Genomic DNA, 113264 nt, shown 5'->3' with positions numbered 1-113264 from the left:
GACTTAAATTGCGGGCTGAGTAAAGTTGAGTGCAGATCGCTCAAGGAAGTGGGCGAGCCCAAGTTTCCACGGAAAGAAGGAAGCAACACATGTCACGTGCAGTAGGTATCGACCTCGGAACCACCAACTCCGTCGTCTCCGTTCTCGAAGGTGGCGAGCCCACCGTTATTGCCAACGCCGAGGGTGGCCGCACCACGCCGTCGGTCGTTGCGTTCTCCAAGTCGGGCGAAGTCCTGGTCGGCGAAATCGCCAAGCGCCAGGCCGTCAACAACATCGACCGCACCATCGCCTCCGTCAAGCGCCACATGGGCACCGACTGGTCCGTGGCCATCGACGACAAGAAGTACACGGCCCAGGAAATCTCCGCCCGTGTCCTCATGAAGCTGAAGAACGACGCCGAGTCCTACCTTGGCGAAAAGGTCACCGACGCTGTGATCACCGTTCCCGCCTACTTCAACGACGCCGAGCGCCAGGCAACGAAGGAAGCCGGCGAGATCGCCGGCCTGAACGTCCTGCGCATCGTCAACGAGCCCACCGCGGCCGCCCTGGCCTACGGCCTGGACAAGGGCAAAGAAGACGAACTCATCCTGGTCTTCGACCTCGGTGGCGGCACGTTCGACGTCTCCCTGCTGGAAGTCGGCAAGGACGAGGACGACTTCTCCACCATCCAGGTGCGCGCCACCGCCGGTGACAACCGCCTCGGCGGCGACGACTGGGACAACCGCGTCGTCGACTACCTGCTGAACCAGCTCAAGGTCAAGGGCATCGACCTGTCCAAGGACAAGATCGCCCTCCAGCGCCTCCGCGAAGCTGCCGAGCAGGCCAAGAAGGAACTCTCCTCCTCCACCAGCACCAACGTTTCGCTCCAGTACCTCTCCGTCACCCCGGACGGCCCGGTCCACCTGGACGAGCAGCTGACCCGCGCCAAGTTCCAGGACCTGACCAAGGACCTGCTCGAGCGCACCAAGAAGCCGTTCCACGACGTCATCAAGGAAGCCGGCATCAAGCTTTCCGACATCGACCACATCGTGCTCGTCGGCGGTTCCACCCGCATGCCCGCCGTCTCCGACCTGGTGAAGGAACTGGCCGGCGGCAAGGAGCCGAACAAGGGCGTCAACCCGGACGAGGTTGTGGCTGTTGGCGCAGCCCTGCAGGCCGGCGTGCTGAAGGGTGAGCGCAAGGACGTTCTCCTGATCGACGTCACCCCGCTGTCCCTGGGCATCGAAACCAAGGGCGGTGTCATGACGCACCTGATCGAGCGCAACACCGCCATCCCCACCAAGCGGTCGGAGACCTTCACCACGGCTGACGACAACCAGCCGTCCGTGGCCATCCAGGTCTTCCAGGGCGAGCGTGAGTTCACCCGCGACAACAAGCCGCTGGGCACCTTTGAGCTGACCGGCATCGCGCCGGCCCCGCGCGGCGTCCCGCAGGTCGAGGTCACCTTCGACATTGACGCCAACGGCATCGTGCACGTTTCGGCGAAGGACAAGGGCACCGGCAAGGAACAGTCCATGACCATCACCGGCGGCACCGCGCTCTCCAAGGAAGACATCGACCGCATGGTCAAGGACGCCGAGGAGCACGCAGCCGAGGATAAGGCGCGCCGCGAGGCCACCGACACCCGCAACACCGCCGAGCAGCTCGCCTACTCCGTGGACAAGCTGATCGCCGACAACAGCGACAAGCTGCCTGAAGAGGTCAAGACCGAGGTCCAGGCCGACGTCGACGCCCTCAAGAAGGCCCTCGAAGGCACCGACGACGCCGCCGTCAAGACCGCGTTTGAGAAGCTGCAGGCTTCCCAGACCAAGCTCGGCGAGGCCATCTACGCCCAGGCAGGTTCTCCGGACGGCGCCACCGGCGCCGCGGGTGCTGAAGGTGCTCCGGCCGGCGAAAGCAAGGCTGACGAGGACATCGTCGACGCCGAGATCGTTGATGAAGAAGAGAAGAAGTAGCCATGCCGCATCACGGTAACGAAGAAGAGCACAACTCTTCCCGAGACCAGAGCAGCAAGCGCGACGAGCCGGTCATCCGGGACCACCGCAAGGTGGATCCGGTGACCGGGGAGGCCCGGCATCCGGAGGGCGCACAGTCCTCCGCGCCGGATGCGGATTCCGACGGCGACGCCCTCGCCCAGGCTGAGGAAATCCTCAACCAGGTTGAGGTGCCCGCCGAGGAGTCCGTGGCGCAGGGGGTTGCGGCAGGCTCAACCACCGGCGAGGCGGCGGAGCTGAAGAACGACCTGCTCCGCCTGCAGGCCGAGTACGTCAACTACCGCAAGCGCGTTGAACGCGACCGCGCCGTGGCAGGGGAGATGGCCGTCATCGGCGTCCTGAACTCCCTGCTCCCGGTGCTGGACGACGTCGACGCCGCCCGCCAGCACGGTGACCTCGCGGACGGCCCGTTCGCCGCGATCGCCGCCAAGCTGGAGAATGCGCTGAAGACGTACGGCCTGACCCGCATCGATGAGACCGGCGTGGAGTTCGATCCGACCATCCACGAAGCCCTCATCCAGCAGCCCGGCGATGACATCGAAGTGGACACCGTCAGCCAGGTGCTCCGCTCCGGCTACAAGTCAGGCGAGCGGGTCCTCCGCGCAGCACAGGTGATTGTCGCGGTACCTGCGTAGTCTTATCTCCACGCCTCCGCGGATGAGGGGGCCCCGCCCCTACGCGTGGCGGCTTTGGTCCTACGGACCTAAGCCGCCACGCTCCGGTAGGCCCGAAGCCACTCCCGGGCCCCCTCATCCGCTGCGGCGTTCGGCGGTAATCTCGCCTTATCGTTTTGCACATTTGAAAGGAAACGCCATTGGCTAGCCAGGACTGGGTGGACAAGGACTTTTACAAGATCCTTGGTGTTGCCAAGGACGCTTCCGACGCTGACATTAAGAAGGCTTACCGGAAGCTCGCGCGGCAGTTCCACCCTGATACGAACTCCGGGGATACTTCTGCAGAGAAGAAGTTCAAGGACATTTCCGAGGCGTACTCCGTGCTGTCCGATCCTGATGAGCGGCAGCAGTATGACGCCATCCGGGCCATGGGAGGCGGCGCCCGCTTTGCCCCGCACGGCGCCGGCAGCACCGCGAACGGCGGCTTCGAGGACCTCTTCGGCGGCCTGTTCACCGGCGGCGGCGGCCGGCACTCCGGCGGCTTCAGCACCGCCGGCGGCGTCCCGCCCGAGTTCGCCGACCTGTTCGGCGGCGGCTTCGGTGGCGGCCCTGCCGGTTACCAGCGCGCACCGCAGAAGGGTGCCGACCGGACGGCCAGCACCAGCATCTCCTTCGCCGGGTCCATCCGGGGCACCACCATCGGGCTGCGTGAACCGGACGGCGAGGTCATCGACGTGCGGGTGCCCGCGGGCATCAAGGACGGCCAGAAGGTGCGCGTGCGCGGCAAGGGCCAGTACGGCCCGGCTGGCAACGGCGACCTGCTGGTCACCGTCAACGTCAAGAACCATGACTTTTACACGCGCGACGGCGACAACCTCCGGATCCACGTGCCCGTCAGCTTCCCGGAGGCTGCCTTGGGTGCCGACATCGAGGTTCCCACGATCGACGGCGAACACGTCCGGGTCCGCGTTCCTGCCGGCACCCCGTCGGGGCGCACGCTCCGGGTCAAGGGCCGCGGCGTGAAAACGTCGAAGGGCACCGGGGACCTGCTGGTGACCATCGACGTCGCCGTACCGCAGAACCTGAGCAAGGAAGCCGAGGAGGCCGTGAAAGCATTCGCAGCCGCCACCACCGGCGCGGATGTCCGCCAGGGCCTGGCAGCCAAGGCCCGGCTTTAGGGGCGGGTGCCGGCCGTGGACATTAATTTCGATCAGCCGATCTTCGTCATCTCGGTGGCCGCCGAGCTCGCCGACATGCACCCGCAAACACTCCGCCAGTACGACCGGCTGGGCATCGTTTCGCCCAGCCGGGCACCGGGCAAGTCCCGCCGGTACTCCCAGCGGGACGTGAACCGGCTCCGTGAAGTGCAGCGGCTGTCCCATGAGGGTGTTTCGCTCGAAGGCATCAAGCGCATCCTGGAACTCGAAAACCAGGTTGCTGCCCTGCAACACCGGGTGAGCGAACTGACCCAGGAACTGGCCCGCCGTCGTGAGCCGTTGGAGTCCCGGATCTTTGCCGCCGGCGCCGCCGGTGACGTGGTGAGCCTGGCGCGCGGCCAGCGCCCCCGGCCCCGTTCGCAGGCCGTGGTGGTGTGGCGGCCGCGTGGCGACCTCTAGCCATCCCGGTCTAGCCGTCTCCGCCTGGCATCCCCCATTGCCAGAACCGGGTGCAGTGCCACAATAGGGTGCAGCGCCGGAACGGGGCCACCAGCCGCAATGCCGCGGTCCCGGCTCCCGGCAGAAGGGACGCAGGGTCATGACCTACATCAAGGACTTTGACCAGCTGGGACGCAGCGATTTGGACGAGGCAGGCGGCAAAGGCGCCAACCTCGGTGAGCTGTCCCGGGCCGGGTTCCCGGTGCCGCCGGGCTTCGTGCTCACCACGGCGGCCTACCAGGACTTCGTCAACGCCAACGGGATCGCCGGCCGCATCCTTGAGCTCGCCGCCCTCCCCGCCGGTGCCTCCAACGACGACTATGACGCCGCCGCCGGGCAGATCCGCGCCCTCTTCGCCGAGAGCACGATGCCCGAGGAGATCGCCGGCGAACTCCGCGCGGCCTACGGGCGGCTGAGCCACCAGACGCTGGACCACCAGGCGGCGGCCGGATCAGGTGACGGGGCCGGCGCGGAGCCCGGCGACGGCCACGCCGCGCGGGTGGCGGTGCGCTCCTCGGCCACCGCGGAGGACCTCGCCTCGGCCAGCTTCGCCGGCCAGCAGGACACCTACCTGAACGTCTCCGGGCACAACGCCGTCGTCGCTGCCGTCATTGACTGCTGGGCGTCGCTGTGGAACGCCCGCGCCATGGCATACCGCTCACGGAACGGCTTCGATCCCGCCACCGTGCGCCTCGCCGTCGTGATCCAGGAGATGGTCGATGCCGGTGCCGCCGGCGTGCTGTTCACGGCCAACCCCGCTACCGGCCGCCGCGACCAGGTGGTGATCAGCGCTGCCTGGGGGCTTGGCGAATCAGTGGTCAGCGGGGCCGTCACCACGGACGACGTAGTGGTGGATGCCGCGACGGGCCGCGTGGAGCAACGCAGGACGGCGGACAAGGACGTCATGACCGTCTACGACGGAACAGGCACCAGGGAGCAGCCGGTGCCCGAAGCGAAGCGCCGGGAGCCCGTGCTCGATGACGACCTGGCGGTCGCGCTGGCCCGCCAGGGAACGGCCATAGCGAAACACTTCGGGGTGCCCCAGGACATCGAGTGGGCGCAGGCGGCAGGGGACTTCTTCATCCTGCAGGCCCGTCCCATCACCGCCCTGCCCGAGCCCTCGGCCGACGCCCCGACGCAGTGGCCGCTGCCCTACCCGAACGGGATGTACTTCCGGGCCAGCATCGTAGAGCAGTTGCCGGACCCGTTATCGCCCCTGTTCGCCGACCTCATTGACGGCGCTGTGGTGCGGTCGCTGAATGCCCTGTTCAGCGAGGCATTCGGCAAGAGCGTCGTGCGGCCCGGGGACGTCTCGCTGCCCACCGTCAACGGCTACGCGTACTACTACTACAACAACGCCGGAATGCGGCGGGTCATGGGCAAGTCGCTGACGGCGATGCGCGCTCTGGCCCAAGGCAAGGCCCACATGGGAATCAAGGGCTGGCGCGATCACTCGCACCCGAAGTACCGCGGACTCGTGAAGTTCTGGGCGGCCAAGTCGCCCGCCGACCGTCCGGCCACCGAACTGCTGGAGGGCATTTCGGCGCTGCTGGACGCCGGCGCCGCGTACTACACCGCCGTGCAGTCCATCATCCCTATCGCCGCAACCAGCGAGATCATGTTCCGGGGCTACTACGACAAGCTCGTCCGGCGGCCCGGCGATCCGTCCGCGGAGGTCTTTCTCCTTGGCTACGACAGCGAACCCATCCGCGCGGAGAAATCCCTGTACGACCTTGCGGCGTGGACCCGCGAACGGCCGCAGCTTGCCTCGGCCGTCACGGAAGGATCAGCGGCCGGCATCGCCGACGCTCTCCGCGCCGGCACGCTTCCCGCGGGCGTGGACGGAGCCCCGGCTGTGGATCCGGAACAGTGGGACGAGTGGCGTTCCCGCCTCCAGCGGCACCTGGACCGGTACGGGCATGCCGTCTACAACCTGGACTTCATCAACCCTGTGCCGGCCGATGACCCCTCCGCCCTGCTGGAGACCCTGAGGTACTTCGTGCGGGGGCAGGGGAAGGACCCGCACGAGCGCCAGCAGCGGTCCGCCGACCGGCGGGAGGAACAGAGCCGGCTGGTCAGCGCCAGGCTGGGGCCGCGCCGCCGCGCTGTCTTCCGCAGGCTGCTCCGCTGGGCGCAGAAGGCGGCGCCCGTCCGTGAGGACGCCCTGGCCGACGTCGGACTGGCCTGGCCGTTGATGCGCCGGATGCTGCTGGAACTGGGGGAGCGGCTGACGGCCTCGGGCGTCATCGGGACGCCGTCGGACATCTTCTGGCTACGGCTCGACGAACTCCGCAACGCCATCGACTTCGGGCTGGCCACGCCCGGCGCGGCCATCACCGGCACGGACCGGCCGGTGCGGGCTGAGGCCGTTGAACAGCGGAAGATGCTGTGGCGTGGCCAGCGGAAAGCGGCTGCCCCGCAGTTGCTCCCCGAGAGCCGCTGGATGGAGCGGGCCTTTGGCAGCATGATGCCAGCCCGATCGGTGCAGCAGGCCGGGAACGTCATCACCGGCGTGGGCGCGAGCTCCGGGCAGGTGAGCGCGCAGGCCCGGCTGCTGCACGGCCCCGACGACTTCGCCAGCATGCGGCCCGGCGAGGTGCTGGTGGCACGCATGACCACCCCCGCCTGGACACCGCTGTTTGCGATGGCGTCCGGCGTCGTCACGGACGTCGGCGGGCCGCTGAGCCACAGCTCAATCGTCGCCCGGGAGTACGGCATTCCTGCCGTCCTTGGAACGGGGGTGGCCACCCGGCGCGTGTCCAGCGGACAGCAAGTTAAGGTCGACGGCGACGCCGGCACCGTCACGCTCGACGGTTCCGGGACCGTCGAAGGTACGGGCAGCTGACTGCGGGGCATGCTTCCCGCGGGGGCACCTTCTCGGCGCCGTCGGGGAGCCGAACCGCTGGTTGAACTTGTCGAAACCAACCCGCGCAACCAGCGGAGCCGCCCCTGGGATGGTCTGCCCTGCGCTCCGCAAAATTGTCGGTGCCCCCTGCCATGCTGTGGGTATGGAAAGCACGGCAGTGGTGGAAACGTGGGAGGGCATTGAGTCCTCCGTTGCTGTGCTGGCCGGTTTTGTCCGCGCGGCCGCCGGGGGTGATGGCCAGGCACCCGGTGATGGCCACGCGCCCGGTGATCTGGCCGCTGTGGATCCCGCTGCGGGTGATCCGCTCCGGGATCAGGCGGACGCGTGTTTGGACGGCATGGCGGAGCTGGGCAGGTTGGAGGCCCGGCTGGCGGCTCTGAAAGTCCGTTTGGTCGCGGGGTATTCCACCCTTGACGAGGCCTTGGTGGTACCGTCGAGTTCGAGGCAGGAGGGCAGCGCCCGGGAAATGTCCGTGACCGCTGAGGTCGCGGGTGCCCTGAGCGTGAGCGAACGCAGTGCCGGTGCCCTGCTGTGCGAGGCGCATACCCTGACCGCCGAGCGGCCGATGACGCTGACTGCGCTGGGGGTAGGGAGGATTTCGCTGCAGCATGCGCGGGTGATGTGTGATGAAACAGCCAACCTGGAGCCCGCCGCGGCCGCCGCCCTGGAGGCCCATTTCCTCGACCCGCACGCGCCTAACCCGGCGCGCGGCTGCCCCGCCGGGGAGCAGGCACCGGGGAGGTTCCGGGCCAGGGCACGTGCCTGGCGGGAGCGGCATCATCCGGTGAGTATCGAGGCCCGCCACCGCAAGTGTGCGAAGGACCGGCGGCTGGAGTATGCCCCGGACCGGGACGGCATGGCCTGGCTCTCGGCGTACCTGCCCGCGGACCAGGCCGCCGGGATCTGGGACCGCACCACCGCCGCCGCCCGCGCCCTGCAGGGACCTGCCGAAACACGGACCCTGACCCAGCTGCGGGCTGATGTGGCCGCCGGATGGCTGCTCGCGCCGGCCCAGGGGATTGACGGCCCGGCCACAGGTTCTCTGCCGGCAGACGCCCTATTCGCTGGTTCAGCGCGTCCCGGTCATGTGCCGTCTCCGCGGGCGCAGGTCCTGGTCACGGTTCCGGTGTTCTCGCTGCTCGGACAGACGGAGGAGCCGGCGGTGCTTGACGGGTACGGGCCGATCCCGCCGTCCATGGCCCGCCGGCTCGTCGCTGACGGCTGCACGTCCTTCCTGCGGGTCCTGACCGACCCTCGGGACGGGGCACCGCTGGAGATCGGACGCACCAGCTACCGATTGACGAAGCCGATGCGCCACTGGCTCCGGCTCCGAGACGCGCATTGCACGTTCCCCAACTGCAACAACCACTCCCTGGACAACGACGCCGACCACATCCTGGCCTGGGCCGACGGCGGGACCACCGGGATCACCAACCTGGGCCAGCCCTGCCCCAAGCACCACCGCCTGAAACACACGTCGGGGTGGAGACCGGTCGATGCCACCCGCGAGAGCCCGCCCGGCTGGATCTCACCCGCGGGACGGTCCTACCCAGCGGAACAACAGGACTGGGAACCACCCCACTGGCCCGATAGCCTCAAGCCAGACAGACCCGGCCCGGTCAGCCCGGCGCCCCGCAGCTTCGAGTCCGACAGGCCCGGCCCGGTCAGCCCGGCGCCCCGCAGCTTCGAGTCCGACAGGCCCGGCCCGGTCAGCCCGGCGCCCCGCAGCTTCGAGTCCGACAGGCCCGGCCCGGTCAGCCCGGCGCCCCGCAGCTTCGAGTCCGACAGGCCCGGCACGGTCAGCCCGGCGCCCCGCAGCTTCGAGTCCGACAGGCCCGAGCGTGGCGGCCCCGAGCCTGACTGTGTCGAGCCGGACAGCCTCGAGAACCTTGGCCCACCGCTGCCTGTGGAGCCGTTGCCCGGCTGGGCACCAACTACGGCCGCCTAAAAGCGCGTGCCTCATGTCAGCGGTTGCCCGCTATTTCGGTGGCTGCCGGTTTGGGCGCCACCGTCTTCTCTACGGCGTCAGTTCCCGCACCGGGGCGCCGTCCAGCCACGCAGTGACGTCCTCGAATGCGCCGCCGAAAAAGGCCCGGTAACTTTCCTGTGTGACGTAGCCCAGATGGGGCGTCAGGAGTGTCCGGGGCGCGGTCAGCAGCTGATGCCCCGCCGGAAGGGGTTCCTGGTCGAACACGTCGATCGCGGCGCCACGGATCCAACCCTCTTCGAGGGCGGTAACCAGAGCCTGCTGGTCCACCAGCGGGCCGCGGGCGGTGTTGACCAGGACACCGTCGGGCCCGAGGAGCTGCAGTTCCCGTTCTCCAACTGTTCCCTCCGAACGCGGCGACAAGCGCAGGTGCACGGACACGACGTCGGACTCTGTGAAGAGTTCTTCCTTGCTGACTCTGCGGGCACCGGCCGCCAGGGCGGTTTCCTCGGTGAGGTTCTGGCTCCAGGCCAGCACGTCCATCCCGAAGGCGCGGCCGTAGGCGGCGATTCGCTTCCCGATCTTCCCCAGCCCGACGATTCCCAGGGTCTTCCCGGACAGCTCGAACCCGAGGCCTGTCTGCCAGTGGCCGGAGCGCAAGGAGGCCTCTTCCGCGGTCAGGTTCCGGGCAAAAGCCAGCAGCAGTGCCCACGTCAGTTCCGGCGCGGCTGTGGGGGAGCCGCCGGTTCCGCACACCACGACGCCGTGGTCGGCTGCCGCCTGCAGATCGATGGCCGCATTGGCGGCGCCGGTGGTCACGAGCAGTTTCAGCTGCGGCAGCTGCCCGATGACGCTGCGGGGAAACGGCGTCCGCTCCCGCATGGCGATGACGATGTCAAAGTCCGCGAGGGCCGCCGCGGTTTCGGCCTCCGAGCCAAAATGCGCGCCGAACACCGTGACGGCGACGCCACGCTGCGCCAGGGAACTCCATGGGGCGAAGTCCTCGGCGACTCCCTGATAGTCGTCCAGAATGGCTAGCCGGTACTGGTTCATGGCTTTACGGTATCGGACGGTTGCGCAGGTCAGCGGTGGTCAGCGCCCGTGGGCCTGGCCGGCCTTGCGGGGAATCCGGGTGTGGCCCGTGCCGGCGATGTTCCTCCGGGCGCGCCGGAAGACCGTCACGCCGTCGCCTTGCAGAAACAGCGCGCGCCCGCGGCCGCCGTCCTGGATGAGCCAGATGATGCTGCCGTCCAAGGCCCGCATGTCGACGCAGCCAGCGGCGACCGTGCGCCCGTTGCGGCGGATCTCCACCTCCTCAGCCGGGGAGAGCGTGGCCCAGTTGGCTACGGGTTCACGGGCCGGAAATGGTGAACGGGCGTGGGTTTTGGAGGCGTAAACGGTCATGGGTGGTCCTTTCGAAATGCCATGGGCCGGTGTCCGGATCCCGACGGATCCGGACACCGGCCCATGGCATTAATTAGTGGCAGGAGCCGTTTAGTGGCGGTACTCGCTCAGGCTCAGGCTCAGGCTCCGGCCTTGACGGCCAGCACCGGGCAGGATGCCTCCAGCAGGATCTGCTGCGCAGCACTGCCCATGATCAGCTTGCCCACCGGAGTGCGGCGCCGGAGGCCGATCACAATGAGTTCGGCCCGGTACTTCTCCGCCGCCTCCAGCACCTCGTTGGCCGCGTCGTTGCCGCGCACCGGCTGCAGGACCAAATGCTCAATCCCTTCCCGGTCCAGCCTTTCCGTCAATGCGGAGATGTCCTCAGCCTGGGCGTAGCGCTTGTCAACGATGGCGTCTCCCCGGGAGGAGTTGATGATGACCAGCCGGCTCTGGCTTTTCTGCGCCTCGGTGATGGCCCGGTCCAGGGCCGCGCTGCCCTCGGCCGTGGGGATATAGCCGACAATGATGCTCACGATTTCTCCTGTCCGTGGTTGGCATGGGTGGCGTCCGAGCGGCGGCGGCCTGCATCAGGCCCCCGATCGGCGGGTGCCGCAGCAGCGGATCCCTCAGCAGCGGATCCCTCAGCAGGCGCCTCGACTGGGGGTGCGGCAGCGGGTCCGGCGGCGGGTCCGTCAACAGCAGGTCCGCCGGCCATGACGAGCCCGCCCGTCCGGGGACGCCGGGCGCGCCAGAGACGTGCAGCCAGAGGCCAGAGGAGTACCAGTGCCACGATGATATAGACCACGACGGCGATCGGCTCGCTCCAGAGGCCCGACACGTCGCCGGCGCTTAGCTGCAGCGCCTGGCGGAGCTGCTTTTCGAGGCGGGGTCCCAGGATCACGCCGAGAATGAGCGGCAGGACAGGCAGCCCGTAGCGGCGCATCATGAAGCCGAGGGCGCCCAGGACCAGCAGAAGCATCAGGTCGAACGCCTGCAGGTTCACCGAGTAGGCGCCCAGCGTGGCGAAGAAGAGGATGCCGGCGTACAGGTAGGGGCGCGGCAGCCGGAGCAGCTTCGCCCAGACCGGGGCCAGGGGAAGGTTGACCAGCAGGAGCAGGAAGTTGCCGATGAACAGGCTGGCGATCAGTGCCCACACCAGCGGACCCTCGTTCTGGAACAGCAGCGGCCCCGGCTGGATGCCGAACTGGGTGAACGCGGCCAGCATGACGGCGGCGGTGGCGTTGGTCGGCAGACCGAGTGCCAGCATCGGGGTCAAGGTGCCGGCTGCGGCCGCGTTGTTGGCGGCCTCCGGCCCGGCGACGCCTTCGATGGCGCCCTTGCCGAACTCCTCGGGGTGCTTGGAGAGCCGCTTCTCGGTCACGTAGGAGAGGAAGGTGGGGATCTCCGCGCCGCCGGCGGGCAATGCGCCGAAAGGGAAACCGAAGGCCGTGCCGCGCAGCCACGGCTTCCAGGACCGCTTCCAGTCCTCCTTGCCCATCCACGGCCTGCCGACCGGGATGATCTGCAGCGGGGTGCGGCGCAGGTGCGCCGCCACCCACAAGGCTTCACCGACGGCGAAAATCGCCACGGCGATCACGACGACGTCCAGGCCGTCGGAGAGCAGCGGCAGGCCGAAGGTGAGCCGGGCCTGGCCCGAGACGAAGTCGAGGCCGACAAGACCGATTGCCAGACCGAGTCCAAGGGACGCGAAGCCGCGCAGCTTGGACGAGCCCAGGACGGCGGTGACGGCGAGCAGGGCCAGCACCATGATGGCGAAGTAGCTTGGGGCGCCGAGGCTCACGGCGAACTGCACGACGATCGGCGCGAAGACCACAAGGAGCGAGGTGCCGATGGCGCCGGCGACGAACGAGCCGATGGCCGCCGTCGCCAATGCCTGGGCCGCCTTGCCGGCCTTTGCCATCAGGTTGCCCTCGATGGCGGTGATCACCGAGGACGATTCGCCGGGGGTGTTAAGCAGGATCGAGGTGGTGGAACCGCCGAACATGCCGCCGTAGTAGATGCCGGCAAACATGATGAACGCACTGGTCGGTTCAAGGACAGTGGCCACCGGCAGCAGCAGCGCCACGGTCATGGCCGGGCCGATGCCGGGCAGGACGCCGACGGCGGTGCCCAGGATGACGCCGATCAGGGCGTACAGGAGGTTCATGGGGGTAAGCGCGGTCGCGAACCCGTCCATGAGTGAGGACAGGACGTCCATCTAGAGAATCCCTTCAAGGAGCCCGGCGGGAAGGGCAATGCCCAGGCCGAGGTAGAAGCCGTAGAAGGTCAGGAGCGCCAGAGCCAGGGAGATCAGTCCGTCGCGGACATAGTGGCGGCTTCCGAGCGCCCAAACGCTGCCCCAGAAGAGCACCGTTCCGGAGATGACCCAGCCGGCCCAGTCGATCAGCAGGATGTTGGCGATGAAGGCGCCGGCCAAAGGCAGCACGGTCTTCCAGTCGCTCGGGTGGGTCAGGTCGACGTCCTCGCCGGCCTCGGCCTCACCGCGTCCGCCCCGGAGAACGTTCACTGCCAGCAGCACGGCGCAGATGAGCAGGAGTCCTCCCACGATCATCGGCAGGGCCTTGGGGCCCACCGGATCCGACTGGGAGTACGGCACAACCAGGTGCGCTGCGTCAATGAGGACCAGGGCGCCGACCGCCCCGAGCAGGGCTGCGACGCCCAGCTCGGAGCGGCCTTTGAGGCGGGAGGCCGAGGAGGTCACGCCAGGCCGAGCTTCGTCAGGACGTCGGCAACGCGCTTGTCCTGGTCGGTGAGGAAGGACTTGAATTCGTCACCCGTGACAAAGGCGTCGGTCCAGCCGCGCGTCTTCAGCGTTTCCTTCCAGGATGCTGACTCATGCATCTTCTCCAGCGTTGCGATCAGGGCGTCGCGGTCGGCGTCGCTGATGCCGGGAGGGGCCACGATGCCGCGCCAGTTGGTGAAGACCAGGTCGATCTTGGATTCCTTGAGCGTGGGGGCGTCCACTCCCTCAAGCCGGTTCTCGCCGCTGGTTGCCAGGACCCGGATGTCGCCGGCCTTGATCTGCTGGATGTATTCACCGGCGCCGGAAGCCGCGAAGCCCAGCTTGTTGCCGATGATTGCCGGAAGCAGGTCGCCGCCGCCGTCGTAGGAAACGAAGTTGACCTTCTTTGCGTCGATGCCCACGGCACCGGCGAGCTGCATCGGCAGGAGGTGGTCCGGGCCGCCGGCAGAGGAACCGCCGCCGACGCTGACCTTGGACGGGTCCTTCTTCCACGCCGTCACAAGATCGTCGATGGTCTTGTACGGCGAGTCCTTGGACACCATGATGGCGCCGGGCTCTTCGATGAGCCGGGCCAGCGGGGTGGTGTCGGTCAGCTTCGACTGGGACTTGTTGGTGTAGCTGGCGCCGACGACGCCAAGGCCCATGAGCATGGCGAGGTCGCCGTTGCCCTTTTCGTTGACGATGCGGGCCAGGCCAACGGTGCCGCCGGCGCCGGCCAGGTTGAAGACCTCGGGGTTGGTGGCAAGCTTCTCGTCCTCGAGAACCTTCGCCGCGGCGCGGGCCGTGGTGTCGTAGCCGCCGCCGGGCGTGTTGGGCACCATGATGCGAAGCCCGGCAAGGGGTGCGGTGCTTGCTCCGCTCGTGGAGGGGCCGGCGGCAGTCTTGCCGGTAGCTCCGCAGCCGGACGCCATCAGGGCGATGCCTGCGGCTACTGCGGCCACGCGCAGTGCGCTCATTCCGCGCATGTTGTTCCTCTTCTCGTTTTGATCCGTTTGATCGGGTGCTTCCGATGCTAGGCCCGAACGTGACGGGGCTCACGCTTGTGTAAGCAGAGAAAGTTAAGTTCATTTCGTTCACGTTTCCGGTTCCCAACGAAGCTGCCCGCCGGGGCGTCCCGTGCAGGGTTCAGGCGCTGCGGACTCCGCGGAACAAGCGCGCAAAGTCCGGTAGCGTGTCCCGTATAGTTCACCCCCACCCGCGGACCCACAGGAAGAACAGCAGCACATGACTCGACGGCGAGGAATGTCCCTTGCGGGGCAGTATCTTCGGCTGCAGCTCCTGATTGTGCTGGCCGTGCTGGTGGCCGTGGTGGCGATTTCGCTGGCCCAGTCGGCGGCAGCTTTTGAACGGGTCGAAGGCCGGCGCGCGCTCTCTGCTGCGGAGACGCTGGCTGCTACCCCCGCGGTGCGAAGCCTCCTGCCGGATGCCCAGCCGCAAAGCGGATCGGTGCTTCCCTCGGTGTCCGAGGCGGTGCGCACGATTTCGGGGTCCTCCCAGGTTGCGCTGGCCCGGTCCGACCGGACGATGGTGACGTCGTCGGATCCGTCCCTGGTGGGCGACCAGCTGGAGCTCGGTGACAGTGCGGTGATGTCCGGGCGGGCATGGACCGGGGTGGTCGGAACCGGGGCAGAGGAGGCCGTCGTGGCTCATGTGCCGGTGCTGGACGACGCCGGGAAGATGGTAGGCATTGCCGTGGTTGGCAGGAGTTACCCTTCCGTGCTGGAGCGGCTGGGCGATGCGGTCCCGAACCTGCTGACGTATCTGGGTGTGGCGAGTGTCCTCGGCGTGGCCGGTTCGCTGCTGCTGGCCCGCCGCGTCAAACGCCAGACGCTGGGCATGGAACCGGACGAGATCACCGGCCTCGTGGAGAACCGGGAAGCGATGCTGCACGGGCTCAAGGAAGGCGTGGTGGCACTGGACCCCCAGCAGCGGATCACGGTGGTCAACGACAGTGCGCGGAGCCTGCTCGGCCTGCCGCACGACTGCGTCGGGAAGAACCTGGCCGCTCTCGAGGTGCCGGCTGCGCTGCGCGAGGTGCTTACCGAGGACCAGCCGGGACCGGACCGGCTGGTTTTGGTGGGGGAGAAGCTGGTGGTGCTGAACCGGATGCCGATGCGCTCGCACGGACGGGTGATCGGCTCGGTCACCACCCTGCGCGACCGGACGGAGCTGGCGTCCCTGGAGCGTGAGCTGGGCACGACGCGGACGGCCACCGACACCCTCCGGGCGCAGGCACACGAGTTTGCCAACCAGCTGCACACGATTTCGGGCCTGATCCAGATCGGCGAGTATGACGCCGTCGTCCAGTTCGTCAACGGCACGACCTCGAACCGGACCCGCCTGAACGACGACGTGACCAGCAGGATCGAAGACCCCGCCCTCGCCGCGCTGCTCATTGCCAAGTCCAGCCTCGCCGCCGAGCGCGGGGTGTCCCTTCAGCTCGCGGAGGAATCCCGGCTGGGCAAGGTGGATGAGGAACTGTCCCGTGACCTGACCACCGTGGTGGGCAACCTGGTGGACAATGCGCTCGATGCCGTCACCAACACCTCCGAAGCGAAGGTCGAGGTGCTCATCGGAGAGGCCGACGGCGGCGTGCGGGTTGACGTGCGGGACTCGGGACCGGGGGTCCCGGTGGAGGTCATGGACGACATTTTCCGGCAGGGTTTTAGTACCAAAAATTCGCCCGACGGCGGCCGCGGCTATGGCCTGGCGCTCGCCAGGGTGGTCTGCCAGCGGCGCGGCGGACGGCTCACCGTTCGGAACGACGGCGGCGCCGTCTTTACCGCCCTGCTGACGCGTAAGGGAGAGCAGCTTTGATCAAGGTACTTATCGTCGACGACGACTTCATGGTGGCCAAAGTGCACGCCGGCTTCATCCAGCGCACGCCGGGGTTCGCCGTCGTCGGGGTGGCGCACACGGGCGCGCAGGCGGTGCTGGAGACTCAGCGGCTGCAGCCGGACCTGGTGCTGCTGGACATCCACCTGCCCGATGTCAACGGCCTGGACCTGATGCACCAGCTGCGGGATGTGGCGCCCGAGCTGGACGTGCTGGTGATCAGTGCTGCGCGCGAGGTGGAGACCGTGCGGAAGGCGCTTCGTGGCGGGATCGTGCACTACCTGATCAAGCCGTTTTCCCAGACCGACCTGCAGGAGCGGCTGGAGCACTACCGCAACACCTACCAGAGCCTCGACTCGTCCAAGGATGTGGCGGAACAGTCGGACGTCAACCGCGTGTTTGGGCTGGAACGCGCGGACCGTCCCCTGCCGAAAGGCTGCAGCGCCGAGACGCTCCAGGTGGTGGAGAAGGCGCTGCGCTCCGGTGGCGGCGACGTGTCGGCCGCGGAACTGGCCGTGCAGGTGGGGACGTCGCGCGTCAGCGCGCGGCGCTATCTGGAGTACCTCAACGACGAGGGGCTGGTGGACGTCACACTCAAGTACGGCGTCGGGCGCCCCGAACGGCGATATGCGTGGAAGGCGGGGTGAGCGGTGCGCTGCTTAGGGCCGCGCTTCTTAGGGCCGCGACCTGACGGCTTCGATGCCCTGTAGCGCGCTGACGGTGACGGCGTCAATGTCCGCCGTGCCGTCAACGCTGACCAGCAGGGCGCGCCGGCCGTAGCGTTCGATGACCGGCTCCGTTTCCTGCCGGTACAGCTCCAGCCGGTGGCGGATAACCTCCTCGGTGTCATCGCTTCGCCCCTCGGCGTCGGAGCGGAGCAGCAACCGCCGGACGATCTCGTCGTCGTGGGCGGTAATTTCCACCACGGCATCGAGGCTGGTCCCGGCGGCGTCCAGGATGCCGTCGAGGTCATCCATCTGGCTCACGGTGCGCGGATAGCCATCCAGCAGGAAGCCGTTCCTCGCGTCCCGTTCCTGCAGCCGCTCCCGCAGCATGGCAGTGGTGAGGTTGTCCGGAACAAGGTTGCCGGCGTCGAGGAATTCCTTGATTTCCCGGCCCAAGGGCGATCCGTTGGCCAGATGGCTGCGGAACATGTCCCCGGTGGAGATCTCCGGGATGTGCAGCTGCCCGCTGAGCCGGTGGGCCTGGGTGCCTTTGCCGGAGCCGGGCGGGCCGATGAGCAGGATGCGGGTCATGCTTTTGGTCCGATCTGCCGAGAAAGCACGCTAGGGCCCATTCTTCCCCCGGCCCCGTCCGCCTGCAATGGGTGGCGGGTTCACAACGGCGGCGGCCGCTCCTAGGCTGGGACCCACCACCCACAGCCACCACCCACCGGCCAAGGAGCTTCCATGACAACGCCGAGACCATCATGACCACGCTGCCGGACCGGCCCAACACTGCCCTGGTGGTGCTTGACATGCAGCAGGGGGTCGTGGCCGAAGCGCACCAGCGGGACGCGGTGGTGTCCAACATCGCCGCGCTCGTGGACAGGGCCCGCGAAGCCGGGGCGCCGGTCGTCTGGGTCCAGCACTCCGACGACCGGCTGGAGAAGGGGAGCGGGCCCTGGGAGTACGTGCCCGAGCTGAGGCGCCGCGAACAGGAACCGGTGGTGCACAAGTCCTTCAGCGACGCCTTCGACGACACCGATCTGGAGCAGGTGCTGGCCGCCGCGGCGGTGGGCCGCCTGTTGGTCGCTGGAGCGCAGACAGACGAATGCATCAGGTCCACCATCCACGGAGCGTTCGTCCGCGGTTACGACGTGACGCTGGTCAGCGACGCCCACACCACGGAGGACCTGACCGAATGGGGTGCCCCTCCGCCGGAGCAGGTCATAGCCCACACGAATCTCTACTGGAATACCATGGCGGGCCCGGCCGGACGGCTGCGGTGGCAGAGACAAAGGACGTCACGTTCAGCGGCTGAACCCGGCTGGCTGAACCGGACTGATCCGGTCACATGCGGGCCGCCCGCTGCTCCAGGAGTTCCCGCGTGCGCTGGTTCCTGGCCAGTCCGGCCGCTGCCATGAACTCGGACCGTGCTTCCCCTGTCCGTCCGAGCCGGACCAGAAGTTCCCCGCGCACGCTGGGCAGCAGGTGCGTTCCGCGCAGGGCCCCTCCGGAGGCGAGGCCGTCCACGATGGCCAGCGCGGCCGCCGGCCCGGTGGCCATGGACACCGCCACGGCCCGGTTCAGTTCCACCACGGGGCTGGGAGCGATCCGGCCCAGCGCCTCGTACAGCAGCACGATGCGCTGCCAGTCAGTGTCGTCGACGCTGGGCGCCGTCGAGTGGCATTCGGCGATCGCGGCCTGCAGCGCGTAGTTGCCGCGGCCCCGGCCCAGCCCGTCGCAGCGGCGCAGGGCGGCGCGGCCCCGGCCGATCTGCGCCCGGTCCCAGCGGGTCCGGTCCTGGTCCGCCAGCAGGACCGGAGACCCGTCGGGAGTGGTGCGGGCGGGGAAGCGGGACGCCTGGAACTCCATCAGGGCCACCAGCCCGTGGGACTCGGGTTCGCCGGGGACCAGCCCGGCCAGGATGCGCCCGATCCGCAGGGCCTCGTGGGCCAGGTCGGGCCTGATCCATGCATCTCCCGTGGTGGCGGCGTACCCTTCCGTGAACATCAGATAGACGACGCCGAGGACTGCTCCCAGCCGGGCGCCCCACTCGTTGGGCTCGGGAACCTCGAACGGCACCCGGGCCGCCGCCAGCGTTCTCTTGGCCCGCACGATGCGCTGCTGCACAGTGGCGACGGGAACGAGGAACAGCCTTGCGATCTCCTCGGAGGTGAGGCCGCCCACCACCCGCAGCGTCAGCGCCATCTGGGCCTCCCGGGAGAGGACCGGGTGGCAGGCGGTGAACACGAGCCTGAGCACGTCGTCCTCCAGCGGAACCCAGGCCACGCCGTCGTCGTCTTCCAGGTCCCGGGCTATGGCCCGGTACCGCTCCTCGAGCCGTTCCGAGCGGCGCCAGGCGTCGATGGCCTTGCGCTTGGCGACGGCGGTGAGCCAGGCGGCAGGGTTGTCCGGTGTCCCGGATTCCGGCCACTGGACCAGGGCTTCGGCCAGGGCGTCCTGGGCCAGATCCTCGGCGAAGCCAACGTCCCGGGTGGCGCGGGCGAGGGCCGCGACGATACCGGCACCTTCGATGCGCCACAGGGCATCAATCCGGCGCCGTACGGCGGCTGCCGCATCGTTTACGGCCTCTCCGCCCACCGCCTGCTCCTGGCTCACGGCTGGTTGAGCTCCTGGCGCCACGCCGCTTCCTTCTTGATGTACTCGTTGTCCGCAAAGTCGGCGAAGTCGTCGGCCTCAGCGATCCGGCGGACCTCAAGCTTCGATCCGGGAGCAAGCGGGCAGCGGCTGGCCCACTCCTTGGCCTCCTCTTTGGAGGCCACCTGGACAATCCAAAAGCCGTTGAACAGCTCATGCGTTTCGCCGTAGGGGCCGTCCGTCACCACGGGCGGTGCTTCGGAGAAATCGACCACGAAGGCCGATCCCTCGGACAGGTCGGTCAGGCCCTCACCGGCGAGCATGACGCCGGCCTTGATGAGCTGTTCGTTGTAGGCGCCCATCTGGTTGAGGATCTCCTCGAACGGAACCTGCTTCGATGCTTCGACTGCGTCGTCCGTGGCACGCATGATGAACATGTACTTCATGGTTCTCTCCTTGCTTTGACGTGGACGCCGTGTGCGCCCGTCTACTATCCCGTCGAACGGGCATTGCGGAAATCGACAGGTATTGTGGTTTTTTTCGGCGCGGCTTTATTCGGCGCGGGCGGAGTCAGGCAGAGCACATGCAGCCCGTTCACGCTGTCTTAGCCGGTTGTGGGCATGCCCGGCTGGGGAACAAACACCGCATCCGGCTCGAAGAATTCCAGCATTCCGTCAACGTCCCGGGCATTGAAGCGTGCGGCCCAGGCCATGTGTACTGCATGCGGATCCGTTATTCCCACGGTGCCCTCCGGCGGACCTCAATCTGGCCGTCGTTCACCCGGGCTTCGTAGCTTGGCTGGGGAGTGGTTGCCGGCCCACGGACTATGTGGCCGTCCCCGAGCCGGAACGTGCTGCCGTGCCAGGGGCAGGTGACGCAGCCATCAGCGATCGTTCCCTCCTCGAGCGGACCACCCATGTGGCTGCACACGCTGTCCAGAGCCAGGACCCCGGACCCGGAGCGGTACAGCAGGACCGAGACTTTGCCTGCGTCCACCTTCCGGTGCTCCCCGTCGGCGAGCTCTGACTCGGCCATGACGGGCGTCCATTCCCTGGGGCCCGTCCTGCCTGCCGTCTTGTTGACGTTGACCGCGTTGCCGTAGCTGAGGTGGCCGCCGAGGAAGCCGCCAAACATCAGTACCCCGAACCCGGCCAGCCCAAGGGCCTTTCCGATGGTCCGGCTGCCGGAGGCCCGGGCTACGGCCGAGGACGAGAACAGGCAGAGCGCCGATCCGTTGGCGACCGCGTGGACCAGCCCCACCCGTCGTGACTTTCCCTGCGTGTCGGACCAGTCGTTGAGGCCGGCGGCTGCGGTTGGAACGGCTGTTGCTATTCCGACGGCGACCAGGATGTCCGCGGCCGGCTCGGAGGCGGTCCCTCCCACGGTGTCCAGGACAGTTGCCATGGTCCAGGCCCCGATGGGGAAGTCAGTCAACACCGGATGCAGCGGATGGCCCAGCGGCGTGCCGCTGAGGGTGTTGCGGATGAATCGCGGCTGTACCGCCTTTCCGGCGGCCTTGGAGATGGCGGAAGCCACCCCGTCCAGCCGGTCGTAGTGTTCAATGGCATCAACTAGCGCACGCAACGGGTTCACGGCGGACTCCTTGGGCCTGGCAGTCAGGACAGGTGGTGCACCAAAGTGTGCATCCCCGCGGACCCGATGACAAGGTGCCGGCAGGCCAGTCTCCGGTAACGTACTTACACGTGCCGCTGCCATTACTCCGAACATCCCGCGACCCCGCTGCCCCGGTTTCCGAGGGGCTGGTTAGGCCGGTCATGGCGGGCATCGTGACGGCGCTCGTCGGCTTCACCTCGACCTTCGCCGTGGTCCTCTCCGGTCTCCGTGCCGTAGGGGCAAACCCGGAGCAGGCGTCGAGCGGCCTCCTGGCCCTCTGCCTGGCGGTAGGTGCGGGCGTCGTGCTCCTCGCCTGGCGGAGCCGGCTTCCGGTAACCCTCGCCTGGTCAACGCCGGGGGCCGCCCTGCTGGCCGTCGCCGGAATTCCCGACGGCGGGTGGGCCGCCGCCGTCGGCGCCTTTCTGGTGACCGGTGTTCTGATCGCCGTGACGGGGATGGTCCGCCCTTTGGGCAGGCTCATCAGCAGCATCCCCACGCCCCTGGCGCAAGCCATGCTGGCGGGGGTTCTGCTGCCCCTGTGCCTTGCCCCCGTGGAGGCGCTGCAGACCGCTCCGCTGCTGGTTGTTCCGGTGCTGCTCTGCTGGCTGGTGCTGTCACGGTTCGCACCCCGTTGGTCGGTACCCGGCGCGCTGGCCGTGGCGCTCGCCGGCATCGTGGTCCAGCTGGTTGTTGAAGGACGGGCTGTGCCGGCGGACGGCCTGCTGCCGGCGATGGAATGGACCACGCCATCCTGGTCGCTGGGCGCCGTGGCGGGCATCGCCCTACCGCTGTACATCGTCACCATGGCATCCCAGAACGTCCCAGGAGTGGCCGTGCTGGGGTCCTTCGGTTACCGGGCGCCATGGCGTGCCTCCATGCTGGTCACCGGTGCCGGCACGCTGCTGGCTGCGCCGTTCGGCGGCCACGCCATCAACCTCGCCGCGCTCAGCGCCGCTTTGGCCGCCGGGGAGGAAGCAGGCGCTGACCGGGGCCGGCGCTGGGTGGCAGGCGTCGTCTCAGGACTGGCCTACCTCCTCCTGGGAGCCTTCTCCGCCGGGCTCGCCGCGCTGGTGGCTGCGGCTCCGCAGGGGGTGCTGGAAGCCGTCGCCGGGCTCGCCCTGCTGGGCACACTCGCAGGCTCAGCCGCCTCGGCGCTGGCAGAGCCGGGCGAGCGGACGGGCGCCGTCGTAACCTTCCTCGTGGCCGCATCGGGGATGAGCTTCATGGGCATCGGGGCAGCCTTCTGGGCCCTGCTGGCAGGGCTCCTGGTCCGGGAGTTCCTCAAGGACCGGAACGCGCCGCCGGGCAAAGCCGCGCGTTAGTTGCCAGCGGCCCGCGCTGTTCTGTGGTCGGCGGCCGGGTAGACGCCAAGGATCCACACCTCGGTGGTGAAGAAGTCCAGCTCCTCCAGGGCAAGCTTCAGTGGCAAGTCCTCGGGGTGGCCCTCGACATCCGCCATGAACATGGTTGCGGCGAACTCGTTGCCCACCATGTAGCTTTCAAGCCGCGTCATGTTCACGCCGTTCGTGGCGAAGCCACCCAGTGCCTTGTAGAGGGCGGAGGGGACGTTCCGTACACGGAACACGAAGCTGGTGACTGCCGGGCCGGGCAGTGCCTCCCGGGTGGGCAGTTCGGTTTCCCTGGCCAAAACCACAAAGCGGGTGGTGTTGGAGGGATCATCCTCGACCGCCGAGGCCAGGACCTCAAGGCCGTACAGTTCGGCAGCGAGCGGCGGCGCGAGGGACAGCTTGGTGGGGTCGTTCCACTCGCGAACCTCGCGTGCCGACCCGGCAGTATCGCCGGCGATCACGGGTTTCAGCCCGGCCTCGCGGATGAGCTTCCGGCACTGGCCCAGGGCATGGATGTGGCTGTGGACCTCGGTGGCACCCGCGATGGTGCTGCCCGGAATTCCGAGGAGATCGAAGTGGATGGGCAGGAAGAACTCTCCCACGATCTGCAGGCCCGAGTGAGGCAGCAGCAGGTGGATGTCCGCTACCCGGCCGGCGATGGAGTTCTCGATCGGGATCATGGCCAGATCCGTCTCGCCGCTGGACACCAGCTCGAAGGCGTCCTCGAAGCTGGCGCAGGGAATGCTCTCCAAGCCGGGGTACATCTGCTTGCAGGCTATGTCTGAGTTGGCGCCGGGCTCACCCTGGAACGCAATTTTCTGGGCCATGTTCCGTATGATGTCACGCCCGGCGCCGACTCATCCAAACGGCGCCGCTTCACCTCTTCGCGTAGTCAGAGAATCCCTGCCAGTCGATCACCACGCAGGCTTCATCGCCAACGGTCCAGGCATCATGTCCGGGAGGGATGACGGCGAAATCACCCGGCCCGTACTCCATCTCCTCGCCGTCATCCATGACGACTTTCATCCGGCCGGAGACGAAGTAACCTTTGTGGGCAGCCTGGCAGCTGTCCGTTTGCGCTATCGGCTTCACGTGCTCCGACCACTTCCAGCCTGGCTCGAAGGTGGCCCGGCCCACGCCGCCGCCCTCCATGTGGACCAGCTGGAGCTGGCCCTTGCCGTCCTCAAACGGCCGGGTCTCCTCGGGGGAGTCGAAACTCTTGCGGATCAGACCTGGCATCTTTACCTCCTGTTGTGGATATTCCTTCTCCTGGGATGAAAGCCTGGGAACGCAGTTGCTGCTGCTTGTTATGCCACGTTGTAGGCCCGCCCGGTCGGCATGTCAAGGACTCGACGCATCGGACCAGGTGCGGGCCAGGCGCTCGATGTCAGCTCCACCGGCTGGTTAAGGTGCGCCTTGGTCAAGCAGCCGGCGGAGGGTCCGCAGTGCTGCGAGTGCGTGGCGGCTGACGAGGGCGGGGGACATGCCGAACTGCGTTGCCACCTCGGCGACCGTGAGCCGCCCGTAATGCAGGGCGAGCAGGACGTTCCGCTGCTCCATGTCGAGCATCATCAGGGCCTCGCTGACGCGGGAGCCGGCGGCCTCGCTTGGGGCATTGATCATGGAGACAGGCTGGCGCCATGGCCTTCGAGATTCCTGATGGGGCACACCCCAAAATGGGCACCCCGCCGTCCGCTGCAACCCCCACCGGGCGGCGCCTACTGTGCGCTACTGGGCGGCGCCTACTGTGCGCTACTGGGCGGCGCCTACTGTGCGGTTGCGCCTACTGGGCGGCGTCGAACCCCGCGAGCAGCCGCCGCGAGGCGGTCTGCATGTGGGAGCGCATGGTCGCCGTGACGGCGGCGGGATCATGGGCTTCGAGCGCGGTGAAGATTTCGCGGTGTTCTTTGAGGGCTGCGGCGGCGTGGCCTTCGTCGGTCAGGGCGCGGTCAACCCAGATGCGAAGCAGCGACCGGATGCTTTGCAGCAGTTCACGGAGCACCTGGTTGCCCGAGCTGAGTGCGATCTCGCGGTGGAAGGCGGCGTCTGCCTCGACGAAGGCGGCCAGGTCTTCGAGGTTGTCTTCCATGGTCTGCAGGTTGGCGCGCATGCGGTCCAGCGCTGCATCGTCGATGCGTTCGGCGGCCAGCTGCGCTGCCTGCACCTCGAGCCCGCTTCTGAGCTCCACTAGCTCGCGGGTGCGGGGAGCGCCGAGCATGAGGCCCCAGCTCAGGGTGCGGGGCAGCAGTTCCGAGATGCCGTCCCGCAGGTACGTTCCCGATCCGGGCCTGACGATCACGATGCCCAGGATCTCCAGGGCCGCCAATGCTTCGCGGACTGCTGACCGGCCGACGCCGAGGGAGGCGGCAAGCGTCCGCTCGGCCGGGAGCCTGGTTCCGACTGCTATGTCTCCGCTGGTGAAGTAGGCCAGCAGGCGTTCCGCAACCTCGGATACCACCGACCCCTGTTCCATGGGGCCGAGGGCGGCGCTGATTTTGGCCGTAGCGGCTGCGGAGTTTTCGGACATCTTCAAAGGGTAGCAACCGGCTGACCAATTTCCGGGGAAAACAGCAGGAAGGCGAGAATACGTCAACCGGTTGACCAATTTGGCCTTCCGGTCGTATGGTTGATCTCACAACGCGTAGCCAATGCCGGTCCCCTTCCGGCGGACGGCATTGAGACAGCCCCCAAGCATCCAGAGCAGGACGCGGCCGGGGATACCAATATCTAGGAGTCAATGTGGACACCACACAATCGGTGGTCGAAAGATCTGCAATCAGGAAAGTGGCAGTCCGGCTGGTGCCGTTCGTCGCTTTGATGTTCTTCATCAACTACCTGGACCGCACGGCCATCTCCTTTGCCGGCCCCAACGGCATGAACACGGACCTGGCCCTCGGCGCGGCGCAGTTCGGTTTCGCGTCCGGCGTCTTCTTCATCGGCTATATCCTGCTCGAGGTCCCCAGCAACCTGGCCCTGCACAAGTTCGGCGCCCGGCGCTGGCTGGCCCGCATCATGGTCAGCTGGGGCATCGTCTCGCTCCTGTTCACCTGGGTGGGCAACGTTGAGCAGCTCTACATCCTGCGCTTCATCCTGGGTGTGGCCGAGGCCGGCTTCTTCCCGGGCGCCATCCTCTTCCTGAGCCTCTGGGTTCCGGCCCGGCACCGCAGCAAGATCCTCGCCCTCTTCTACCTGGCCCAGCCGCTGACCACCGTCATCGGTGCCCCGCTGGCTGGCCTCCTCATCCAGCAGCACGGCCTGTTTGGCCTCGCCGGCTGGCGCGTCATGTTCTTCGGTGTTGCGCTCCCCGCGATCATCATCGGCGTCATTGCATGGTTCTACCTGGCAGACTCCCCGGCGAAGGCCAAGTGGCTCACCTCTGAAGAAAAGACCTGGCTTACCGGTGCCCTGGAGAAGGAAAAGAACGAAACGGCCGCCAGCAACAAGCACGTCAGCGTCCGCACCGTCTTCGGCAACGGCCGCGTCTGGATGCTGGCCGCCATCTACTTCGGCTTCATCTACGGCCTCTACGCCCTCGGGTTCTTCCTGCCCACCATCATCGCCGGCTTCGAAGGGCTCTACGGCACCAAGTTCGATGTGCTCCAGAAGGGGCTCATCACCGCGATCCCGTACCTGCCGGCAGCGGTGGCGCTCTACTTCTGGTCCAAGGACGCCACGAAGCGCGGCGTGAAGACCTGGCACATCGCCCTTCCCGCCCTCATCGGCGGCCTGAGCATCCCGCTGGCCCTGTTCGCCGGCTCCCCGGCAGCCACCATCGCCGTCATCACCATCACGGCCATGTCCATCTTCGCGGCACTGCCCAACTTCTGGACGGTTCCCACCCAGTTCCTCACGGGTGCGGCCGCCGCGGCCGGCATCGCCCTGATCAACACCGTGGGCAACCTGGCAGGCTTCAGCGCCGGCTACATCACCGGCTGGCTCAAGGACTGGACCGGCAACTACACCGTTCCGATGTTCGTCGTCGGCGGCTTCATGCTCCTGTCCTGCGTCCTGATGGTGGCCCTGAGCCGCTCCGGCAAGGTCAGCGAGGGCGTTCCCGCCGAGGCGCTGGACCCCGCGGGCGCCGGACACCACTCCGAGCCCTAGGATCCAGCGGCACCAAAAGCCGGTTGCGCCCTCTGCCAAGGAGGGCGCAACCACACCAAACCGATTTTCGCTCCCCAACCGCCCCCTAACCTCGCAAGCTCGGTCAGGGAACCCGGCAGTCGGGGCCCCAAGCTCAATCACCGGCCCACAGCCACTTCAGGAGAAACCGCAATGACCCGCCTGTTCAATGAACCCGCAGCGTTTGCTGATGAGATGATCGAGGGCTTTGTTGCCTCGCACGGCCGGTGGGTGCGGCGTGTTTCCGGTGGCGTGGCCCGCAGCACGAAGAGCACCCCGGACACCGTGGCACTGGTGATCGGCGGCGGCTCCGGGCACTATCCGGCGTTCGCCGGCCTGGTGGGCCAGGGCCTGGCCCACGGCGCTGCGATGGGCAACCTTTTTGCGTCCCCTTCGGCGCAGCAGGTCTACAGTGTGGCCAAGGTCGCCAACAACGGCGCCGGGGTGCTGCTGGGCTACGGCAACTACGCCGGCGACGTCCTGCACTTCACCCAGGCCCAGGAACGCCTGCGCCGTGAGGGCATCGATTGCCGCAGCATCGCCGTCACCGACGACGTTTCCTCCGCGCCGCTGGACGAACGCCAGAAGCGGCGCGGCATCGCGGGGGACCTGACCGTCTTCAAGGTCGCGGCCGCCGCAGCCGAGGCCGGCTACTCCATGGACCGCACCGTCGAAATCGCCGAACGCGCCAACGACCGCACCCGCTCCTTCGGCGTCGCATTCACTGGCTGCACCCTTCCCGGGGCCGAGAACCCGCTGTTCACCGTCCCCGAGGGGCGGATGGCCGTGGGCATGGGCATCCATGGCGAGCCGGGCATCGATGAAACAGGCGTCCCGACGGCGGATGAGCTCGCCGAACTGCTCGTGGGCAAGCTGCTTACCGAGGTTCCGGAGGGCCTGCAGGCCCGGGGGGCACGCGTGGTCCCGATCCTCAACGGCCTGGGCAGCGTCAAGTACGAGGAACTGTTCGTGGTCTACCGCCGCGTCGCCCAGCTCCTGGCCGAGGCGGGACTGGAAGCCGTTGACCCGCAGGTCGGCGAGCTGGTCACCAGCTTCGACATGGCCGGCACCTCGCTGACCCTGTTCTGGCTGGACGAGGAACTCGAAACCCTCTGGAACGCACCCGCGGACGCCCCGGCCTTCCGCCGTGGTGCAGTCACCGCGGCAGCCCTGGACGCCGACGACGCCGATCTCGCCGACCCGGTGGCGGCCATTCCGGACGCCACGGACGAGTCGCGTGCAGCTGCCGTCCGCGTGCTGGCCGCCCTCGGTGCCGCCAAGGACGTCATCGACGCGAACGTCGAGGAACTGGGCCGCATCGACGCGATCGCCGGTGACGGCGACCACGGCATCGGCATGGAGCGCGGTGTCCGGGCAGCGGTCGAGGCCGCAACGGGCGCCGTCGAACGCGGTGCCGGTGCGGCCACGACCCTGCACCTGGCCGCCGACGCCTGGGCCGACCGGGCCGGCGGCACCTCCGGTGCGCTCTGGGGCATGGCCCTGCGGGCCGTCGGGGACGCGGTCGGGGACAGCACCACGCCCGACGCCGGCGCTGTCGCCACCGGGGTCGCCGGCGCCGCGGCCGCGATCATGGGCTTTGGCAAGGCCAAAGTGGGCGACAAGACCCTCGTGGACGTGCTGGTTCCGTTCCGCGACGCCCTGTCCGCCGCCGTCGGCTCCGGGCAGTCCCTCACCGACGCATGGGGCGCGGCAGCCACCGTGGCCCAGCAGGCCGCCGAGGAAACCGCCAACCTGCTGCCCCTCATGGGCAGGGCGCGCCCGCACGCGGAGAAAAGCCTGGGCACCCCGGACGCCGGCGCCGTGTCCATGGCGCTGATCGTCCGCGCCATCCACAACACCTTCGCCGAGGCGAAAGCTGCAGCAACCACCACTAAGGAGAACGCATGAGCGCCAAACTGCGCCTGGTCGTCGGTTCCGACGACGCCGGATTCGAGTACAAGGAAGCCCTGAAGGCGGACCTGGAAGCCAGTGACCTGGTCGAGTCCGTGACCGACGTCGGAGTGGACGCCACCAGCCACACCCCGTACCCGTCCGTGGCCATCGCCGCCGCCGAACTCATCGCCGCCGGGAAGGCAGACCGTGCCCTGCTGGTCTGCGGCACGGGCCTGGGCGTCGCGATCGCCGCGAACAAGGTCCCCGGTATCCGCGCCGTCACCGCGCACGACTCCTTCTCCGTTGAGCGCTCCATCCTGTCCAACAACGCCCAGGTCCTCACCTTCGGCCAGCGCGTCGTCGGCCTGGAACTCGCCCGCCGCCTCGCCAAGGAATGGCTGACCTACACCTTTGACGAGTCCTCGGCCTCCGCCGAGAAAGTCACCCTGATTAAGGACTACGAAGGTGTCACTTCCTGCTAACCCCTCGGCCTCGTCCGAGGCTGCCGCCGGCACAACACAGCCGAAGGCGATCATTGGCGTCAGCCTGAAGATGTATTTCGGCTACGAGCGCACCCTGGACTGGTGCCGGGATGTTGCCGGGATTGCCTCGGCCCACCCGGCCGTCCGCAGCGGCGACATTGAACTGTTCGCCCTGCCTGCCCATCCGGTGCTGCCCGAGTGCGCGCGGATTCTCTCCGCCGCCGGGGCCGCAGCCGGCGCCCAGGATATCTTCTGGGAGGACGAGGGCGCGTTTACCGGCGAGGTCAGCGGCAAGATGGTGGCCGAAACCGGCGGCAAGTACGCGGAGGTGGGCCACGCCGAGCGGCGCCGGATCTTCGGCGAGGACGACGACGTAATCGGGCTGAAAACCGCGGCCGCCTACCGCAACGGCCTCACGCCGGTGCTGTGCGTAGGCGAACCCGCCAGCGGAACCGCGGCGGATGCCATCAAGCACTGCATCCGTGAAATCGACGGCGTCCTGAACCGTGCCGGAAGTCTCGGCAGCACCGGGCGCACCATCGTGGCGTACGAGCCGCAGTGGGCCATCGGTGCGGCCGAACCGGCGTCGCCGGAGTTCATCAGCGAAGTAATCACAGGACTGGACGCCCACCTGCGCAGCCGCCCGGGCCAGGAAGACAGCCGGGTCATTTACGGCGGCAGTGCCGGCCCCGGCCTCATCAGCCAGCTCGGCCCCGCCGTCACCGGACTGTTCCTGGGCCGCTTCGCCCACAACCCGTCCGCGGTGCGGGACATCCTGGATGAGGCCGCAGCGCGGCTCGGGCTCCTGGAGGTGGCAGCATGAACCGGATTGGATCGGGTTCAAAAATTGGCCTCAGCAGCTACGCCTTCTTCTGGCAGCTTTCGGACCGGGTTTCCCGTCCGCTGAGCATCCACGAGGCGCTGGAGCGGACCGCGGCGCTGGGCGTGGACCTGTTCCAGATCTGCGACTACGCGCCGCTGGAAACCATGAGCGAGGAGGAACTGCGGGCCGTGCGGGCCACCGCCGATTCGTTCGGGATCAGCCTCGAGCTGGGCACCAAGGGGATCCGGCCGGAGCACCTGCGGAAGTTCCTGCACATCGCCAAGATCCTCGGGGCGCCGCTGCTGCGGACCATGTTCAACACCCCGGGCCACACCCCGACGGCGGGCGAGGCGGTGGAGATCTTCACCGAGGTCCTGCCCGAGTTCAAGGCGGCCGGGGTGCGGATCGCGGTGGAGACCTATGAGCAGGTCCCCACCTCCCGGATCCTGGAGGTCGTGGAGCGCGTCGGAAGCCTGTACCTGGGCGTGTGCAGCGACCCGGCCAACACCGTGGCGGCCCTGGAGCTGCCGCGTGAAGTGATTGACGCCGTCGCACCCCATGTTTTGAACATGCACATCAAAGACTTTGCGTTCAGCCGCAAGGAGGGGTGGGTCGGGTTCACATACTCCGGCGCACCGCTCGGCGAAGGCCTCCTGGACTACGACTACATGGTCCGGAAGCTCCAGCCCAAAGAAAGAAACATCAACCAGATCGTCGAACACTGGCTGCCGTGGCAGGACTCCGAGGACGAAACCATCCGCCTCGAAAACCAGTGGACCAAGCAAAGCCTCGATTTCCTAAGGAGCAAATGAAATGTCTGCAGAACAGTTGACCGTCGCCGTTGTCGGAGCCGGAGGCAAGATGGGGATGCGCGTTTCCCGGAACCTCCAGAAGTCCAGCCACACCGTTTTCTACTCCGAGAACTCACCCGCCGGCCAGGACCGCGTCCGTGCCGAAGGCCGTGAAATCACCGCCACCGACGAAGCCGTCAAGGGCGCCGACGTCGTCATCCTCGCCGTTCCGGACACCGTCCTGGGCGTCGTGTCCGAAGGCGTCGTCCCGCAGATGAAGTCCGGCGCCATCCTGCTCACGCTTGACCCGGCGGCCGCCTACGCCGGCCTGCTCGCCCAGCGCGAGGACGTCGTGCAGGCCGTGGCCCACCCCTGCCACCCCTCCGTGTTCCTGGAGCGCACCACCAAGGAAGAGTGGGCCGACACCTTCGGTGGCGAGGGCGCACCGCAGAACGTCGTTGCCGCGATCGACGAGGACGCCACGGAGGCCGCAAAGGCTGCCGCCGAGGCAACCATCCGCGTCATCTACGCCCCCGTGATCGACGTCCACTGGGTCACCGTGAAGCAGCTGGCCATCCTCGAGCCCACCCTGGTGGAGACGGTGGCCTGCATGATCGGCACCCTGCTCAACGAAGCGCTGCACGAGACCGTCCACACCGCCGGCGTGCCCGAGGAAGCTGCGAAGGCCATGCTGTTCGGCCACGTGCAGATCGCCCTCACCAACGCCCTGCGCGGCTCCAACCCGTTCTCCGAGGCCTGCGAAATCGCCATCCAGTACGGCAAGGACACCATCATCAAGGACGACTGGAAGAAGATCTTCGACGACTCCGAACTCGACAGCGTCATCGCCAAGATGCTGAAGCTGGACGCCGTCAAGCGCTAACGCCGCCTGGCAGCATCGGCTTAAACAGCAGTGGATCCATCCCGCCGGGATGGATCCACTGCTGTTTAACCGGCCTTCCAACCGACCTGATGGCCGTCCGTGCAGCAGCGGGACCCGCCGTCGGAAATTTCTTTTCTCGGGTGAACGCATGGTCACCCGTGCGTGGGGGCCGTGTGACTTGAACGGCCGCCGGTTTTCGCTACACGGACGGAGATCCCTTGCGGCTGGGGAACTCCTCATATCCGTGCGTCGAGAGCTTTATGCAAACGAATGGATTAGTGCACTAGTTTTCGCTTTATGTCCGGCCTGACCTCGTGTTTCTTCTCACGGGCGGTACCCTTGCGGCCTCTGTCAGGGCGTCAATAGCGTGGATAAGGACCCTTCGAACGAGCTAAGGACTTATATGCCCTCCCCAGCCGCCATGGATCCAGACCCCATTCACCCCGGCAGGAGCCGGATACCAGTCCTGGCACGCCTGACCGCGGGCCTTCGCTGGGACCTGCCGGCCTCCCTCGTGGTGTTCCTCGTTGCTGTTCCGCTGTCGCTCGGCATCGCCGCGGCGTCGGGCGCCCCGGTCATGGCCGGACTGATCGCGGCCGCAGTCGGCGGCATCGTGGCCGGCAGCCTGGGCGGCGCGCCGCTCCAGGTCAGCGGCCCCGCTGCGGGCCTGACGGTCATCGTCGCCGGTCTCATCGAACAGTTCGGCTGGCCCGTCACCTGTGCCATCACCGTGGCGGCCGGGGTCCTGCAGGTCCTGCTGGGGATGGCGCGGGTGGGACGTGTGGCACTGGCGATCGCACCCGTGGTGGTGCATGCCATGCTGGCCGGCATCGGCATCATCATTGTCCTGCAGCAGCTGCATGTGATGCTCGGCGCCGAAGCGGGCGAAGCCGCACTGCACAACATCCTGGCCCTGCCGGACAGCCTGGCCGCCGTCGACCCGCAGGCCGCTTTCCTGGGGGCAGTGGTGATCGCACTGCTCGCCGGATGGAAGTACATGCCGGCCGCAATCCGCCGGGTGCCCGGCCCGCTCGTTGCCGTTGTGGCAGCGACGCTGCTGTCGCTGCCATTCAATTCCGACGTCGACCGGATCACCTTCGACGGATCGCTGCTGGACGCCCTCTCGCTGCCGCACCTGCCGCAGGGGGAGTGGACCGCCATCGCCGTGGGCGTTGTCACCATCGCCCTGGTGGCCAGCGTGGAGTCGCTACTGTCCGCCGTCGCCGTCGACAAGATGCACCACGGCGAGCGTACAGATTTCAACCGCGAGCTTCTCGGCCAGGGCGCCGCCAACGTGACGTCGGGCATGCTGGGCGGGCTTCCCGTCACCGGCGTGATCGTGCGCAGTGCCACCAACCTTGAAGCCGGCGCGCGGACCCGCAAGTCCGCCATCCTGCACGGCATCTGGGTGCTCGTCTTTTCGCTGCTGCTGGCGGGAGTCATCCAGCTGGTGCCCGAGGCCGTGCTCGCCGGGCTGCTGATCATGATCGGCATCCGGCTCGTGAAGGTGGCCGATTTCCAGACGGCGCGTGTCACCGGTGACCTGGCCGTCTACGCCGCCACGCTGCTCACGGTGGTGTTCGTCAACCTTCTCGCCGGTGTGCTGATCGGGCTCGCCCTGGCCGTGCTGCTGGTCGTATGGCGCGTGGTCCGGGCCAGCATCCACGCGGAGCCCCTCGGCGGTGCGGCGGAAGGCCGCTGGCGGGTGGTCATCGACGGATCCTGCACGTTCCTGTCGCTTCCCCGCCTGAGCAAGGTGCTGGCCGCGGTTCCGCCGGCGGCCCACGTCACGGTGGAGCTCGACGTCGACTACCTCGACCACCCGGTTCACGACACCCTGGAGGCCTGGCGCGTGAGGCACGTCAACAACGGCGGCAGCGTCGAGATCGAGGAAACCGGCACCGCCACCCTGCATGCTGCCCTGGCGGGAACTCCCGCCCGCGGATCATCGCGCTCCGCGCTGCGCGGCGGTTTCGCGCCGTGGCGGAGCTGGCAGCGGAACAGCGCACCGCTGGCCGCAGAGGCGGCCGTGCACGTCCCGGCGCCGGTGCGCTCGGTGCTCAGCGGCGTGGACAGTTACCACCGCCGCCACGCCCACCTGCTCCGTCCGCACGTCCAGGAACTGTCCACCTTCCAGGATCCCGACACGCTGTTCATTACCTGCGCCGACTCCCGGCTGGTGCCCAACCTGATCACCAGCAGCGGCCCGGGGGACCTGTTCACGGTCCGGAACGTGGGCAACGTAGTGGGGAGCGACCGCCTCGAACCGTCGGTCGAGGCATCCCTGAAGTTCGCCCTCGACGAACTGTCTGTCACGTCGGTGGTGGTCTGCGGCCACTCCAGCTGCGGGGCCATGACGGCCCTGCTCGCCGGACCTGGCGCAAACCAGAAAGCCGCGAACCAGAAGACCGCAGGCCAGAATCCGGAAGGGCAGGAGGAGCGTTGCCCGGTCGAGTCCTGGCTGGAGCACGGCCGGCCGAGCCTGGAGTCGTTCCAGGCGGGCCACCCCGTCCGGATTGCGGCCGAGCAGGCCGGGTACGGTGCGGTGGACCAGCTGGCCATGGTCAACGTTGCCGTCCAGCTCGAGCGGCTGCAACGGCACGCCAGCCTGCAGGACGCCGTCCGGAGCGGTGACGTCCATGTGACAGGCCTGTTCTATGACATCGCCACAGCCCGGGTCCTGCAGATCACGCCCACCGGCATCAGCCACTTGGATCCGCTGCCGCGGGCCGAGGAGCTGTCCCCGGCCTGACGGACACGCCAAACCACCTTTGAACGGAGTACGCAGTCCGGCGGCATCGGCAGTGCACACTGCCGATGCCGCCGGATTTTCTAACTCTGGCGTGCTGGAGGCTTCTAGCGGACGCCGGCCTTGCCAGCTGCGTCCTCGGAGTCCAGGGAGTCCCGCGCCTGGGCCGCCTCGAGGCGGCCGCGAACGCGCTTGACGGTTTCCGGAGCCATGATCGCCGAGGCGACCGTGATGACGCCGATGACGCTGAAGTACAGGATCACCCAGCCGGGTTCGCCGTTGCCTGCGTTGAGCAGGGCGACGGCGACCAGCGGCGCGATGCCTCCGGCCAGGACCGAACCGAACTGGTAGCCCATGGAGGCGCCGCTGTAGCGGAGCTTGGTGGAGAAGAGCTCGGCGAAGAAGGCAGCCTGCGGGCCGTACATGGAGTTGTGGAAGACCGCGAGGCCGATGATGATGGCCAGGGTTGCCAGCAGGGCGCTGCCCGTGTCCGTCATGACGAAGTAGAGCGGGAAGAACAGCAGCCCGCCGATGGAGCCGAACAGGTAAAGCGGCTTCCGGCCGATCCGGTCCGACAGCGCTGCCCAGAGCGGCACCGCGATGACGCCGATGGCGGAGGCGATCAGAACGGACATGGAGCCCTGGTTGGCGCGTTCGGGCCCGAACGTCCGCATGATGTAGACAACCGAGAACGTGGTGTACAGGTAGAAGGCCGAGTTTTCGGCGAGGCGCATGCCGACGACCAGCCAGACGCCCTTGGTCTCCTTCTTCAGGGCTTCCCCGAGCGGGTTGTGAGCAGTCTGCTTCTTGGCCACGAGCTCCTTGAAGTCATCGGAGTCCTCAAGCTTTGCGCGGACCACCAGGCCCACGACGATCAGCAGCACGCTGAGGAGGAACGGGACGCGCCAGGCCCAGGCGTCGAAGGCATCGGCCGGGACCATGGCCTTCACGGCCAGGACCGAGGAGTTGGCCAGCAGCATGCCTGCCGGTACACCCATCTGCGTGAAGCTGCCGAAGAATCCGCGGCGGCCTTCCGGGGCGTGTTCCGTCGAGATGATGGCGGCACCTGCCCATTCAGCCCCTGCGCCGAACCCCTGCATGAGCCGCAGAACCGTCAAGAGGATCGGAGCCCAGACGCCGATCTGCGCGTAGGTGGGCAAAAGGCCCATCGCCAAGGTGGCGAATCCCATCAGGAGCAGTGAGAGCACCAGCATTGGCTTGCGGCCGATCTTGTCCCCGTAGTGGCCTGCGAACATGCCGCCGAAGGGCCGGGCAACGAAGCCAACCGCGTAGGTGAGGAAGGCCAGCAGGAGACCCGTGGCGGGGTCCTGCTCGGGGAAGTAGAGCCGGCTGAAAACGCCGGTGGCCGCAAGGAGGCCAAAAATGTAGTAGTCGTACCACTCGATGGTGGTTCCGGCGAAGCTGGCGAGGGATACCCGCCAGGGCACGCGGCGTGCATTGCCGGTTGTTGCTGCGGAGAGCGTCATTGGTCTTCTCTTTCGAAGGTCAAATAAGGATGCGGGGGATGATCGGGTGGAAGCGAACCGGGTTCACCAGTCAAGGGCGATGTACTTGGTTTCCGTGAAGTCCAGCAGGCCCTGGTGGGCGCCTTCGCGTCCCAGGCCGCTTTGCTTGACGCCGCCGAACGGCGCTGCCGGGTCCGAGACGAGCCCACGATTGAGGGCCACCATTCCGCTTTCAATGCGTTCGGACACCCGTAGCCCGCGGCGCAGGTCCTCGGTGAACACATACGCCGCGAGGCCGTACTCGGAGTCGTTGGCGGCTGCGACGACTTCGTCCTCGGTATCGAAGCCGATGACCGACGCCACCGGTCCGAAGATTTCCTCGCTGACCATGCGGGCGTGCACTGGCACGTTGGTCACCACAGTGGGCGGGTAGTAGTAGCCGTTGCCTTCCGGCAGTTGCCCGCCGGTGAGCAGACGCGCTCCCTGGTCGAGGGCATCGCGTACCAGGGCGTCGACTTTCAGGACACTTGCCTCGTCCACCAGCGGGCCCACTTCGGTGGACGGATCTGTGCCGGGCCCGACCGTCAGGGCGGCCATGCGGCCTGCGAGGCGGCTGGCGAACTCCGCCTGGATTCCGCGCTGGACGTAGATCCTGTTGGCTGCCGTGCAGGCCTGGCCACCATTGCGCATCTTGGCAATCATGATGCCGTCGATGGCCTTGTCGAGGTCAGCGTCATCGAACACCAGGAAGGGCGCATTGCCGCCCAGTTCCATGGAGCACTTAAGGACGTTGTCCGCGGCCTGGCGCAGCAGGTGGCGTCCGACGCCGGTGGAACCGGTGAACGAGAGCTTGCGGACGCGTGGGTCGGCGAGGATGGGCGACATGACGTCGCCCGTCTTGCTTGTGGTGACCACGTTGACGACGCCGGCGGGGACGCCGGCGTCGACCATGAGCTGGGCGATGGCCAGGGACGTCAGGGGAGTGAGGGTGGCCGGCTTGAGTACTGCGGTGCACCCGGCGGCAAGCGCGGGCGCCAGCTTGCGGGTAGCCATGGCGGCGGGGAAGTTCCACGGCGTGATCAGGACGCAGACACCGATCGGCTGGTGCTGGACCAGGATCCGGTTCGCGCCGGACGGTGAGATGGAAACGTCGCCGATGATCCGTACGGCCTCTTCCGCGTACCAGCGGAAAAATTCTGCCGCGTACGCGACCTCGCCGCGCGCGTCCGGCAGTGCCTTGCCGTTCTCAAGGGAGATGAGGTGGGCAAGCTGTTCCCTGCGTTCGGTCATCAGCTCGAAGCAGCGGGTCAGGATTTCGGCGCGGCGCCGGGGCGGCGTCGCTGCCCACGCCGGGAACGCCGCGGCAGCGGCGTCGACGGCGGCAAGGCCGTCCTCGACGTCGGCGTCCGCGATGGCGGTGATTACCGTCCCGTCGGAGGGGTTGAGGACGTCGACGGTGCGGCCGCCGGCGGCGTCCTGCCAGCCTCCGGCGATGAGTAGCTGGCGGGGGACCGCCAGCTCATCGATGTCGAGCGGTTCCTGGGCGGAGAGAAGTGTCATGGGTGATCCTCAGGGTTTGATCAAGTGTTGATGCGTCAGCGAAGTGTTTTAGCGGATGGTGCGGTCGCCGGCGTAGGCGGCGTTCACGATGGACGTGACGGACTCAAGGTCGAGCGGCACCGGGTTGTTATCGATGAGCCGCTTGGAGTTCAGCGACAGCCTGGCAATCTGGCCGAGGTCGCCCTCCTGCACTCCGAGGTCCTGTAGCGTCGCGGGCAGTTCGATGGTGGCGATGACTTCGTCGATGGCCTCCACGCCGGCGATCGCAGCGCAGCGGACGCTCAGACCCTTGATGTCGCGTCCCAGTGCGTCGGCAACCTGTGCCAGCTGAGGTTCAATGGCGCTGAAGTTGTGGCGGACGACGTAGGGGAGCAGCAGGCCGACGCCCACGCCGTGCGGAGTGTGGGTCAGTGCGCCGACTGGGTACTGGATGGCATGCGCCGCCGCCGTTCCGGCGTTGCTGAGCACAATGCCGCCGTAGAGCGCCGCCAGCATCATGTCGGCGCGGGCCTCGGTGTTGCCCGGGTCCTTGTAGGCCGTGGCCAGGCTCCGGCCCAGCAGCCGGATCCCGTCCAGTGCCAGGGAGTCCGTCAGGACATTCTTGCCCACGAACACGCGCTCGTTGGCGAGGGTGCGGGTTGGTTCCCGGGTGATGGCGGTGAACGATTCGACCAGGTGGACGAAGGTGTCCGCGCCGGTGGCCGCCGTCAGCGGCGCCGGGCAGGTGTAGGTCAGTTCGGGGTCGCACACCGAGGCGAAGGGGATGATGTGGGGGCTTGAGATGCCCATCTTCATGCCGAGTGCGGGGTCGGAAACCACGGCAATGGCTGTCGCTTCGGACCCCGTGCCCGCCGTGGTGGGCAGGGCGATGACGGGCTTGACAGGACCGGGAACGGCGAATTCGCCGTAGTAGTCGCTGGGCTGGCCGCCGTGGGTCAAGAGCACCGAGACCACTTTGGCCATGTCCATGCAACTGCCGCCACCGAAGCCGATGACGACGTCGATGTCCTGTCCCTTGAGCTCTTCGACACAGGCAACAATGCCCGGGGTGGGCAGCTCGGCCTGGGTTTCTCCGTAAACCCGGACGGACAGCTTCCGGCTCTGCAGGCTCGTGACCAGGGTCTGCAGCTCGTCCGAGGCTGCAAGCCGGGGGTCCGTGCAGATGAGGACGCTGTCACCGAGCTCTGCTGCGATATCGGCGATGGCAAAACGCTGCTGGGCACCGACGACGATGTTCCGCGGCAAGCGCAGGACGCCGAAGGTCGCGGGACGGATGCCCGCTGCATGCGCACACGACATTGTGACTGACTCCTAAAAGATGGGGATCTCGGGCTACCTGAAAGGTGCCGCAGATCTCATCGTTCCAGAGCCGTGTGAGGTCGCCTATGGATGGTTTTGCCATATTGGCAGTGGGAACATGTGCGTCTGAACCACATCCGTTCCCCGGCTGACTCAGCGTAAAGGGCCGCCGATCCCGGCGGACTGCAGGCGCCAGAGTCGCAGCGCCACGTGGATGTCCAGGGACCGGCCGCCCTTGCGCCAGCTGGCACCGAGGACAGTATCGATGCGCTCCAGCCGCTGGCGGAGGGTGTTGGGATGAACGTGCAGGACCTCCGCCGCCGCTGTGCCGGACGCGTCGTTCTCCAGAAAGGTCCAGGCTGTCAGGACCAGCTGCGTTCCCCGGCGGCTGTCGTAGTCCAGCAGGGGTCCGAGCTGGGCCGCCAGCAGTTGGGCGGCAAAGGGGCTGTCCATGGCGCCCAGCAGCATCCCTGCTGTGCCGAGGGCAGCCCGGTCGGCGGCCTCGCCGTTCCGCGACAGCGCCTGCAGCGCGCGCAGCACGGCATCGGCCTCGGCGTGCGCCCCTGCCAGGCGGGAGAATCCTGTCACCGCCTGTGACGACCCAACGCTGGCCTCGATGCGCTGGTGCTTCAGCGCATCGACGATCGACTGTCCGTTGTCCGCGACCCGGTCCGCACCCGGAGTGCCGCCGCGTGGCGCGGGCGGCTCGATGACGCACAGATGTGATTCGTGGAGGGCGGTGATCCCGTGACGGTCCTGGGCATGCCGTTTCAATACTGCGAGGGCCCTTTGCCGCTGGTCCTCCCGGACGCCCACCACCCGGACCACCAGCGGGACGCTGTCTGCCAGGCCGAATCTCCCTGCCCGCCGTTTCAGTGCTTCCGTATCCTCAGACCGCGGATTCAGGAGTTCATCTATGAGTTCGAGCTGCAGCCGGTACTGCGCGTCCTGGAAAGTCCTTTCAAAGAGCAGCGCCGCACTGAGGACCAGCGCGCTGCGCTCCAGCACTGCGAGCCGGTCCTGGCTGATGTCGCCGGCAACGACCAGCGAGGCCAGGTGCTGGTCGCCGGCGACCGCGGACATCACGGTGTACTGCCTGCCCTTGACCGTGAAAGGCACAGGCAGCGTCCGCGCGGCGGAGAGCTCCGCGGCGCTTAATGCGGCGGGATGGCCGAAGTCCGGATTCGCGCCGAGCCCTGCCACGGTCTCGCCCATGGGCGAAACCACGTACACCTCGCTGTCCATCGACTCGGCCAAAAGCAGCATGAGGTTGGGCAGGCTGTTGGCGGACGCCAGGGTCTCCATCAGCCGCTGATCGAGGGAGGAAAGCTCCTCCAACGCCTTCACATGGGCAAGATTTTGACGCTGAGCCTGATCCAGCCGGGCCAGGGCATCGGCCATTTCGGTGAAGTGACGGGCGTTCTCGAGCGCGACGGCGGCGTGGGTGCCGATTGATTCCATGAGGGCGACGTCGTCGCTGCTGAAGCTGTGCGCATGCCGGTCCGCAACGAGGAGTGCGCCGATCACCTTGCCCTCGGCCCGCAAGGGGACGCCCATGATGGCCCTGACGCCTTCCGCCGCGACCGCCGCGTCACTCGACTCAAGGTGCGACTTGGTCTGGTCGCTCAGGTAGTCTGCGGATTGCGAAGGGGCTTCACCGGTGGCCACCGCACCAAGGACACCCTCGCCCAGGGGCATGCGGATGTTCCGGAACAGCGCCGTGGCGGCACCGTCAGTCACCCGGATGTACGACTCTCCGGAGTCGTAGTCGTTCAGGCTCAGATAGGCGATGTCGCTGCCGATGAGCGAGCGGGTCCTGCGGACAATGGCCTTCAGGACGGCTTCAACATCCCGAATGCCGGTGAGGTCCGTGGCAGTGTCGTACAGGACGCGGAGCAGGCCCTCCCGCCGGCTGGCCTCACGGAGCCTGGCATTGAGGCTGCGGGCCGCTGTCGCCGTCGGCGGATCGAGCAGGCTCTCCGCCTGCATGACTGCCAGGTGAGTTTCCAGGGCCTCGGCAGAGACGCCTTCCCCCAGAAGTGCCAAAAGCCGCCCCAGCGTCATCCCTTCGGGAGGGGGAGCACCGCCGGCACGGACGGGCGTACTGTCTTGGGCACCCATAGGGCCAATGGTAATGTCTGCCGGCCGCAATCAGAGTTCCCGCATGGGTGCTGGCGGCCGGGGTACGTACAGCAGCGGGAGCCCGGGTAGTGCCGGCGCTAAAGACGAGTAGCCGGCCCTCGTGACATGCCCGGCTGGGCGGCCTTGAATGGTCTGACACCCAGGCGGTGCAGGAGCGGCACAGGAAGTTAAGAGCGCAAACGACGGAGGAGACGCCATGGAACGGTGCAGGCCATGAGTTCCGGACTGGCCTCAGCGGTACAGTTCGCCGGGTCCCTGACGGGGTCCATCCTGCTCACCCTGGGACAGGCCGTGGTGGTGGTCTGTGCCTGTTCGGACATGGTCCGCCTGCTCTCCGTGCAGCGCTCCCACCGGCGGTACCTGGCCAACACGGTCTTCCGCACCCTGGCCCCGCCGGCGATCCTTGCCGTCGCGGTGAGGGCGCTGCTCGATGCTGCCTCGGGTGTCTGGCCGAGCGTCACAGCCGGGATGTTTGTGCTGGTGGTGCTGATCTACCGGTGGCGCACCGACACGGATGAGGACAGCTGGTGGAAGGGCAAGGGCAAGGCCCTGGGAAGGTGGTTCAGCAAGCGGACCACCTTCGGGCTCCGGCCCGCCCCGGCCGCAGCGATGTCTTCCTGGGGACTGTCAGTCCTTGAAGAGCCCCGCCAGGTCCTCCGCCGTGAGCGCACCGCCTGACAGGGCATCACCCTCCATCACGTCGGCGAACAGCTGCGACTTCTTGGCCTTGAGCGCCATGACCTTCTCCTCGATGGTGTCCTTGGCCACCAGCCGGTACACCATGACATTCCTTGCCTGGCCGATGCGGTGGGTGCGGTCCACCGCCTGCGCCTCTGACGCCGGGTTCCACCACGGGTCGAGCAGGAACACGTAGTCTGCCTCGGTCAGGTTGAGGCCGAACCCGCCGGCCTTGAGGCTGATCAGGAACACCGGTGCCGTGCCGTTCTTGAACTCGTTGACGACGTCGGAACGGTTCCGGGTGCCGCCGTCGAGGTAGCAGAACTCGATGTTCTCCTCGATGAGACGCTCGCGGACCTTGCCGAGGAAGCCGGTGAACTGGCTGAAAATGAGGGCACGGTGGCCCTCGGCCACGAGGTCCTCCAGCTGCTCGAACAGCACGTCCAGCTTGCTCGACCGCACGCCGGAGAGGGACTCATCCACCAGCGAGGCGTCCAGGCTGAGCTGGCGCAGCAGCGTCAGCGACTGGAAAATGGTGAAGCGGTTCTTGTTCACGTCCTCGATGAGGCCCAGGATCTTTTGCCGTTCGCGCTGCAGGTGGGTCTGGTAGACCTTCTGGTGCCGCGGGTTGAGCACCACTTCGAGGATCTGTTCCTGCTTGGGCGGCAGGTCCTTGATGACCTGCTCCTTGGTGCGGCGCATCATGAGCGGACGGACCCGACGGCGGAGCTTGTCCAGCTGCCCCCTGTCGCCGTTCTTCTCCACCGGCTTCTGGTAGTACTCCGCGAACCGTGAAGGGCTGGCGAACAGCCCGGGCGCCACGATGGATGTCAGGGCCCAGAACTCCATGAGGTTGTTCTCCAGCGGGGTGCCGGTGATGGCCAGCTTGAACGCCGCCGGAAGCTTGCGCGCGCACTGGTAGGCCTTGGACTGGTGGTTCTTGACGAACTGGGCCTCGTCCAGCACCAGCCCGGCCCAGCGCCGTCCCGCATAGGACTCGTAGTCGATCCGGAACAGTGCGTAGGACGTGATGACGATGTCCGCACCGGCCATGGCCTCGGCGGGATCGGCGCCGCTCTTGGCGAACGTTTCGCCGACGGCACGGACCGTAAGGCCGGGCGCGAAGCGGGCGGCCTCGGCCTCCCAGTTGCCCACGACGCTGGTGGGGGCCACCACCAAAAAAGGCGTCCCGCCGTCGTCCGCCGTTGTGGCGTCCGTGTCCTTAACGTCCCCGGAAGCAGCGGAAGCCGCGGCGTGTTCCTTGGCCGCGCACATCAGTGCCAGCGCCTGCACGGTCTTTCCCAGGCCCATGTCATCGGCGAGCACACCGCCGAGGCTGTGGCGGTACAGGAAGCTCAGCCAGTTGTAGCCCTCCAGCTGGTACGGGCGCAGCTCGGCGTTGAGGGTGGCCGGCAGCGGCAGGCCCTGGACTCCGTCCTTCAGCAGGCCGCCCACCGCCTCGCGCCAGGCGGCGGCCTGCTCGTCAACGATCCCCAGCTGGGCAAGTTCATCCCACAGGCCCGCCTGGAAGCGGCTGATCTGCAGCGGGGCGTCCTTGTTGTCCTGAAGACTGCGGGCCTCGTCGATCAGGGCCCGCAGCTGGTGCAGCTCCGGCAGGTCGAGGGAGAAGTAGGCGCCGCTGGGCAGGAGCATTCGCGTCTGCCCTGCGGCGAGGGCGGAGAAGAGCGCCGCGAAGGACACCGGCTGGCCCTCGAGGGTGATCACGATGCCAAGGTCGAACCAGTCGCGCTGGTCAGTGGCCTTCGTGGAAATCGCCACCACCGGCGCCTCTTCGGCCTCCCGGTAGTCAGCGATGTCGCCCGAGGTGTCCACGTCCACGCCGGGCGTGTTCCGCAGCCGGGGGAGCACCTCCTCCGTGAAAGCGAGCGTGTCCAGTCCGCTCAGCTCGGCGGTGGCCGCGAGCCGCGGCGTGCCCCAGCCGCCGGTGGCTGATTCGCCGAGCTTGGGCACCGCGTCCCAGGGCTGGCCCACAGCCTCCAGGATCCTGGCCTCGGCCGGATCGTCACGGTAGCCGTGGTCGCCGGGGTGGCGCCAGAGCGGCTGGGCGGTGACGATGGTGCCGGACTTGTAGTGCCATTCCCAGTGCAGGCGCGCGCGGTGGTCGGTGCCGTAGTTGGCCAGCAGCGAGAGCGTCGGGACGGCGAGCTCGGGCAGCTGGACGGACTCGTCCGCCGCCGTCACGCGCGCGGTCTGCTTGAGCTTGGGGTAGAACCCGGTCAGGAAGCGGCCCTCATCCCGTGCCGGGATGTGCAGCGTGCTGCCTGCTGTGACGAAGGCCAGCAGTTCCTCGCTCAGTCCGCTCTCCAGCGGGGCGAGAGTGATGGTTTCATCCGCGGCGACCCCCGGCAGTGTGTCCCCGCCGGAGGTGAGGAAAATGCCGTGCGCCGGGCGGCCGATGGTGCCCACCGACGCCGGATCAACCTCGGTGCCGTCGACAGTGATGGTGGAGGCGAGCTCCAGGCCCCCGTCCCGGCTGTCACTTCCGTAGCGGCCCAGGTTGAGGCCCACCGCCGCAGGCTCCGCCGCCACCTTCACGGGCTCCTGGCCGCGGCTGTGCACCAGCGCGACGCCGATTTGCCGGGCTTCCTCCAGCAGGCCCCACAGGTTCTTGCCGGCGAAGGTGTTCAGCCCCAGCCACAGGGACGATGACGAGTACGCGCGGTTCGCGCCGGAGGTGTGCGCGGCCAGGAAGGTTTGCATCCACTCCACATGGGCCTGGTTGCACTCGCGCTTGAAGCTCAGGTAGCTCAGCGTGTTCCATGAGACGTCGCCGCGGATCCATTTGCCCTTGGCCCCCATGATCACCGGGCGGGCCTTGAGCTGGCGGACGCTACGGAGCGGATCACGGCGGCCTGTGTAGGAGAAGTGCGGGGCCGGTTCCTCCACCTCGAACTGCAGGGCCAGGGGAGTTCCGCCGCTTTGCTGGACAGGGCCGGCCTGCGAAATGAGGGGGCTGAGCGCCTGCTCCCAGTCCGAGAGCGCCGGCATGGACTTTTCCCGTGACACCCGCGAAACGTCGGCGGGGGACAGCAGCTGCACCCGCACGGCCGCGTTGTCCTCGGCCGCGAACAGGAGCGCGGCCACATGCTTGCAGTCCTTGCGGACCGGGCAGCTGCAGACGCCCACCGTGCAGCTCCAGCCGCCGCCCTTGCGGACCAGCTTGGCCGTGGTGGAGTACGGCACCTCGGAGCCGCCGCGGACCTTGCCGAGCATCAGGCCGGTGGCGGAATCGAACGAGATTCCGGAGACGCGGCCGCCCATGGCATAGGCGAGCCCGGCCGCGAGGGAGCGGTCGTTGATCGCGGGGGTCTGGATTGCCAGTGCCGCACTGTCGTCCGGGTGGGAAGGCATGGGTGCGCGCGCTACTTTCGGCAGGTCGAAAATCTGCAGGTTATCTGATCCATCCTAGTCGGGCGGGAGGGGCCCTCAAATTCGCGGCCGCCCGCCGTCGGGCTCTGCTGTTTCGTCCTGTTTGTCCCTGCGGGGAGGTGCGGCGCAAACTTCGCCTGACGTTCACTTCGCCCTAAACCTGCGGGCAGCCGGCGGCGCATACGTTGGGAGAGTCCTGAGCATCACCGGCTTTCTGCAGTAAGGATTTCCCATGACCTCCAGCGAATACCCCGTTGTCCTGACCGTCGAAGGCACAGCAGGCGGCGACAGCGGCAGCGATGCAGAGACAGTTGATTCCAACGTTGCCGTGGTGAACACCATGTACCAGGAGCTCCTCGGTCCGGGAGAGATCGCGCCCAACGCCCTGCGCAGCTACTTCGTGGACTTCTACCTGACGCAGTGCCTGGGCGGCGGCTTTGCGCAGTACGTCTTCACCGCCCCGGACCGTGAGGAGCTTGACGCCTACATCCGCGAGGGCCTGGACGGCATGGGCGCCGCAGGGCACGTTAACCTCTTCGACCGCACCGTGGAGGCATTCGGTTCCCTGCCCGAGGAGGAAGCGGACATCTACCTGGACGGCGAGGCCGGCGCCGGTGAAGACGGTGAAGCCGGCGAGCTCCCGGAACGCGTGCAGGCCATGGAGGACCTCGACGCCGAATTCGAATCGCTCCTCGAAACCGAGGACATAGTGGCCCTCAACGCGGCGTGGCTGCGCGGACAGGAAGGCCTGCTGGTCCTGGACGACGACGGGCTCACCGCGCACATCGCCCAGCGCGTGGCGGCGCTGCCGGACCTCGAAGAGCGACGCGCCGAAGCCGAGGAAGAGGCCCTGGAGAACGCCCCGGAATTCGAGGTCATCATCCGCGAGTTGTGCGACATCGCCGGGTACGAGCTGCAGAAAATCACCATGGGCGATCCGAACTACGACCACAACGGCGAGACGGTGCTCGCGTGGCGCTTCAGCACCGACCACGGAGACTTCCTCATGATCGAGGACGACGACGAGGCGTTCATGCTCAACCCGGACACCAAGGAAATCGTGGCCGCCGTCGAGTTCGAAGAACTGGGGGAAGACCTCGTGGAGGCGTAGCCCCGCACGGGGCGGTCGGTATTTCCTGTGCCGGCTGCCCCCCTCGCAGTGGCCCCCTTGAGGGGGCGGGCTGCCGGACGATCAAGGTTTCCGCAGGGTGGCGTCCGGATACTGGCATCCTCTTCAGATCATGGACCTGAAGAGGATCACCTCGCTGGGTCTCAGCCGGGTGAAGTCTGGGGCCTTTGAGGGGAGCTTTCCATGAAACCTGCAAGAATTCGTCCACGCCTGGCTGCCGCAGTGACGGCTGGCGCGCTGATTGCGCTGGCCGTTCCGACAGCGGCTGTTCCGGCCTTCGCCGTCATCAGTGACCCGGGTACGCACCCCATCACTGTATTTCCGGAACGGGACATGGTCTCGGCCGAAGGCTACGCGGCCGGCGACCGTCCCACCATCCAGGTGCTTCGCGGCGGCGCAGTCATCGGCACAGCGTCGAACTTGGTGCCCGTGGCCGGCGTCGTGGAAGTCAACCACCCCGGCGGAGGGTGCTGGGAAGGAACCACGCCGGACATCCGCTCCGGTGACGTGATCCGTGTCCTGACAGCGCCCGACGTCGGCGACCAGACGTTCGTAGGCAACGTCACAGTCACGCAGCCGGCCACCAAGGTCGACGCCGGCACTGTGGTCATGAAGGGCACCGCTGTTGCACCCGGCGGCGGGCAGCTCCCGGCGGACCAGCTGGAAGCCAGGGTGGTGGCGGCGAACCAGGAGTTCGCGCTCAACGGCCGGCGCACACTTCGTGCCAGCGCCCCTGGGGCCGGGGACGACGGCGTCATTGTTTATGACGGACCGGGCCTCACCACCTGGACCGCCACCTGGACTGGCCTCACCGGTGTGGGTGCCGACGGCCTGTCCGACGCAGACCGCGCCGTCTCGGCCACCAACGCGGAAAGCCGGGGCCTGTGGCTGGGACGCGACGCCGCCATTGGCAACGAAGTCACGATTTTCGAGTATGGGGCCATCGGCGGACCCGCCGGCCCGGAGTGCACGGCGCCCCTGGCCAGCGGTCCGACCGTGCCCGACCTGACGGCTGCCAGCGACACCGGACGCTTCAACACGGACAACATCACGCGCAGCACCACCCCCAGCTTCACTGGCGCGGCCGCCTTGCCGGACGCCACAACCGTCAACCTCTACATCGACGGCGTGGCCAGCGGCTCTGCATCGGTGGCCGCGAACGGCAGTTACTCGATCACGTCCAACCGGACGCTGACCAACGGACGGCACACAGTCACCGCCGGCGAAGTCAGCGGCGGAATCGAAACGATGTCCGTCGGCTCCCTGGCTTTCACCGTCGACACTGCGGGTCCCGTGGTCACCGCCAAGGCACCGGCCGTCAACTCGCTGATGGTCAGCCAGACGGCCAACGTCACGGCAACCTTCAACGAGGCGATCACGGGCCTGGGCACGGCATCCTTCACCCTGAAGAATTCCGCAGGGGCGCTCCTTGCGGCTCCGGTTTCGTGGAACGCCACCACCCGGGTGGCCACCCTGAACCCGAGTGCGACGCTGGTGGCTGACCGGAAGCACACCGCAACGTTGACTGCGGGCATCACGGACATCGCCGGCAACCCGATCGCTGCCAACTCCTGGGCGTTCACCACGGGACCGCGGCCGGTCGTGACCGCCAAGTCCCCGGCCGCGAACGCCACGGCCGTCAGCCGCACCGCCAACGTCACCGCTACCATCAGCGAGAACGTCATCGGCGTAGCCAATGGAACGTTTGCCCTCCGGAACGCCGCCACAGGCGCCCTGGTGAGCTACGCCGTCAGCTACAACGCCACCACCCGGGTAGCAACGCTGAACCCGAACGTGACCCTGGCGGCCAACACGAAGTACACGGCCACCATTTCCACCAGCATCAAGGATGCCGCCGGGAACCCGCTCAGCGGCCTCTCCTGGAGCTTCACCACCGGAGGGTAGCCGCACAGCATCACCGGATCTCCGGCCCGTTGCCGCCCGAAAGGGCGGCAACGGGCCGGACCCATGTCCGCTGGTTTGAGCCTGTAGAACCAGGACCCTTCCCGAGTGACGCTTGACACATGCAAAACGTTTTGTGTACTCTCGTTCACACCGAACCAAAACGTTTTGCAAAGGAAGTCGATGACGACGCGAGTAGGGATACGCGAAGTGGCCAAGGCCGCCGGAGTCTCAGTGACCACTGTGTCCCATGCACTCAACGATGCCACCAGCTCCCGGGTCAAAGCGGAAACCCAGCAGCACGTCCGGGACGTGGCCAGGAACCTTGGCTACGCTCCCAACCGGCTCGCCAGCGGGCTGCGCAACCAGCGCTCCCAGATCCTCGGCCTGGTCAGCGACGAGATCACCACCACGCCATTCGCCGGGGCCATGATCCGCGGAGCGCAGGACGCGGCCTACGAGCGGGGCTACGTGGTCATGGTGGTGAACTCTGGCCTGGACAGCGAGCTCGAACACCGCGAAATCACCATGCTTCAGCAACACCAGGTGGATGGCGTGGTGTACGCCCGGCTGTACCACCAGGGCGTCGAGCTGCCGCCGGCGCTCTCCGGAATCCCCACGGTGCTGCTCGACGCCGTCACCGGGGACCCCTCGGTTTCCTCCATCGTCCCGGACGAGGTCAATGCCGCCGAAACCGCCGTCGAAGCCCTCATCAGGGCCGGCCACACGCGGATCGGCATGATCAACAACGTGGACGACATCCCCGCGACGCACGGCCGGCTGGAAGGATTCCACAATGCCCTGCGCCGCCACGGCATCGAGCACGATCCGAGGCACCTCGTCATCGCAGAGCCGGAGACCTCCGGCGGCAGAGAAGCCGCGCTGGCGCTGCTCAGCCAGCAGGACAGCCCAACGGCCCTGTTCTGCTTTAGTGACAGGGTGGCCATGGGCGCCTACCAGGCGGCAACAGCACTGGGGCTGACCATCCCGGATGACGTTTCGATCGTCGGCATCGACAATCTGGAGCTCATCGCGGACTCGCTGTGGCCGGGCCTGACCACGGTGGCCCTGCCGCACTACGACATGGGGCGATGGGCGGTCAACCGCGTTCTGGACGACATTGACAACCCGGATACGCCGCCGGAACAGGTGCGGCTCGCATGTCCCCTGGTCGAACGGGGCTCCGTAGGTCCGCCCAGGACCTGAGCGCAGTCCACAACAGCAACCACCAGCAGTCCACCCGGCGTCCGCCTGAAAAAGGGACGCAGCCGTTGCAGCGGCCGCGTCCCTTCGGACCCGGGCCAATCATCCACGCGCAAAATCAGCAGAAAGACTGGACCTTCATGAACAAGCGATTCACACGGATCCTGGCCACCAGCATAGCCGCGGCGGCCCTCATGGGCAGCCTCGCTGCCTGCGGCAAGGGCAGCGCATCCGCCACGTCCGAGGGCGGCAACGAGATCACCATGTGGACCCACAACGCGGGCAACCCTGACGAGCTCGCCGCCATCAAGGCCATCGTCGACAAGTACAACAAGAGCGGCGACGCGAAGGCCCAGGTCAAGGTGCAGGCATTCCCGCAGGACTCCTACAACGACTCCGTGGTTTCGGCCGCCGCTGCCGGCAAGCTGCCGTGCATCGTGGACATCGACGGGCCCAACGTGCCCAACTGGGCGTGGGCCAAGTACCTGACCCCGCTGAAACTTTCGGCCGACCTGTCCAAGAACCTCCCCAGCACCGTCGCCAAGTGGGAGGGCGAGACGTACGCGGTGGGCTACTACGACGTCGCCCTAGCCATGCTTGCCCGCACCTCGGACCTGAAGGCAGCCGGCGTCCGCGTGGCCACGGTTGAAAAGCCGTGGACCAAGGAGGAATTCCAGGACGCGCTGACCAAGCTCAAGGCCCTGGGCAAGTGGCAGTACCCCCTCGACATGGGGACTGCCGGCACCGGCGAGTGGCTGCCCTACGCCTACTCGCCGCTGCTCCAGTCCTTCGGCGGAGACCTCGTCAACCGCGACGGCTTCCAGTCGGCGGACGGGGCCCTCAACGGTGATAAGGCCGTCGAGTGGGCCGGGTGGTTCCGCGGACTGGCCGACCAGGGCTTCATGGCCAAGAAGAGCGGCAAGGATTCCACCCAGGACTTCCTGAACAACAAGAGCGGCATCGTCTACACCGGCTCCTGGGCTGCGGACAAGGCCCGCAAGGCGCTCGGGAAGGACCTGGCTGTCATGCCTTCCGTGGACCTCGGCAACGGCCCGAAGATCGGCGGTGCCTCGTGGCAGTGGGGCGTGACCAGCGGCTGCAAGAACTCCGAGGCCGCCATGGACTACCTCTCCTACTCGCTGAAGCCGGAAAACATCGCCGCCGTGGCCAAGGCCACCGGAACCATTCCGGCCACCGATGAGGCCGCGGCCCTGCTCCCCGCCTTCGCCGAGGGCGGCGAGAACCGGGTGTTCATGGAACTGTCCCGCCAGCAGGCCGTCATGCGTCCGGAAACGCCTGCCTACCCGTTCATCGCCACCGAGTACGGAAAGGCCGTCCAGGACATCCTGGCCGGGGCCGACGCGAAGACCGTCCTGGACAAGGCGGTCAAGGCGATTGACGCCAACATCAAGTCCAATGGCGGCTATAAGAACTAGCCAGCCGCCGGGCGGGAGGACGACGGCGGGCGGCACCTGCCGCCGTCGTCCTCCACCCGGCACTGACTGTCAACGGAGACTCCCATGACAACCACCCAGCTTCCCTCCCGCCGCCCCGCCGTTCCGGCGCCCGGCGGAACCACCCCGGCGGCAGCCCGCCGCAAACGCCCGCGCCACCTGCGCGAACAGCTCAGCGGCTGGGGGATGATAGCGCCGGCAGCGGTCCTCCTGCTCGCCTTCGTGTTCCTGCCGGCGATCCTTGGCTTCGGCCTGGCCTTCACGAACGCCCGCCTCATCTCCCCGCGCCCGGTGGAGTTCGTCGGGATGGACAACTTCGCCCGGCTCTTCACCGACCCCACATTCTGGCGGGCGCTCCTGAACGTCAGCTACTTCGCCGTGGTGGTGGTGCCGGTGCAGTCCGGTCTCGCACTGGCCATGGCACTGCTGATCAACAAGAAGTTCCGGGGCGTGAACTTCTTCCGCACCGTGTACTTCCTCCCCGTGGTCACGTCCATGGTGGTGGTGTCGCTGCTCTGGCTCTTCATGTACCGCAAGGACGGGCTGATCAACGAGCTGCTGTCCACGTTCAGCTTCGGCCTCATCCCGGGCGCGGACTGGCTGAACGACCCCGCCACCGCCATGCCGGCCATCATCGCGCTGTCCATCTGGCAGGCCGCCGGCTTCCACATGATCATCTGGCTGGCCGGGCTGCAGAGCATCTCCGGCGAGCTGTACGAGGCGGCCCAGCTGGATGGCGCCAGCCGGTGGCACCAGTTCCGGTACGTGACCTGGCCGGGCCTGAAGCACACGCGCACCCTGGTCCTGGTGACCATCACCATCCAGGCCCTTGGCCTCTTCGACCAGGTGAGCGTCATGACGCAGGGCGGCCCGCTCGATTCCACCACCACCATCATCTACGAGGCGGTCCGCTCCGGCTTCAAGCAGCAGGAGACCTCCTACGCCTCCGCCATCTCGCTCGTATTCTTCGTCCTGGTACTGCTGATCTCCGCGGTCCAGCGCTACCTGACCCGAGAGAAGGACTGACGTGAAAAACGCGCTCCGCCTCAATTCGATCGGCGCCACGGCCGTGCGCATCCTGTTTGCCGCCGTCGCCGCCTTCCCCATCGTGTTCATGCTCGTGTCCTCGCTCAAGCCGGACCAGCAGATCTTCGGTGACATGTCCTCCGTTGCGGCCTTCCTGCCCATTGGCAACATCTCGCTGGACAACTACACCGCCGTCTTCGACCGGGTTCCGGCCGCGCGCTTCCTCATCAACTCCGTCGGTGTCTCCGCGGTGACAGTGGTGCTGGGAATCTTCGTCAACAGCCTGTGCGCCTTTGCGCTGTCCCGCATGCAGGTGCGCGGCAAGAAGGTGGTCTTCACCGCCATTCTCGCCACGCTCATCGTGCCGTTCCAGACCCTGGCCCTGCCGCTGGTGTGGTGGGTGAACCAGCTGCCGTACTTCGAACTCAACGGCTTCAGCCTGGAGATCTCGAAGGGCTGGCTGGACACCTACCAGGTCCAGATCATCCCGTTCATCGCCAACGCGTTCTCCATCTACCTGTACCACCAGTACTTCGAGTCCATTCCCAAGGAACTGGACGAGGCGGCCCGGATCGACGGGGCCGGGTGGTTCAAGATCTACCGCCAGGTGGTCATGCCGCTCGCCGGTCCCGCCACGGCCACGGTGGCCATCCTGACATTCCTGCCCGCCTGGAACTCCTACCTGTGGCCGCTCATGGTGGTCCAGTCAGAGGAGCTGCGCCCGGTGATGATCGGCATCCAGTACTTCTTCCAGCTGAATGTCTCCTGGGGTGAAGTCATGGCCTACGCCTCGCTGATCACCGTTCCCGTGGTGGTCCTCTTCATCGCGTTCCAGCGCTCCTTCATCAACAGCATCGCCTCCAGCGGTGTCAAAGGCTGACCCAGCCCCAGTTCCTAGTTCGAAAGCGAACCATGACTTCCCTGAATGCAACTTCCGCGCTCGACTGCCGCTACCGGCCCAAATGGCACTACGCCGCCGAGCGCAACTGGCTCAATGACCCGAACGGGCTGGTGTACTCCAACGGGGTGTACCACCTCTTTTACCAGCACAACCCGTTCGCTGACGTGTGGGGCAACATGTCCTGGGGCCACGCCACCTCGCCGGACCTGCTGACCTGGGACGAGCAGCCCGTGGCCATCCCGTGCGACGAGCAGGAGGCCATCTTCTCCGGCTCGGCTGTGGTGGATTTCCGCAACACCAGCGGGTTCGGCGTCGGGGGAGTGCCGCCGCTGGTGGCCGTCTACACCAGTGCCTACGCCCCGGCGTCGCCGCTCGCCGGGCGGCAGGCGCAGTCCCTCGCGTACAGCACCGACGACGGCGCCACCTGGACCAAGTACGCGGGGAACCCGGTGCTGGACCGGGCGTCCGCGGACTTCCGCGACCCCAAGGTCTTCTGGTATGACGGCGACGCCGGGAGCTACTGGGTGATGGTGGCGGTCGAGGCCGAGAACCGGGAAGTGGTCCTCTACAAGTCCGCCGACCTCAAGTCCTGGGAGTATCTGAGCACCTTCGGTCCCGCCAACGCCACGGGCGGGGTCTGGGAATGCCCGGACCTGTTCGAACTGCCCGTGGACGGCGACGCCGGCAACACCCGGTGGGTCCTTGTGGTGAACCTGAACCCCGGCGGTATCGCCGGTGGCTCGGCGGGCCAGTACTTCCTGGGAACGTTCGACGGCGTGACGTTCCGTTCCGAGACCACCGTCACCGAGGGCATGCAGACGGACGACAGCCGGATGCCGGACTACGGCTGGCTCGACTGGGGCCGGGACTACTACGCCGCCGTCTCCTTCAGCAATGCCCCCGGAGGGCGCCGCCTCATGATCGGCTGGATGAACAACTGGCAGTACGCGGCCAGCACCCCGTCGCAGGGCTGGCGCAGCGCCATGTCCCTTGTCCGCGAGGTCCGGCTGGAGACCCGCGCCGGTCACCCCGCGCTCGTTCAGGCGGCCGTTGACCCGTTCGAGGCTGCCGGTACGGAGCTGTTCGCCGCGGGGCCGGAACAGCTGGCGGACGGCGTCCGGTGGCTGCCCGCGGAGGCCTCCGGGGATGTGCTGCGCATCGACGCCGTGTTCCGGCCCGGTTCCGCGGGCAAAGTTGGGCTGGTGCTGCGCGCCGGCGAGGCAGACGGCGTGCAGGAGCGGACCGTGCTGGCCTACTCCGCCTTGTCCGGCGAGCTCAGCCTGGACCGCAGCGGGTCCGGAAACGCCGGGTTCCATGCCGACTTCCCGTCCGTGGAGCGCGTGCCTGTTTCCCTGGACGCCAGCGGCCTGCTGCGGCTCAGGATCTTCCTGGACCGCTGCTCCGTGGAGGTCTTCGCCCAGGACGGGCTAGTGACCCTCACGGACCTGATCTTCCCCACGGAGTCCAGCACCGCCGTCGGGCTGCTGGCCGAAGGCGACGGCGCCGCCCTGGTAAGCCTCAGCGTCACCGCTGGTTGAGCCTGTCGACACCGGGTCCCGCTGGTTGAGCTTGTCGAAACCGAGCGCCGGTCAGGTGGCGTGCGTTGATCTCGGGCTCGATCAGCGGTGATGTCAGCTGTTTTGCTCGAGCGCCGTCTCGAGGAAGTCAAGGAATTCCTGGTCTACCTGGGCCTCCGATGTGAGCCGGACCTTGCGGTCGAAAAAGTCGCCCTCGCGGACCCTGACTGCCTTGAGGCGCTCCCCAATAGGCGCCTCAAGGCGGAGGCTAACATCCACTGCGGTGTTGTTCGCCCGGGTCACCTGGGCGAATTTCCTGCGGCTGCTGTGCAGCGATATGTAGCCTTTGCGCATCTGGATTGCCACGCCCGGATGGGCTGCGGCCCATGCCAGGAGGGTGTTGGCGATGGGCCGCAGGTTCGGGTGGTCCCTGTACTGGACGTCAAGGAGTTCGTCGGCGTCCCGCAGCATGAACTCGGGATAGCCGAACATTTCCCAGGACACGGCGTATTGGGCGTAGCCCGTGATTCCGTGCCCGGCGCGCATCCATTCGCGCAGCTCGGCGTCGCTCTTCACACCTGCGGAGCGTCCCTGCTCTGCCCACCACTGGACGTCATGTCCTGACTTCCGCAGCAGCAGTGCCTGGCTGCTGTCCACCATGGACTTCCAGGTGCCGGCCGCTGCTTTCAGATCGAGTGGATTCACCATGCTCCGATGGTAGTGCCGGCACCTCCGTCAGAGGCGCCGGCCCCAAACCTGCAGGCTCTACTTGATCATGGTCCCGTCGGGTGCCACGAGGTACCAAACGTTGCCGACGCCCTGCCCGGTGATGTCGCCGGGGGCCTTGTCCTTCTCCCACAGGTAGACGGGCATGCCGTTGACTGTCACCTGCTTCTTGCCGTCGGGCGTATCAATGGTGCCGACCGTCCCCGTTACACCCTCGACCTTGGGGGTGTCCGTGGCGGCAAACACCGGGGGCCACTTCACGAGGCAGTCACCCAAGCAGTTGCTCTTGCCGGAGTCCTTGACGTCCTTCGTGAAGTAATAGACGCTCATGCCCTTGCCGTCCACCACGATCTCACCCTTGCTGGACGACGCGGTCTTGAGGTCCACCGTGGCGCTATCGCTGGTGGCCGATGCGCTGGCGGTGGTGGCCGGTGACTCGCTGGCCGGGGCCGCAGCCGTAGTGGTGGTGGTTGTGCCGGATCCGCCGCCACAGGCCGTCAGTGAGGCGGCAAGGGCCATAACTGCGAGGCCAACGCTCAGTTGCTTCTTCATGTGCTGCTCCTTGGCTCGGGCCGGCAGACTGAGAGACCGGCGCTATTTGGAATGACGCACAAAGGTGAAGAATGGTTCAAAGAATCTGGCGCGGACCGGAAGTGAACCTATCTCCGGATGCAGACGTCATATTTGTCAGGAAGGCCGGCCCTCGGATCCGGCTTCATAGGTCGTTGCAGGGAGGCCGAAGGTGCCGCTGGATGAGGATTTAGTTGCAGCGATCTACCGCGAGCACGGAACGGCGCTCCGCAGATTTGTGCTCAGTGCCTCCCGCGACCCGCACCTGGCCGACGACATCGTCCAGGAAACGGTGCTTCGTGTCTGGCAGCAGGCACCCACGGTGACGGGCAGCATGCGCAGCTACCTGTTCCGGACCGCCCGGAACATCATGATCGACAACTACCGGAAAGCCCAGCGCCGGCCGCAGGAAACCGAGGACCGTGACATTGCGGACCCGGAGGAGGCCACCGGACGCGTTGACGACTTGCTGAACAAGGTACTGATGGAGGAGGCGCTGCTGCGGCTGAGTTCGGAGCACCGTGATGTGCTGGTGGCACTGCACTATCGGCGGTTCACGGTGGGCGAGGCGGCGGTGCAGTTGAACATTCCGAGCGGAACGGTGAAATCCAGGGCCTTCTACGCGGTGAAGGCCCTGCGGACAATACTCGACGAAATGGGCGTGGAACGGTGAACGGCAAGGAAGTCCATGAGTTGCTGGGGGCATACCTGCTGGGTGGGCTTGATGAAGCGGACAAGCTCCGCTTCGAGGACCACCTCAAGCACTGCGAGACGTGCCGCAGTGAACTGTCGGATCTGGAATCCCTGCCGGGACTGCTGGATGCCGTGCCGGTCCCGGACGCCGTGGCGCTCGCTGTCCCGGCGGCCCGCCGGCCCGGATCGGACCCCGCGTCACCCGACCTGGCCCCCGTCCCTCAGCCCGTTCTGGACGAACTGGCTGCCCGCCGTCGTAATTCCCGACGGCGGCTGACGGCCCTTGTGGGGGTGGTGGCGGCGGCATGCCTGGCCCTGGGATTTGCGGCGGCGCCGCTTTTTGATCCCGCCGACAAGCCCGACGCCAGCTACTCGGTCAAAGCCGACACCGGCATGCAGGTCACGGTGGGAATGGTCAAGAAAACCTGGGGCACCGAACTGGCCGTCGACGGCCGGAGCCTGCCCCAGAACGGACGGCTTTCCTTGTGGGTGAAGGACCGCGCCGGAGTTGAGGACCGGGCCTGTGCGTGGATGGCGACGCCGAGCGGAAGGGTCCGGGTCACCAGCGCTACCCCGCTGCAGTACACGAACATCGCCAGCGTTGAGGTGCGGAACGACAGGCAGCAGACTATTGCCGTTATTTCCGTGCCAGGCTGAGCCGTACTGCTGACTTACATCCGCGCGAGCTTCGCCCGCACCACCATGTACACGCCGTAGCAGATGAGTCCCACGCCGACGGCAGCCAGAACGTAGATCCCGAAGGGCTGTTCACGCAGTGCCTTGAGCCCGCCATCGAGCCCCGTCGACTGCTCCGGATGCGCCGTGACGGTGGCGATGATCACCAGCAGGCCGGTCACGAAGAGGGCAACGCCCTTGGCCACATACCCGGCCACGCCCAGCGCGGTCACGGCCTTCCGCGCGTTGGGCGAGGGCGGCAAGTTGATGTGCTTCTCGAACGACTTCCTGATTCCGCGCACGCCGTAGACGATCCCAGTGATGGCCACAGCCGCTCCGATCAGCACCAGGAGCAGGACGCCGCCCGGGGCTTTCAGAAGGTTGACGGTCATGTCGCTGGCGGATTCCCTGTTGTCCTGGCCTGCCCCGCGTGCGAACGCCGCGAGCGAAAAAGCGAGTGCGGCATAAACAGCGGCCTGCAACGCGGCCTTGAGCTTCTTGGCCGTCTTGTCCTTCGGCGGCAGATGCTCGAAGTCGAAAATGGCATCACTGGCCTGCCAGAGTGCCAAGGCCACGCACGCCGCGAAGCTGGCCCACAGAAGCACGGGCCCGGCAGGCTGGCTGGCCAGCTCCGCGACGGCGCCGCTGACATCCGCCCGGCCGCCCTTTCCGGTGGCCAACCCGATAGCGATGGTCCCGACCAGGAAATGCAGCACGCCGCTCACGGCAAATCCCGCTCTGGCCAATATCTCGAGCGCGTGCGAATTCGTGGCGACTTCGGCCTTGTCCGCTGCGCTTCTCAATTCTCGTTTGATGATCGTTCCTTCGCGCCGGCACGCTCGTGCATCTCCCGCGGCTACCCGCCACACGCTTATCGTGCCACGGCGGGGCGCCGGGGAACAGAGGCCGCGGCGGCCCTAGATCCGCCGGTAGCAGAGGTCGAAAATCAAGCGGCCGGCTTCGTGCGCCTTGGTCTCAAAGCTGGTGCGGATGCGGCCCTCGAACCGGGGGGCCCAGCCGCCTCTTTCGTCGATGCCCTCGTTGGGTCCTGTGTGTTCTGTGCTCACGGGTGCCCGTCCCTCTTTCACCGGTGCGCCGCCCACCAGCGACTCGACGCCGGTCTGCCACACATGGGTGAGGGGACTCTCGGGGCCGCTGCGCTCACCGTTGTGAAGGTTTTCGAACGCCTCCGATCCGGCGAGGACGTCGCGGACGTGCACGGCATAGTTGGACCAGTCCGTGGCGATGCGCCAGAGGCCGCCCGGTTTCAGCGCCTTCGCGGCGAGCTCGGCGAATTCGGGCTGGATCAGGCGGCGCTTGTGGTGCCGGGACTTGTGCCAGGGGTCCGGGAAGAAGATCCACAGTTCGCTGACCGAGCCGGGCGGCAGCATGGTGGCCAGGACCTCGGGGGCGTTCGCCTCCACCACGCGCACGTTGGTCAGGCCGCGGCTGTTGATCTTGATCATGGTGTTGGCCAGGCCGGGAGTGTAGACCTCCACGGCAAGGAAGTCCTTGTCCGGGTTTTCCTCTGCGGCGTGGCAGACCGCCTCCCCCAGGCCCGAGCCGATCTCCACAATCAGCGGTGCCCGGCGCCCGAATTCGGCTTCGGCGTCGAATGAGTAGTCGGGGTGGACGGATGTATTGGCCACGTGGCGGGGCACGTCGATGGCCCAGCGGCCGGAGTGCTCCTCCCAGGCCGCCTGGCGGCGTCCCTGCAGCCGGGTTCCGCGCCGAACGAAGCTGACCGGCCGGCCGCCGTAGGTTCCGTAGGAGGCCTGGCTTCCCGGCGTGACCGGCCGGGGCTGGTTCGGATTTGCCGGCGGCTGCGGGGATTCGGGAGATTCGCTCATCCCTTCCAGAATACCGGCGGTCAGCAGGGCCAATTGCCCGTTTCCGCCCGCTGCCGGCGGGCGTACAGTATTGCTATTCCAACGGCCGCCCAAGCGAAACGCTGTTGAGCCGCCCTTGTCCTCGGGACGCTTTCCCGCCGCGGCGGCGGATGAACGCATGACAACGCAGCTTCAGGAAAGGCTATGGAAACATCTACATTCCCCTCCGAACCCGTGAAGCCCATCGGCACCATAGCCATCCTCGGGGCCGGACCGGCGGGGCTGCTACTCGCTATCGCCCTTGCCCGACGGGGATTATCCGCCACAGTCATCGAGCGCGACGTCCCTCCGGACATTGCACCGCGGTTCAACCCGGACCGTTCCTACACCATCGACATCTCGGGGCATGGGCTCAAGGCGCTCCGCCACATCGACGCCGTGGCAGAGTTCGACCGACGGATGTACCGGTTTAAGGGGCTCAAGATCCCGGGGCGCGGAACGGAGGAGTGGACGCTGCCCGGGTGGACCGGCTCGCGGGGCGACATCCTCCGGGCACTTATGTCGGTACTGGGCAGGTATAAGGACATGGTGGCAATGGAGTTCGAAACCAACGTGGAAGGCGTGAACCCCGTCGCAGGATCGCTGACATCCCGGCAGCGATCCGGGGAATCGATTGTCCGGAGCTTCGACCTGATCGTCGGCGCAGACGGTGCCGGGTCCACCGTCCGTTCGGCACTGCAATCCCAGGTGCCCGGGTTCACGGTCACCTCCAAGTCCTTTCCCAATTACTGCACGATGATTGAGCTCGATAATGTGGGTGAACGGCTGGACAAGCATTATCTCCATGGCCTCTCCACCCGGCCGTTCTGCGTGGCCGGGGCGATCAGGGGGGACGACGGGCCTGACTCGGCCAGATGGTTCTGCGCCATCGGAACCAAAGACCGGATCGGCTTTGCTGGGACTAACGAAGCCCGGAAGTTCCTGCAGGACCGGTGCCCCCGCGTTCTGGAATTCGCCGGCGACGAGCAAGTCCAGGGCTTCGCGGGCCGGACGTGCTATCACATAGGACGCAGCCTGAACTGTTCCCAGTTCCATGCCGAGAAAGCGGTGCTGATCGGGGACGCCGCCGCGCCCTATCCTCCGATCGGGCAGGGAGTCAACGGCGCCATGGAGTCAGCAATGGTCCTCGACGAGTGCATTCAGGATGCCGGCAGTTCACCTGGCTCCTTGCCGAGGGCTGCTGCCCAATTCACGGAGCGGTGGAAGCCGGAAGCCGATGCAGTGTCCTGGATCAGCGAACGGAGCCTCTTCGAAAACCGGTTCCACACGGTCCGCGCGCTGGCCACATCAATGCTGGGGCTAAGCATCTTCGAGCAGGCAAAAAGCGCGGAAGTGCCGTACTCCCAGGTGCGCCGCCAGGCCGAGCGGCTCTGGCCGCTCTGGGCCCGCTGATCCTGCGCCCGCAGGATGGCGCTTCATGAGAAGACATCAAATTCCCACTGCTTCCCATTGCTGCCTGTATCCGGCCGGGTGAACAGCATGGCCAGCATCGCGGGATACACGGTGACGAAGGCGCTGGGCAGGATCAGCACGCCGCACACCAGGTTGGCCACCGCTAGGCCGTACCAGGCAGGGTTCTGGTAGCCACGGTCCGGCGTGCCCGGACCAAACCCCAAAGGACCCTGTGCCCAGGGACCCGGACCCGCTCGTTGCCCTCCAGGACCTGCGCGGCCGTGCGGTGGTGGCGGATCACCGGACTCCGGGGCCTGCGGAAAGCTCATGGTTTTCCTCATGGATTCGGCCGGCGGGCTCCTTGGCCGGCCACGTGCCAGCCAGACTATTAGCCCGGGGGCGGCAAGGGATACCGTGCTGCGCCTGTATGTGGATAACTCCAATAGGTAAGGTGCCGCCGGTGGCCATGGCCCGGGCACGCACTGCGCTCCTGCAAGAATGGGCAGGTGGTCGACGCCCAGAACTCACGCCAACACGACGGCAATCAGCCGCAACCCAACGCCGGCAATCCGAACATCCTGGTGGACGCAGAGGCCGACGACGTTCCCGCTGCCGAACCCACCCGTGTGACCGGCCGCCGGGCTTTGGCTTACCTGGGCCTGTGCCTGGTGCTGATCGGGTTGAACCTGCGGACCGTGTTCTCCAGCTTTTCGGCGGTACTGCCCGAGGTGACGTCCGACGCCGGCCTGCCTGGCTGGGCCGTGGTGGTGCTGACCACGGTGCCGGTCACCCTGCTCGGTGTGTTTGCGCCGCTGGCCCCGGTCCTGGCCCGCCGGTTCGGCGCGGAACGGGTCCTGCTCGGAGCGATGGCGGTCCTGACGGCGGGCCTGCTCCTGCGGCCCGCAGAGATCGCGGGCGCCGGGCACTTGCCGGCGCTTTTCGCCGGGACGGCTGCCTGCGGGGCCGCCATTGCGCTGTGTAACGTGTTGCTGCCCGGGCTGGTGAAGCGGGACTTCCCGCACCGGCTCGGCCTGATGGGCGGCCTGTACACCACTGCGATCTGTGCGTCGGCCGCCCTGGGTGCAGGCTTCACCTACCCCGTTTTCAGCGCCACAGGCCAGTGGACTTCGGCGCTGTGGTTCTGGGCGGCACCGGCCGCCGTCGTGCTTTTGCTCTTCCTGCCGGTGGCAGTACGGCAGCGGCACGGGCAGCACACGGCGGTGCGGGAGGGCGTGAACGTGTGGCGCTCGGCGGTGGCCTGGCAGGTCACGATCTTCATGGTGCTGCAGGCGATGATGTCCTTCAGTGTCTTTGCCTGGCTCGCGCCGATCCTGCGCGAGCGCGGCGTGGACGGCGGAACGGCCGGGCTGATCGTGTCGGTGTCCATTGTGCTGCAGATGCTGGGTTCGCTGTTCGCCCCGGCACTCGCGGCCCGGTTCCGCGACCAGCGGGTGATTAACAGCGTCGTGGCGCTCATGACCGGCGGCGGCTTTGCCCTGAGCATCTTCGGCCCGCTCGAGCTGGTCTGGGTGTGGACGGGCCTGCTGGGGCTGGGCCAGGGAAGCCTCACCGCCGTCGCCCTGACGATGATCATGCTCCGCACCCGCGACGGGCACACCGCAGCCCACCTCTCCGGCATGATGCAGGGGGTGGGCTACGGGCTCGGCTCCACCGGCACGCTCCTGGTGGGGCAGCTGCACCATGGCACCGGATCGTTTACAGCGGCGGGGCTCCTGTTCCTGGCGGTGGGAACGCTGGCCGCGGTGTTTGGCTACCGGGCGGGCCGGAACCGCTACATCGGCGGCTGAGAAAGGTCAGTGCGCCAGGTCCTTGCCCTTGGTCTCGGGGATGGTGAAGATGAAGGCCACGCTGACGGCCAGCAGCACCACCGCGTAGACGTTGAACAGGTTCGGCATGTGGACGGTGGTGCCCAGCCACTGCTGCAGGTAGGGTGCCGTGCCGCCGAACACTGCCACGCAGATGGAGTACGGCACACCCACGCCCACGGTGCGGATGCTGGTGGGGAACAGCTCGGCGTACACGGCCGGAACGATGGCGGCGCTCGCGGCGATGAAGATGAGCATCACGGACATGCTCACGGCCAGCTGCCAGGCGGAATCCTTGAGCAGCCACGTCATCGGGAAATGCATCACGGCTGAGCCGATCGCGCCGGCCCACAGGACCTTCTTGCGTCCGATCCGGTCGGACAGCTTGCCCCAGACCGGAAGCGCGGCAATGAAGACGATGTTGCCGATGACGCCGGCCCAGAGGGCCTCGCCGCGGTCGATTTTCAGGGCGGTGGTCGCGTAGCTGGGCGCCACGACGCCCCAGATGTAGTAGATGACAGTGAGGCCCACGGTCAGGCCGATCACCTGCAGGGCCTGCTTGCGGTACCGGACAATCTGCGGCCAGAGCGGGGCGCGCTTCTCCGTGGCGGTCTCGCCCTCGAAGACGTCCGTCTCGTGCAGCCGGGACCGCATGATCAGTGCGTACAGGCCCATCGCGGCTCCGATCAGGAACGGGATGCGCCAGCCCCAGGCGTTCATGACCTCAGTGGTCAGTGCCATGTTCAGCACCGCGCCCAGCAGGGTCCCGAACAGGATCCCGACCGTCCCGGAGGTGTAGATCAGCGTGGCCCAGAATCCGCGGTGTTCCCGGGGCGCCATTTCGGAGAGGTAGGTCTGCGACGACGGCAGTTCGCCGCCGTGGGCCAGGCCCTGGACCAGCCGTGCCACCAGCAGCATCAGCGACGCGAAGGCCCCGACGCTGGCGAACGTGGGGGCGATGCCGATCATGAGGCTACCCAGCGACGCCAGGCCGACGGCGAGCGTCATGGACGCCTTGCGGCCCACCCGGTCACCGATCCAGCCGAACAGGAAACCGCCGAAAGGACGGGCAACGAAGCCGACGGCGAAGATCGCCAGTGTGGACAGCACGGCTGAGGCGGGATCGGACTTGCTGAACAGCTGGCTGGCGATGAACGGCGTGAAGGTGGCGTAGATGGCCCAGTCGTACCATTCAACGGCGTTTCCGATGCCGGTGCCGATGATGGTCTTGCGGGTCGAGGTCCTGCCGTCGCGCTGGGCGTTGATGATGGCGGTCATGGTTGTCTCCCTGGGATGGGCGGGCTAGAGGGCCGGAACGGAAGCGGGGACCCGGGCGCCGGCGGCGGCCAAGGCATCCAGGCGGCTGATGGCGAGCTCCGCGTAGAGCGCGGCACCGTCAGCCAGCACGCCGTCGTCGAACGTTGCGTACGGCGAGTGGTTGAACGGGGAGGTGGCGTGGTCCGCGTCCTGGGGGACGGCGCTCAGCCCGACGAACGTGCCGGGCACCTCGGCCAGCACCCGGGAGAAGTCCTCGGAGCCGCTCAGCGGCGTGGCCCACCGTGAGAGCCGCGAGTCGCCGAACAGTTCGGTGATGACCTTTTCCGCCGTGTGCGTCTCGTCCTGGTCGGTGATGGTGAGGGGGTATTCCTGCTGGTAGTCCACGTCGACGTCGAGCCCGTGTGCCGCGGCGATGCCCTTGAGCAGCCGGGGCACGGCGTCCATCATCCGTTGCCGGTTCTCCTCGGAGAACGTGCGGATGGTGGCCTCGATGCGGGCCGTTTCCGGGATGACATTGCGCTTGGTGCCTGCGTGGAGCACCCCGACGGAGAGGACTACGGGATCGAACATGTTGAACTGGCGGGTGACCATCACCTGCAGGGCCGTGACCATCTCGGCCGCGGCCGTTACGGGATCCTTGGCCGAATGCGGGGCGGAGCCGTGGCCGCCGGCGCCGAGCACGGTGACCACCAGTCCGTCGGAGGCGCTGAGCATCACGCCGGGCTTGGTGCAGAACGTCCCGTGCGGCTCGAGGGAGGAGAAGACGTGCATGCCGTAGGCCGCGTCCACGCGCCGGCCGGGGGCATCCAGGACGCCTTCTCGGATCATGTAGCTGGCGCCGTCGCAGCCTTCCTCGCCGGGCTGGAACATCAGGACGACGTCGCCCGCCAGCCGGTGCCGCCGCTCGGCGAGGAGGGTGGCCGCGCCGGTGAGCATGGACGTGTGCAGGTCATGGCCGCACGCGTGCATCGCGCCGTCGATGGTTGAGGTGTAGTCGACGCCGGTCTTCTCCTGGACGGGAAGCCCGTCCATATCCGCCCGGAGCAGGACGGCGGGCGTGCTGGCGGCGGTGGAAGCCCCGCCGCGCAGGACCGCGGTGACAGACGTCGTCTCCTTGCCCAGGGTGATTTCATACGGCAGGCCCTCAAGTGCCTTCAATACCTTTTCCTGGGTCCGCGGCAGCTGCAGTCCGATTTCGGGTTCCCGGTGCAGGTCGTGGCGGAACCGGGCAAGGTCTTCCTGCATCTGGCGGGCGTCTGCGGCAATCGGCACGTGTTCTCCTCGTTGGTGGTCCGGTGCTGTGGGTCTATTCTGGAGTGGCCTGGTTCACATCCGGCTGAAGTGCTGGAAAAATGCAAAAGCCCGGGCCCATATGCAGGATTCGTGCAGGACCTTACGGGAGGGGAGACCGCTGGACGTCACCGAGGAGGACCTCGCGCTGATCAACGCCCTGCAGATCGCGCCGCGGCTGAGCTGGGCCGACGCCGCCGAGGTCCTGGGCGTGCACGCCACCACCCTGGCCGCACGGTGGGAACGACTCACTGCCGCCGGCGCCGCCTGGGTCACGGCGCACCCGATGGGGGATCCGCAGAAAATGTGCCTCGCCTTCGTTGACGTCGAGTGCGAGCTGCACCGCCGGGCGGAGGTCACCCAGGCGCTGGCCGCGGTGCCCGAGATCGTCACCGTGGAAGAGGCGGCGAGCAACCGGGACCTGATGCTGACGGTCATCACCGGGTCACTGCAGCACTTCACCGCTGTGGCCTCGAGGCTGCATGCCATTGAAGGGCTGGCCAAATACCAGACCGCACTGGCCACACGGCTGCACACCGGCGCCTATGCCTGGCGCATCAACGTCCTCAACCGCAGCCAGCTCCAGGCGCTCCGGGCCCTTGCCGGTCCCGAGGCCGCGGGGTCTGCGCCCTCGGCGGCGGTGGGGGAGCCGCTGCCCGCCAGCCACCTGGCCATCCTGCCGTTCCTGTCGAAGGACGGCCGCGCGACGGCGGCAGAAATCGCCAGGGCATTGGACCGGCATCCGGCCACCGTGCAGCGCCAGCTGAACAGGGTGCTCGCCAGCGGAGTGCTGTCCTTCCGCTGCGAGATTGCGCAGAAGTATTCGGGCTTCCCGGTGACCTGCCACTGGTTCGCCAATGTCCCGCCGGGCCAACACGAAGCCGCGGCCGAGGAGCTCCGCAGCTTCCGGAACGTCCGGCTGAGCGCGTCCACCACCGGGCGCACCAACTTCGTCATCATCATGTGGCTGCAGTCGCTCGCCGACGTCATGAACGCCGAGCTGGCCCTCCAGCAGCGCATCCCGGGCATCGAGCTCGTGGAGAGCGTGGTCATGCTCAGGACGGTCAAGCGCGTGGGCTGGATGCTCAACCCGGATTCGACGGCCAGCGGCGACGTCGTCGCCGTGACCACCGGCGCCCCCGAGCTGGTGGGCTGAATGCGCGAATCAGCCGTGTCCGCCCGGCCCGGTGCCGGAATCCTCCAGCGGCCCTACCTGCTGGTGACCGTGGGGGCCTGCGCGCTGGTGTTCCTCGCCGCGTTCGAGTCCCTCGCCGTCACCACCGTCATGCCCGTCGTAAGCCGCGAGCTCGGCGGGGCCAGCCTGTACGCCCTCGCCTTCGCGGGACCGCTGGCCACCGGCGTGATCGGCATGGTGGGCGCCGGGAACTGGTCCGACCGGCGCGGACCCGTCGGCCCGCTGCTCTCCTCCGTGGCGGTCTTTGCGCTGGGCCTGCTGGTGGCCGGAACCGCCGGCACCATGTGGGCGGTGGTGGCCGGCCGGCTGGTGCAGGGGCTGGGCGGCGGCGCCATGACGGTTGCCCTGTATGTGGTGGTGGCACGGGTCTATCCGGCCGTCCTGCACCCCAAGATCTTCGCCGCCTTCTCCGCCGCGTGGGTGATCCCGTCCCTCGTGGGGCCGTTCGCCGCGGGTCTTGTGGCCCAGCTGGCGAGCTGGCACTGGGTATTCCTCGGCGTCGTCGTGCTGGTGCTTCCGGCCCTGGCGATGCTGCTCCCCGCGCTGCGAGGCGTCCGGTCCGGCAACGCCAACGGGAACGGTTCCGCGGACGGCTCCGGCGGCGGAACCGCATCAGATCCGGCGGGTTCCCCGGTGCCATGGGCGCCGGGACGGCTGGCATGGGCGGCCCTGGCCGCGCTGGCGGTGCTGGGCCTGAATCTGTCCTCCGGGCTTTCGGTGGCGGGACCGCTCCTGGCGGGGGCCGCCGTCGTCATTGCACTGCTGGCCGTTCGGCCGCTGGTGCCGCGCGGGACCCTCACCGCCCGGCGGGGCCTGCCCAGCGTGATCCTCATCCGCGGACTGGTTGCGGCCGGTTTCTTCGGCGCTGAGGTGTACCTGCCGTACCTGCTCGTGGAGCGTTACGCCTTCTCGCCCACCTTCGCCGGCCTCACGCTGACCGGCGGAGCCCTCGCCTGGGCGGCGGCGTCGGGCGTCCAGAGCCGTCTGGGCGGGCGGCTTGGCAGCCCGGTTGCCGTGCGGATCGGCTCGGTGATGGTGCTGCTGGCGATCGCCCTGGCCCTGGTGACCACTGCGCTTGGCTGGCCGGCCGCCGTCGCGATTGCCGGCTGGGTCCTGGCCGGCGGCGGCATGGGACTCATGTATCCGCGGCTGAGCGTGATGACGCTGGCTCTTTCCACGCCCGACACCGAGGGCTTCAACAGCTCCGCGATGTCCATTTCCGACTCGCTTGGCGGCGCGCTCTCGCTTGCCGCCACGGGGATCGTGTTCACGGCGTTTACGACGACGGCGGCCTCCTTCACCGGCGTCTTCGTGCTGACCGCGGTGATCGCCGCAGCCGCGGTCGCCCTGGCGCCCCGCGTCGCCCACTAGCAAAGTTTTTGTACAGATATCGCGAGCTAAACCGTTTCGAAGTCGCGATACGTGTACGAAAACTCCAAGGGAAAACGTCAGATGCGGGGGAGGACCCTGTAGTACAGGTGGGTCACGGCGTCGCCCTGGATCGCTGCTGTCTGCTCCAGCTTCACCGGCGCCGCCGCGAGGTTGTCGAAGAACCGGATGCCGTGGCCGAGGATCCACGGCGCCAGGTTCACCCGGATCTCCTCCACCAGTCCGGCGTCGATCGCCTGCCGGATGATGTCCGGCCCGGCCAGGGACACGTCCTTGTCCCCGGCCAGCGCGGTGGCGGCCCTCACCGCATCCGCGAACCCGGTGGTGACGAACGTGTAGGGGATTCCGTCGCGGGGCCACCCGTCCGGGACCGAATGGCTGAGCACAACGATGGGGCAGTCGATGGGATGCCGGCCGTCCCAGCCGTGCGTCAGGTCGAAGATCCGGCGGCCCACCAGCATGGCGCCGGCCGTGGACATGGTGCGCCGCAGATGCATGGCGCTGGCCTCAGTCACGTGCCAGGTCATGTCCGGCCTGGCCGTGGGGACTTCCACGGGGCCGTTGTTGTACCAGTCGAAGAGCCCGTTGACGGAGTCGTCGGGGAGGGCAATGAAGCCGTCCAGGGACATTGTCATCTCGGCGACCAACCTGGCCATCCGTGTGCTCCTCTCGATAGGTGTCCCGGCTGCTTCTGCTCGGGACTAGGCGGGTCGCGGCTGCAGGCGGGTGGCGCGCAGGACGGCGTCGGCGAGCACGGCCGACTGCCCGTCCGGGCCCGTGGCCTCGCGCTCGCGGCTGGCGGCAACATCCACGCGCCACTGCGGTGGCGCGATCCCGAGCTCGTCTGCGGCCTGCTCCGCCGTGAAGAACATCCCGGAATTCGCATGGGCGTCGCCCCCGTGCGAGTGGCTGTGCTCCCCGGTGTGGCTCTCCTCCGGGCGGCTGTCCTCGCCCGGTTGGCTCTCGTCCGGCTGGCTCCGCCACGGCGGCAGGCCCTCGGGATGGTGGCCGACAATCAGCAGCGTCCCGCCCGGGCGGACAGCGTCCGCAGCCACGCGGTGCGGCCGCTGCCACGGAGCCTCGGTGGAGTGCAGGAACTGGGCGGACACAAGGTCGAACTGTTCCGTCGGCGCCCACGCGTCAAGGTCGCGCTGCAGCCACGTGATGCGGTTTCCGGCCGCTGAGCCGGCGGCATGCTGTTCGGCCCGTTCCAGTGCGACGGCGGAAACGTCCACCGCGGTCACGGCCCAGCCTTGCTCGGCGAGCCACAGGGCATCGGCACCCTCCCCGCAGCCCAGGTCCAGGGCAGTGCCGGGCTCCAGCCCGGCTGCTTCTGCCACCAGCTGCGGGTTGGGCCGGCCGCTCCACACGCGTGGCCGGCTGCGGTACATCTCATCCCAATGGCGCGCGGCGCCGTCGTGCCCCTCGTGGTCCATGGGGATTACCCTGCCACAGAATCGTCAGTTGGGGAGAGTGTCAGGGGAGCCGCACGATGATGTTTTGTGATTCGTCCGCGAAAACCGGATAACTGCGCAGCGGGCCGGCGCCTGTGGTGGAGCAGCCTGTCTCCAGCTCAAACGCGTGCTGGTGCAGCGGGCACACCACCACCGTCCGGTCGATGGTGCCGTCGGCGATGGGGCCGCCCTTGTGCGGGCAGACCGCGGACACCGCACGGAGGGAACCGTCCCGCAGGCGGAACACGGCGACCTGTTCCCCGGCCACGCCGTACGCGCGCCCCTCGCCCACCGGGATCTGGTCCACCGGGCCAAGGACGTGAAGCCTGCCGGCCTGCGGGTCGCTGAAAAGTTCTTTTCTCATCGGACCGGCACCTGGGGGAGCACCTCGAGCGGGAGCGAGGTGCGGAACTGGCCGGGGGTGAAGGGGTCGTTGCGCTCGGCCCACGGATCAACGTAGGCGTCTACCGACTCCTGCATGGCGGCGTCCAGTTGGGCGGCCAGGCCTTCCGCGTCGTCGACAATCACCGCCCGCAGGTGCTCGATCCCCACCCGCGGGACGAAGGAATACGTGCGTTCGAGCCAGTTGGCGCGCTCGCGGTAGTACTGCATGAACCGCCCGGCCAGCAGCTTCACCGTCTCGGGGTCGTCCACGGTTGCCAGCAGGTCCCCCTTCCGGATGTGGGCGCCCGCCGCGCCGCCGACATAGATTTCCCAGCGGCCGCCGTCGACCGCCACCACGCCCACGTCCTTGACCAGCGATTCGGCGCAGTTCCGGGGGCAGCCGGACACCGCGAGCTTTAGCTTCGCCGGTGACTCGATGCCCTGGAACCGCGACTCGATCTCGATGCCCAGCTTCGTCGAGTCACCCGTGCCGAAGCGGCAGAACTCCTGCCCCACGCAGGTCTTGACGGTCCGGAAGCTCTTGCCGTACGCGTAGCCCGACGGCATGTCCAGGTCCGCCCAGACCCTCGGCAGGTCCTCTTTGGGAACCCCTAGCAGGTCGATCCGCTGGCCGCCGGTCAGCTTCACCATGGGGATGTTGTATTTGTCCGCGACGTCGGCGATCCGGCGGAGCTGCTCCGGGGAGGTCACGCCGCCCTTCATCTGCGGCACCACCGAGAAGGTGCCGTCGCGCTGGATGTTGGCGTGGACGCGGTCGTTGACGAACCGCGCATCGCGCTCGTCGATGTACTCACCGGCCCACATCATCTTCAGCAGGGACGCCAGGCCCATCTTCGACTTCGCGTCCTCGGCGCCGCCCGGAGCCAGCGCCGCGAACACGGCAGACACTGACCGCAGCCCCTGCTCCCGGATCGCCGTCATCAGCGCGGACTTCTCCAGCGGCACGCCGGGGACGTAGTAGGCGGCCGCGGGGTCCTCCTCGACGGCACCGTCCGCGGCCCACTCCACCACCTGCCGGACCAGCAGCTTGCAGGAGCCGCAGCCCTTGCCGGCCCGGGTGGCGTCCATGACGCCGGACAGCGTGGTGCAGCCACCCCTCACCGTGTCCGTGATCGCCTGCTTGCTGACGCCGTTGCAGTTGCAGACCTGGGCTTCGCCGTCGAGTTCGGCCACGCCCGCTTCCTCGCCCGGGCCGCCGAGATCGAACAGCAGCGAGACCCGTTCCTCCGGCAGCGGCAGCCCGCGGTCGAACGCCTGGGTGAGGTAGGCGACCTTGCGGCTGTCCCCGAGCAGCGTTGCGCCCACGATCTTGCTGTCGCGGATCACGATGGACTTGAACACGCCCCTGCTGGGCTCGGAGAACACCACGTGCTCGTCGGTGTCCCGTTCCGGGGCCTGCAGCCCCATGGAGGCGACGTCGACGCCGGCCACCTTGAGTTTCGTGGCGGTGCGCGAGCCCAGGTAGGTTGCCTTCGGGTTGGCCCCGGTGACGTGATCGGCCAGGACGGCGGCCTGCTCCCACAGCGGGGCCACCAGTCCGTACACCTCGCCGCGGTGCTGGACGCATTCACCGACGGCGTAGATCTCGTCCTCGTCGGGGACACGCATGTGGTCGTCCACCACGATGGCCCGTTCCACCGGCAGGCCGCTGGTCACCGCCACCTCTACGTTGGGGCGGATTCCGGCGGCCACCACCACCATGTCGCATTCGATGTCCGGCGCGTCCCGCAGCTGGACGCCTCGGACCCTGTCGCCGCCCAGGATGGCGGTGGTCCGGCTGCTCGTATGGACCCGGATGCCCAGCGCTTCGACGCTGCGGCGCAGGACCGCGCCGCCGTCGGGCCCCATCTGGGCGTTCATCAGGTGCCCGCCGGAATGGACGACGTCGACGTCGACGCCATGGCTTTGCAGGCCCCGTGCGGCTTCCAGCCCCAGCAGTCCGCCCCCGATCACGACCGCGCGGCGGCGGTGGTCCTGCTGTGCGTAGGACACCATCCCGCGGGTGTCATCGATGGTCCGGAAGGCAAACACGCCGGGCAGCAGCCGTCCGCCCGGCGTGTACAGGCCCTCGACCGGGGGCATGAACGAGCGGCTGCCGGTGGCGATGATGAGGACGTCGTACGGAGTGGCCCGGCCGTCGTCGGAGAACACCAGCTTGGCGAAGCGGTCGATCTTGTCGACCCGGACCCCGGCGTGCAGCGTGATGTCGTTCTCCCGGTACCAGTCCAGCGAATTCAGGAAAATGCCGCCGGCGTCCTCCTCGCCGGACAGGACATGGCTGAGCATGATCCGGTTGTAGTTGCCGTAGGGCTCGTCGCCGAACATGGTGATTCTGTGCCGGACAGCGCCGCCGCGGGCCAGGATTTCCTCGACGGCGCGGGCGCCGGCCATGCCGTTGCCGATCACCACAAGCCGGCGCCGGGTATCACCCGGGGTGCTCCGCCCGGAGCGGCTGGCAAGGGCGGTCATCAGTGCTCCACCATGCCCATGTCGATCACCACGGATCCGCTGACCCCAGTGTCCGCCAGCAGCCTCAGCTCGATCAGCGAGCCGCCGTCGATGTCTTCCACAACGCGGAGCGGGACGTGCACGTCGCCCCTGGCGGCAATCGGGAAGTACCGCATGGGGACGCCGTCCCGCATCAGCACCACAGTGATCAGCTCCGCGGAGGAGTTGCCGCCACGGAAATAGAGGGTCTGGTTAATCACCCCGTCCGGGACGAAATGGGAGAGCTGGCTGTGGATGGGCACGGCTTTCTCGAGCCCCGCACCGTCGAACGGGAAAATGCCCTGAAGGAAGATGTTCTTCAAGATCACGGTTCGGATCCTTTCGGCGGAGGGACGCTGCGGCTGCTGCCGTCAGCCCGGCATGAGTCCATCCTTCGCCGCACGTGTTACAGCGCCCGGCGGCCTGTGTAATTTCCGCATGACACCTTCCTCACCGTCCGCCTGTCCGGGACCGGGGCCAAGAAAACTGGAAAAGAATCCGGGCACAGAAAGGCCGCGCGGCCGGGCACCTCGGTGCCCCGCCGCGCGGCTTCTTTCGTGCGGAATTAGGAGTTCGCCCCGGCGGCAGCGGAGACGCTGGAGCCTTCGGCCTTCCACTCCTCGATCCGGGCCTGCTGCAGCGGCGTCTGGCGGTTGAAGTACCAGGCGGCGCCCAGCAGCAGGAACCACACCGGGGCAACCACCAGCGCGAGGCGGGTGTCCTCGGCCTGTGCCAGCGCCACCAGCATGAACAGGAAGAAGGCCAGGACCACGTAGGGCATGAAGGCCGAACCCGGCATCTTGAACGCGGACGCCTCGTGCAGTTCCGGCCGGCGGCGGCGGAACACGATGTAGCTGATGAGGATCATCGACCAGACGAACATGGTCAGCACCGATGCCACGGAGGTGACGATGGTGAAGGCGCCGATCACGGAGTCGCCCGCGTACAGCAGGACCAGGCCGGCCAGCAGGAAGATGCAGGAGAACAGAAGCGCGTTCTGCGGAACCTTGCGGGAGCTCAGCTTGCCGAAGGCCTTCGGGGCGTTGCCGTCCTGCGCGAGGCCATAGACCATGCGCGAGGTGGAGTAGATGCCCGAGTTGGCGCTGGAGGCGGCCGAGGTCAGGACCACCAGGTTGATCACGACGGCGGCGATCCCCAGGCCGGCGAGGGTGAACATGCCGATGAACGGGCTGCTGGCGGGGTCGATGCTGCGCCACGGGTTGACGGCCATGATGACCACCAGGGCGCCCACGTAGAAGAGCAGGACGCGGATCGGGATCGAGTTGATCGCCCGCGGGAGGTTCTTCTCCGGGTCCTTGGTTTCGGCAGCCGCCGTGCCCACGAGTTCGATGCCGGCGAAGGCGAAGATGGCGATCTGGAAACCGAGGATGAAGCCGAACATGCCGTGCGGGAACATGCCGCCGTCGTTCCACATGTTCGCCAGGTTGGCCACCGCACCGCTCGGCGAGGTGAAGTTGGTGGCGATCATGACGACGCCGGTGGCGATCAGGGCGAGGATAGCCACCACCTTGATGATGGCGAACCAGAATTCCGCTTCGCCGAAGGCCTTGACCGTGGGGAGGTTCAGCAGGATGAGTACCACGGGCGTGATCAATGCCGGGATCCACAGGGGCGTGCCCGGAGCAAGCTTGTCCACGTAGCCGGCGATGGCCACGATGTCGGCCACACCCGTCACCACCCAGAAGAACCAGTAGGACCAGCCGGTGAAGAAGCCTGCCCAGGGGCCAAGGATGTCGCCGGCGAAATCGCTGAAGGACTTGTAGTTCAGGTTGGAGAGCAGGATCTCGCCCATGGCCCGCATGACGAAGAACAGCATGAAGCCGATGATCATGTACACGAAGATGACGGACGGGCCGGCAAGGGAGATGGTCTTGCCGGAGCCCATGAACAGGCCGGTGCCGATGGCGCCGCCGATAGCCAAAAGCTGGATGTGGCGGTTGCCAAGTCCGCGGGCGAGGTGCGGTTCCCTGCTCTGGCCAGGGTCAGCACGTTCTGTGGAGGGTTGAACGGAAATGCTGGTGGTGCGTTCAGACATCAAGTCTTCTTCCTTGTCACAGGTGCCGGCACGTGCGGGAGGTTGCCGTGCCGGCCGCGTTGGTCCGCCCAGATGTGACGGAACTAACAATTTGGATGGTGTTAAGACTATGAGCGGCAGAATGCGCCAAGTGCGTGCCTGCCGGCCACTCCGCCTGGTGGCGGGAAGGCCGGGTGCCCGCACAGTAGGCGGAGCGCCCCGGCCGGAAAAGCGCATTCCCGCAGTCCAGCCGGGAATCACGCCCGCCGGCGGGAAATTCGCGGTTGGTGCGAAACGCCGCAATAGTCTTCGACATATGTCCAGCATGCCAGTCCCAAATGTCGTCCATTGTTGTCCGTGAGCTGCATCACGCATCTTGGGGCGGTGCTGCGAAGGGGTGAACGGCTGCGGCCTGCCGTCCCGGCCGAAGCCACAGGCGGCTCGGAATTGTCCCCGAAGCGGGCCGAAAAGGGGCCGGAGCGGGCCTGACGGGCGCTGATGGTAGACTGGTGGGACTTGATGTGCAGTGATGCCCGCCTCTGGTGGGCTTTTTTCATGTGAGAGGCACATCCTGCGTCGATGAACGCTATTGGTCCCGGCGGCCGCTGTTTGAACACTGGCAGCAGCCCGGTTGACCACCTGACATTTCTTCGGCGACCCCCTGAGCCAACCGGCGTCGGGGGCCGATATCCGCTGGATACCGCCTGAAAGACCCTGATAAACGCATATGACTACTTTTGCTGCCCTCGGCACGCCCAAGGCACTCTCCGAAACCCTGGCCGCCCAGGGCATCGAATCCCCGTTCCCCATCCAGGTCAAGACCCTGCCGGACACCCTGGCCGGCCGCGACGTCCTGGGCCGCGGCCGCACCGGCTCCGGTAAAACCATTGCCTTCGCCATCCCCCTTGTGGCCCGCCTCGCCGAGCGCGAAGCCGCCTACTTCCGCAAGCCCGGCCGCCCCATGGGCCTGGTCCTTGCGCCCACCCGTGAACTGGCCACCCAGATCAACGCCACGATCGAGCCGCTGGCCAAGGCCATGGGGCTGAACACCACCGTGATCTACGGCGGCATCTCCCAAGCGCGCCAGGAGAAGGCGCTGCGCGCCGGCGTCGACATCGTCATCGCCTGCCCGGGCCGGCTGGAGGACCTGATCCGCCAGCGCATCCTGACCCTCGAGGCCGTCGAGGTGACGGTGCTGGACGAGGCCGACCACATGGCCGACCTCGGCTTCCTGCCCGTGGTCAAGAAGCTCATGGACATGACCCCCAGCCAGGGCCAGCGCCTCCTGTTCTCCGCCACCCTGGACAACGGCGTGGACAAGATCGTCCAGCGATACCTGTCCAACCCGCTGACCCACTCCGTGGACGATCCGCAGGCCGCGGTGACCACCATGGAGCACCACGTGCTGGTAGTCAACGACCAGACCGTCAAGAAGCAGCTGATCGTTGAACTGGCCTCCGGCGCCGGCCGCCGCGTGCTGTTCATGCGGACCAAGCACCACGCCCGCAAGCTGGCCAAGACCCTGACCGACGCCGGGATTCCCGCCGTCGACCTGCACGGCAACCTGTCGCAGAACGCCCGCGACCGCAACCTCGCCGAGTTCTCCTCCGGTGAGGTCCGCGTCCTGGTGGCTACCGACGTCGCCGCCCGCGGTGTGCATGTTGACGACGTCGAACTGGTCATCCACGTCGACCCGCCCACCGAGCACAAGGCGTACCTGCACCGCTCCGGCCGTACCGCCCGTGCCGGCTCCGACGGAACCGTGGTCACGCTGACCCTGCCCGAGCAGCAGACGGACGTCAGGAAGCTCATGAAGGCTGCGGGCGTCGACGTCAGCTTCGAGCGGGTCACCGCCAGCTCGCCGATCGTTGCCGATCTGGTGGGCGAGATCGCCGACAAGGTGGACCCCCGGACCCGCGCCGCGCTGCTCGCCGCCAAGGCCAACCAGGGCGGCGGCACCTCTACCGGCGCCAACGCCGAGCGCAAGCGTGCACGCCGCCAGGCATCACCCACCGCCGGCGGCCGGGGCGGGCGCGGGGGCCGCGGGCGGGTTGCCGCCGAGGCTCCCCGCACGGATCTGCCCCGCGCTGAACGCCGTGCTGCGGCCTACGGTGGCCGCGCCGCTGCCCGCGATGCTGTAGAGCGCGTCGCTGAGCAGAACGAGGACCGCGCCACTGCGGCAGCGGCAGCTCGCCGCAATGCCCGTGGCCGCGGCACAGCGGCCAGCACGCACCGCAACGACGTCCCAGCAGCCGGTGGCCGCGCGGCCGCTGGCCGCGGTTCGGACGGGCGTGCAGCGGAGGGTCGGGGCGATTCCCGCTTCACCCGCAGCGAAGCTCCCCGTGGCGGCACCGGCCGCCCGAGCACCGGTGGTCAGCGGAGCGGTCGTCCGGCCACGGGCCAGCGGGCAGCAGCCGGCAAGACCGGCGGCGGCAACGCAGCGGTCTGGTCCTCCACCACCGGCGGCACGTCCGGCGGCTCCTACGCAGGCGGGTCCTCCGCGGGCGGCAGCGGCCGCTCCGGTGACGGCCGTCCCGCCCGGAAGGCCCCGCGCCGCGCGTCTGCCCCGGCGTCGAACGAGCGCCGCGGCCGCTAAGACCTGGCCGGTGGTGGAGCTTGTCGAAACCTGGGTTTCGACAAGCTCCACCACCGGCTTTTTAGTACCCGGCTACCAGCCGCGGGCGCGCCACTCCTCAAGGTGCGGGCGCTCCGCGCCGAGTGTGGTGGGCTTGCCGTGGCCCGGATGCACCACGGTGTCGTCCGGATAGACGTCGAAGATCCGCTCGGTGACGTCCTTCAACAGCTGGTTGAACCGCTCAGGGTCCTTCTGGGTGTTGCCCACGCCGCCGGGGAACAGCGAGTCACCGGAGAAGATGTGGGCAGGTCCCTCCGGGTCCCGGTAGACCAGCGCCACTGAACCGGGGGTGTGGCCGCGCAGGTGGACGGCCGTGACGTCGAAACCGTCGAAATTCCCCACGTCGCCGTGGTCCAGCAGCACGTCCACCGTCACGGGCAGCTCCGGGGCGTCGTCGGTGCCGGCAGCGGTCTTGGCTCCCGTGGCTTCGACGAGGCCCGGCAACGCGCGCACATGGTCCCAGTGCTGGTGCGTGGTGGCGATGAGTGCCAGCTTCGGCTCGCCGGACGTGTCCGCCGTGGCGTCAGCCAGCAGGCCCTGGATTGCCGGGAGGTCGTCCGCGGCGTCAATCAGCAGCTGCGCACCGGATTCTCTGGCCGTCAGCAGATACACGTTGTTGTCCATCTCGCTGACCGAAATCCGGCGGATGGTGATGTCGCGGAGTGAGTGAATGAGCGTGTCCATGAGCCCAGTCTAGGGATGCGCCCAGTCTAGGGAGCCGGATCAGCCCCGCGCCGACGGGCGGGGGCCGCAGGCAGCATCTTCAGCCCCGCCGCGCATCCGACGATCCCCGCGATGAACAGCACCTTGAGGAGGCTGAAGGGCTCGACGCCGGTGGCCATGGCCCAGCCGACCGTCAGTGCCGCGCCAATCCCCACCCAGACGGCGTAGGCGGTGCCGAGCGGGATGTGCTTCACCGCCATGCCCAGGCCCTGCATGCTGAGCGCGGCAGTCACCACGAAAACAACGGTAGGAAGTGGCCGGGTCAGGCCGTCGGACAGGCCCAGGGCAGTGGCCCAGACGGCTTCCAGGACGGCGGAGGCGAGCAGGATGATCCAGGCGGTGGCAGGCTTCGCGAGCATTACGCCACCGCCTTCAGGCCAACCACGCATGCGGCGATACCGGCGAGCAGCAGCAGCCGTGCCGCCGTCGGCCGTTCAACTTTGGCCACGATCGCGTAGGCGGAGGTCAGCACCACACCCACGCCGACCCACACCGCGTAGGCGGTGCCGGTGGGAATGGACTGCATCGCGATGCCGAGGCCTGCGGTGCTGGCCAGCACCGCGACGAGGAAGAGGGCCCCTGCGGCGACCCGCCGCCGGCCGGAAGACTGGGACGCCCGGTGCAGCGCTGCCGCCCACACCGCCTCGAGGGCGCCGGAAAGAATGAGGATGAACCACGACATGACAGATCCTTTGGCCAGTCTTGTCGCGCACCGGGTACTGAACCGTCGTCCGGAGGTCCGGGAAAGGGACCTTGGAAATTACCATAGCAACGCCCGACGGCGGCGGCCACCGTTGGTGGTAAATCTCACCGCTGGATGACGGCGTCCGCTGCTGCCCGAAGGCCGGTGCTGATACAGGGCAGCCAGGTCAGAGGGAGCCGCCGGCCGCTTCCGGTGCGCCGGCATCGCGGCCGCCGTTGCCGATGGTTTCCCGGGCAACGAAGTTCTCGATGTCGAAGCTGTTCTCCGCCCGCTCGGCGATGTTCAGGAGGGTGGTCATCGAGGCGACCTCCTCCACCTGCTCCTTGAGGAACCAGAGCATGAACTGCTCGCCGAGCGCGTCGTCCTCGGCCCTGGCCGCGCGGAACAGGCTTTCGATGCTGCGGGTAACTTCCTTCTCCTGCTTGAGCGCGAGTGCCAGCGGGTCCGTGACGGCGGTGAAGTCGTTCCGGACGGCGGGAACGCCTGGGATGGGAACCGAAACACCGCGGTCCACCATGTACTGGACCATCATCATGGCGTGGTTGCGTTCCTCCACCGACTGCCGGTAGAAGTACTTGGCCAACTGTGGCAGGTCCTGGTTGGCGAACCAGACCGCCACGGCAATGTACTGCTGCGAGGCCGCGAATTCGTTGCCGATCTGGAGCAGCAGGAGATCACTGAATTTTGACTTGGTCATGGCACCGAGTCTAGGTTCCGGCACTCGCTGCGACCAGAGCTTTCTTAGCCGGCCACCGGATCAATGGACACCACGGCGAGGAACCCGCGGCCCAGGATTTCCGGCGTTTGGCTGTCCGAACCAACCACGGCGTCGTAGCGGCCGAGTGACACCGGTGCATCTTGGCCGCCGCTGCCGGACTCAGCGTCCGCGCCGGCGCTCCCGGGGCTGCCTGCACTCCCGGGGCTGACCGCGGCCTGTCCCTGCAGCAGGATGCCCAGCTGGCCCTCAAACACCGGATGGGCGCGCTTCTTGGACAGCTCAACGATCGAGGTGTACGCCTTGAAGGCCCCGTCGCGGGTGATGACGTTGAGGTTGCGGACGTCCCCGGTGGGCAGGGCGGAGGAGGATACCGCGCCGCCAGGGAAACGGAAGGGGCGGTACTTTTCCAGCGGGTGCTCGGCCCCGTCCACGGCCAGCAGCAGCAGTTCGCCCTCGACGACCGTCAGCACCCGTTCCATCCCCGGAAAAGCGGAGTACTCCCCGGCGCTGGTGACGTCGGCGATGCTGACCCGCCAGTCCCACGCCCCGTCTGCAGATGACGCCGGCCCGCGATGGCTGGCCAGTTCGCGGGTGACCCCGCCGCCGTTGCGCCAGGGCTGGGGTTTCAGGTCTGCGAAGCGGATGATCTGCATCAGCCCAGCCTATCCGGGCGTTGCCCGCGCCCTCCCTCCCCGCGTAAAGTCGGCGACGGATCGCTGCGGGTCGTGGGCGACGCGTACAACTACAAGGAGCCGGTAAATGTTCGTCAAAGTCTGCGGCCTGAGCACGCCTGAATCAGTCCGGGAAGCCGTGGAGGCCGGAGCGGACGCGGTCGGCTTTGTCCTGACAGCCAGCCCCCGGGTGGTGTCACCCGCGCAGGTCACGCAGCTCGTGAAGGCCGTGCCCGACGGTGTGACCGCCGTCGGTGTTTTCCGCACCGAACCAGCCGTGGACGCCGTGGCCATCGCCCGCGCCGCCGGGCTGGGCTGGATCCAGCTCCACGGTGAGCGCACCCCGGACGACGTAAAAACAGCGCACGACGCCGGCATGAAAGTCATCCGCGCCGTCACCATGGGCGCCGCCTCGGACGCGTTTGCCGACTGGGGCGAGGAACTGCTGCTCATCGACGCCGCCGTGCCCGGTTCCGGCGAGGCCTGGGACTACGGTTCCGTGCGCGCCAAAGGGCTGGAGGGACGGCACTGGCTCCTGGCCGGCGGCCTTGATCCCGCCAACGTGTCCCAGGCCGCGCGCGACGCGGGGGCGTGGGGCGTGGATGTCTCCTCCGGCGTCGAACAAAGCAGGGGAGTGAAGGACCTGGCCAAGATCAGGGCGTTCGTAGCGGCAGCCAAAGGCTGACCGCCAAGCTGCCCGTGACCCCACCATGCACAGTCCCGTGACCCAGGCGACGCGCGCCCGGACACCCGCGGCGCCCCTCTACGCTGCCGGATTCGTGACCGCGTTCGGCGCGCACAGCATTGCCGCCGGCATGGGCGCCCAGAGCGGCAACATCGGCCTCACCCTGCTGAACCTGGGCATCCTGCTGGCCGTCTACGACATTTCCGAGGTTTTCCTCAAACCCGTCTTTGGCGCATTGAGCGACCGGATCGGCGCCAAACCGGTCATCGTCGGCGGGCTCACCGGCTTTGCCGTCCTGTCCCTGATCGGGCTGTGGGCCGCCGATCCGCTGCTGCTTGGCCTGGCCCGGCTGGGCCAGGGAGCGGCCGCCTCGGCGTTCTCCCCGGCGTCGTCGGCGATGGTGGCCCGGCTGTCGGCAGGGAAGAATGCCGGGACCTTCTTCGGCAGGTACGGGTCCTGGAAGAGCCTCGGGTATGTGATCGGCCCTCTGCTCGGTGCCGCACTGATCGCCGCCGGTGGTTTTGCGCTGCTGTTCGGTGCTCTTTCAGTACTTGCCGCGGCCACCGCCGTCTGGGTCCTTTTGGCGGTGCCGCACCTGCCGCCGCTGCCGCGCCAGCGGTACACCGTGCTGGACCTGGCCCGGCAGGTTGCCGAACGCCGGTTCCTGGTGCCCACCCTGGTGCTGGCAGCGTCGATGGCGGCCATGGGAGCAGCCATCGGGTTCCTTCCGGCCCTGGCGGTGCAGCACGGCCTGGACCCGGTGGCAGGCACCGCCGCCGTCAGTGTGCTGGCCGTCGCCTCCCTGCTGGTCCAGCCGCGGGTCGGAGCGATGCGCGATCTGCACCGCATCGGCGACGCCGGCGGGATGCGCACGGGCCTGCTGCTCACCGCCGCCGGGGTCGCCCTCGTGGCCGTCGCCCCGGGGCCGGTCACCATCTTTATCGCCGCGGCGGTCATTGGCGCCGGCGTCGGCGCGGCCACACCCCTGGGCTTTGCGCATCTGGCAGACAGCACGCCGAAGGACAGGATGGGACGGACCATGGGCTCGGCCGAGCTGGGACGCGAACTCGGCGACGCCGGTGGCCCGCTCCTGGTGGGTGCCGTGGCCACCGCCGCTTCGCTCCCGCTGGGCCTTGGGCTCCTGGCGCTCCTGGTCGCGGCTGCCGGGGTCCCGCGCCTGAGCCACGGGGCGGATGTTGCCGGCGCCGAAGGTCCGCCCGCTGAAGGTTAAGGGCTAAATCAGGGCAGATCCCGAGACCCTTCAGGCTTCCTGACCGGCAGAATGGACGGATGAAGACACTCCTGAACATCATCTGGCTGGTTTTCGGCGGTTTCTGGCTGGCGCTTGGCTACTTCGCCGCCGGCGTTATCTGCTGCCTGCTCATCGTGACCATCCCCTGGGGCATCGCCTCCTTCCGGATCGCGTCCTACACCCTCTGGCCGTTCGGGCGGATGGTGGTGGACAAGCCGGGCGGCAACGGTGTGTTTTCGCTGCTCGGCAACGTGATCTGGCTGCTGGTGGCCGGCATCTGGATCGCGATTGGGCACGTGGTCACGGCTGTGGCCATGGCCTTGACCATCATCGGCATCCCGCTGGCCATCGCCAACCTGAAGCTGATCCCGGTTTCCCTGATGCCGCTGGGCAAGCAGATCGTGCCTACCGACAGGCCGTTCATCGCCGCCTACCGCTGACCCAGTTCGCCCTGCAGGTTCCGCCGGGCGGCGTCCAGCCACAGCCTTCTGGCCCGCTCAGTATGAAAGAGCGGGTCCAGTGCCAGCAGCTGGCGGACGACGGCGGCCCTTCCGGCCGCAAAATCGGCGTCGCCGATGTGCGCATAATCTTCCCGGACCGCAGCCACATACCGGGCGTACGGCTCCGGTTCCCCGCCCAGAACTGACAGGTCGGCGTCGCAGAGGAGTGCGCCGTCGTCGTCCCCTGCCTCCGGAAGGTGATCCGAAGTGAGCCGGACCAGCCGCGCCACTTCGTCCACCTCGGCCTCCGGGAGGCCGGCCTCGCCGAGCCTGAGCTCGGCGAGCCGGGCGGATTCCTCCTCGTCCTGGCCGGCGACTCCCCGGTAGACGGCGTCGTGGAACCAGGCCGCCAGCAGCACGGTGCGCGGCGGCCGGGCGGGTGCGGTGAGCAGGTCGAGGGCTTCCAGCACGGCGAGCAGATGGGTGCAGCCGTGGTACCTGCGGTGGCTCTCGCTCCAGCGGTCCAGCAGGTCCAGGAACAGGGCGTCATGGCCTGGCATCACCATGTTCCAACGGTTGAGCAAGGGAGTCTTGAGGGACTTGGTTCGGCTGCGCGCCGGGATCCTGAGTCCGCTGGCAATGAGTTTACGGACCAGGACCCGGGCCTCCACCGGAATGGCACCTGCGGCCACCAGATCGTCATAGCGGCGCTGCGGGACGTCGTAGTGGTCGCCGTCGAATGCCCGCTCCGGGATGCCCGCAGCGGCGGCGAACGCATGCAGTTCCGCCAGGGAGGTGTCCGAAATCAGGTGCGAAAACAGTGTTTCGTGGGCAGGCCAGAGCGGCGGATCGAGGTAGACGGCCATGGGGGAGAGTCTAGTCCGCGCCCGGCACAGTACGCCCCCCAGCAGAGCACAGAACGGCACGGCAGGCGTACTACCGGCCACCGCCTGCCGTGCCGTAAACGTGCCCGCTTCAGCTAGGGCGACTTCTTGACGATGACGTTGTCGATGTATTCGTCGCCCATCTGGCGGGAGTGCTCTGCTCCAAGCTGCACGTGCGTCAGGCTTGAGACGCCGAGGTTCACGGCGCTGCTGGAGAACTCCAGTGCTCCGTCAAACCACACCTTGATGGTGGAGGCGCTGCCGTTGGCCGTGACCTCCATCTGGGCCCGGTGCCAGGTGCTCAGCGGGATGGTGGAGGACTTCAGCTTGGTGTAGGAGAACGTGCCGTTGGGCGCCGTGACGCGCAGCCACAGCTGGCCGTTGCTGTTGTACCGGTAGATGTCTGCGATCCGCGTGCCGTTCGTGAAGAACCGCAGGTAGGGGACGTCGTTGCCCGTGAGTCCCGCCCTGGTGATGTTGAACCAGCCGTCGGCGTTGGCCCTCTTGACGGCGGAGCCCAGGGAGAGGGACAGCTTGGCCAGCGAACCGGAGTCCGAGGTCACGTGCAGCTTCGCGGAACAGGTACCGGACACGCGCTGCGACGTGCTGACCGTTGCCGTTCCGGTGCCCGCCGTGGTGGCCACAAACGGGGAGAAGGAACCGGCCTCGAAGCTTGTGGCCGTTACCGTGGTGCCGGTCAGTGAGTTTGTCGGCAGCGTCTTGGAATTGCTGCAGGTCACCGCATTGGCAGGTGACGAGCCGAGGATCAGCCCGCCTGTCATCAGGACGCCGATGGCGCCCACGGTGCCCAGTTTTTTCAGCTTGCTCATTTGGTAGTCCTCACTATTATGTTCGGTTCGGGGTGCACCGGCACTGCGTGCCGGTCCCGGTCCAGCAGCCGGGCAGGCCGGCCAGGAGCGAAACGCCGTCACAGCAGTTGGATCAGCCTGGTCAGAAGCGAAACGCAGATTAGGGAAAGGAGAGCCGCTGCGGCGTACACCGCAGCTTTCGGCAGGGGAGCATCCGGCCGAACAATGCGCAAGGCATCACACGTGACCACCGCCACGACGGTGGCAAGACCAGTCAAGAAGATGATCATGACGCACCCGCCGCAGAGACCGGGAACCGCTTGGCTCCGAGGGCCAGCAGGAGGAGGGTGATGAGCGACAGTACGAGCACTGCCACCGGCGGGGACCACATCCGGGCAAAGACCATGGCCGTGGCCACGATCGTGGACAGGGCCAGGCTTGATGCCACGGCGATGGAGATGGCCAGCGGAAGGGTGCTCTGCGCTGCCGAGCGGTGGGCGCCGGCACCGTCGGCGTCGTCGGTGCCCGCGGAGCCGAGCCGAATGTAGAGCACCAGGGCCGTTCCCGGCCCGGCGAGCATCAGGAGGCCGATGACCAGCATCCGCAGTCCCTCCGGACCGAAAAATGACAGCGGCACAGCGGCGACGGCGACGGCGGCCACCACCCATGCGATGTGTTTACGATCAATTGCCATTGCCTGCTCCTTGAATGTGGAAGACCACGCCACCGGCGTTCTCAAACAGCTTCGACCAGCCCGGCGAACTGCCGCAGGTGGCGATGAAACGGTCAATATCCCCGGGGGGTGTTGTTTCGAGCAGGTCCGCGGCCCGCTTCTGGCTTGTCGTTACGATCAGGTAGGCACCTGACTGCTGGGCGATCCTGTCGGCCGGATCGCAGGACAGCGGTCCTGCGCCGGGCCTCGGTTCGGCCAGCAGCAGGGCACGGTAGTCGTAGTCTGCATACTTCTGGAACTTCCACGGAGTGTCGTGCACCACCTCAATGAGGACCGATCCATCCGGCGCCGTGGCGTAGAGCTGGTTGACCAGTGAGATTTCGTCTGGCGTGAACTTCTCCATGCTGTCGTTGCCGTACCGGCTGACCACGGTGGCGGATGCCAGGACCGATCCCATCACCAGCAGCGCAAACGCACGGCGCCAGCCGGGACCGCCGGGACGGTCCGGCAGGAGCGTCAGTACGGCGAGGCAAGCGGCGAACGGCAGGCTGAACAGGTACAGGCGGAGCAGCAGTTCGCCGCCGTAGGGCTGGCCGGGAATGAGGGTGAGTGGAGCAAGTGCCCCGAGCGCCGCGGTAAGCCAGGCTGTGCGCCGCCGGTGCGCCATGAAAGCCCCGAGCGCGGCCAGAAGCCAAACCAGGGCCACTTCGGCGAGCCGGGTGTAAACCACCAGCACGTGGGGGTCGCTGCCGCCAACCCTCTGCGTCACGACCCCGAGGGTGTGGCCCTCGACGTCGCCGAACGATCCGAACAGCTGGGTCAGGTGGCCGTCGAAGAAGTCGCTCGCCACAAACACGAGCCACCCGGACGACAGCACCACGGCAAGGATCGGCAGTGACGGCATCCGGAGCCGGCCGCTCAGGAGGAACACGGTGAGGATCGGGATGGCCGCGAAGGGTGTGAGCTGGTGCGAGGCCGTCATGGCCACGAGGAGTCCGGCGCTGATGACCAGCAGGATTGCGGTATCCACCGGCGGAGGGCTGGACATGCCCTGGTGCGGGACGGTCGGATCAAGCTTGGTCACGTGGTGGGCCAGGAACCTCGTGAAGCGGTTGCTTCCGGTGGGCCAGGCCCAGCCGCTGAAGGCGCTCAGAAGGCATGCGACCAGCGTGACCAGGAGCAGGAAGGCGTAGGCCTGCGGCGCGAGGTAGTCCTGCCCCACCCAGCTGGCCAGGTAGAAGAGCCACACGCCGGCCCATGCCTGCCGGGGGTGGGAGGTAAGCCGCCTGGCCAGGGCCAGGAGTGGCGCCAGCAGCAGCAGGTTCATTCCAAGGGGTGCCCACGTGGCGATGCCCATCAGGTCCCCGACGCCGGTGGCGCCGGACAGCAGCCCCAGAAAAGAAAAGAATCCGGGCCAGTTGAAGTAGGCGTCGAGGCTCGTGTCCAGCTGCCCGGAGCTGGCAATGTAGTCGGCGACGCCAAGGTGCCGGTAACTGGCCGTCAGCCGGGGCAGGCCGTGGACGATGGGGTCGGCGGCGTGCAGGATCACCACGAGGACCAGTACCTGGGTGGCCAGCAGCACCGGGGTGTGTCGGCGCAGGTTAAGCGTTGCCACGAACCCGGTCAGGCTGAGGAAGATGGCTACGAAGAAGGCCGGCGGCACCGCCTCCACGAGCCCTGTCCCGCCAATCCGTGCCGTATCCACACTCAGCAGGCTCCAGATTCCGAGGGCCAGGGCAGTGGCTGCCAAAGCAGCCAGTGCCACCAGTTTCCAAGGCGGCGTGGGGCCATGACGGACGACGGCGGGCGGTTCAGCCCCGCCGCGCCTGGCACCGCTGTGCTTGATTTCGGCGTGCCCGCCGTGCTTGGTGTCACCGTGTTTGGTATCACTGTGTTTAGCGTCGTGGTGGCCGCTGCCGTGCTGTGTTTCGCCGTGCTTCGGCTCGGCGTGCCGGTGCGGGGCATGCGAGGGCGGCGCCGGCGTCGGTGGGGCAGGTGACGGTGGCGCTGCCGGTGCTGTGGAGGTGGGTTCAGGTGTCATGGCTTCTCGAATTCGGTCGGCTGGTTAAGGACCGCTGATGCAACCTGGACCGGTTCAGCGGCGGGCATGGCGGTGGTCAGCATCCTGAGGCGCCAGACGGCCACCAGGGCTGCGGCGGCCTGGGCGGCGGACCAGAGGGCCGAGACGCCGGTGAGGCCGAACTGTTGGGCGGCGAAGGCGGCCGGGGCCACGATGAGGACGGCTGCGGACACCGCCACCGACGTCGCTTCGGCGAGCCGGCCCCGGGCACGGCACAGGCCGAAGTAGACCTGGGTGACGCAGGCCAGCAGCAGGGCCGGCACCAGGACGGGAAGCAATATGGCGGCCGCGGCATACTCCGGGCCAAGGAAACCAAGAAGGAAGGGGCCGGCGGCCAGCAGCAGCACAGCGGCGGCCAGCGTGACGCCGAGGCTGGCCTTGAGCGCAGACGAGACCAGCCCGGGACGTGACCTGCCGCCGGCCAGCGCGGTCTGCAGCGAGAGCCCGGCGGACTGGGGCACAAAGAAGATCGCTGACGCCATCATCCACACCATGTACCAGGACGCCGTTGCGGCCGGGCCGAGGACGGCGGCCACGATCAACGGCAGGAGGTAGCCGGGCGCGCGGTCGGCGAGCATCAGCGCATGGTTCGGCAGGCCGGGCTTCAGCAGCCGCAGGGCCGGTCCGACACGGAGCCCGAGCTTCCAGTCGGGTGACACCTTGGCGCGCTGGAGTTGGCGGAGCCCGAGGACCACGCTGGCCAGGGCTCCGGCGGCCACCGCTCCGACCACCACTGCCACTTCCCGGATTCCGCCGGCGAGGGCAAGGGCCAGCACGGCCAGCTGCACCACGCTCTGGGCAAGGCTCCTCACCAGGGCGCGGTCGGAGCGTTCCTGCGCCACGCCCACATGGTCCAGCTGGTACGCGGCCGCGGCAAACACGGCCGTGGCGGCGAACAACCCGGTCAGGACGGGATCGTTCCAGGCCAGGCCCACACCGGATCCCAGCGAGTAGGTCACCGCTGCCACGGCACCGGACAAAATCACGGTGGAAACCCCGACGGTGAGGAGGCTGCTGGCAACTAGCCTGCGGCCGCCGTCGGACTGTTCGGGGAGCAGGGTCAGGGTGGCCGGCCCCACTCCCAACATCCCCAGCTGCACGGTCAGGAGCGCTGCGGCCACGACGGCGGAACCCATGCCGAGCTGTGCTGGCGGCAGCATGATCGCCGCCAGCGCCCAGAACAGGAAACCGGCGGCCATCGGGGCCACCCGGGCGGCGGTCAGCCAGGCCGCGTTCCCGCCCACGGACAGTCCGGTGCCGGGCGGACGCATAAGTTCGCCGAACATCGACCTGTAGTTGTACACCAGGAAACAGGCCCAGTACGCCAGGAACCGGGGCGCATGCAGCAGTGACATGCCGACGCCGCGGATGGTCGCCAGCAGCGGCAGCAGCACCAGCCATCCGGCACGGCCGGGGTGTTTGCGAACGGTGCGGGCCAGCCCGGCGCCGTCCTGGAGCCACTGGTCGCGGGCGGCGTCGAACGAGTCCATGAACCTGTGCCGCACCGCGGTGGTGCTGGAAACGCCAAGCCGGTAGCCGGCGTCTTCGAGCCTTATCCTGAGCTCGATGTCCTCACCTGAGCGGAAGGTGTCATCGAACGCCACGGACAGCAGGACTTTTCGGAACATGAGGGTGGCGCACACGCCGAACCACGAACGGACCCGGCTGTGGATGTGGTGCCAGGCCAGGGCCGCGCCCCAGTACCCGGGTCCGTCCGCTTCGCTGACCAGGCCGAACTGCAGTCCGTCGTAGCCGCAGGCCTTAAATTCGTCCAGGAGCCCGCCCAGGGCGCCCGGCGGCAGGACGACATCGGAATCGATCAGGGCAACGAGGTCGGAGCGGGCGTTCTTGACGCCGAGCATCCGCGCTGCCGGCAGCCCGCGGCCCTCGTCCGAGATGACGCGGGCGCCCATGGACCGTGCGATCTCCACCGTGTTGTCCGTGGAACAGCCGTCAACCACGATGATCTCCCGTGGTTTTTCGGCGCGGATGGATTCCAGGCATTCGCCCAGCCAACGGGCTGCATTCCGCGCAGGAACCACCACGGACACCTCGAGGTCACTCACGTGGGCCCCCACGTCACTCCTCCAGCTTGGAGCTGATCAGGCCGGCAACGTAGTCGGACGTCCGGTCTGCGGACCATGAGGCGGGAATCCGGAGCAGGGAGCAGGGCACGTCGTCCAAGGCCCGGCGTACCACTGCCGCCTTCTGGCTGAAGAATTCCTCCAGTGGAACGAGCCCGGTGGCACCCAGTGCCTCGATCAGCCGCCGTGACACCACCGGCAGCTCCGAATGGAAGTTCCCGACGATGCGGGAAGTCATCCATTCGCGGGTTCGCGTCTCCAGCCGGGCTTCGGACCCGTCATAGCGTTCGAGGAAGATGGCCAGCCGGGTGAGTGCCGCCGACGAGATGCCCTCCTGCCCGAAGACCAGCTCCGGATGGACCATCCGGTGCTCCGGGGACCAGCGGCGCGTGAAGGCGGCGGTCTTCGGGTAGCGGACGATCACCGGATGGACGGCTGTGGCGAGGTGGGCCACCGTGTTCGTGAGCCAGCCCGGGGCGAGGGGCTTGCGGGTACCGCTGAACACCTCGGGGTAGATCCTGCGGTGGTGCGGCTTGAGGAACATCGGCTTCGCGTAGCCCATGAGCATGCCGTCGGCATCCAGGAAGGCCCAGTCGTCGGCCATGAACCGCACGCCGGGCATGGCTACGAGCTTCGCGACCGTGCTGGTCTTACCCACGCCGCCCCAGGCGGGAAGGAGGACCCCCGAGCCGCGGAAGTCAACCACCGCCGCGTGGATCATGGCGGCGTTCTGCCTGATGCAGAGCCGGTCCAGCAGAGGGATGACGGCCGTCAGGAGCTCGCCACGGCCCCGGACGGAGTAGCCGTCGCGGGTTTCCTGGACCTGGACGCGGTCCGCGGGGATGTAGAGCGAGTCCGGCGTGAACCGGTAGGCGTCCTCGGCGTGCGACTGTTCCGCCACCTCCTCTATTTCCGCGCTGACGTTCAGCCGGAGCGGTGCCCGCGACGGTCCCAGGAACGGAGCGAGCATGTCCCGCAGCTGCGCTTCGCCGGGGGTATCGGGAGCAACATCGATGCCCACGAGGCCGTGGATATCGAAGCTGGTGCCGGTGGACGGGAGTGAACCCCGCAGAACGTCTTTTTCGGACTGGCTCATGCCCCGTACCCTCCAGCGGTATCGGCGTTACGGACAGGGGTGTACTGCGGGTACATCCGGATCATTTGACTTCCCTCCAGCTGGCGTGTGGCTCGTGCGGCGCGAGACCCGCGTCCGCCGGATCAAGGGGCAGGCGGCGTCCCCGGACGTACCCGCAGGTAGTTACGGCCAGCACGGCGACCGTGGCTATTGCGCGTCGCAGGCCGGCAGGATCCGTTCCCCGGATCGTGCCTGCTATCCCCGCCGCCACGGCACGCGGCAGCACGCTGCGGACGTACCGGCGCTCGGGCCCCAGGGCGCGCTTGTGGCCGACGATCTTGCTGACCAGGGCTTTGGATATCCCCTCAGACCAGGCGCGCCGCAGCATGTAGCTCAGCGTGCCCCGCTGGGCGGGAACGAAATGGTTCACCAGCGCCGCCGGTTCGTACACCACGCGCCCACCGGGCGAACCGATGGCCGCCCTGATGCAGATTTCCGTCTCCTCGCAACCCAGGGGCAGCGAGTTCTGGCGTCCGAGGGCAGTGTTGAAGCCTCCCACCACCTGGAGGACCTGGGAACGGAAGGACATGTTGGCGCCGATGACGTTGCGCACCTCGGCCGCCACCTTGGGCATGCCGCGGTGCGTGCAGCCGATAATCCAGTCCAGCTCCTCGCCGAAATAGGCCGGCCGGCTCGTTTCCCATTCCGGCACGACGCGTCCGCCCACGGCCAGCACGTCCGGGTCGTCGTAGAGGGCCCTCAGCCTCTCCAGCCAGTCCGGGGCCGCCACCGCATCGTCATCGAGGAAGGCAACGACGCCGGCAGTCGCCGCCGCGGCCCCCGTGTTCCGTGCTCCGGAGAGGCCTTTGGGGCCGGTGTTCTCCAGGATCACAACATCATCGACGGTAAAGATGAGCCGCTTGTAGAGATCCACGTTGTAGTCGACCACCACGATCGTCTGCTGCGGCCGTACCGTTTGGGCGCGGACGGATTCGACGGCGGCCATCAGCCTGTCCCACCGGTCTTCCGTGTAGGAGCAGATCACCACCGAAACAGCCGGGAGCCCTTCAGTGTGGTTCACCTTAATCACCCGCTATCAGGCCAAGGACGGTTGCCGGATCCGTCGGAATGTGGGGGAGGGTTATGCTGGGGTACCTGTATTTCACGCGCCTGAGCGACTCTGGCCGGGCGCCGGCCGTGGGTGCTTCCCAGCCCACGCATTCACGGGCCAGGGTCCGCAGTACCCGCCACCCGTCGCGGAAGGTATGAAGGTTGGAGTTGCCGGAAATCCGGGTCAGTTCGTTGCTGGGCACCTCGGCGATCCGCAGGCCCGCCCGGGAGGCACGGACGATCAGCTCGGTTTCAATCTCGAACCCCTCAGACTGAAGCTCGAGGATCTGGAGGCACTCCCGCCGCATGGCGATGTAGCCGTAGCAGAGATCCGAATAGTTGCTGTGCAGGACAAGGTTGGCCAGGCGGGTCAGGCTGCGGTTACCGGCGCTGCGGAGCAGGGTGATGTCCTCGGAGCCTCCGCCCGTGACGTACCGGGAGCCCTTGACGAAGTCGAATTCATGCTGGAGCGGCGAGATGAACCAGCCGATTTCCTGCGGATCCATGCTCCCGTCAGCATCCAGCATGACGATGATGTCTCCGGATGCCGCGGCCAGCCCGGCCCTTACTGCGAAGCCCTTGCCGGCCTGGGGCTCGGAGACCACCACGACGTCCAGGCGCAATGCCCTGGCCACGTCGACGGTGCTGTCCAGGGAACGGCCGTCGACGATCACCACCTCGTCCACATACGAGGGCATGCGCCGAAGGACCCACGGGAGGTTCATGGCCTCATTGAGGGTGGGAATCACCACACTGATGGAGGCCAGGGGTACCGGTACCGCATTTGATGCACGAACAGTTGAAACTTGTATGGGGATGGTCACTAGCCTCACCACTCATCGGAGTCGTATGCCTATGCCCCGCCCGAGCAGCCTCCCCGGTGGATACGGGAAAATCGAAGCGCCTGCTGCTGCGGTACTGGCAACTTGCTTGCACTCCCCCTCGGATCATGTTCGGCCGGGCAACTTGGAAAAAGCTTGGGATGCCTTGCACCGACCCCAGTTTTGGGGGTCGAGGAATCCTTGGATGCGATTAGTCTCCGGTGTCACACTTGCCCCATGGTTAACTCAGCTCACGGCAGGCACCGTGGGCGCCGCACTTTGCCCCGGTTCCCCGGGCGGCTGGCTGTGGTCGTGGCGGTGGCGGCGCTGACGGTGTACGGGACGGTGGCTACGGAAGCGCAGCGGCTTCCGCCGGACCCGCTGCCCGCCGCCGAACCGTCGGCGGCAGAAACGGGCGCTGCGTCAGCGGCCGGACCCCCTGCGTCTTCCTTCCCTGCGTCTTCGTCTCCGGCGGCGAAGGCTGCCAGGCCCGCCCCGCCGCCGTCATCCCGTCCGGAGCCAACCCGGGCCGCGGCGCCGGTGGCGGGGCCATCCGCAGCCGCACCGCCCTCAACAGCGGCCCCGGTGGCGCCGACCCCGCCAAAGCCCCTGACCCAGAAGGTGCCGGCAGCGGACCCTAAGCTGCACCAGTTGCCCACAGGTGACCTGCCCGGGTGGAAACAGGTGTTCCGGGAGGACTTCAACCAGGGAGACGTGCCCATTGGCGGATTTCCGGGCCCTGCCTACGCTGCGAAGTGGAGCGCCGGTTATGTGGACGGCACCCCGGACACGGCAGGGCAGCGGGGAGCGAAGTCGGGCTATTACCCGTCCAAGGTGCTCAGCGTGAAGAACGGCATGCTGGACTGGTATCTGCACACGGAGAACGGTGTGTCAATGGGGGCCGCGCCCACCCCCAAAATTCCGAACAGCAGTACAAACCCGCACCGGGCCAACAGTCTCCTCTACGGAAGGTTCTCGGTACGGTTCAAGGCCGATCCGTTGCGCGGCTTCAAGACGGCCTGGCTGCTGTGGCCGGACAGCGGGATCTGGCCCCGGGACGGCGAACTCGACTTCCCCGAGGGGGACCTCTCCACGAAGTTCTACGGTGCCGTTCACAAGATGGGCAACGACCCCTACGCCACCGATATCTTCTACTCCGACACCACCTTCACCCAGTGGCACGTGGCCACCATGGAGTGGAGCCCGGGCAAAGTCGAGTTTTTCCTCGACGGCCGCTCGCTCGGGGCGGGAACTTCGCGGACGCCGAATATCGCGATGCACTACATTCTCCAGACTGAAGCCTGCCTGTTTGGCTGCCCCAAGCCGGACACGGCGGGGCACGTCTACCTGGACTGGATTGCCATCTGGAAGCGGGTGTAGGGACGCCGGTTCGGCGGCGCTGCTACTTCCGTTTGATCTCGAAGCTGTCCGTAAACGTGTAGTCGGCCGCCGGAACGAACCGCGCTGAGAGCCGGTCAGCGGTGGCCGTTACGTCCAGGGTGCCGAGGGCGGCGTCGCGGTTCTTCCCGGACCAGGCAGCAAAGTAGGGGGATTCGGGATCCTGGTCGTTGACCTCATAGAGCCCCACCCCGCCGGTTCCCACGGTGGCGAACACGGTTCCGGCGCCCTGGACCATGGCGTTGTCCGGGTCGGCGAGGCAGCCGCCGGAGAAGGTGTCCGGCACCAGCGCCGGGCAACCCTGGCCGCGGCCCAGCTGATGGCTCCGCTGGTAATTGTGGTCGTGGCCGGACAGCACCAGATCCGCCTTCCTGTCGATGAGAAGGTTGGTGAAATCGCGCCCGGCCTGGCAGTCGTACTTGCCCACGCTGAGGCAGGGGGTGTGCATGCCGACGACGGTCCACGGGATCTTCCTGGACCTGGCGCCGTCAAGGGCGGCCGCTGTCCACAGCCAGCGCTCGCTGCCCCTGGAGTAGTCCAGGGTGTTTCCGTCGTGGAACTTGATGCCGGGGGACACCATGATGAAGCGCACCAGCGGGTCCCGTTCCGGGTAGTCGGCGTACCACTGGATTCCGTACTCGCCTGTCAGTCCTGGCAGTTTGTTGGGCAGGCAGTTGACGATGTTGGCGATGTCGCCGTCGTGGCCGTCGCTTTCGTGGTTTCCCGTGACCACCTGGTAGGGAAAGTCCCCGCCCAGCTTGCCGGTGACCATGTCGCAGAATTCCTGCTCGCGCCCCGCCTCGTAGGAGAAATCCCCGAGCGCAAGGTTCAGCTCGGGACGGAGGCCGCTGATGGTGTCAAGCACCTTGCGTGCCCCCGTGCTCAGCCCGATGTCGCCCTGGGCCGTGAACTGGACGGCGGCGGGCGATGTGGAGGGGGTGGTCTTTGTCGGCGAGGAGGGCCCGGCGGGGGAGGATGACCCTTCCGGGCCGGGCGCCGCGGTTGCCGGCGGTCCGGACGTGCCGGGCGGAACCGGCGTTTCCGACGGCGGCGGGGGCGGACCCTGTTGGCAGGCAGTTAGCAGCAGCGCCAGTGAGAGCACGGCCGGAGCCACGCCGGACCATCTCCGCTGTTTCGACAGTCCAGGCATGATCCCTCACATCACGGAACCGAGCCTGGTGCCGCCAGGCTGGGGGAACGGTATCTACTGCTAGGCCCTCAGGGTAATGCCCGCAGCGCCGCCGGGCCATACGCCGTTCCCGGCATGCAATAAACCAATCCCGGCGTGGAATGATAGTGACACTTCTTGTAATGAATATGACAAATTCTGTCAATGAACGTAGGCTCGAGTCGGACCTCTCGCACCCCTCGCACCAAACGCTAAGGAGCCTCACGTTGAAGATCGCGAAAATCCTGGCCACGGCCGCGGCCAGCGCGGCGCTGCTGGCTCCCGTTCTTTGCGGCCCGCCGGCTCAGGCCGCCCCTGTCGAAGAAGCGGCCCCGGCGCAAGGAGTTGCCCCGGCCAAAGAAGTGCCGGCCCCCTCCGGTGACGGCACGTTCAGCAGGGACATCGCTGGCGGCGGTACCACCACAGTTTCAGCCGCCCCCTTTGTGGCGCAAGTTTCCTACGACTCCGCAGGTGTCAACGTGGGGTGCACCGGCAGCCAGGTCGCCGCGAGCTGGGTCATCACCGCCAAGCACTGCAACTCCACCAGCCTGAGGTCGGTCCGGCTGGGCACCAGCTACCTCGGAACCGGCGGTGCGGTCCGTTCGGTTGCCGCGCGCTATGCGGCACCGGCCGGGGATGTCCTGCTGCTGAAGCTGTCCACGCCCTACTACGGCTCCTATGTGGGCCTGTCCAGTTCCTTTCCTGTCACCGGAACATCCGCAACGGTCTACGGTTGGGGCGACCAGTCCGAGGGGTCCGGCGCCATGTCCTACTACCTCAAGGCGGCGGGCGTCTCGGTGGTCTGGCAGGGCGTGGACAACTATGGCGGTCCGTCGGTCCGGACGCGGTCGGAGAGCGGCCACCCGCTCAGTGGCGACTCGGGCGGGCCGCTGATCGTGAACGGCAAACTTGCAGGGGTCCTGTCCACGTCGGACATCCTGCCGGCGCGGAATCCTGCGAATTACACCGGCTACTACAACGACCACGCCTCCGTGGTCCGCAACCTCGCCTGGATCACCAGCGTCTCGGGAGTCCAGGGCTCGTAGGAGTTACATCCCGGGCAAGTCCAGGGTCTCGTACACCTGGATGCTGGCACCGGGCATCATGAGGTGCGGGTGCCCCTCGAGCAGGGCCAGGGCTCCGTCCATGTCCTCGGCCTGCAGGATGCCGTATCCACCCACGCTGGTGGTCGTGTCCGAGGTGCCCGACTGGCTGACTTCCTTGCCGGCGCCCAGGGGCTGGCCCATGTCCACGATGCCATTGCCGGCCCGGGACGCCCACTCCATCCACGCCTTCATGCCCTCCTGCGCGGCCTCGGGGGAACTCTCCGCCATCTGGGATTGTGCCGACTGCGGTGCGTTGTAAAGAACTACAAACTTCTTCATTGCCGGTCCTGTCTCTGGAGACGTGGGGTGTGACCCTCGCAGCCACAGGTCCGATCCTAGGGGGATTCGGCCTGCGGGGATACAGTTCAAGAGCCACCGTTCACGGAAAAAATTCGCCGCACCACCAGTGGGCATTTCGCTGTGGGAAAACTTGGCCGTGAAGACCTGAAAAGCAAAGTTGAGCGTAGTAGACTCAACTTAGCTAAACCGTCTTCGAAAGGAGCTCTCTTTGGACGTCAAATTCACCACCAAGAGCCAGGAGGCTCTTTCGGCTGCGGCCATGAACGCCTCCACGGCCGGAAACCCGCAGGTGGAACCCGCCCACCTGCTCAAGGCGCTGATGGATCAAAGGGAAGGTGTCGCCGTCGCACTCCTCCGCGCCACGGGCGCGGACCCGGATGCTGTCAGCGTGCAGGCCAGTACCGCCATCAAGGCACTGCCCGCCACGTCCGGAAGCTCGGTCCAGCAGGCCCAGCTGTCCCGACCTTCCCTGCAGGCAATCCAGAACGCCCAAAACGAGGCAGACAAGCTGGGTGATTCCTTTGTCTCCACCGAGCACCTGCTGCTGGGGCTCTCGGCCGGAAGCGACGGCGTGGGCAGGCTGCTGCGCGACGCCGGCGCGTCCCATGAGGCGCTGGCGGCGGCCCTTCCGGGTGTCCGCGGCGACCGCAAGGTCAACACGCCCGATCCCGAAAACACCTTCCAGGCCCTGGAGAAGTTCGGCACCGACCTCACGGCGGTGGCGCGTTCGGGGAAGCTTGATCCGGTCATTGGCCGTGACAGTGAAATCCGGCGCGTCGTGCAGGTGCTCAGCCGCCGGACCAAGAACAACCCCGTGCTGATCGGCGAACCGGGCGTCGGCAAGACCGCCGTCGTCGAGGGCCTGGCGCAGCGGATGGTGGCCGGCGACGTGCCGGAAAGCCTTCGCGGCAAGACCCTGATCGCCCTTGACCTGGCCTCCATGGTGGCCGGCGCCAAGTACCGCGGCGAATTTGAGGAGCGCCTCAAGGCCGTCCTTGAGGAGATCAAGAACTCCGAAGGCCGGATCGTCACGTTCATCGATGAGCTGCACACCGTGGTGGGAGCCGGGGCCAGCGGCGAGAGTGCCATGGACGCCGGCAACATGCTCAAGCCCATGCTGGCCAGGGGTGAGCTGCGGCTGATCGGCGCCACCACCCTCGACGAGTACCGCGAGAACATCGAGAAGGACCCCGCCCTGGAGCGCCGCTTCCAGCAGGTGTACGTCGGGGAGCCCAGCGTGGACGACACCATCGGCATCCTCCGCGGCCTGAAGGAGCGGTACGAGGCCCACCATAAGGTTGCCATCGCCGACTCCGCGCTGGTGGCTGCCGCGACGCTCTCCAACCGCTACATTTCCGGGCGGCAACTGCCGGACAAGGCGATCGACCTCGTGGACGAGGCCGCCTCCCGGCTGCGCATGGAGATTGACTCCGCCCCGGAGGAGATCGACCAGCTGCGGCGCGCCGTCGACCGGCTCACCATGGAGGAGCTCGCCCTGCAGGGCGAGACGGACGCCGCGTCCGTGGAGCGCCTCGCCGCCCTGCGGGCTGACATGGCGGACAAGAAGGAGCAGCTGGCAGGCCTGAACGCCCGTTGGGAGGCCGAGAAGGCCGGCCTGAACCGCGTGGGAGACCTGAAAGCAAAACTGGATGAGCTGCGGTCCACGGCAGACAAGGCGCAGCGCGAAGGTGACCTGGAGACAGCCTCCCGGATCCTCTACGGCGAAATTCCGGCACTGGAACGCGAGCTGAACGCCGCCGCCGAGGCCGAGGCCGCCGTCGCCGACAAGTCCGCGCTGATGGTGGCGGAGGATGTCACCGCCAACGACATCGCCGAGGTCATCGCGGCGTGGACCGGCATCCCCGCCGGCCGGATGCTCCAGGGTGAAAGCCAGAAGCTGCTGCACATGGAAGAGGAACTCGGCAAGCGGCTGATCGGCCAGTCCAAGGCCGTTACCGCCGTATCCGACGCCGTGCGCCGCGCCCGGGCCGGCATCAGCGACCCCAACCGGCCCACTGGTTCCTTCCTGTTCCTCGGCCCTACCGGCGTCGGCAAAACCGAGCTCGCCAAGGCGCTCGCGGACTTCCTGTTCGACGACGAACGCGCCATGGTGCGGATCGACATGTCCGAGTACAGCGAGAAGCACTCCGTGGCGCGCCTCGTCGGCGCGCCTCCCGGCTACGTCGGCTACGAGGAGGGCGGCCAGCTCACCGAGGCCGTCCGCCGCCGGCCGTACTCCGTGGTGCTGCTGGACGAGGTGGAGAAGGCCCACCCCGAGGTGTTCGACATCCTGCTGCAGGTGCTCGACGACGGCCGCCTCACCGATGGCCAGGGCCGCACCGTGGACTTCCGCAACGTGATCCTGGTGCTCACGTCGAATCTGGGCAGCCAGTTCCTCGTTGACCCGACGCTGGATGCGAACGCCAAGCGCAATGCCGTGATGGCCACGGTGAACGCCTCCTTCAAGCCCGAGTTCCTGAACCGGCTGGACGAGGTGGTGCTGTTCGATCCGCTGTCCGTCGAGGAGCTTTCCCGCATCGTCGAGCTGCAGGTGGCGGAGCTGACCAAGCGCCTGCACGAGCGGCGGCTCTCGCTCGAGGTCACCGAAGGTGCCCGCTCGTGGCTGGCAATGTCAGGCTTCGACCCGGCATACGGCGCCCGGCCGCTGCGACGCCTCGTGCAGCGCGAAATCGGCGACCGGCTCGCCAAGGCCATCCTGGCCGGTGAAATCTCCGACGGCGACACGGTCCTGGTGGATACTGCCGCGGACCTTGGGGAACTCACCGTCGAAGGCCTGGAAGCTCTCTCCGGGCCCGACGGCGGTGCGCCCCTGGGCAGCGGGCTCACGGTCCGCCGCCGGGGCTAACGGGACGGGGCTATCGGGACGCGACTAACCCGACGGGGGCAGGGAACTACGGGAGCAGGCTTGCCTTGATGACGTTGCCCGACGCGGTGACGTAGCAGTCCACGCGGCGGTCGCCCTTGGCCCAGCTTGCCGTGCTCGGGTAGGCGAGGCGGTAGTTCAGGTTGTACGCATTGGACTTCTCCGTCAGGGCCGCCGTCTGGCACGTCTCCCGGGCCCTTGTCTTCAGGCCCTCCCGGCCCGGGTACGCGTCACCGTCAGCGTAATGGGTGACCGCCACCAGCTGGGCGGAATGGTCGGAGGTGCACGCAACCACGGTGGACTTGGATGCCTCGGGGTCGAAGTCCTTGAAGCAGTCGCCCACCCGGAAGTCCAGCGGGCCCACGTTGGCCAGGGGCAGGCTGGGCCGGGGCGATACAGCCGGCGCGGCGGGGGAGGACTGCGCCGCGGTTGCCTCGGGCCGGTTGGCGGCCTGCATGGTGGCGCTGGCGAGGAGCGACGTCAGAAGCCACACGAGCAGGCCGCCCACCACGAGCAGCGCAACGACAAAACCGGCTTTGAGCAGGGTCTGCCGGACCTCGGTCTGCGCGAGCCGGGAACGGATTGATCCGAGGAGGCTTTTGAGCCGGGCAGCAATGGCCTGGGCGGCGCCGGGCCGGGCGGTACCGGGCCGGGCTGCGCTGGGTTGGGTCCGGTCCGGCCCGGCTGACTCTGGCGTTACCGGTTTGGGCTCCGCCGGTTCGCAGCCGGCTGACTGGGCCTCAGCTGGCTCGGGCTGCACGGTGACGGAGCGGACCGTCCCGCGTTCCCCGTCGTGGCTGGGATCGTTGTCATTCATATGGGGGCGGCACCCCTTCCTGGCGTTCGCTCGGCGGTGAGGATCCGGTATCCATGCGTTTCCGCGGTGTGGCCCTGGCGGCCGGTTGCCGGATTCCCATGCCCGCTAATTTCAGTCGTTCAGGAGACTCTATCGAACAAAAAATCCCTGCGAAGCCCGGATTGCCGCGGAGAAGCGGGCTGCGGGGGCCTCCGGAGGCCCGTGTGGCAAGCAGATGCCGCCGAAAGCATGTAATCTAGGGGTACGACAAATTGACCAAACATTCCGGGGCCTCACCGATCGCCAAAGGTGACCACCTCCGGTCCAAGTACAAAAGGGGGTCACGCCATGGGGCGCGGCCGTCAAAAGGCAAAAGCTACCAAGCAGGCTCGGGACATCAAGTACTACTCCCCGAACACCGATTATTCGGCCCTACAGCGTGAGCTCACGGGTCCGGGAAGTCGTGCCACGAGCCATTTCGCGAATGAACCGGTCGAGCCGGACTATTCAGCCTACGTGGATAAGTACGCGGACGATTTGGATGAAGACGACGACGAGGTAGACAGCCGTCGTATCGGTTAGTCGTTTCCCTGAACTGCCGTAAGGCAGTTGGCTGAACGCCGCCGTCGTACACCTCCTGGGTATTTCCCGCATCGGGTTGCCCGTCTCCCTGCCTGATCCGGACATCTGGTCATAGCCAGAGACGTGGCCGCAGGGATGAGTCCGGGTGTCGCCACAGTTATCAGGCCCGTTGGGCACGCCAGTCTTTGGCGTACCCAACGGGCCTTTTGTATATTCCGGGTCCGTTGCAGGGAAAGCCTGGAGTTGATCACCCAGGGCCTCGCCGCCTTCACCGGACGGGCCGTGCACGCCAGCGCCCGGAGGAATTAGGCTGGAGGAACTCAGCCAACGAAAGGTACGGACCCATGGTTCAGCGCAGCGGGTACAGCCTCGGAGAGCTCTGCTGGGCGGACGTCCAGACGCCGGATGTGGCTGCGGCCAAGGCCTTCTACGCCGCCGTGTTCGGGTGGCGCTACGAGGACCTGCCGACTCCGGACGGACGCAGCTACGCGAAGGCCTTCCTGGATGACGATCTCGTGGCGACAGTGGCACCGCAGCCGCAGCAGGGGGGTGCACAGCGGCCCGCGCAGTGGAACGTATACTTCGCCGCGGTGGATGCCCGGGCCGCCGCGGAGGAAGCCGAACACGCCGGCGGCTCGGTGCAGTTCGGGCCGGAGGCCATCGGGGACACCGGAACCATGGTGTTCGTGGAGCCGCCGGGCGGCGGTGCCACCGGCATCTGGCAGGCCGGTACCCACCCGGGCAGCGGGCGGCACAACGAGCCCGGCGCGTTCGCCTGGGCCGAACTGATCACGCCCGAGCCGCAGGCCGCCGTCGGTTTCTTCCAGCAGCTGTTCGGGCACGAGGTGACCGAGTACCCCCAGGACGACGGTGGAACCTACACCACGCTGATGGTGGACGGCGCGGAGGTGGCGGGCATCGCCGCTGCTCCGGAGGAGGACGAGGAGGGCGGGGACGCCGGCAACCGCGGCTGGCAGGTCTACTTCGGCGTCTCCAGCGTCAAGGAAGCGGTGCTGTCGGCTGTTTCCGCCGGCGCCGAGGTGCTCGTGGAGCCGGAGTTTGACGACGACGGCGGCACCGTCGCCACCCTGAAGGACCCCCAGGGCGGGGTGTTCAGCGTCCTGGAAGTTTAAACACGCATCGAGTGCTCCCCAACCGCCCTTATGAAGGTTCTAGAGGGCGGTTGGGCCCACGCCGGCAGGGTTCCCTGGCCGAGCTTGCGAGGCGAGGGGGCCGGTGGGGAGCACTCGATGATGTATTTAAGCGTAGGCGTTGACCAGCTGGACTGCGCCGCCGTCCACGCCCTTGGCGCCCTGCACGTAGTCCGGACCGGTCTTGGCCACGGCGTCCGAATCGGCGCTGACGGCGCCCATGATCCAGGACGGCAGTCCGCGCTCGTTCAGGCGGGCCACGGCAGCGTCTGCAGCTTCGGCGGAGACCACGGCCACCATGCCGACGCCGAGGTTGAGCGTGCGCTCCAGGTCGGGCAGCGGCACGCGGCCCAGCTCGGAAACAAGTTTGAAGATGGCGGGCAGCTCCCAGGTGGAGCGGTCAACGGTGGCCACGAGCCCCTGCGGCAGCACGCGGGCCAGGTTGGCTGCCAGGCCACCGCCGGTGACATGGCTGAAGCCGTGCACAGCCTTGTCCGCGGTGACCGGGAAGGCCCGTGCCAGGTCCAGGCAGTCGGCGGCGTAGACGCGGGTGGGTTCCAGTAGTTCCTCGCCCAGCGTGCGGCCGAGCTCGGACACCTGGCGGTCCAGCGCCCAGCCGGCGTGGTTGATGACGCGCCGGACCAGCGAGTAGCCGTTGGAGTGCAGGCCGGAGGAGGCCATGCCGATCACCACGTCGCCGGCACGGACGCGGTCCGGTCCGAGCAGCGCGCCAGCTTCCACCACGCCGGTGGCGGCGCCGGCGACGTCGTACTCGTGTTCGCCCAGCAGGCCGGGGTGCTCGGCGGTTTCGCCGCCCACCAGCGCGGTTCCGGCCACGGAGCAGGCGGCGGCGATGCCGCGGACGATGTCGGCGATGCGCTCCGGAACCACCTTGCCGCAGGCGATGTAGTCGGTCATGTACAGCGGCTCGGCGCCCACCACCACGATATCGTCCACCACCATGCCCACGAGGTCGTAACCGATGGTGTCGTGGATGTCCATGGCCTGGGCGATGGCCACCTTGGTGCCCACGCCGTCCGTGGAGGTGGCCAGCAGGGGCCTCTTGTAGGTGAGGAGCCTGGAGACGTCATACAGGCCTGCGAAACCGCCGACGCCGCCAATCACCGATGCGTTGTGGGTTGCCTTGACGGCGTCCTTCATAAGCTCGACGGCGCGGTCGCCGGCTTCGACGTCCACACCGGCGGCCGCGTAGGTGATGCCGGTGTTGTTCTGGGCAGCATTCATGTCAGCAGTAGAGGAAGCGGAAGTCATAGGGACTCTTTCTTGTCAGCGCCGACGGTCGCAGCGTCGTGGTGGAGATCGGGCACGCGGTCGGCGTCGGTCAGCAGGTTCTCGAGTTCGGAATCCGGTCCCGGGTCACAGCCCGTGGCGCCCGGCTTTTCCGCGGGGTCCTCGGTCACCGGGATGCTTTCCGGGTTGCCGGGGGTGGCGGCAGCCGGTTCGATGGCGGCGTCGGCGGCAGCATCCGCTGCCGAACCGGCTGCCGAACCGGCGGCCGGAGCGGCGCCGGACGGGGCAGGCAGGCCGCCCAGGTCCGTGCGCTCCAGCAGGTTCTTGCCGAGCTTGTCGGCGCCGGGCAGCTCAATGGGGTACTTGCCCGTGAAGCATGCCGTGCAGAGCCGTTCGCGTGGTTGCTGGGTGGCGCCGATCATGCCGTCTTCGGAAATGTACGCGAGCGAATCGGCGCCGATGGCCTGGGAGATCTCCTCGATGGTGGCGCCGTTGGCGATGAGCTCTGCCCGGGAGGCGAAGTCGATGCCGTAGAAGCAGGGCCACTGGACCGGCGGGGAGGAAATCTTGACGTGGACGGCGGCGGCGCCGGCCTCGCGGAGCATCCGGACGATGGCGCGCTGGGTGTTGCCGCGGACGATCGAGTCATCCACCACCACCACGCGCTTGCCGCGGATCACGGACTCCAGGGCGTTGAGCTTCAGCCGGATGCCCAGCTGGCGCAGCGTCTGCGACGGCTGGATGAACGTGCGGCCCACGTAGGAGTTCTTGACGAAGCCGTGCGCGAACGGGATGCCGGATTCCTCGGCGTAGCCCACGGCCGCGGGCGTGCCGGACTCGGGGACCGGGATGACGATGTCAGCGGTCTGGGTGTTCTCGCGTGCCAGCTGGCGGCCCATCTCCACGCGGGATTCGTAGACGGACCGGCCGGCGATGGCGGCGTCGGGGCGCGCGAGGTAGACGTACTCGAAAACGCAGCCGGCCGGCGTCGGGTCCGCGAAGCGGCGGGACCGCACGCCCTGTTCATCGATGGCGATGAACTCGCCGGGCTCGATCTCCCGGATGAAGCTGGCGCCGACGGTGGCCAGGGCGGACTGCTCGGAAGCGACCACCCAGCCGCGCTCCAGCCGGCCCAGGCAGAGCGGGCGGATGCCGAAAGTGTCACGGGCTGCGTAGAGCGTGCCTTCGTCCATGAAAACGAAGCAGAAGCCGCCGCGGATCTTGGGAAGCAGTTCGAGGGCGGTCTCCTCGAGGGACTTGCCCTCTTCGCCCTCCAGCAGCGCCGTCACCAGGGCGGTGTCGGAGGTGTTGCCCTGCTTCATTTCGCCGCTGAGCTGGCCGCCGTTGCGCTCATGGATCATGGCGTTCAGTTCGGCCGTGTTGGTGAGGTTGCCGTTGTGGGCCAGGGCCACCGTGCCGGTGGCGGTAGCGCCCAGCGTGGGCTGGGCGTTGGCCCAGTGGCTGGCTCCGGTGGTGGAGTAGCGGCAGTGGCCCACGGCCAGGTGCCCGGTCAGGGTGTTCAGCGTGGTCTCGTCGAAGACCTGGGATACGAGGCCCATGTCCTTGTAGACGTTGATCCGCTTGCCGTCGCTGGTGGCTATACCAGCCGACTCCTGACCGCGGTGCTGCAGCGCGTACAGCCCGTAGTAGGTAAGTTTTGCTACTTCTTCACCTGGTGCCCAGACCCCGAAGACGCCGCATGCGTCCATCGGGCCTTTTTCGCCAGGGAGAAGATCATGAGAAAGTTTTCCATCGCCGCGTGCCACTGGTCGATTATCTCACGTCATGGGGTATGGAAATTCCGGCCGCCGGATTATGACCGCTGGCCGGTCTCGCCGTCGTCCGTGGTCCGCTCCGGGGCGGTGCCGGGTTCTGTGGACGGTTCTGTGGACGGATGCGCGGCTGGTGCCGTGCCTGGGTGCGTGCGTTCGGGAGAAAGCTCCGCTTCCGGAACGGCTTCCACGACGCCGCGGCGGGCGCGGCGCACGCTGGCCCGGTCCAGCACCAGGGCAGCAATTGCGCCGAGAATCACACCGGCCGCGGCGCAGGGCACCATGAAGAAGCCGTATACAGCGCCGCGGTCGTAGCTGGCATCGCCGGGCAGGGCATAAGCAATGACCGCCGCCGCGGCGAAGCCCACCAGCCCGCCCAGGATCAGGAAGGGAACATACTTGGGGGCGCGCCGTACGGTGATCTGGCGCTGTTCGGGAATTTCGCCCCGTTCAGGGGTTTGACCCCGTTCAGGGGTGGGCTGGTCGGAAGACATGCCATCTAGCCTACTGTCATCCCGGCGGCCAGCCTGCCCGGCGCGATCAGCCTGTTCAGGCCTGCACCAGCCGCTGCCGCTGCCCGCCGAGCAGGTCTCCGCCGGACATCCGCATGACGTCCCCGGCTTTCAGGTAGGGGAAGCGGCCGGACAGCGCCACGCCCTCCGGGGTGCCGGTGGTGATGAGGTCGCCGGGTTCCAGCACCATGTACTGCGAGAGCCGGCGGACCAGCTCTGCCGGCCCGAAGACCATGTCCGCCGTCGAGCTGTCCTGCCGGACCTCGTCATTGACCCAGGACGCGAGACGGATGTCGTCCGCCTCCACCGCCGCGGCGGGCACCAGCCACGGCCCCACCGGGTTGAAGGTAGGGCAGGACTTGCCGAGGGACCACTGCGGCCCCGAGTGTTCCAGCTGGTACTCGCGCTCGGAGACGTCGTTGGAGAGGACGTAGCCCGCGATGCAGTCCGCCGCCTCGGCGTCGGATGCCAGGTAGCTGGCACGCCGGCCGATGACCACGCCCAGTTCCACCTCCCAGTCCACCCGCTGTGCCCCCGGCGGGATGACGACGTCGTCGTCGGGGCCCACCACGGTGTTGGGATGCTTGAAGAAGATGATGGGGCGCTCCGGCACGGGCAGGCCGGATTCTGCGGCGTGCTCGGCGTAGTTCAGCCCCACGCCGATCACGGCGCCGGGCCTGGCGATCGGCGCACCGATCCGTTTGCCGTCGAGGGTCACCCGGGGGAGGCCGCTCAGGTCCAGGTCCGGCAGCTGGCCGGTCCAGTTCTGCAGGAAGTGCCCGTCAATGTCCTGGGTGACCGGCCGCAGGTCGTAGGCCTGGCCGTCGTCGTCGATGACCACCGGCACCTCCTGGCCCGCCGGGCCAATGCGCATCAGCCGCATGCTGTCTCCTTTCAGCTGCCGCGGTAGGTGGAGTAGGCGAACGGGCTCAGCAGCAGCGGCACATGGTAGTGCTCGGTGCCGGTGACCTCGAAGACCAGGTCCACCTCCGGGAAGAACGTGGTGCCGCCCTGCTGGGCGTAGTAGTCGCCGGTGGCAAAGTTGAGCCGGTAGTTCCCGGGGGCCAGGACCTCCGGTCCCAGGTCCTTCGCGCGGCCGTCCGCATCGGTGGTGCCGCTGCCCAGCTCTGTCCAGCTGCCGCCGTCGTTCGCGTAAAGCACGACGGCGATGCCCGCCGCCGGGCGTCCGGCGCCGGTGTCCAGGACGTGCGTTGTCACATGCGAAACGCTCATTCGCTGATCACTCCTTCCAGGCGCAGCAGGGCAATTTCCCGCAGCTGCTGCGCAACGATGGCGTCTTCCTGCGCCGGGGTATTGGCCAGGCGCTCGTTCAGCGCTGCCAGGATTTCGGGGGCGGTGCGGCCGGCGGCGCGGATCAGGAAGACCCGGCCGAACTTTTCCTCGTACGCGCGGTTACCGCGTGCCAGGGCGTCGGCCACCTCCGTGTCCGCCGGGTCCACGCCTGCCTGTTCGGACCGGGACATGGCGGCCTCGGCGGTCTGCGCGGCGGGGCGTTCGCCGATCCTCGGGTGGTGTGCCATGGCGCCTTCCACCTCGTCCGGGGTAAACGGGGCCGCGGCGGCCCGGGCTCCGTCGAGGAGCTCCTGGCGAGATGCGAACGGGCGCGCAGCGGCAATCTGGTCCACCCAGCGGGGGACGTCGATGCAGGGGCGCAGGACTGCGTTGGCAGCGTCCCTGTCCGCGGCATTGAATTCGGCAAGCTTCACGTTGTGATCCTCAAGCGTCTGCTGGCATCCATGGTGACGGCTATGCGGAGGGCCGGATACTCTCCCGGCGGTCGACATCCCTTGCGAGCGTCGAGTTCCGCATCATGGAACTGTTATTTCAGCATACGTAATAGTGAAGCCGAGCGGGACCGCCGGTGTCAAGAGACTACAGCAGGGGTTGAGCCTGGCGGATAGTATCGGCGTCGGGGGGACTTGACGCTGGGTCGGAGTCCCGCGCGGCGATAGGGGACGGATGAAAGGGACCGGCGCTCGGACGCTCCCGAAGCAGGATATTGACCGGCAGGCCGCACTGCAGGCGTACGGGCTGCTTTCCGGCCAGGACGGCATAACTTCCCCGCCCATCGGCACCGCCCTCACAGGTGCCGGCCGCACTAACGCTGCCCGCACCGCATTGGACAACCTCGTGGACCTGGCGGCCAAACTGTGCGGTGTGCCCTTCAGCGTGGTGAATGTGATTACCGCGGACCAGCAGCGCCAGATCGCGGCGTCTGGCGTCGAGCCGGGCATCTGCTCCCGTGAGGACTCGATGTGCGCCCGGATCTTCCTGACCCGGGAGACCACCGTGGTCCGCGATGCCTCCGAGGACCCGCGCTTTGCGAACAATCCTTTTGTGACCGGTGAGATCGCCGCTGTCCGGTTCTACGCGTCGGTGCCGCTGGAAACCGCCTCCGGCTTCGTGCTCGGCTCGCTGTGCGTTTTCTCCGACGAGCCGGCAAGTCCCGAGCCGGAGCAGATCGCCATGCTGGAGCTCCTCGCCCAGCAGACCGTGGAGCTGCTGGAACTCCAGCACCGGACGCTGCAGTTGAATGCGGCGCTGGATGAGGTGCGGCGGAGCAACGCCAAACTGGGCGAGTTCGCGGGCCGCGTCAGCCACGACCTGCGTATTCCGCTGACCACGATTCTTGGCTACGTGGAACTGAGCGAGGACGATCCGGACATGCAGCCGGAGCATCCGGCCGCTGAATACCTGCAGCTCATCGGTGCCAGCGGCCGGCGCATGCTGGCGATGCTCGAGGACGTGCTGGACTACTCGAAGGTGGGCGGCGCCCTGCATCGGCAGCCCGTCTCACTGCGCGGGGCCGCCGCAGACGTCGCGCGGGACCTCGGCATCCCGTTCGGAGCCGGAGCCACGCTGGACTCGGACGATGCGCAGCTGCACGCGGATCCGCTCCAGCTGCGCGCCCTGCTGCAGAATCTGCTCTCCAACGCCCTGAACTATCGCAGCCCGGAGCGTCCCCTGGAAATCCGGATCAGCGCGGTTTCCAACTACCACGGCACCGCGGTCCTGGTCGCGGACAACGGGAAGGGAATCAGGCCGGAGGACAGGCAGCGCGTGCTGGAGCCGTTGGTGCGCCTGCATCGGGAAGGGGACGGCCCGGGATCCGGGCTGGGCCTGGCCACGTGCCGGCGGATCGCGCAGGCCCACGGGGGTGACCTGACCCTGACGGAGACCCGCGGGGGCGGAACCACCGTGGTGCTGACCTTCCCCGCTGCCCCGTGAGCGGCATTGCGCCGGGGCGTGGCCCGCTCCGGGCCGGCGCCGCCATACTGCTGGCGCTCATGCTCGTCCTCCTGCCGGCCGGCCTTGCTCTTGCCAGCCCGGGCGCCGTATGCAATGCAGACACCGCGGAGAAGGCGGGCGCTGTGGTCAAGGCGGGCGCTGTGGTCGAGGCGGCCACAGTGAAGAATGGGGCCGCCGGGGAGGGACCGTTCTTCGGCGCAGCTCTGGAATGGGGCAAGGACAGCGCCGCCGGCTTCGCGGAGCGGCTGGGTTCGGTGCCGGCCATCTTCGGACACGACATCGCCCTCCCGCTGCAGGAATCCGAGAAGGTCCACATTCGCGAGTTTTTCCGGCAAAGCGACGCGCAGGGAGCCCATGCCCTGCTGACGGTCAAGCCCTCCCGGTCCATGGACCAGGTGTCCGCCGACGACGCAGCAGCGTTTGCCCGGACAGTGGAGCAGCTCGGCGACGGCTTCCGGGGCAAGCTGTACATCAGGTTCGCGCCGGACATGAACACCAGCTGGGTCTCCTGGGGCCAGCAGCCGGAGGCGTACAAGAAGGCATTCCGGACCGTGGCCGCAGCCTTCAAAACCCGGGACGACGCGGGCACCGTCATGGTATGGCAACCCTTCCTGGGCCGCGACTACCCGTTCGAGCGGAACCGCAACGCTCCCGTCCAGGGATCGGACGGGTTCAGGCTGCTGGACACCAACGGCGACGGCCGCTGGGACGGCACCGATGATGCCTACGCGCCGTACTACCCCGGTGACGACGCCGTGGAGTGGTCCGGACTGGGCGCCTATCATGACGACACCGGCGGCGCCTCCGCCGCCAACACACTTCCGGCCGACGGCGAGCTGGCGGCCATGCTCACCGGCAGCGATGGCCGCGGCGGCTACGGCGACTTCTACGCGGACTACGTGCAGGGCCGCAGCAAGCCGCTGATGCTGCAGACTGCCGCATTCTTCAGCTCCACCACCGGCGGCGCGGCGGAACCGGAGATCAAGCTGGCCTGGTGGAACCAGGTGCTCGACCTGGCATCTTCGGAGCGGTTCGGGAACATCGGCGCCGTTGTCTGGGACGAACGGACCAGTACCCGGGACACCGGGGTGGCGGCCATCGACTGGCGGCTGACGGGCCAGCCCGGCATCGCCGCGGCAGTGGGCGCGCGGCTGGCGGACTCAGCGCTGGTCACCGGGCCGGTGACGGCCCGCGGCAACCTGGCCGGGGACGATTCAGACGGTGTTGGGAAAGTCCTCGGCGGAGTCGGTGCGTGGACGACGGCGGCTGTCCTGGCCGCCGTCGTCAGCTTGCTTTGGCTGCTTCCGCGCTTTCTGCCCCGGGCAGCGGGCTGGGCGTACGGCGACCCCTCCCCGCGTGATTCCCGGGTGGACTTCCTGCGCGGCCTCGCCATCGTGTTCGTGGTGGTCAACCACGTGGGCATGACCTCGTTGTTCCAGCTGCTCACCCAGGAGGCTGTGGGCTTCGTCTCCGGAGCGGAGCTCTTTGTGCTCTTTTCGGGGCTGGTGTTGGGCATGGTGTTCGGACCCCGGGTGAAGGACAGCTTTGGTGACGTAATTGACCACACCACCAAACGCGCCGGCAAGCTCTACGCCACGGCACTCGTGGTACTGATCGGCGTATTCCTGATCTCCCTGGTTCCCGCGATCAACGCGGACACCCTGACCTCCTTCGTGGACCAGGGCACGGGGGCGGCCGGACGCGGCGGAGCGGGGCGCTCCTACGACCTGTATGCCGGAATGGACTCGCTGCTGCACTTCCCGGTGGCGCCGGAGGTCATCCCGGGCATCCTGCTGCTGCAGTTCGGCCCCTGGCAGTTCAACGTGATGGGCCTGTACGTGATCCTGCTCCTGGCCAGCCCGCTGGTCCTCTGGGCCCTGTCGCGGGGAAAGGTGCTGTGGGTGCTGGCCGCCACCACGGCGCTGTACGCGGCCGGGGCCGTCTTCCGGATCCGGCTCCTGCCCTCCGAATTCGAGGATTCCTTCCCGCTGCTGGTGTGGCAGGTGCTGTTTATCGTCGGCATGGTGGCCGGCTACCACCGGCGCCGGATCATCGGCTGGCTGTCCGCCCATTCGTGGGTGGTGGTGGTGTGCACCGTGTTGGCGGCGGCCTTCGCGTTCCTGGCTTGGGGCAACCCCTACCTGGCCAACAGCTTCGACGTCCGCGTGGCCATCCTGCCGGACACGGGCTACCGGGCGCTGTATGACGCCTACTTCGGCCGGACCTACCTCGGAGTGGGACGGCTGCTGAACGTCCTGGTGCTGGTGGTCGCGGCCTATGCGCTGCTGACGGCGTACTGGAAGCCGGTCCACCGGGCGCTGGGGTGGTTCCTCATCCCGCTGGGCCGGGCCACACTGTATGTCTTCATCATTCACGTGGCCCTGATCGCCGTCGTCGCCAACATCCCGGCCCTGCAGGAGGGCCGGGTGCTGTTCAACACCGCCGCCTATGCGGTGATCCTGGCGCTGCTCTGGGTCATGGTCCGGACCCGCTTCCTTTTCCGCGTCATCCCCACCTGACGGGGCTCACCCCGTTGGCGCCGGCGGGCCGTGCCGGGGTGGGCACGGCGGGCGCCGGCGCCCTAGCCCCGGCGGGTGGCCAGGGCGCTGCGCAGCGCGTCCGCCGCGGCTGTGCTGCTGTTGATCCGCCAGTCTGTCTCCTTGTTGAAGTGGAACCAGGTCAGGGCCGTGACATCCCCCTGGGCGGCCAGGTAGCCCACCAGGGACGTCGCCCATTCGGCCTTCGACCCGCCCTGCTCCGCGGCGGACGTCTCGCCGATGAGGATCTGCTTGCCGGGAGCCAGGCCGCGGAGTTCTGCCAGGCCCTGCCCGAACAGCTGGGACGGCGAGACCCACGTGCTCCAGGACGCTGACGTGCCCCAGTTGTAGCCGTCGAGTGCCACCGCGTCCACGTAGGTGGCGCCGGGGTAGAGGGCAGTCAGCGGAGCGGAGCCCCAGTACGGCACATTCGGGTTCCACACCCAGGTGACGTTTGCGGCGCCAGTGGAGGCCACGACGTCGTGGACGTGCCGCCACGCGGCAACATAGTCCCCCGGGCCGTTCCCGTTGAGCTGTTCCGACCACGGGTACCAGTTGCCGTTCATCTCGTGGCCGAAGCGCAGCATCACGGGATGGCCCCAGGTTGCCAGGGCCTGCCCCCACTGCCGCAGGTAGGGATCGAAGTCGCCGGCGGTGATGCGGTCCAGCGCGTAGGCGGGCTGGGACGTGCCTCCGCCCCAGGCCCACGGCTCCCACGTCAGCAGGACCACCGCGCCGCGGCTCCGGGCTGCCTCAAGTTCGGCGAGCGGCGGCGCCTGGTTGAAATCCTTGTAGGACAGGATGACCGACGGCGCCTCCCCGGCCAGTGCGGCCACCTCGTCGAGTTCCGCCGAAGCCAGCGGCCCGCCGGGTGTGCCCACCCCGAACCGCAGGAGGGACGTGCCGGGCTGCGGTGCTGACGGCGCCGTCGATGTTGCCGACCCGTCTCCCGGGGCGGCCGCGGGGGCGGGCTCAGGAGCAGGATCGGCGGCAGAGGGGGAGCTGTACGTGAGGGTGAAAGGGGCCGAAGCACTCACCCTGCCGGAGGCGGCGGTTACGGGAACCACCGGATGGGCGCTCTCTGGAATGACAAGCGCAGCCGTGAAGTAGCCGGATGCGCTGGCCGTGAAGGGAACCGCATTGGCCCCGGCGCTGAGCGTTCCCGGGCTCTTCTTCGGGAAGCCTGTCCCGGTCACGGTGACGGTGGTGCCGGCGGGCCCGGATACCGGGTCGAGTGTGATGGCGGCCGGGGCGGCCTGCGCAGGTGTGCCGGCCGCCGTGATGCTGGCCGGCAGGGCTACGCACAGGGCAGCGAGGACAGTGGCGAGTAACTTGGGCAGTCTCATAGTCAGCTCAAGGTACCGTCAAGTTCTTGGCCTAGGCGCTGCAGGAGCGCAGCATCAGCGAAGGATTCGCGCAGCGGTCAGGAGCCGATGGGCTCCCGCGACAGAACCCAGGTGTTTGTTCCGTCCTGCCGGGTGAACGTCACTGTGGTGACCAGCGCACGGATCAGCGCCAGCCCGCGTCCCGACTCGGCGTCCTCGCCGGGCATGGCGGGATCGCCGTCGTCGATCGCCGGGCTGGCGGCGCCGAAGGCGCTGACCTCGGCCTGCAGGCTGGTCTGGCGGATGCAGATGTCCACGCCGAGTTCCACTGGGTCTGCTGACTCCGGCTCCGCATGCTGGACCACGTTGGCGGCGGCCTCGATCACGGCGGTGGCGAACGTCATCCGGTCCATGTCCGGGACGAACGGGGCGTCCTCCCAGAGGTCGTCCAGCTGGCCGTGCACGGCATCGACGGCCTCGGGCGTTGCCACGTTCCGGAAGCTCCGGCGGGCCAGGACGTCAGTCATTGCCGAACGCCTCGTCCGCGGTGGCGTAGGACGTCAGCACGCGGTCCATGCTGGTCAGTTCCAGGACCATCTTCACCTGCGGCTGGACGGCGGCGATGCGGAGGTCACCGCCTGCCTGGCGGGCCGCCTTCAGGCAGCCGATGAGGGCTCCCAGCCCCGAGGAATCCATGAATGCGGTGTCCTCCAGGTTCACCACGATCCGGCTGGACCCCGAGGCAACAACGTCCGCCACGAACTCCCGCAGCTTCGGCGCGGACACCATGTTCAGGCGGCCGGCGGCCTTGATTTCGGCGTACGAATCCTTGACCTCGTAACTAAGATCCATCCGTCTTCCTCTCTTCGATCAAACCCTCTGCCGGAAGATTCTCCGGCCCTGAACCCTCTTCGAAACCATCTGCCTCAAAACCCTTGTACAGCACGGCCCGGACCAGGATGCTCATGACCACGAGGTCGAAGACCACCCAGGCCACGTTGACCAGCGTACCGATCGGTTCGGACATCCCGGCGGCAAGCCGCGCGACGCCCACCACCGAGGAGATGGCCAGCAGCACGGACACCACGATCTGCGGCCGGATCAGGCTCCAGCTGGGGCCGCCCGTCTGGCGGTCCTTGGGTGTGACGGCGAACCCAAGGGGACGTCCGAACCAGACGTTCCGGGCCGCCGTCGTGCACGCCTTGATCCAGGTGGGGAACAGCGCAAGGCTGTACTGCTGCCCGCGCCAGGTGGGGATGCCGCGGCCGGCGATGGCAAACAGCAGCTGGTTGACCACCATGAAGGGGATGAAGCGGATGAAGAAGTCGGCGCTGAGGCTGGTGACCGGCAGGATGCCGAGCAGCAGGTAGACGATGGGGGCGGCGAAGTAGATCACCGCGGCAAAGCCGCTCAGGTACGTCCACATGGTGGCGAAGTACATGAGCCGCTGGCCCAGTTTGAGGCCGCGCTGCACCAGCGGGTTTTCGCGGAGCATCACCTGGATGGTGCCCTGGGCCCAGCGCAGCCGCTGCGTCAGCATGGTGGCGAGGTCCTCCGGGGCAAGGCCGTAGGCGAGGACCTCGTGGTGGTAGACGCTCTCCCATCCCATTCCGTGGATGCGCATGGCGGTGGCCATGTCCTCGGTCACGGAGATGGTGGCCAGCGGCATGACGGGCTGGGCTTCGCCGGTGCGTTCCACGGAGAGGGCGTCCAGGACCGCCTGCACCGATTCGATGGCACCGAGCGGGGACCAGTCCCGGGCGGACATGCGCTGCACGGCGTCGTCGGCCACCACCGGGACGCCGGAATCACCGACGTGGGCGAGTTCCATGGCGGCGATTTCCTCAAGGTCTGCCTGCAGTGCCGATACGTCGGCCTGGACGAGGGCCTGGACAGCCTGGTCCACTTTCCGACGGACCCGGTAGGTGATCTCGCTCAGCGACTCGCCGTCGTCAAGCTGGCGTCGGGCTTCCAGGGTGGCGGCCTCCACCTCGTCGAGCATCTGCGCCACGAGGAGGTTGTCCGATTCCGCCGATTTCCGCGCCTTCCGGATGGCCGACTGCGATGCCGCCAGGGCGCGCCGGATGCTCTTTTCCGTCTCCTTGACGTAGCCCACCAGGCCCAGCTGCATGAGGGCCTCGCGGCGGAGGATGGCGTTGGATCCGCAGAAGAAAGCGGCGTTCCAGCCGTCCTTGCCCTGCTGGATGGGGCCGTAGAACAGCGGCGCCTGGCTTCCGAGCGGATCAGAGGCCGGGACGTTGCTGAAGTACTGGGGCGTCTGCACCAGCGCAACCTTGGGGTTGGTGAAGTAGCCCAGCGTTTTGTCGAGGATGTCCGGCTCAGGGATCTGGTCGGCGTCGAGGATGAGCAGGAACTCGCCTTCGGTGACCATCAGGGCGTTGTTCAGGTTGCCCGCCTTTGCATGGCGGGGCATGTTCTTCCAGTCCTCGCTGCGGGTGACGTACCCCAGTCCGTGCTCCTCGGCGAGGCGGCGCATCTCGGGGCGGGCGCCGTCGTCCAGGATCCAGGTGCTGTGCGGGTGCCGGATGCGTTTCGCGGCGAGGGCCGTGGTCATCACCAGGTCCAGCGGCTCGTTGTACGTGGTGATGAAGACGTCCACGGTGGCGTCGGCAGGCGGAGGCGGCGCAGCCTTGCGGATCTTCAGGCGCCACACGGTCATGCCGAACAGCATGACGTCGATGAGGCTGTAGGTCTCCGCAGCCACGAGCGGCACCGCGATCCACCAGGCATCCCAGTTCAGCGAGGCCAGCCAGCGCCACGCGATGTAGTTGATCCCCAGGAGCACCGTTAAAAGCACCACCACCCGGATCCAGAAACGCGTCACGGCGCCGCCGTTCCGGCCGCCCC

102 protein-coding genes and 1 riboswitch (1 of these 103 only partly in view) are annotated in these 113264 nt (G+C 67.6%); of the genes, 42 read left to right on the top strand and 60 right to left on the bottom strand.

The features are described 5' to 3' along the window. Window positions 1-89 precede the first annotated feature (89 nt). From dnaK to ABRP34_RS12160, 6 genes are all read left to right on the top strand, one after another. Complete coding sequence (gene dnaK / locus ABRP34_RS12185; RefSeq protein ID WP_353710388.1) at window positions 90-1955, top strand: molecular chaperone DnaK; 1866 nt, start codon at window positions 90-92, stop codon at window positions 1953-1955. 2 nt (window positions 1956-1957) lie between these two features. Continuing rightward, entirely contained in the window at window positions 1958-2629 is a 672-nt protein-coding gene (locus ABRP34_RS12180) for a nucleotide exchange factor GrpE (protein ID WP_003803197.1), read from the top strand. A 179-nt stretch (window positions 2630-2808) separates the two neighbouring features. After that, window positions 2809-3786: a DnaJ C-terminal domain-containing protein gene (locus ABRP34_RS12175; RefSeq protein WP_353710387.1), complete on the top strand. Its 978-nt coding sequence runs from the start codon at window positions 2809-2811 to the stop codon at window positions 3784-3786. Window positions 3787-3801: 15 nt separating this feature from the next. Beyond that, complete coding sequence (locus ABRP34_RS12170) at window positions 3802-4224, top strand: helix-turn-helix transcriptional regulator (protein WP_043419124.1); 423 nt, start codon at window positions 3802-3804, stop codon at window positions 4222-4224. A 139-nt stretch (window positions 4225-4363) separates the two neighbouring features. Next, a complete protein-coding gene (locus tag ABRP34_RS12165) occupies window positions 4364-7108 on the top strand; it encodes a PEP/pyruvate-binding domain-containing protein (RefSeq protein ID WP_353710386.1) in 2745 nt (914 codons plus the stop codon). Between the two features lie 163 nt (window positions 7109-7271). Further along, window positions 7272-9077 (top strand): DUF222 domain-containing protein, encoded by a 1806-nt coding sequence (locus ABRP34_RS12160; protein ID WP_353710385.1) that lies wholly within the window; start codon window positions 7272-7274, stop codon window positions 9075-9077. 69 nt (window positions 9078-9146) lie between these two features. On the opposite strand, the gene ABRP34_RS12155 is transcribed toward ABRP34_RS12160, so the two are convergent. The 6 genes from ABRP34_RS12155 to ABRP34_RS12130 form a co-directional block, all read right to left on the bottom strand. Beyond that, a complete protein-coding gene (locus tag ABRP34_RS12155; protein ID WP_353710384.1) occupies window positions 9147-10109 on the bottom strand; it encodes a D-2-hydroxyacid dehydrogenase family protein in 963 nt (320 codons plus the stop codon). Window positions 10110-10148: 39 nt separating this feature from the next. After that, a complete protein-coding gene (locus ABRP34_RS12150) occupies window positions 10149-10460 on the bottom strand; it encodes a hypothetical protein (RefSeq protein WP_353710383.1) in 312 nt (103 codons plus the stop codon). A 119-nt stretch (window positions 10461-10579) separates the two neighbouring features. After that, window positions 10580-10975, bottom strand: coding sequence for a universal stress protein (locus tag ABRP34_RS12145; protein WP_003803184.1), 396 nt, complete (start codon window positions 10973-10975; stop codon window positions 10580-10582). Then, window positions 10972-12660 (bottom strand): tripartite tricarboxylate transporter permease, encoded by a 1689-nt coding sequence (locus ABRP34_RS12140; RefSeq protein WP_353710382.1) that lies wholly within the window; start codon window positions 12658-12660, stop codon window positions 10972-10974. Before ABRP34_RS12140 ends, ABRP34_RS12145 begins: the two co-directional genes overlap by 4 nt. Then, on the bottom strand, window positions 12661-13164 hold the full coding sequence (locus tag ABRP34_RS12135) for a tripartite tricarboxylate transporter TctB family protein (RefSeq protein ID WP_353710381.1): 504 nt from the start codon (window positions 13162-13164) through the stop codon (window positions 12661-12663). It lies immediately after the preceding gene. Further along, complete coding sequence (locus tag ABRP34_RS12130) at window positions 13161-14171, bottom strand: tripartite tricarboxylate transporter substrate-binding protein (RefSeq protein ID WP_003803179.1); 1011 nt, start codon at window positions 14169-14171, stop codon at window positions 13161-13163. Before ABRP34_RS12130 ends, ABRP34_RS12135 begins: the two co-directional genes overlap by 4 nt. A 277-nt stretch (window positions 14172-14448) precedes the next feature. Between ABRP34_RS12130 and ABRP34_RS12125 the strand changes: the two genes are divergently transcribed. Further along, window positions 14449-16023 (top strand): sensor histidine kinase, encoded by a 1575-nt coding sequence (locus ABRP34_RS12125; protein WP_353713354.1) that lies wholly within the window; start codon window positions 14449-14451, stop codon window positions 16021-16023. Next, on the top strand, window positions 16020-16688 hold the full coding sequence (locus ABRP34_RS12120) for a response regulator (RefSeq protein ID WP_003803177.1): 669 nt from the start codon (window positions 16020-16022) through the stop codon (window positions 16686-16688). Before ABRP34_RS12125 ends, ABRP34_RS12120 begins: the two co-directional genes overlap by 4 nt. A 27-nt stretch (window positions 16689-16715) precedes the next feature. On the opposite strand, the gene ABRP34_RS12115 is transcribed toward ABRP34_RS12120, so the two are convergent. Continuing rightward, window positions 16716-17297 carry an adenylate kinase gene (locus tag ABRP34_RS12115; RefSeq protein WP_353710380.1) on the bottom strand — a complete coding sequence of 194 codons (582 nt, stop codon included), beginning with the start codon at window positions 17295-17297 and terminating at the stop codon, window positions 16716-16718. A gap of 173 nt (window positions 17298-17470) precedes the next feature. Here ABRP34_RS12115 and ABRP34_RS12110 point away from each other — a divergent pair, with 173 nt between their 5' ends. After that, window positions 17471-18127, top strand: coding sequence for a cysteine hydrolase family protein (locus tag ABRP34_RS12110; RefSeq protein WP_353710379.1), 657 nt, complete (start codon window positions 17471-17473; stop codon window positions 18125-18127). Here the strand turns inward: ABRP34_RS12110 and ABRP34_RS12105 are convergent. From ABRP34_RS12105 to ABRP34_RS12095, 3 genes are all read right to left on the bottom strand, one after another. Beyond that, entirely contained in the window at window positions 18054-19325 is a 1272-nt protein-coding gene (locus ABRP34_RS12105; RefSeq protein WP_353710378.1) for an RNA polymerase sigma factor, read from the bottom strand. The two genes, ABRP34_RS12110 and ABRP34_RS12105, sit on opposite strands and share 74 nt — an antisense overlap. After that, window positions 19322-19750, bottom strand: a complete 429-nt coding sequence (locus ABRP34_RS12100; protein WP_353710377.1) for a YciI family protein — start codon at window positions 19748-19750, stop codon at window positions 19322-19324. The genes ABRP34_RS12105 and ABRP34_RS12100 overlap by 4 nt, the downstream gene beginning before the upstream one ends. Before the next feature lie 286 nt (window positions 19751-20036). Further along, complete coding sequence (locus ABRP34_RS12095; protein WP_353710376.1) at window positions 20037-20897, bottom strand: Rieske 2Fe-2S domain-containing protein; 861 nt, start codon at window positions 20895-20897, stop codon at window positions 20037-20039. Window positions 20898-21079: 182 nt separating this feature from the next. Here ABRP34_RS12095 and ABRP34_RS12090 point away from each other — a divergent pair, with 182 nt between their 5' ends. Then, entirely contained in the window at window positions 21080-22240 is a 1161-nt protein-coding gene (locus ABRP34_RS12090; protein ID WP_353710375.1) for a benzoate/H(+) symporter BenE family transporter, read from the top strand. On the opposite strand, the gene ABRP34_RS12085 is transcribed toward ABRP34_RS12090, so the two are convergent. The 4 genes from ABRP34_RS12085 to ABRP34_RS12070 form a co-directional block, all read right to left on the bottom strand. Then, on the bottom strand, window positions 22237-23094 hold the full coding sequence (locus ABRP34_RS12085; protein ID WP_353710374.1) for a prephenate dehydratase: 858 nt from the start codon (window positions 23092-23094) through the stop codon (window positions 22237-22239). The two genes, ABRP34_RS12090 and ABRP34_RS12085, sit on opposite strands and share 4 nt — an antisense overlap. Window positions 23095-23143: 49 nt before the next feature. Beyond that, window positions 23144-23506, bottom strand: coding sequence for a cupin domain-containing protein (locus tag ABRP34_RS12080; RefSeq protein ID WP_003803160.1), 363 nt, complete (start codon window positions 23504-23506; stop codon window positions 23144-23146). A gap of 165 nt (window positions 23507-23671) precedes the next feature. Further along, a complete protein-coding gene (locus tag ABRP34_RS12075) occupies window positions 23672-23890 on the bottom strand; it encodes a sigma factor-like helix-turn-helix DNA-binding protein (RefSeq protein WP_353710373.1) in 219 nt (72 codons plus the stop codon). Between the two features lie 160 nt (window positions 23891-24050). Beyond that, the gene (locus ABRP34_RS12070) at window positions 24051-24794 is read right to left on the bottom strand and encodes a FadR/GntR family transcriptional regulator (protein WP_003803157.1); all 744 of its coding nucleotides are present in this window, start codon (window positions 24792-24794) and stop codon (window positions 24051-24053) included. Window positions 24795-25006: 212 nt separating this feature from the next. Here ABRP34_RS12070 and ABRP34_RS12065 point away from each other — a divergent pair, with 212 nt between their 5' ends. From ABRP34_RS12065 to ABRP34_RS12035, 7 genes are all read left to right on the top strand, one after another. Further along, window positions 25007-26371, top strand: coding sequence for an MFS transporter (locus tag ABRP34_RS12065; RefSeq protein WP_003803155.1), 1365 nt, complete (start codon window positions 25007-25009; stop codon window positions 26369-26371). 171 nt (window positions 26372-26542) lie between these two features. Next, complete coding sequence (locus ABRP34_RS12060) at window positions 26543-28297, top strand: dihydroxyacetone kinase family protein (RefSeq protein ID WP_353710372.1); 1755 nt, start codon at window positions 26543-26545, stop codon at window positions 28295-28297. Continuing rightward, window positions 28294-28764: a ribose-5-phosphate isomerase gene (locus ABRP34_RS12055; protein ID WP_003803152.1), complete on the top strand. Its 471-nt coding sequence runs from the start codon at window positions 28294-28296 to the stop codon at window positions 28762-28764. The genes ABRP34_RS12060 and ABRP34_RS12055 overlap by 4 nt, the downstream gene beginning before the upstream one ends. Next, window positions 28748-29587 carry a triose-phosphate isomerase family protein gene (locus ABRP34_RS12050; protein ID WP_353710371.1) on the top strand — a complete coding sequence of 280 codons (840 nt, stop codon included), beginning with the start codon at window positions 28748-28750 and terminating at the stop codon, window positions 29585-29587. The genes ABRP34_RS12055 and ABRP34_RS12050 overlap by 17 nt, the downstream gene beginning before the upstream one ends. Beyond that, complete coding sequence (locus ABRP34_RS12045) at window positions 29584-30399, top strand: sugar phosphate isomerase/epimerase family protein (protein ID WP_353710370.1); 816 nt, start codon at window positions 29584-29586, stop codon at window positions 30397-30399. Before ABRP34_RS12050 ends, ABRP34_RS12045 begins: the two co-directional genes overlap by 4 nt. Window position 30400: 1 nt before the next feature. Next, window positions 30401-31261: a phosphogluconate dehydrogenase C-terminal domain-containing protein gene (locus ABRP34_RS12040; protein ID WP_003803145.1), complete on the top strand. Its 861-nt coding sequence runs from the start codon at window positions 30401-30403 to the stop codon at window positions 31259-31261. Between the two features lie 403 nt (window positions 31262-31664). Next, entirely contained in the window at window positions 31665-34013 is a 2349-nt protein-coding gene (locus ABRP34_RS12035) for a bifunctional SulP family inorganic anion transporter/carbonic anhydrase (RefSeq protein WP_353710369.1), read from the top strand. 104 nt (window positions 34014-34117) lie between these two features. On the opposite strand, the gene ABRP34_RS12030 is transcribed toward ABRP34_RS12035, so the two are convergent. From ABRP34_RS12030 to ABRP34_RS12015, 4 genes are all read right to left on the bottom strand, one after another. Continuing rightward, window positions 34118-35497 carry an MFS transporter gene (locus ABRP34_RS12030; protein WP_353710368.1) on the bottom strand — a complete coding sequence of 460 codons (1380 nt, stop codon included), beginning with the start codon at window positions 35495-35497 and terminating at the stop codon, window positions 34118-34120. Window positions 35498-35560: 63 nt separating this feature from the next. Beyond that, window positions 35561-37036, bottom strand: a complete 1476-nt coding sequence (locus tag ABRP34_RS12025) for an NAD-dependent succinate-semialdehyde dehydrogenase (RefSeq protein ID WP_003803140.1) — start codon at window positions 37034-37036, stop codon at window positions 35561-35563. Between the two features lie 48 nt (window positions 37037-37084). Next, window positions 37085-38335 (bottom strand): iron-containing alcohol dehydrogenase, encoded by a 1251-nt coding sequence (locus ABRP34_RS12020; RefSeq protein WP_353710367.1) that lies wholly within the window; start codon window positions 38333-38335, stop codon window positions 37085-37087. A 153-nt stretch (window positions 38336-38488) separates the two neighbouring features. Continuing rightward, the gene (locus ABRP34_RS12015; RefSeq protein ID WP_353710366.1) at window positions 38489-40381 is read right to left on the bottom strand and encodes a GAF domain-containing protein; all 1893 of its coding nucleotides are present in this window, start codon (window positions 40379-40381) and stop codon (window positions 38489-38491) included. A gap of 309 nt (window positions 40382-40690) precedes the next feature. Here ABRP34_RS12015 and ABRP34_RS12010 point away from each other — a divergent pair, with 309 nt between their 5' ends. Next, entirely contained in the window at window positions 40691-41155 is a 465-nt protein-coding gene (locus ABRP34_RS12010) for a hypothetical protein (protein WP_043419066.1), read from the top strand. Here the strand turns inward: ABRP34_RS12010 and ABRP34_RS12005 are convergent. Further along, the gene (locus ABRP34_RS12005; RefSeq protein ID WP_353710365.1) at window positions 41105-44527 is read right to left on the bottom strand and encodes a DEAD/DEAH box helicase; all 3423 of its coding nucleotides are present in this window, start codon (window positions 44525-44527) and stop codon (window positions 41105-41107) included. The genes ABRP34_RS12010 and ABRP34_RS12005 overlap by 51 nt on opposite strands. Window positions 44528-44777: 250 nt before the next feature. Between ABRP34_RS12005 and ABRP34_RS12000 the strand changes: the two genes are divergently transcribed. From ABRP34_RS12000 to ABRP34_RS11970, 7 genes are all read left to right on the top strand, one after another. Beyond that, window positions 44778-45656 carry a hypothetical protein gene (locus ABRP34_RS12000; protein WP_353710364.1) on the top strand — a complete coding sequence of 293 codons (879 nt, stop codon included), beginning with the start codon at window positions 44778-44780 and terminating at the stop codon, window positions 45654-45656. A 201-nt stretch (window positions 45657-45857) separates the two neighbouring features. Next, entirely contained in the window at window positions 45858-47579 is a 1722-nt protein-coding gene (locus ABRP34_RS11995; protein WP_003803126.1) for an Ig-like domain-containing protein, read from the top strand. A 180-nt stretch (window positions 47580-47759) separates the two neighbouring features. Further along, the gene (locus tag ABRP34_RS11990; RefSeq protein WP_353710363.1) at window positions 47760-48782 is read left to right on the top strand and encodes a LacI family DNA-binding transcriptional regulator; all 1023 of its coding nucleotides are present in this window, start codon (window positions 47760-47762) and stop codon (window positions 48780-48782) included. Window positions 48783-48919: 137 nt separating this feature from the next. Further along, the gene (locus tag ABRP34_RS11985; RefSeq protein ID WP_043419062.1) at window positions 48920-50215 is read left to right on the top strand and encodes a sugar ABC transporter substrate-binding protein; all 1296 of its coding nucleotides are present in this window, start codon (window positions 48920-48922) and stop codon (window positions 50213-50215) included. An 84-nt stretch (window positions 50216-50299) separates the two neighbouring features. Next, a complete protein-coding gene (locus ABRP34_RS11980) occupies window positions 50300-51259 on the top strand; it encodes a sugar ABC transporter permease (RefSeq protein ID WP_003803122.1) in 960 nt (319 codons plus the stop codon). A 1-nt stretch (window position 51260) separates the two neighbouring features. Next, window positions 51261-52139 carry a carbohydrate ABC transporter permease gene (locus ABRP34_RS11975; RefSeq protein WP_353710362.1) on the top strand — a complete coding sequence of 293 codons (879 nt, stop codon included), beginning with the start codon at window positions 51261-51263 and terminating at the stop codon, window positions 52137-52139. Between the two features lie 32 nt (window positions 52140-52171). Then, window positions 52172-53698: a glycoside hydrolase family 32 protein gene (locus ABRP34_RS11970; RefSeq protein ID WP_353710361.1), complete on the top strand. Its 1527-nt coding sequence runs from the start codon at window positions 52172-52174 to the stop codon at window positions 53696-53698. A gap of 93 nt (window positions 53699-53791) precedes the next feature. Here the strand turns inward: ABRP34_RS11970 and ABRP34_RS11965 are convergent, their stop codons facing one another. Both ABRP34_RS11965 and ABRP34_RS11960 read right to left on the bottom strand, forming a co-directional pair. Beyond that, window positions 53792-54385, bottom strand: coding sequence for a DUF5655 domain-containing protein (locus tag ABRP34_RS11965; protein ID WP_353710360.1), 594 nt, complete (start codon window positions 54383-54385; stop codon window positions 53792-53794). Between the two features lie 57 nt (window positions 54386-54442). Then, window positions 54443-54955 (bottom strand): hypothetical protein, encoded by a 513-nt coding sequence (locus ABRP34_RS11960; protein ID WP_353710359.1) that lies wholly within the window; start codon window positions 54953-54955, stop codon window positions 54443-54445. A gap of 190 nt (window positions 54956-55145) precedes the next feature. Here ABRP34_RS11960 and ABRP34_RS11955 point away from each other — a divergent pair, with 190 nt between their 5' ends. Both ABRP34_RS11955 and ABRP34_RS11950 read left to right on the top strand, forming a co-directional pair. Next, complete coding sequence (locus ABRP34_RS11955; protein ID WP_353710358.1) at window positions 55146-55646, top strand: sigma-70 family RNA polymerase sigma factor; 501 nt, start codon at window positions 55146-55148, stop codon at window positions 55644-55646. Next, the gene (locus ABRP34_RS11950; RefSeq protein WP_003803110.1) at window positions 55643-56323 is read left to right on the top strand and encodes a zf-HC2 domain-containing protein; all 681 of its coding nucleotides are present in this window, start codon (window positions 55643-55645) and stop codon (window positions 56321-56323) included. The genes ABRP34_RS11955 and ABRP34_RS11950 overlap by 4 nt, the downstream gene beginning before the upstream one ends. A 14-nt stretch (window positions 56324-56337) precedes the next feature. Here the strand turns inward: ABRP34_RS11950 and ABRP34_RS11945 are convergent, their stop codons facing one another. Further along, window positions 56338-57144, bottom strand: coding sequence for a DUF1206 domain-containing protein (locus ABRP34_RS11945; protein ID WP_353710357.1), 807 nt, complete (start codon window positions 57142-57144; stop codon window positions 56338-56340). A 114-nt stretch (window positions 57145-57258) separates the two neighbouring features. Further along, the gene (gene trmB / locus ABRP34_RS11940) at window positions 57259-58191 is read right to left on the bottom strand and encodes a tRNA (guanosine(46)-N7)-methyltransferase TrmB (RefSeq protein ID WP_353710356.1); all 933 of its coding nucleotides are present in this window, start codon (window positions 58189-58191) and stop codon (window positions 57259-57261) included. 183 nt (window positions 58192-58374) lie between these two features. Between trmB and ABRP34_RS11935 the strand changes: the two genes are divergently transcribed. Next, window positions 58375-59622, top strand: coding sequence for an NAD(P)/FAD-dependent oxidoreductase (locus ABRP34_RS11935; RefSeq protein WP_353710355.1), 1248 nt, complete (start codon window positions 58375-58377; stop codon window positions 59620-59622). A gap of 23 nt (window positions 59623-59645) precedes the next feature. Here the strand turns inward: ABRP34_RS11935 and ABRP34_RS11930 are convergent, their stop codons facing one another. After that, window positions 59646-59783 (bottom strand): hypothetical protein, encoded by a 138-nt coding sequence (locus ABRP34_RS11930; protein ID WP_353710354.1) that lies wholly within the window; start codon window positions 59781-59783, stop codon window positions 59646-59648. Between the two features lie 414 nt (window positions 59784-60197). Here ABRP34_RS11930 and ABRP34_RS11925 point away from each other — a divergent pair, with 414 nt between their 5' ends. Continuing rightward, the gene (locus ABRP34_RS11925) at window positions 60198-61430 is read left to right on the top strand and encodes an MFS transporter (protein ID WP_353713353.1); all 1233 of its coding nucleotides are present in this window, start codon (window positions 60198-60200) and stop codon (window positions 61428-61430) included. A 6-nt stretch (window positions 61431-61436) separates the two neighbouring features. Here the strand turns inward: ABRP34_RS11925 and ABRP34_RS11920 are convergent, their stop codons facing one another. Next, the gene (locus ABRP34_RS11920) at window positions 61437-62726 is read right to left on the bottom strand and encodes an MFS transporter (RefSeq protein ID WP_003803100.1); all 1290 of its coding nucleotides are present in this window, start codon (window positions 62724-62726) and stop codon (window positions 61437-61439) included. Window positions 62727-62750: 24 nt separating this feature from the next. After that, window positions 62751-63998, bottom strand: a complete 1248-nt coding sequence (locus ABRP34_RS11915; RefSeq protein ID WP_353710353.1) for a M20 family metallopeptidase — start codon at window positions 63996-63998, stop codon at window positions 62751-62753. A 100-nt stretch (window positions 63999-64098) separates the two neighbouring features. Here ABRP34_RS11915 and ABRP34_RS11910 point away from each other — a divergent pair, with 100 nt between their 5' ends. Together ABRP34_RS11910 and ABRP34_RS11905 are read left to right on the top strand one after the other, a co-directional pair. Further along, window positions 64099-65172, top strand: a complete 1074-nt coding sequence (locus tag ABRP34_RS11910) for an Lrp/AsnC family transcriptional regulator (RefSeq protein WP_353710352.1) — start codon at window positions 64099-64101, stop codon at window positions 65170-65172. Then, a complete protein-coding gene (locus ABRP34_RS11905; protein WP_353710351.1) occupies window positions 65173-66582 on the top strand; it encodes an MFS transporter in 1410 nt (469 codons plus the stop codon). A 77-nt stretch (window positions 66583-66659) separates the two neighbouring features. On the opposite strand, the gene ABRP34_RS11900 is transcribed toward ABRP34_RS11905, so the two are convergent. The 6 genes from ABRP34_RS11900 to cycA form a co-directional block, all read right to left on the bottom strand. Beyond that, entirely contained in the window at window positions 66660-67256 is a 597-nt protein-coding gene (locus tag ABRP34_RS11900; protein ID WP_003803092.1) for a dihydrofolate reductase family protein, read from the bottom strand. Window positions 67257-67301: 45 nt separating this feature from the next. Further along, complete coding sequence (locus tag ABRP34_RS11895; RefSeq protein ID WP_353710350.1) at window positions 67302-68036, bottom strand: class I SAM-dependent methyltransferase; 735 nt, start codon at window positions 68034-68036, stop codon at window positions 67302-67304. 40 nt (window positions 68037-68076) lie between these two features. After that, window positions 68077-68418 (bottom strand): Rieske 2Fe-2S domain-containing protein, encoded by a 342-nt coding sequence (locus tag ABRP34_RS11890; RefSeq protein WP_353710349.1) that lies wholly within the window; start codon window positions 68416-68418, stop codon window positions 68077-68079. Further along, the gene (gene nirB / locus ABRP34_RS11885; RefSeq protein WP_353710348.1) at window positions 68415-70928 is read right to left on the bottom strand and encodes a nitrite reductase large subunit NirB; all 2514 of its coding nucleotides are present in this window, start codon (window positions 70926-70928) and stop codon (window positions 68415-68417) included. Before nirB ends, ABRP34_RS11890 begins: the two co-directional genes overlap by 4 nt. Then, a complete protein-coding gene (locus ABRP34_RS11880; protein ID WP_214845687.1) occupies window positions 70928-71275 on the bottom strand; it encodes a molybdopterin oxidoreductase in 348 nt (115 codons plus the stop codon). The genes nirB and ABRP34_RS11880 overlap by 1 nt, the downstream gene beginning before the upstream one ends. A 236-nt stretch (window positions 71276-71511) precedes the next feature. Beyond that, window positions 71512-73002, bottom strand: a complete 1491-nt coding sequence (gene cycA / locus ABRP34_RS11875) for a D-serine/D-alanine/glycine transporter (protein ID WP_353710347.1) — start codon at window positions 73000-73002, stop codon at window positions 71512-71514. Window positions 73003-73708: 706 nt separating this feature from the next. Here cycA and ABRP34_RS11870 point away from each other — a divergent pair. Beyond that, entirely contained in the window at window positions 73709-75577 is a 1869-nt protein-coding gene (locus ABRP34_RS11870) for a DEAD/DEAH box helicase (protein WP_003803079.1), read from the top strand. Window positions 75578-75649: 72 nt separating this feature from the next. Here the strand turns inward: ABRP34_RS11870 and ABRP34_RS11865 are convergent, their stop codons facing one another. From ABRP34_RS11865 to ABRP34_RS11845, 5 genes are all read right to left on the bottom strand, one after another. After that, complete coding sequence (locus ABRP34_RS11865; RefSeq protein ID WP_353710346.1) at window positions 75650-76300, bottom strand: MBL fold metallo-hydrolase; 651 nt, start codon at window positions 76298-76300, stop codon at window positions 75650-75652. 26 nt (window positions 76301-76326) lie between these two features. Next, window positions 76327-76698, bottom strand: coding sequence for a multidrug efflux SMR transporter (locus ABRP34_RS11860; RefSeq protein WP_307105518.1), 372 nt, complete (start codon window positions 76696-76698; stop codon window positions 76327-76329). After that, window positions 76698-77021: an SMR family transporter gene (locus ABRP34_RS11855; RefSeq protein ID WP_353710345.1), complete on the bottom strand. Its 324-nt coding sequence runs from the start codon at window positions 77019-77021 to the stop codon at window positions 76698-76700. The genes ABRP34_RS11860 and ABRP34_RS11855 overlap by 1 nt, the downstream gene beginning before the upstream one ends. Window positions 77022-77030: 9 nt before the next feature. Then, window positions 77031-77096: riboswitch (guanidine-III (ykkC-III) riboswitch) on the bottom strand. A gap of 112 nt (window positions 77097-77208) precedes the next feature. Beyond that, window positions 77209-77739 (bottom strand): ferritin, encoded by a 531-nt coding sequence (locus tag ABRP34_RS11850; RefSeq protein ID WP_003803068.1) that lies wholly within the window; start codon window positions 77737-77739, stop codon window positions 77209-77211. A gap of 44 nt (window positions 77740-77783) precedes the next feature. Beyond that, window positions 77784-78413 carry a HutD family protein gene (locus ABRP34_RS11845; RefSeq protein WP_353710344.1) on the bottom strand — a complete coding sequence of 210 codons (630 nt, stop codon included), beginning with the start codon at window positions 78411-78413 and terminating at the stop codon, window positions 77784-77786. 106 nt (window positions 78414-78519) lie between these two features. On the opposite strand from ABRP34_RS11845, the gene ABRP34_RS11840 reads away from it, so the two are divergent. The 3 genes from ABRP34_RS11840 to ABRP34_RS11830 are packed head-to-tail and all read left to right on the top strand — an operon-like array spanning window position 78520 to window position 80808. After that, window positions 78520-79116: a phosphoribosylanthranilate isomerase gene (locus ABRP34_RS11840; protein ID WP_353710343.1), complete on the top strand. Its 597-nt coding sequence runs from the start codon at window positions 78520-78522 to the stop codon at window positions 79114-79116. Between the two features lie 25 nt (window positions 79117-79141). Beyond that, window positions 79142-80347, top strand: coding sequence for an MFS transporter (locus ABRP34_RS11835; protein WP_353710342.1), 1206 nt, complete (start codon window positions 79142-79144; stop codon window positions 80345-80347). A 59-nt stretch (window positions 80348-80406) separates the two neighbouring features. Beyond that, window positions 80407-80808 (top strand): YccF domain-containing protein, encoded by a 402-nt coding sequence (locus tag ABRP34_RS11830; RefSeq protein ID WP_353710341.1) that lies wholly within the window; start codon window positions 80407-80409, stop codon window positions 80806-80808. Here ABRP34_RS11830 and ABRP34_RS11825 read toward each other — a convergent pair. The 9 genes from ABRP34_RS11825 to ABRP34_RS11785 form a co-directional block, all read right to left on the bottom strand. Beyond that, a complete protein-coding gene (locus ABRP34_RS11825; protein WP_003803062.1) occupies window positions 80799-81674 on the bottom strand; it encodes a DUF4031 domain-containing protein in 876 nt (291 codons plus the stop codon). The two genes, ABRP34_RS11830 and ABRP34_RS11825, sit on opposite strands and share 10 nt — an antisense overlap. 113 nt (window positions 81675-81787) lie before the next feature. Then, a complete protein-coding gene (locus tag ABRP34_RS11820) occupies window positions 81788-82522 on the bottom strand; it encodes a hypothetical protein (protein ID WP_353710340.1) in 735 nt (244 codons plus the stop codon). A 265-nt stretch (window positions 82523-82787) separates the two neighbouring features. Then, a complete protein-coding gene (locus tag ABRP34_RS11815; protein WP_353710339.1) occupies window positions 82788-83195 on the bottom strand; it encodes a hypothetical protein in 408 nt (135 codons plus the stop codon). Continuing rightward, window positions 83185-85215 (bottom strand): hypothetical protein, encoded by a 2031-nt coding sequence (locus tag ABRP34_RS11810; RefSeq protein ID WP_353710338.1) that lies wholly within the window; start codon window positions 85213-85215, stop codon window positions 83185-83187. Before ABRP34_RS11810 ends, ABRP34_RS11815 begins: the two co-directional genes overlap by 11 nt. Then, window positions 85212-87320 carry a glycosyltransferase gene (locus ABRP34_RS11805; RefSeq protein ID WP_353710337.1) on the bottom strand — a complete coding sequence of 703 codons (2109 nt, stop codon included), beginning with the start codon at window positions 87318-87320 and terminating at the stop codon, window positions 85212-85214. Before ABRP34_RS11805 ends, ABRP34_RS11810 begins: the two co-directional genes overlap by 4 nt. A gap of 13 nt (window positions 87321-87333) precedes the next feature. Beyond that, complete coding sequence (locus ABRP34_RS11800; RefSeq protein ID WP_353710336.1) at window positions 87334-88434, bottom strand: hypothetical protein; 1101 nt, start codon at window positions 88432-88434, stop codon at window positions 87334-87336. 61 nt (window positions 88435-88495) lie between these two features. Beyond that, on the bottom strand, window positions 88496-89494 hold the full coding sequence (locus tag ABRP34_RS11795) for a glycosyltransferase (protein ID WP_353710335.1): 999 nt from the start codon (window positions 89492-89494) through the stop codon (window positions 88496-88498). A 1-nt stretch (window position 89495) separates the two neighbouring features. Beyond that, entirely contained in the window at window positions 89496-90347 is an 852-nt protein-coding gene (locus tag ABRP34_RS11790) for a glycosyltransferase family 2 protein (RefSeq protein ID WP_003803055.1), read from the bottom strand. Window positions 90348-90595: 248 nt separating this feature from the next. Beyond that, complete coding sequence (locus ABRP34_RS11785) at window positions 90596-91003, bottom strand: hypothetical protein (RefSeq protein ID WP_353710334.1); 408 nt, start codon at window positions 91001-91003, stop codon at window positions 90596-90598. On the opposite strand from ABRP34_RS11785, the gene ABRP34_RS11780 reads away from it, so the two are divergent. Continuing rightward, a complete protein-coding gene (locus ABRP34_RS11780) occupies window positions 90996-91724 on the top strand; it encodes a glycoside hydrolase family 16 protein (protein ID WP_353710333.1) in 729 nt (242 codons plus the stop codon). The two genes, ABRP34_RS11785 and ABRP34_RS11780, sit on opposite strands and share 8 nt — an antisense overlap. A 22-nt stretch (window positions 91725-91746) precedes the next feature. Here ABRP34_RS11780 and ABRP34_RS11775 read toward each other — a convergent pair whose 3' ends face one another. After that, window positions 91747-92892 carry a metallophosphoesterase gene (locus ABRP34_RS11775; protein WP_353710332.1) on the bottom strand — a complete coding sequence of 382 codons (1146 nt, stop codon included), beginning with the start codon at window positions 92890-92892 and terminating at the stop codon, window positions 91747-91749. Window positions 92893-93137: 245 nt separating this feature from the next. Here ABRP34_RS11775 and ABRP34_RS11770 point away from each other — a divergent pair, with 245 nt between their 5' ends. Continuing rightward, the gene (locus tag ABRP34_RS11770; protein ID WP_353710331.1) at window positions 93138-93956 is read left to right on the top strand and encodes a trypsin-like serine protease; all 819 of its coding nucleotides are present in this window, start codon (window positions 93138-93140) and stop codon (window positions 93954-93956) included. Between the two features lie 3 nt (window positions 93957-93959). Here the strand turns inward: ABRP34_RS11770 and ABRP34_RS11765 are convergent, their stop codons facing one another. Beyond that, window positions 93960-94295 (bottom strand): YciI family protein, encoded by a 336-nt coding sequence (locus tag ABRP34_RS11765; RefSeq protein WP_003803047.1) that lies wholly within the window; start codon window positions 94293-94295, stop codon window positions 93960-93962. A gap of 229 nt (window positions 94296-94524) precedes the next feature. Here ABRP34_RS11765 and clpB point away from each other — a divergent pair, with 229 nt between their 5' ends. Continuing rightward, window positions 94525-97182 (top strand): ATP-dependent chaperone ClpB, encoded by a 2658-nt coding sequence (gene clpB, locus ABRP34_RS11760; protein ID WP_353710330.1) that lies wholly within the window; start codon window positions 94525-94527, stop codon window positions 97180-97182. 46 nt (window positions 97183-97228) lie between these two features. Here clpB and ABRP34_RS11755 read toward each other — a convergent pair whose 3' ends face one another. Next, on the bottom strand, window positions 97229-98017 hold the full coding sequence (locus ABRP34_RS11755) for a septum formation family protein (protein ID WP_353710329.1): 789 nt from the start codon (window positions 98015-98017) through the stop codon (window positions 97229-97231). Between the two features lie 327 nt (window positions 98018-98344). Between ABRP34_RS11755 and ABRP34_RS11750 the strand changes: the two genes are divergently transcribed. Next, window positions 98345-98578, top strand: a complete 234-nt coding sequence (locus ABRP34_RS11750) for a DUF3073 domain-containing protein (protein ID WP_003803040.1) — start codon at window positions 98345-98347, stop codon at window positions 98576-98578. A gap of 344 nt (window positions 98579-98922) precedes the next feature. Then, window positions 98923-99711 (top strand): VOC family protein, encoded by a 789-nt coding sequence (locus ABRP34_RS11745; RefSeq protein ID WP_353710328.1) that lies wholly within the window; start codon window positions 98923-98925, stop codon window positions 99709-99711. Window positions 99712-99837: 126 nt separating this feature from the next. On the opposite strand, the gene purM is transcribed toward ABRP34_RS11745, so the two are convergent. Genes purM through uraD form a run of 6 tightly spaced genes read right to left on the bottom strand, consistent with a single transcriptional unit; the run spans window position 99838 to window position 104991 of the window. Continuing rightward, window positions 99838-101001, bottom strand: a complete 1164-nt coding sequence (gene purM, locus ABRP34_RS11740; protein ID WP_353710327.1) for a phosphoribosylformylglycinamidine cyclo-ligase — start codon at window positions 100999-101001, stop codon at window positions 99838-99840. Beyond that, window positions 100998-102746, bottom strand: a complete 1749-nt coding sequence (purF, locus tag ABRP34_RS11735; RefSeq protein WP_353710326.1) for an amidophosphoribosyltransferase — start codon at window positions 102744-102746, stop codon at window positions 100998-101000. Before purF ends, purM begins: the two co-directional genes overlap by 4 nt. 47 nt (window positions 102747-102793) lie before the next feature. Continuing rightward, window positions 102794-103246, bottom strand: a complete 453-nt coding sequence (locus ABRP34_RS11730; RefSeq protein WP_353710325.1) for a hypothetical protein — start codon at window positions 103244-103246, stop codon at window positions 102794-102796. A 55-nt stretch (window positions 103247-103301) separates the two neighbouring features. Continuing rightward, on the bottom strand, window positions 103302-104147 hold the full coding sequence (locus ABRP34_RS11725; protein ID WP_353710324.1) for a fumarylacetoacetate hydrolase family protein: 846 nt from the start codon (window positions 104145-104147) through the stop codon (window positions 103302-103304). 11 nt (window positions 104148-104158) lie between these two features. Further along, window positions 104159-104497: a hydroxyisourate hydrolase gene (gene uraH, locus ABRP34_RS11720; protein ID WP_003803028.1), complete on the bottom strand. Its 339-nt coding sequence runs from the start codon at window positions 104495-104497 to the stop codon at window positions 104159-104161. Continuing rightward, window positions 104494-104991: a 2-oxo-4-hydroxy-4-carboxy-5-ureidoimidazoline decarboxylase gene (gene uraD, locus ABRP34_RS11715; protein ID WP_003803026.1), complete on the bottom strand. Its 498-nt coding sequence runs from the start codon at window positions 104989-104991 to the stop codon at window positions 104494-104496. Before uraD ends, uraH begins: the two co-directional genes overlap by 4 nt. 253 nt (window positions 104992-105244) lie before the next feature. On the opposite strand from uraD, the gene ABRP34_RS11710 reads away from it, so the two are divergent. Next, window positions 105245-106513 carry a GAF domain-containing sensor histidine kinase gene (locus tag ABRP34_RS11710; RefSeq protein ID WP_353710323.1) on the top strand — a complete coding sequence of 423 codons (1269 nt, stop codon included), beginning with the start codon at window positions 105245-105247 and terminating at the stop codon, window positions 106511-106513. Beyond that, window positions 106510-109053, top strand: coding sequence for an OpgC domain-containing protein (gene opgC, locus ABRP34_RS11705; protein ID WP_353710322.1), 2544 nt, complete (start codon window positions 106510-106512; stop codon window positions 109051-109053). The genes ABRP34_RS11710 and opgC overlap by 4 nt, the downstream gene beginning before the upstream one ends. 62 nt (window positions 109054-109115) lie before the next feature. On the opposite strand, the gene ABRP34_RS11700 is transcribed toward opgC, so the two are convergent. The 5 genes from ABRP34_RS11700 to ABRP34_RS11680 all read right to left on the bottom strand — a co-directional run. Then, complete coding sequence (locus tag ABRP34_RS11700) at window positions 109116-110417, bottom strand: glycosyl hydrolase (protein ID WP_353710321.1); 1302 nt, start codon at window positions 110415-110417, stop codon at window positions 109116-109118. 77 nt (window positions 110418-110494) lie between these two features. After that, window positions 110495-110923, bottom strand: a complete 429-nt coding sequence (locus tag ABRP34_RS11695; protein WP_314195712.1) for an ATP-binding protein — start codon at window positions 110921-110923, stop codon at window positions 110495-110497. Next, window positions 110916-111248 carry an STAS domain-containing protein gene (locus ABRP34_RS11690; RefSeq protein WP_003803017.1) on the bottom strand — a complete coding sequence of 111 codons (333 nt, stop codon included), beginning with the start codon at window positions 111246-111248 and terminating at the stop codon, window positions 110916-110918. Before ABRP34_RS11690 ends, ABRP34_RS11695 begins: the two co-directional genes overlap by 8 nt. After that, complete coding sequence (locus ABRP34_RS11685) at window positions 111238-113241, bottom strand: glycosyltransferase (protein WP_353710320.1); 2004 nt, start codon at window positions 113239-113241, stop codon at window positions 111238-111240. Before ABRP34_RS11685 ends, ABRP34_RS11690 begins: the two co-directional genes overlap by 11 nt. Beyond that, window positions 113238-113264, bottom strand: partial view of a fused response regulator/phosphatase gene (locus tag ABRP34_RS11680; protein WP_353710319.1) — the 3' end only. The gene runs 1095 nt beyond the window's last position; the window shows 27 of its 1122 coding nt (coding positions 1096-1122); its start codon lies beyond the right edge, outside the window; its stop codon occupies window positions 113238-113240. Before ABRP34_RS11680 ends, ABRP34_RS11685 begins: the two co-directional genes overlap by 4 nt.

Origin of the sequence: Arthrobacter sp. K5 (genome assembly GCF_040448525.1) — a bacterium.
Taxonomy (GTDB): domain Bacteria; phylum Actinomycetota; class Actinomycetes; order Actinomycetales; family Micrococcaceae; genus Arthrobacter; species Arthrobacter globiformis.
The sequence above is the reverse complement of the archived record's forward strand: the minus strand, read 5'-3'. Positions and strand labels throughout refer to the sequence as shown.

Excerpts from the sequence above, each read along its gene's own strand:
- dnaK (WP_353710388.1), top strand. The coding sequence starts at position 90 with ATGTCACGTGCAGTAGGTATCGACCTCGGAACCACCAACTCCGTCGTC.
- ABRP34_RS12180 (WP_003803197.1), top strand. The coding sequence starts at position 1,958 with ATGCCGCATCACGGTAACGAAGAAGAGCACAACTCTTCCCGAGACCAG.
- ABRP34_RS12165 (WP_353710386.1), top strand. The coding sequence starts at position 4,364 with ATGACCTACATCAAGGACTTTGACCAGCTGGGACGCAGCGATTTGGAC.
- ABRP34_RS12160 (WP_353710385.1), top strand. The coding sequence starts at position 7,272 with ATGGAAAGCACGGCAGTGGTGGAAACGTGGGAGGGCATTGAGTCCTCC.
- ABRP34_RS12155 (WP_353710384.1), bottom strand. The coding sequence starts at position 10,109 with ATGAACCAGTACCGGCTAGCCATTCTGGACGACTATCAGGGAGTCGCC.
- ABRP34_RS12150 (WP_353710383.1), bottom strand. The coding sequence starts at position 10,460 with ATGACCGTTTACGCCTCCAAAACCCACGCCCGTTCACCATTTCCGGCC.
- ABRP34_RS12140 (WP_353710382.1), bottom strand. The coding sequence starts at position 12,660 with ATGGACGTCCTGTCCTCACTCATGGACGGGTTCGCGACCGCGCTTACC.
- ABRP34_RS12130 (WP_003803179.1), bottom strand. The coding sequence starts at position 14,171 with ATGCGCGGAATGAGCGCACTGCGCGTGGCCGCAGTAGCCGCAGGCATC.
- ABRP34_RS12125 (WP_353713354.1), top strand. The coding sequence starts at position 14,449 with ATGTCCCTTGCGGGGCAGTATCTTCGGCTGCAGCTCCTGATTGTGCTG.
- ABRP34_RS12115 (WP_353710380.1), bottom strand. The coding sequence starts at position 17,297 with ATGACCCGCATCCTGCTCATCGGCCCGCCCGGCTCCGGCAAAGGCACC.
- ABRP34_RS12110 (WP_353710379.1), top strand. The coding sequence starts at position 17,471 with ATGACCACGCTGCCGGACCGGCCCAACACTGCCCTGGTGGTGCTTGAC.
- ABRP34_RS12100 (WP_353710377.1), bottom strand. The coding sequence starts at position 19,750 with ATGAAGTACATGTTCATCATGCGTGCCACGGACGACGCAGTCGAAGCA.
- ABRP34_RS12090 (WP_353710375.1), top strand. The coding sequence starts at position 21,080 with ATGGCGGGCATCGTGACGGCGCTCGTCGGCTTCACCTCGACCTTCGCC.
- ABRP34_RS12085 (WP_353710374.1), bottom strand. The coding sequence starts at position 23,094 with ATGGCCCAGAAAATTGCGTTCCAGGGTGAGCCCGGCGCCAACTCAGAC.
- ABRP34_RS12080 (WP_003803160.1), bottom strand. The coding sequence starts at position 23,506 with ATGCCAGGTCTGATCCGCAAGAGTTTCGACTCCCCCGAGGAGACCCGG.
- ABRP34_RS12075 (WP_353710373.1), bottom strand. The coding sequence starts at position 23,890 with ATGATCAATGCCCCAAGCGAGGCCGCCGGCTCCCGCGTCAGCGAGGCC.
- ABRP34_RS12070 (WP_003803157.1), bottom strand. The coding sequence starts at position 24,794 with ATGTCCGAAAACTCCGCAGCCGCTACGGCCAAAATCAGCGCCGCCCTC.
- ABRP34_RS12060 (WP_353710372.1), top strand. The coding sequence starts at position 26,543 with ATGACCCGCCTGTTCAATGAACCCGCAGCGTTTGCTGATGAGATGATC.
- ABRP34_RS12055 (WP_003803152.1), top strand. The coding sequence starts at position 28,294 with ATGAGCGCCAAACTGCGCCTGGTCGTCGGTTCCGACGACGCCGGATTC.
- ABRP34_RS12045 (WP_353710370.1), top strand. The coding sequence starts at position 29,584 with ATGAACCGGATTGGATCGGGTTCAAAAATTGGCCTCAGCAGCTACGCC.
- ABRP34_RS12040 (WP_003803145.1), top strand. The coding sequence starts at position 30,401 with ATGTCTGCAGAACAGTTGACCGTCGCCGTTGTCGGAGCCGGAGGCAAG.
- ABRP34_RS12035 (WP_353710369.1), top strand. The coding sequence starts at position 31,665 with ATGCCCTCCCCAGCCGCCATGGATCCAGACCCCATTCACCCCGGCAGG.
- ABRP34_RS12030 (WP_353710368.1), bottom strand. The coding sequence starts at position 35,497 with ATGACGCTCTCCGCAGCAACAACCGGCAATGCACGCCGCGTGCCCTGG.
- ABRP34_RS12025 (WP_003803140.1), bottom strand. The coding sequence starts at position 37,036 with ATGACACTTCTCTCCGCCCAGGAACCGCTCGACATCGATGAGCTGGCG.
- ABRP34_RS12020 (WP_353710367.1), bottom strand. The coding sequence starts at position 38,335 with ATGTCGTGTGCGCATGCAGCGGGCATCCGTCCCGCGACCTTCGGCGTC.
- ABRP34_RS12010 (WP_043419066.1), top strand. The coding sequence starts at position 40,691 with ATGAGTTCCGGACTGGCCTCAGCGGTACAGTTCGCCGGGTCCCTGACG.
- ABRP34_RS12005 (WP_353710365.1), bottom strand. The coding sequence starts at position 44,527 with ATGCCTTCCCACCCGGACGACAGTGCGGCACTGGCAATCCAGACCCCC.
- ABRP34_RS12000 (WP_353710364.1), top strand. The coding sequence starts at position 44,778 with ATGACCTCCAGCGAATACCCCGTTGTCCTGACCGTCGAAGGCACAGCA.
- ABRP34_RS11995 (WP_003803126.1), top strand. The coding sequence starts at position 45,858 with ATGAAACCTGCAAGAATTCGTCCACGCCTGGCTGCCGCAGTGACGGCT.
- ABRP34_RS11990 (WP_353710363.1), top strand. The coding sequence starts at position 47,760 with ATGACGACGCGAGTAGGGATACGCGAAGTGGCCAAGGCCGCCGGAGTC.
- ABRP34_RS11985 (WP_043419062.1), top strand. The coding sequence starts at position 48,920 with ATGAACAAGCGATTCACACGGATCCTGGCCACCAGCATAGCCGCGGCG.
- ABRP34_RS11980 (WP_003803122.1), top strand. The coding sequence starts at position 50,300 with ATGACAACCACCCAGCTTCCCTCCCGCCGCCCCGCCGTTCCGGCGCCC.
- ABRP34_RS11970 (WP_353710361.1), top strand. The coding sequence starts at position 52,172 with ATGACTTCCCTGAATGCAACTTCCGCGCTCGACTGCCGCTACCGGCCC.
- ABRP34_RS11965 (WP_353710360.1), bottom strand. The coding sequence starts at position 54,385 with ATGGTGAATCCACTCGATCTGAAAGCAGCGGCCGGCACCTGGAAGTCC.
- ABRP34_RS11960 (WP_353710359.1), bottom strand. The coding sequence starts at position 54,955 with ATGAAGAAGCAACTGAGCGTTGGCCTCGCAGTTATGGCCCTTGCCGCC.
- trmB (WP_353710356.1), bottom strand. The coding sequence starts at position 58,191 with ATGAGCGAATCTCCCGAATCCCCGCAGCCGCCGGCAAATCCGAACCAG.
- ABRP34_RS11935 (WP_353710355.1), top strand. The coding sequence starts at position 58,375 with ATGGAAACATCTACATTCCCCTCCGAACCCGTGAAGCCCATCGGCACC.
- ABRP34_RS11920 (WP_003803100.1), bottom strand. The coding sequence starts at position 62,726 with ATGACCGCCATCATCAACGCCCAGCGCGACGGCAGGACCTCGACCCGC.
- ABRP34_RS11910 (WP_353710352.1), top strand. The coding sequence starts at position 64,099 with ATGCAGGATTCGTGCAGGACCTTACGGGAGGGGAGACCGCTGGACGTC.
- ABRP34_RS11905 (WP_353710351.1), top strand. The coding sequence starts at position 65,173 with ATGCGCGAATCAGCCGTGTCCGCCCGGCCCGGTGCCGGAATCCTCCAG.
- ABRP34_RS11900 (WP_003803092.1), bottom strand. The coding sequence starts at position 67,256 with ATGGCCAGGTTGGTCGCCGAGATGACAATGTCCCTGGACGGCTTCATT.
- ABRP34_RS11895 (WP_353710350.1), bottom strand. The coding sequence starts at position 68,036 with ATGGACCACGAGGGGCACGACGGCGCCGCGCGCCATTGGGATGAGATG.
- ABRP34_RS11890 (WP_353710349.1), bottom strand. The coding sequence starts at position 68,418 with ATGAGAAAAGAACTTTTCAGCGACCCGCAGGCCGGCAGGCTTCACGTC.
- nirB (WP_353710348.1), bottom strand. The coding sequence starts at position 70,928 with ATGACCGCCCTTGCCAGCCGCTCCGGGCGGAGCACCCCGGGTGATACC.
- cycA (WP_353710347.1), bottom strand. The coding sequence starts at position 73,002 with ATGTCTGAACGCACCACCAGCATTTCCGTTCAACCCTCCACAGAACGT.
- ABRP34_RS11870 (WP_003803079.1), top strand. The coding sequence starts at position 73,709 with ATGACTACTTTTGCTGCCCTCGGCACGCCCAAGGCACTCTCCGAAACC.
- ABRP34_RS11865 (WP_353710346.1), bottom strand. The coding sequence starts at position 76,300 with ATGGACACGCTCATTCACTCACTCCGCGACATCACCATCCGCCGGATT.
- ABRP34_RS11860 (WP_307105518.1), bottom strand. The coding sequence starts at position 76,698 with ATGCTCGCGAAGCCTGCCACCGCCTGGATCATCCTGCTCGCCTCCGCC.
- ABRP34_RS11855 (WP_353710345.1), bottom strand. The coding sequence starts at position 77,021 with ATGTCGTGGTTCATCCTCATTCTTTCCGGCGCCCTCGAGGCGGTGTGG.
- ABRP34_RS11850 (WP_003803068.1), bottom strand. The coding sequence starts at position 77,739 with ATGACCAAGTCAAAATTCAGTGATCTCCTGCTGCTCCAGATCGGCAAC.
- ABRP34_RS11845 (WP_353710344.1), bottom strand. The coding sequence starts at position 78,413 with ATGCAGATCATCCGCTTCGCAGACCTGAAACCCCAGCCCTGGCGCAAC.
- ABRP34_RS11840 (WP_353710343.1), top strand. The coding sequence starts at position 78,520 with ATGTTCGTCAAAGTCTGCGGCCTGAGCACGCCTGAATCAGTCCGGGAA.
- ABRP34_RS11835 (WP_353710342.1), top strand. The coding sequence starts at position 79,142 with ATGCACAGTCCCGTGACCCAGGCGACGCGCGCCCGGACACCCGCGGCG.
- ABRP34_RS11830 (WP_353710341.1), top strand. The coding sequence starts at position 80,407 with ATGAAGACACTCCTGAACATCATCTGGCTGGTTTTCGGCGGTTTCTGG.
- ABRP34_RS11825 (WP_003803062.1), bottom strand. The coding sequence starts at position 81,674 with ATGGCCGTCTACCTCGATCCGCCGCTCTGGCCTGCCCACGAAACACTG.
- ABRP34_RS11820 (WP_353710340.1), bottom strand. The coding sequence starts at position 82,522 with ATGAGCAAGCTGAAAAAACTGGGCACCGTGGGCGCCATCGGCGTCCTG.
- ABRP34_RS11815 (WP_353710339.1), bottom strand. The coding sequence starts at position 83,195 with ATGGCAATTGATCGTAAACACATCGCATGGGTGGTGGCCGCCGTCGCC.
- ABRP34_RS11810 (WP_353710338.1), bottom strand. The coding sequence starts at position 85,215 with ATGACACCTGAACCCACCTCCACAGCACCGGCAGCGCCACCGTCACCT.
- ABRP34_RS11800 (WP_353710336.1), bottom strand. The coding sequence starts at position 88,434 with ATGAGCCAGTCCGAAAAAGACGTTCTGCGGGGTTCACTCCCGTCCACC.
- ABRP34_RS11775 (WP_353710332.1), bottom strand. The coding sequence starts at position 92,892 with ATGCCTGGACTGTCGAAACAGCGGAGATGGTCCGGCGTGGCTCCGGCC.
- ABRP34_RS11765 (WP_003803047.1), bottom strand. The coding sequence starts at position 94,295 with ATGAAGAAGTTTGTAGTTCTTTACAACGCACCGCAGTCGGCACAATCC.
- ABRP34_RS11755 (WP_353710329.1), bottom strand. The coding sequence starts at position 98,017 with ATGAATGACAACGATCCCAGCCACGACGGGGAACGCGGGACGGTCCGC.
- ABRP34_RS11750 (WP_003803040.1), top strand. The coding sequence starts at position 98,345 with ATGGGGCGCGGCCGTCAAAAGGCAAAAGCTACCAAGCAGGCTCGGGAC.
- ABRP34_RS11745 (WP_353710328.1), top strand. The coding sequence starts at position 98,923 with ATGGTTCAGCGCAGCGGGTACAGCCTCGGAGAGCTCTGCTGGGCGGAC.
- purM (WP_353710327.1), bottom strand. The coding sequence starts at position 101,001 with ATGACTTCCGCTTCCTCTACTGCTGACATGAATGCTGCCCAGAACAAC.
- ABRP34_RS11730 (WP_353710325.1), bottom strand. The coding sequence starts at position 103,246 with ATGTCTTCCGACCAGCCCACCCCTGAACGGGGTCAAACCCCTGAACGG.
- ABRP34_RS11725 (WP_353710324.1), bottom strand. The coding sequence starts at position 104,147 with ATGCGGCTGATGCGCATTGGCCCGGCGGGCCAGGAGGTGCCGGTGGTC.
- uraH (WP_003803028.1), bottom strand. The coding sequence starts at position 104,497 with ATGAGCGTTTCGCATGTGACAACGCACGTCCTGGACACCGGCGCCGGA.
- ABRP34_RS11710 (WP_353710323.1), top strand. The coding sequence starts at position 105,245 with ATGAAAGGGACCGGCGCTCGGACGCTCCCGAAGCAGGATATTGACCGG.
- ABRP34_RS11700 (WP_353710321.1), bottom strand. The coding sequence starts at position 110,417 with ATGAGACTGCCCAAGTTACTCGCCACTGTCCTCGCTGCCCTGTGCGTA.
- ABRP34_RS11695 (WP_314195712.1), bottom strand. The coding sequence starts at position 110,923 with ATGACTGACGTCCTGGCCCGCCGGAGCTTCCGGAACGTGGCAACGCCC.
- ABRP34_RS11690 (WP_003803017.1), bottom strand. The coding sequence starts at position 111,248 with ATGGATCTTAGTTACGAGGTCAAGGATTCGTACGCCGAAATCAAGGCC.